The organism is Streptomyces roseicoloratus, assembly GCF_004117935.1.
Lineage (GTDB): Bacteria > Actinomycetota > Actinomycetes > Streptomycetales > Streptomycetaceae > Streptomyces > Streptomyces roseicoloratus.
Genome location: NZ_SDOY01000092.1, coordinates 1 through 86774, shown reverse-complemented (window position 1 = coordinate 86774; position 86774 = coordinate 1). Strand labels below are relative to the sequence as shown.

Sequence of the window (86774 nt, the reverse complement as noted above, 5' to 3'; positions counted from 1 at the left end):
ACACCGAACCGGAAGGCACTCACCCGTTCAAGATCCCTCAGCCGAGACCTGGCTCACCCGTCCACAACCTCCCGGGACAGAACAGCTAGCCCCCGGCGTTACATAGTTATGCGGTCGCACGGAAATCTATTGACTCCCGTGTGACCGCATTCCTATGCTCTCCGCCCATGGACCTCATCCAGAAGAGCCCTGATATCTCGGCATACTTGGTCGCGGACGAGGTGATCGACCATGACCACCCCCTGGTGCGGGCGACCTCCGAGCGACTCCAGGCTGACCACCCCGACGCATACTCATACGCCAAGGCCGCCTTCGAGTTCGTCCGCGACACCATCCCGCACTCCGCCGACTCCGGGGACGCGCGGGTCACCTGGCGCGCCTCCGACGTCCTCGGGCAGCGCACCGGCATCTGTTACGCGAAGTCCCACGCCTACGCGGCGCTCCTGCGGGCCCGCGGCATCCCGGCCGCGCTGTGCTACCAGCGGCTCACCGACGACGACGGCGCGAACCCCGCCGTCCACGGACTCGTCGCCCTGAAACCGGCGCCCGGGCGGGCGTGGGCGCGGCAGGACCCGCGGGGCAACGTTCCTCCCGGCGTCGACGCCCGGTTCTCCCTGGAGGAGGAGCGGACGGCCTACACCGTCCGGCCCGCGCTCGGCGAGGTGGACTACCCGGTGCTTCACGCCGAGCCCCATCCGGTCGTCCTCGCGGCGCTCAGGGCGGCCCCGGACCGGACGTCGCTGTGGCGGATCCTCCCCACGGAACTGTGAGGGGGACGAACCGTGCGGGTGCCCCGGGTCAGGAGCTCCCCTTCTCCATGGCCTTGACCTCGTCGGGAGTCGGCGCGGTGCCGCCCAGGTGGGCCGGCACCCACCAGGTGTCGCCCGCGTCCTTCGGACGTACGGGGTAGGCGCGCTGCGCCGCTTCCAGGAGCTCCTGGACCCGCTCGCGCAGCCGCCGGGTGATCGCGCCCGCGTACTGGTCGGCCGGGGCCTCCACCGGCTCGCCGACCCGGATGGTGACCGGGATGTGGCTGCGCCGGAAGTTGCGCGGCCGGCCCTTGGTCCAGATCCGCTGCGTGCCCCACAGGGCCACCGGGATCAGCGGCACCCCGGCCTCCTGCGCGAGCCGCGCGGCGCCCGACTTGAAGGTCTTGAGCGTGAACGACTGCGAGATGGTCGCCTCCGGGAAGACGCCGACGATCTCGCCCGAGCGCAGCGCCTTCAGCGCGTGCGCGTACGCGTGCTCGCCCTGGGCGCGGTCCACCGGGATGTGCTTCATGGCGCGCATCAGCGGCCCGGACACCTTGTGCCGGAACACCGACTCCTTCGCCATGAAGCGCACCAGGCGCTTCTGCGGCAGCGCGGCCAGGCCCGTGAAGATGAAGTCCAGGTAGCTGATGTGGTTGCTGACGAGCACCGCGCCGCCCTGGCGCGGGATGTGCTCCGAACCCTGAGTGTCGATCTTCAGGTCCAGTGCCTTGAACATGGTGAGAGCGGCACCGATGACCGGCCGATAGACGAGCTCTGCCATCTGGGAGGAACCCCTTACGTCAGTGCCTGGGGAGGGTTCTCCCGGCGGAAGTTACGCGGCCGTAGGTTTTCGGCTTTGGGCAGATCGTGCCCCATGTGGGAGCTCGTGACCAGTCCTGGCGGCTTCGTACAGGGAGATTCTCGTCACTCCCGGTGGCCGTGGCGGGAATCGAACGGTGCCGTGGGACGCTGCACGGAGTGCGGCACGAGGTCCGCGCGTGGCCCGTACGAGGTCCGCGCACGGCCCGTACGAGTCCGTACGAGATCCGTACGAGGGGTGACGAGTGGAGGAGACACGCGGATGACCGAGGTCCTGGACGCCGCGGAACTGGGCGCCGAGCTGGGGGAGCGGGCGACCCTGGTGCAGTTCTCCACCGCCTTCTGCCAGCCCTGCCGGGCCACGCGCAGGACCCTCGCCGAGGTCGCCGCCATGGTCGAGGGCGTCGGGCACGTCGAGATCGACGCCGAGGAGCGCCTGGACCTCGTACGGGCCCTGGGCGTCGTCCGTACGCCCACCGTGCTCGTCCTGGACCGGGCCGGCCGCATCGTGCGCAGGGCCGCGGGGCAGCCCCGCAAGGCCGATGTCATCGCGGCGCTCGGACGGGCACTCTGACGTCCCCGCAAACGGGCACTCTGACGTCCCCGCGGACGGGCTCGCCGGCTTCCCCGCGGACGGGCGCCCCGACCCCGGTGCGGACGGGCGCTCCGAACCGGTGCGCCGTGCGGCGCCTGACGTGGTGACACTTCTCCCACATCGCGGTACGCACTTGACTGCACACGTCAACGATCGTCAGTCTGGCGCAATGGTGCATGAACTCCTTCTCTACGGCCGGGTCCACGTGGACCTCGCCCGCCACGCGAGCGCGCGCTGTCCGGGTGTCTGACGAACCCGCGACCCCTCTCACGCCGTTCTCGCAGAAGGACAACTCCATGACGGTCTCGCCCGAGCTCCGCACGCTCCCGACGATTCCCTCGCGGCCCCCGCTCGCCCCCGTGCCCGCGACCCCGGCCGTCGGCGCACCCCGCGCCGGTTCCCCCGACCTCCTCAGGTCCGTCTTCCGGCAGCACGCCGCCGGGGTCGCCGTCATCACCGCGCACGGCGACCGTCCGGTCGGCTTCACCGCCACCTCGCTGAACTCCGTCTCCGCCGAACCCCCGCTGATCTCCTTCGGCGTCGGCACCGGCTCCTCCAGCTGGCCGGTGATCGCCGAGGCCGAGCACATCGGCGTCCACGTGCTCGGCGAGCACCAGGAGCAGCTGGCCGCCACCTTCGCGCGCAGCGGCGCCGACCGGTTCGCCGCGCCCACCCGGTGGAACCGCGGCCCCGAAGGCGTGCCGGTGCTCGAGGGCGTGCTGGCCTGGCTGGTGTGCCGCGTGGTGGCCCGCGTCCCGGCCGGCGACCACCGGATCGTCATAGCCGAGGCCGTGGCCGGCGACCCGGACGGCGCGGGCCGTCCGCTCCTGTACCACCAGGGACGCTTCAACGCTCTGCGCGACCGATAGTTCCCGTGCGCGCGCTCGTCGGCGCGTTGTCAAGGTCACACGGCTGAGCGCTTGCTCAGCGGTAACGAACTGGATGTACTGACGAGTAATATTCGGGTCGGGGCATGTGGCGCCCCGATCGGAATCCCGCCCTTCAGGCGCCTATGCTGCGAGCAACAAGGCAGCCCAGTTATGACGATGCAGTAGGAGAGCCGGCGTGAGCTTGAGGATCGTTGTCTGTGTGAAGTACGTGCCGGACGCCACGGGCGACCGGAAGTTCGCGGACGACCTGACGGTCGACCGTGACGACGTCGACGGCCTCCTTTCGGAGCTCGACGAGTACGCGGTCGAGCAGGCGCTGCAGATCGCCGAGGAGGCCGACGACGCCGAGGTCACCGTCCTCACCGTCGGCCCCGAGGACGCCAAGGACGCCCTGCGCAAGGCGCTGTCCATGGGCGCCGACAAGGCCGTCCACGTCGAGGACGACGACCTGCACGGCACCGACGTCATGGGCACCTCGCTGGTGCTCGCCAAGGCCATCGAGAAGACCGGGTACGACGTCGTCATCGCCGGTATGGCCTCCACCGACGGCACCATGGGTGTCCTCCCGGCGATCCTGGCCGAGCGCCTGGGCGTCCCGCAGGTCACGCTGCTCTCCGAGGTCGCGATCGAGGACGGCGTCGTGAAGGGCCGCCGCGACGGCGACACCGCCTCGGAGCAGCTGGAGGCCTCGCTTCCGGCCGTCGTCTCCGTGACGGACCAGTCGGGCGAGGCCCGCTACCCGTCCTTCAAGGGCATCATGGCCGCCAAGAAGAAGCCGGTGGAGTCCCTGGACCTGTCGGACCTCGACATCGAGGCCGAGGAGGTCGGCCTGGAGGGCTCCTGGACCACGGTCGACTCCGCCGCCGAGCGTCCGGCGCGCACCAAGGGCACGATCGTCACGGACGAGGGCGAGGGCGGCAAGCAGCTGGCCGAGTTCCTCGCGAGCCAGAAGTTCATCTGAGGCTCGCGCGAGCCCACCAGACCCGCCCCTCTTCGTTCGCAGGAGATTGAAGTCCCATGGCTGACATCCTCGTCTACGTCGACCACGTCGACGGAGCCGTCCGCAAGCCCACCCTGGAGCTGCTGACCCTGGCCCGCCGCCTCGGCGAGCCGGTCGCCGTCGCGCTCGGCACGGGTGCCGCCGACACCGCCGCCACGCTGGCCGAGCACGGTGCCGTGAAGGTCCTCACCGCCGACGCCGCCGACTTCGCCGACTACCTGGTCGTCCCGAAGGTCGACGCGCTCCAGGCCGCGTACGAGGCCGTCTCCCCGGCCGCCGTGCTCGTCCCGTCCTCCGCCGAGGGCAAGGAGATCGCCGCCCGCCTCGCCGTCCGCATCGGCTCCGGCATCATCACCGACGCCGTCGACCTCGAGGCCGGCGACGAGGGCCCGGTCGCGACGCAGTCCGCGTTCGCCGCCTCGTACACCACCAAGTCCCGCGTCTCCAAGGGCACCCCGGTCATCACGGTCAAGCCGAACTCGGCCCCAGTGGAGCCCGCCCCGGCCGCCGGCGCCGTCGAGGCGCTCGCCGTGTCCTTCTCGGAGAAGGCGCACGGCACCAAGGTCGTCGCCCGCACCCCGCGCGAGTCGACCGGCCGCCCGGAGCTGACCGAGGCCGCGATCGTGGTCTCCGGCGGCCGTGGCGTCAACGGTGCCGAGAACTTCGGCATCATCGAGGCGCTCGCCGACTCGCTCGGTGCCGCCGTCGGCGCCTCGCGCGCCGCCGTCGACGCCGGCTGGTACCCGCACTCCAACCAGGTCGGCCAGACCGGCAAGTCCGTCTCGCCGCAGCTGTACATCGCCTCCGGCATCTCCGGTGCGATCCAGCACCGCGCGGGTATGCAGACCTCGAAGACCATCGTGGCCATCAACAAGGACGCCGAGGCCCCGATCTTCGACCTGGTCGACTACGGCGTCGTGGGCGACCTGTTCGACGTCGTGCCGCAGCTGACCGCCGAGATCACGTCCCGTAAGGGCTGATCTGTGGTTTTCCGTGGCCCGGGGGGCCGCGCGGTGATCTTCACCGCGCGGCCCCCCGGTCGTTTCCGGGCCACGGTGGACACCCATTGACGCCGGGCGAGGCGGACTACTAACTTCACTATACGGATTGTTGATTCCGTGCAGCGGAAAACAGGAGGATGTGGGATGGGTCAGCAGGAGAAGGTGTCGACGAGCCTCGCCGGCGCGGTCAGCGAGGACATCAGCGCGTCCCTCGCCGGCGTGGACGCCGAGCTGGACCGTCGCTACCCCGGGGACCCCGGCACCCGCCAGCCCGTCCACACCGTCTACGTGCCGGGCAACCTCTTCGACGCCGGCACCATCCGCTCCTGGGGCGACCAGGCGCTCGCCTCCCTCGACGAGCACGCCCCCGACGCCGCCACCTTCGCCGCCGTCCTCGGCCTGTCCGACGAGCTCGCCGAGGACGTCTACGGCCGCGTGCGCGCCAAGCTGGAGCGCGAGCCCATCGAGGACCTCCGCGTCGACTTCGAGGACGGCTACGCCGGAACCGACGAGGACCACGACGCCGCCCGCGCCGCCCGCATCATCACCGAGGCCTGCGCGGACCTCACCGCCGCCCCGTACATGGGCATCCGGATGAAGTGCATGGAGTCCGCCGTACGCGACCGCGGCATCCGCACCACCGACGTCTTCCTCACCGGCCTCATGGAGCACGGCGGCCTGCCCGACGGACTCGTCCTCACCCTGCCCAAGGTCACCTACCCCGAGCAGGTCGCCGCCTTCGTCCGCCTCCTGGAGGCCTTCGAGAAGGCCCACGGCCTCGACGCGGGCCGCCTCGGCTTCGAGATCCAGATCGAGACCAGCCAGGCCATCCTCGCCGCCGACGGCACCGCCACCGTCGCCCGCATGATCGACGCCGCCGAGGGCCGCGCCACCGGGCTGCACTACGGCACCTTCGACTACAGCGCCTGTCTCGGCGTCTCCGCCGCCTACCAGGCCAGCGACCACCCCGCCGCCGACCACGCCAAGGCGATCATGCAGGTCGCCGCAGCCGGTACCGGCGTCCGCGTCTCCGACGGCTCCACCAACGTCCTCCCGGTCGGCCCCACCGCCCACGTCCACGAGGCCTGGAAGCTCCACTACGGCCTCACCCGCCGCGCCCTGGCCCGCGCCTACTACCAGGGCTGGGACATGCACCCCGGACACATCCCCACCCGCTACGCCGCCGTCTTCGCCTTCTACCGCGAGGGCTTCCAGGCCGCCGCCAAGCGCCTCTCCGCCTACGCCAACCACGCCGGCGGCGACGTCATGGACGAGCCCGCCACCGCCAAGGCGCTCAGCTCCTACCTGCTCCGCGGCATCGACTGCGGCGCCCTCGACACCGCCGAGGTCGACGCCCTCACCGGCCTGACCCGCGCCGACCTCGACCGCTTCGCCGCCCCGCGCCGCGGCGACCTCACCGCCACCGCGCAGTAGCCTTCGGCCCGCTCAGGGCCACGCTCCGTGCCCCGTACTCTGTACGCGTCCACCACAGCCGACAGAGGAACGGGGCACGGGTGTCTTCGGGGGAGTACGAGCGGCTGGCCGGCCGCTACCGGGTGATCGGCCGACTCGGCCGCGGCGGCATGGGAGTCGTCTGGCGCGCCGTCGACGAGGTCCTCGGCCGCGAGGTGGCCGTCAAGGAACTGCGCACCTACAACGACGCGTCGGGAACCGAACTGGACGGCCTGCGGCTGCGGATGCAGCGCGAGGCCCGCGCAGCGGCCCGCGTCCGGCACCCCGGAGTCGTCGCCGTCCACGACGTGACCGACCACGAGGGCCGGCCCGTCATCGTCATGGAGTTCGTCGACGGGCCCTCGCTCGACGGCGTCCTCGGCGAACGCGGCACCATGGAACCCCGCGAGGCCGCCGCCGTCGGCGCCGCCGTCCTGGACGCCCTCGCCGCCGCACACGAGGCCGGCGTGCTCCACCGCGACGTCAAGCCCGGCAACATCCTGCTGGACCGCGGGGGCCGGGTCGTCCTCACCGACTTCGGCATCGCCGCCATGGAGGACCCCGGCGACGGCTCCGCCACCCATCTGACGCGCAGCGGCGAGATCGTCGGCTCGCTCGACTACCTCGCACCCGAGCGGGCCCAGGGGCAGGAGCCCGGCCCCGCCTCGGACGTCTGGGCGCTCGGCGCCACCCTGTACGCGGCGGTCGAGGGCGCCTCGCCCTTCCGCCGCACCTCCACCTGGTCCACCCTCAACGCCATCGTCGTGGAACCCCTCCCCGAGCCCCGCCGCGCGGGCCCGCTCGCCCCGGCGCTGCGCCTCCTGATGCACAAGGACCCGGCCCGGCGCCCGGACGCCCGGACGGCGGCGGACCTGCTGAGGGCCGTGGCGGAGGGCCGCGAGGCACGACTGCCCGGCGCCGGGCCGGAAGCGCCGGGCACGGGGCCGGCGGCGCGGGCGGGGGCGCCGGCCGGATACGGTCCGGCGCCGGACGCGACCGGCGCTCACCCCGGAGACGCGAACGACACCGCCGCCGGTACGCCGGCTCCCGGCGCCGCGCACCTGTGGGTGCCGACCGAGCCGGACGCCGTACCGCACCGCCCGGAGGGCTTCGGCCCGGCGGTGCCGCCGGACGCGGGGCTCCGCGGGGCCACCGCGCCGGGCGCGTTCGGCCCCGGGCCCATGGCGTACGGCGCCCAGGACACGCACGGCACCCGGCCCGCGGTCCCGGGCGCGGTGCAGGGACCGGTGCCGACGGGCGGTCCGCCGGTCGGTGGTCCGCAGACCACCCCGGTCGCGCCCGTCGCACCGGGCGCCGGCGGTGGGCCCGGCCCGGGCGGGCGGCGCAATCAGGGCGGGCGGAAGCGGTCGTCCGTGCTCGCCGCCGCGGCGGCGGCCGCCGTCCTGCTGGTCGGCGGCGGAGTGACGTACGCCCTCGTCGGGAAGGGTGGCGAAGCGGACCGCGGACAGGTGGCCGGCGGTGAGGCACCGGAAAGTCCCACGGGCGAGCCCGGCCGCGTCCTCGACCCGGGAGCGCCGGGCGCGAAGCCCAGCAGTGGCGCCGGCGCTCCGTCGTCCGCGACGCCGTCGAAGGAGGGCGCGACCCCGTCCGCGTCCCCATCGTCGCCGGCCGCCGGAGCCTCCTCCGCCCCTTCGCCGTCGGCGTCGCGCACGACCAGGAAGCCCGCGCCCGGCGCGACCGCCGGCGGCGGTTCCGGCGGCGGTACGTCCCCGAGCCCGGCGTCCGGCGGCTGCACCTCGCGCGGCGGCGGGGCGTACGACTGCCAGGTGTGGCGGACGGAGAAGACGTACCGTCACGACGGCGGCGAGACGGGCGTCCTGAACGCCGGCACCAACTACTTCTACTGCCAGGTGAACCTCGGCCGCCGGGAGACGTACGGCCAGTGGACCAACGTCTGGTGGGCCAGGACCGACGACGACAGCGGCAACACCAACGTCTACTTCAGCGTCGTCTACCTCAAGGGCGGCGACAACGACCGCCCCATACCGGGCCTGCCGGTCTGCTGACGGCAGGGAGCCGACGGGGGCTGCCTCCCGACCGGGGCCGGGCCGCTGTCAGGCGCGCCGGGGCCCGGCCCGGTCGCCCGGGGCGGCCCGGCCCCGGTCGCCTGCCGAGGCCGGCACCTGGTCGCCCGGCGAGGCCGGCCCCGTCGGGCGACCGGCGCCGGACCGGCCTGCCGGTCCTGACGGCAAGCAGGCTCTAGACGGCGTCGGACGGCGGCGGGATCTCGCCCGAGCCGCGGGGGATCAGCCGCGTGCCGAGCACGACCGTCGCGGAAGGCTCCTCGACGCCGTCGAGGCGGCGGAACAGCCGCTCCGCCGCCGTGCGCCCCAGCGCCGCCGCGTCCTGCGCGATGACCGTGATGCCGAGCAGGTCCGCGAGTTCGATGTCGTCGAAGCCCACCAGGGCGACCGGGCGCCCGAGGTCCGCGAGGACCCGTACCACCGTCACCGTGACGCGGTTGTTGCCCGCGAACAGCGCCGTGACCGGCTCCTGCCCGGACAACATGGCCACGGCCGCCGCCGTCACGCCGGCCGGGTCGGTCGGGCCGAGGGACACCCACTCCTCGGCCACGTCGAGCCCGGCGTCCTCCATCGCCGCCCGGTAGCCGCGCAGCCGCTCGGCGGCGGTGTGGATGCGCGGCCGGTCGCCGATGAAGCCGATCCGGCGGTGGCCGTGCGCGATCAGGTGTGCCACGCCCGTCCGCGCGCCGCCGAAGCTGTCGGACAGCACCGTGTCCGCCTCGATCCGCCCGGCCGGGCGGTCCACGAAGACCGTGGCGACGCCCGCGCGGATCTCCGGCTCCAGATAGCGGTGGTCACCGCCCGCGGGGATGACGATGAGCCCGTCGACCCGCCGCGCGCACAGCGCGAGCGCCAGCTCCTGCTCGCGGTCCGGGTCCTCGGCGCTGGAACCGTTGATGAGCAGGGCGCCGTGGGCCCGGGCGACCTCCTCCACGGCACGGCTCAGCGGACCGTAGAACGGGTCCGCCAGGTCCTCCAGGACCAGACCGACCGACGCCGTGCGTCCCTTGCGCAGCACCCGCGCGCTGTCGTTGCGGCGGAAGCCGAGCGTGTCGATGGCGTCCTGCACCCGGCGCTCGGTGTCGGGTGTGACGCCCGGCTCGCCGTTCACGACCCGTGAGACGGTCTTCAGGCCGACGCCCGCCAGGGCGGCGACGTCCTTCATCGTGGGCCGGTTGCCGTAGCGGTGCTCGGGGCGGCGGGCGATGTCGGCCACGGTGTGCGGTTCCTCCGTCATGGGTGAGCCAAGGGATGCGAGCGTCGGGCGAGCGAGACCGGGTGAATTCGATCTCGATCTCGTTGCTGTCGAGCATAGGCCCTGGACAACGTTGTCAGAGCTGGGAAGACTGTAGGTCACACCGACTGACCGCCCACGGAGACCCGGAGCCCATGCGCACTGACCTCGTCGTCGCCCTCGACATCGGCGGCACCAAGATCGCCGGCGCGCTGGTCGACGCCGGGGGCCGCATCGTCGTCCGGGCGCAACGGGCGACGCCCGCGCGGGAGGACGGCGAGACCGTGATGGGCGCGGTGGCGGCGGTGGTCGCCGAGCTGGCCGGATCACCGCTGTGGGCCTCGGCGAGCGCCGTCGGCATCGGCAGCGCGGGCCCGGTGGACGCCTCCACGGGCACGGTGAGCCCGGTCAACGTGCCGGGCTGGCGTGACTTCCCGCTGGTCGAGCGCGTGCACCGGGCCACGGGAGGGCTGCCCGTCACCCTCGTCGGCGACGGCGTCGCCATGACGGCCGCCGAGCACTGGCAGGGCGCCGCACGCGGTCACGACAACGCACTGTGCCTCGTGGTCTCCACCGGCGTCGGCGGCGGCCTCGTCCTCGACGGACGCGTCCACCCGGGCCCCACGGGCAACGCCGGTCACATCGGTCACATGAGCGTGGACCTGGACGGCGAGAGCTGCGCCTGCGGCGGCCGGGGCTGCGTCGAACAGATCGCCAGCGGCCCGAACATCGCCCGCCGCGCCCTCGGGAACGGCTGGCGTCCCGGACCCGACGGTGACGCCTCCGCCGCCGCGGTCGCCGCCGCGGCCCGCGCGGGCGACCCGGTCGCCGTCGCCTCCTTCGCACGCGCCGCCCAGGCCCTCGCGGCCGGGATCGCCGCCACGGCCACCCTGGTCGAGATCGACATCGCGGTGATCGGCGGGGGAGTGGCGGGCGCGGGCCCGGTCCTCTTCGACCCCCTCCGCCGCAGCCTCCGCTCCTACGCCACGCTCTCCTTCGTCCAGAACCTCACGGTCGTCCCCGCTCTCACGGGCACGGACGCCGGCCTCCTCGGCGCGGCGGCTGCGGCGACCCCGAGGACGGGGATCCCCGGCGCCGTCAGTACCTCACCGTGATCCGTCGCGCCGGGCCGTCCACGGTCATCGCGCCGCCGTGGGGGATCACCAGTGGGGGGTCGGTGTGCCCGAAGCCCCGACGTCGAACACGGCCATGGTGTCCGGGGGGTAGGCCGCCAAGCACGGCCATGGTGTCCGGGGCGTAGGCCGCCGAACACGGCCGTGGAGTCCGGGGCGTACGCCGCCAACGCGCGCGGCACCGCTTCGCGCTGCTCGGTGGCGTAGCGGAGTTTGGCCTCGGGGGCGTTCGGCTGCTGGAACGACCACGCCTTGGCGCGGCCCATCACCAGGGCCGGGAAGCGCGCCGGCAGGCCCCGCCCCGCCTCGCCTGGCCTCGCCCATGCTGCGCAGGATCCGGAAGACCTCCTCCCCGCCCGGCAGCTCCTCCGACGTCTCGAGGAACGGCCACGCCGCCCTCGTAGGCGCCCGGGGCACGGGCGATCTCGCGGTCGGCCATCAGCCCAGCTCGTACGGAAGAGAAAAGGATCCACCGCTCGGGCACCCGACCCCGAGCCTTAGACCGCCGAGAAGGCGCCACGGTGCGCGACCCGGCGCATGCCCGGCGCACCGGCGCACGCGCGCCGCCGGGGCGTGCGTCCGCGCGCCCAGGGCCGGGTGGGCCGGTCAGGGGTTACGGACCGTGGCCTCCGTTCGTAACGTTCCCGGGGAGCGCTGCTCCACGATCACCAGGAAGGCGTCCGACTCCAGGTCCATCACCACCCGCGCCGGCAGACCCTCGTCCCGCCGCGCGCTCGCGAACTCCTCAGCCGGCCAGCTCCCGCGCGGTCCGCCCGCCGGAAACCGCTCCAGAACCGTACGGTCCATCTCCGCACCCCCTCGTGCTCGCCGTTTCCAACGACGGCCGTTCGCGAAGTGTTACGCGCCGGGCACGTGCCCCGGTTCCCCGGTCTCCGCTCCCGCCGGCGCGCCGACGGCCGGGTGTTTCCGTGGCAGGGTGGTGCGGGCAAGCCACTGGGGGCCAACCGAAGAGGGGGAATCGTGATCGTCTGGATCAACGGTGCGTTCGGCGCGGGAAAGAGCAGCACCGCGCGTGAGCTGGTCGATCTGATCCCGAACAGCACGCTGTACGACCCCGAGCTCACCGGCGGCGCGATGAGCCGGCTGCTGCCGCAGAAACGTCTCGCCGAGGTGACGGACTTCCAGGACCTGCCGATCTGGCGCCGGCTCGTCGTGGACACCGCCGCCGCCCTGCTCGCCGAGCTCGGCGGAGTCCTCGTCGTGCCGATGACCCTGCTGCGGCAGGAGTACCGCGACGAGATCTTCGGCGGCCTCGCCGCCCGCCGCATCGACGTACGGCACGTCCTGCTCACCACAGACGAAACGATCCTGCGCGACCGCATCGAGAACCGCGTCGAACACCCCGGCGACCCGGAGGCCGAGGCCCGCGCCCGCCGCTGGTGCCTCGACCACCTCGACCCGTACCGCGCCGCCCGCGACGGCTGGCTCGCCGCCGACGCGTACCCCGTCGACACCTCCGCGCTGACCGCCGCCGACGCCGCCCGCATCGTCGCCGACGCCGTCGCCGCCGGACACGCCGCACCCTGCGGGATCGTCCAGACGCCCGAGCCCACCGGCGAGACGCTGGCTGCCGGCGTGCTGCTCTTCGACGAGGAGGACCGCTTCCTGCTCGTCGACCCCACCTACAAGCCCGGCTGGGAGTTCCCCGGCGGCGTCGTCGAACCCGGCGAGGCACCCGCCCGGGCCGGCATGCGCGAGGTCGCCGAGGAGATCGGCCTCCGGCTCGACGCCGTCCCGCGGCTGCTCCTCGTCGACTGGGAGCGGCCCCAGCCGCCCGGCTACGGCGGCCTCCGCCTGCTCTTCGACGGCGGACGGCTCCACTCCGCCGACGCCCAACGCCTCCTCCTGCCCGGCGCCGAACTGCGCGCTTGGCGCTTCGTCACCGAGGAGGAGGCCGCCGACCTCCTCCCGCCGGTCCGCTACCACCGCCTCCGATGGGCCCTCCGCGCCCGCGAACGCGGCACGGTCCTGAACCTGGAAGCCGGCGTCCCCGTCGGCTGACCGGAGCCGGGACGCCGGCGCCCGGCAACGCTTCCGGGTGTCCCCCCGAAGCGACCGCTACAGGAAGCGGGCACCGCTCCCCGGCGGCGGTTGCCGGCGGGGACCCGGTGCCTGGAGTCCGTAGTGCGAAGCCCGACCCGGTGCCCGGAGCCTGGTGTCCGGAGCCCGCAGTCTGGTGCCGGTGCCTGGTGTCCGGAGCCCGGAGTCCGCAGCCTGGTGTCCGGTACCCGGCCCTTCCCGCGGTTACGCCGGGTTCTTGGCGTCCGCCACGTAGGTGGAGCCGCCGAGGCAGTCGCGGATCTCGTAGCGAGGCGCGGTACCGGTCCAGCGGAGGAAACCGCTCGCGCCGGTCGCGCTCGTCATGTCGATGAAGCGACAGCCGTCGTAGATCACCTTGCCGGCGGTGGTCGCGGCCGTACCGGTGGCGACCTGGTGCGAGCCCATCAGCGCGCAGTCGGTGTAGCGGACCGTCGGGCCGCGGTCGCCGTTGGCGTCGAACGCGTAGACGTGCGTGACGGCGTCCGGCGCCCACGACTTGAAGCTGTTGGCCGTGTCGTCGCAGGAGACGAAGGAGACGCTGCCCTTGTACCAGCGGGAGTCGATCACCTTGTGGCCCGTGCCGCGCAGCTCGAAGCGGATGCCCTGGGCGTAGAGCCGCATCACGGAGTCCGCGCGGGTGCCGGCGGCCGAGGAGAGCTGGAAGAAGGTGCCCGTGGAGGCGGCGTCGGTGAGGATGTAGGAGCCGCCGATGAAGTTCATCGAGCCGCCGCGGTTGTTCTTCACGAACACGCCCGCCTTGTACTCGACCTTGCACTCGCGGAACCAGTAGTTCAGGAACTGGTCCTGCTGGCTCGCGCCCGGCGTCATCCCCAGGACGAGGAAGGCGTCCGAGTAGCTGCCGCCGATCTGGCAGTGGTCCCAGCCCATCTCGCTGTTGAGGTTGGAGGTGGTGGCCGGGCCGTCGAGACCGATGCCGCGCTTCCAGCCGCCCTGCCACTCGACGTCGCTGTACCAGGTGTCCTGGACGCCGTGCGACGCCGAGGAGTACGCGTAGTTGAAGCTGGAGGTCGGGTTCTCGCTGACGAAGGTGATGCCGGAGATCCGGATGTTCTTGTAACGCTGGTTGTTGGTCCACAGCGTGGTGTCGTTCTCGGCCGGAGCGTAGATGATGCGGGTGAGCCGCTTGCCGTAACCGGTGATCGTGACGCCGTCGATGATGCCCCCGACATGGCCCTCGCCGGGGTTCGTGCCGTCGACGTCGGGGAGCAGCGAGCCCGGCTGGGTCAGCCGGTACGTGCCCGGCGGGATGACCAGGACCTTCTTCGGTACCGCACCGGAGATCGGGTCGGGCTGGTACGAGGCGAGGACCTCGGCGGCGGCGGCCCGGAAGGCGTCGTCGCTCGGGGTGGCGCCGGTCGGGTCCGCGTTCTTACTGAGCACGGAGACGCTGTGCGGGTCGTCGCCCGAGCCCGCGGCGTACGCCGGGGCGCCACCCGCGACGACCGCACCGGCCGCCGCACCCGCACCGGCCGTCGCCAGGCCGCGGATGACGGATCGTCTGTCCATGCGTCCGGTCATTTCGTTCCCCCTGTGTGGCGATCGTGTGGTGATCATGAGAAAAGACAGCACATGGGATCACGGGTTCGAGACCGGTGCAAGGGTCGCGGGGCGCTCCTCCCGCGGGTTCCGCCGCGCACGCGGCCGGGGCGTGCGGCCGGGTGTGCGGCCGGGTGTGTGCTGGTCGGGCGGGCGTGGGCATGGCCGGGGCTGGGCGCGGCCGGGTGTGGGCATGGTCGGGCACGCGGGCGGGCGTGGGCCGGTCGGCCGGGCGTGCGGCGGACCGGTCCGCTCCCCGCGGGTTGCCGTTCCGGACACCCGGTTCCTCCCCGTCCGTGCCGCCCCGGCCCCTCACCCCGCCAGTGCGGCCGCCTTCGCCAGCCGTTCCGCCGTGTCGGTCGTGACGGGCTCGCCGTGGCCGCAGCACAGCACCGACGGGCGCAGGCCGGCCAGTCGGCGCATCGACGCGAGGGCCCGCGCCCGGTCGACGTGGAACACGCCGAACATCACGTCCGGCATCGACGCCACGGTGTCACCGGTGAACAGGACGCCGTGGCGCGGCAGATGGACCGCGATCGAACCGGGCGTGTGGCCGGGGGCGTGCACCACCACCGCGCCGTCGCCGAAGCCCAGCTCCTCGCCGTCGGCGACCTCCCGGTCCACACGCGTGGGCGGCGCCTCCGGAACGGTCGTCAGACCGTGCGCGTACAGCGGACGCTCCCAGTCCAACAAGTCCGGCTCGGACACGGGCAGTTCGCCGCGGATCACCGGTGCGTCCAGCGCGTGCGCCCATACCTCGGCGCCGAAACGGTCCGCGAGCGCGCCGGCCGCGCCCACGTGGTCGCGGTGGCAGTGGGTGAGCACGATCCGGCGCAGCAGGGACGGGTCGAAACCCGCCCCCCGCAGCGCGGACTCCACCGCCGGGCCCGAACCGGCCCACCCGGCGTCGATCAGGGTCAACTCGGTCTCGTCCCGCCACAGATAGGCCTGGCCGACGGCGAACCGGAGCATGTGCAGGCGGGGAGAGATCTCCACGAGTTCCACGGGATGCGCGCGGCCGATGTCCATGTCCATGACCCGAACCTACGTGCACCACCCCGCCCGCCCAACAGGTCTACGCTCTGGGCGAGTTCCGCCCAGAGCGTGACCCGGACGTCATCAGGCCTTCGAGCGCGCGTAGTTGAGCAGGAAGTGGGCCTCCGCCACGGACAGCCGCTCCAGCTCCCGCGGCGACACCGACTCGTTCACCGCGTGGATCTGCGCGTCCGGCTCGCTCAGGCCGATCAGCAGGATCTCCGACTCCGGGTAGAGCGTGGCCAGCGTGTTGCACAGCGGGATCGAGCCGCCCATGCCGGCCGTCTGCATCTCCTGGCCGGGGTACGCGACCTTCATCGCCTCCGCCATCGACACGTACGCCGGGCTCGACGTGTCCGCCTGGAAGGCCTGGCCCTGGCCGACCTGCTCCAGGGTGACCCGCGCGTTCCACGGCGTGTGCTTCTCGATGTGCGCGAACAGCAGCTCCGTCGCCTTCGCCGCGTCCTGGCCCGGCGGCACGCGCAGGCTGAGCTGCGCACGCGCCGTCGCCGGAATCGACGGCGTGGCGCCCGCCACCGGGTGGCAGTCGATCCCGATGACCGTCACGGCCGGCCGCGCCCAGATCCGGTCGGCGACCGTGCCGTTGCCCGGCAGGTCCACACCGTCCAGCACCTTCGCGTCCTTGCGGAAGTCGGCCTCCGGGTACTGCAGGCCCTCCCACACCGCGTCCGCCGGCAGCCCGTCGATGACCGTCGAACCGTCCTCCGCGCGCAGCGAGTCCAGGACGCGGATCATCGCCGCGAGCGCGTCCGGGGCGGCGCCGCCGAACTGGCCCGAGTGAAGGTTGCCCTGCAGCGTGTCGATCGTGACCCGGATCATCGTCATGCCGCGCAGCGTCGCCGTCACGGTCGGCAGCCCCACCCGGAAGTTGCCGGCGTCGCCGATGACGATCGCGTCGGCCGTGAGCAGCTCGGGGTGCGCCTCCGCGTAACGCTCCAGGCCGCCCGTGCCCTGCTCCTCCGAGCCCTCCACGATCATCTTGACCGTGACCGGCACGCCGCCGTTCGCCTTCAGGGCGCGCAGCGCGAGCAGGTGCATGATGAAGCCGCCCTTGCAGTCGGCCGCGCCGCGCCCGTACCAGCGGCCGTCCTCGCGCTCCGTCAGCTGGAAGGGCGGCGTCACCCACGCGGACTCGACGAGCATCGGCTGCACGTCGTAGTGCGCGTAGAGCAGCACGGTCGGCGCGCCGGCCGGGCCCGGCAGTACGCCGTACACCGACTGCGAACCGTCCGGGGTGTCGAGCAGCGCCACGTCCCGGAAGTCCTCGGCCCGCAGCGCGTCCGCCACCCAGCCGGCCGCGGCCTCGCACTCGCTGCGGGGGGCGACGGCCTCGTCCGCCACCGACTGGAAGGCCACCAGCTCCGTGAGCTCCGCCTTGGCGCGGGGCATCAGGGACGCGACGGTCTCGGCGATCGGATTGGCGGTCATGGGCACGCTCCTGGTGGGTGCGACGTTGTGACGTTGTCGGGTCTCGGCTCGTCGCCGTGTGTCGGTGGTACGGCGAACGCCTGCCCGATCCTACGGCGCGGGGCGACACGGCCGAGCCCCGCTACCGGGCCGTAGGATGCCTGAAGAGCAGCAACAACCGGTCGGATCAGGAGCAGAAGCACATCGTGAGCAGCGAGAACGCAGACGCCGGAGCGGCAGAGGCTGGAGCGGGTCAGGGCGACCCGGACGAGGGGCAGCGGGTCTGGGACGTGGTCGTCGTGGGCGCCGGTCCCGCGGGCGCCTCGGCGGCCTACGCGGCGGCCGTGGCAGGCCGCCGGGTGCTGCTCCTGGAGAAGGCCGAGCTGCCCCGCTACAAGACCTGCGGCGGCGGCATCATCGGACCCTCGCGCGACGCGCTGCCCCCCGGCTTCGAACTGCCCCTTCAGGACCGCGTGCACGCGGTGACCTTCTCCATGGGCGGCCGCTTCGCCCGCACCCGCCGCTCCCGCCGCATGCTGTTCGGTCTCATCAACCGGCCGGAGTTCGACGCCCAGCTCGTCGAGCACGCCCAGAAGGCGGGCGCCGAGCTGCGCACCGGAGTCACCGTCAGCCGGGTCGAGCAGCACGGCCCGGTGGTGCCGGACCGCCGGACCGTGGCAGTCGTCCTCGCCGACGGCGAGACGGTCCTGGCCCGCGCCGTCGTCGGCGCCGACGGCAGCGCGAGCCGCATAGGCGCACACGTCGGCGTCAAGCTCGGCCAGGTCGACCTCGGCCTGGAGGCGGAGATCCCGGTGCCGCCGTCGGTGGCGGAGGACTGGAAGGGCAGGGTCCTCATCGACTGGGGGCCGCTGCCGGGCAGTTACGGATGGGTGTTTCCCAAGGGCGACACGCTGACCGTCGGCGTGATCTCGGCGCGCGGCGAAGGCGCGGCCACCAAGCGCTATCTGGAGGACTTCGTCGCCCGGCTGGGCCTCGCGGGCTTCGAGCCGGCCGTCTCCTCCGGCCATCTGACCCGCTGCCGTACCGACGACTCGCCGCTGTCCCGCGGCCGTGTCCTCGTATGCGGCGACGCGGCGGGACTGCTCGAGCCGTGGACGCGCGAGGGCATCTCCTTCGCGCTGCGCTCGGGCCGGCTCGCGGGCGAGTGGGCGGTCCGCGTCGCGGAGGCGGGCGACGCGGTGGACGCGCGCCGGCAGGCGCTCAACTACGCCTTCGCCATCAAGGCGGGACTCGGCGTCGAGATGGCTGTCGGGCGCCGGATGCTCGCGGCCTTCGAACGCCGGCCGGGACTGCTGCACGCGGCGATCACCGGTGTCCGGCCTGCCTGGAAGGCCTTCACCGACATCACGCGCGGTGCGACGACACTGGCCGGCCTCGTCCGGGGCAACGGCCTCGCGCGCCGGGCGCTGGACCTGCTGGACCGCTCCATGGACACGTCGGTCGGCGTGGGCCCGGCGGGCCGCGGCGTCGCGCCGCAGCGGGACGGGGAGGACAGCGGCGCGGAGGGTGCCGACGGTACGAGCGCCGGCGGTGCGACCGGGGGCGGTACGAGTGCCGGCGGTGCGACCCGGGGCGGTACGAGCCGGGGCGGAGAGGCACCCGAGGCGCGGGCGACCGAGGCGTCCTGAGCGAACCGAAGCCCAGCGGCCTCGGACCGGGTACCGCGGGCGAGGGTCGAGGCGCGAGGGCCGAGGCGCGAGGTCAGGAGTGAAGGCCGAGATGTGAGGGTCGAGGTGTGAGGGTCGAGGTGTGAAGGCCGAGGCGCGAGGTCTGAGGCGCGAGGGGGCGAGCGCCGTGGAGCCGAGGATCGAGACCTGAGGCCTGAGGCCTGAGGCCTGAGGCTTGAGGAACGGGCACGCGCACGGGCGCAAGTCCCGTCGTGCGCGGTGTCGAAGAAGGCCTGCCGAAGGCGGTGCGGACCAGGGCGGTCCGCGCCGCCTTCACGCGTTGTCGGGCGAGATGCGGAAGACGGGGTGCCGGGGCGCGATCGCACGCAGCTCCTCGTCCGTGGAGCCGGGTCCGACGCCCTGGAAGAAGACGCCGACCTCGGCCTTCCAGCGCTTGAGGTAGGCGCGCAGCAGGGCGGGCTTCTCGTCGTCGGCGACCTCGACGGCGGTGAACGGCTGCACGTGCCGGCCGAGGTGCAGCTGGCCGCCGCCGGCCGCCCGCATGTTGTGGGTCCACTGGACGTGGCCGCGCGGGGCCACCAGGTACTGCGTGCCGTCCACGGTCAGGAGGTTGACCGGCGTACGGCGCCATTCGCCGCTCTTGCGACCCCGCACGGCGAGGACGCGGGAGCCCCAGACGCTGACGCCGCGGCGGGTGAGCCAGCCGACGAAGCGATTCATGACGTTGACCGTGAACCAGCCGGGCTTCATGACGTGGGCAGTGGGGTTCTGGTCGGACGTCGGTGTGGGCGTGGGCGTGGGCATGGGGGTGGGCGTGGGCGTGGGCGTGGGCATGGGGACCTCCGGGCGGCTGGGGGTTGCGGGTATGCGTGAGCGTCGATCTGATATGTGAGCATCGCTCCGAACGGTGAGCGGTGCTCTCGTTCCGGGATCAGTATGCACGGATCGGTGCTCACGAGCAAGAGCACTGCTCTCGTTTCAGTGCGGTGCTCCACAACGTGGCAGACTGCTCTCCATGACCACCACCCAAGGAGCACGCGCCCGCGCCCGGATCGAGATCACCGCCGCCATCAAGGACGAGGCCCGCCGTCAGCTGGCCGCCGAAGGCGCCGCCAAGCTGTCGCTGCGCGCCGTCGCCCGCGAACTGGGCATGGTGTCCTCCGCGCTCTACCGCTACTTCCCCAGCCGCGACGACCTGCTGACCGCGCTCATCATCGACGCCTACGACTCCGTGGGCGCCGCCGCCGAACGCGCCCACGCCACGGCCGAGACGGCCGCCCCCGGCGACCACCTCGCCCACTGGACCGCCACCTGCCGCGCCGTCCGTGCCTGGGCGGTGGAGCACCCCCACGAGTACGCCCTCATCTACGGATCGCCGGTACCCGGCTACACCGCGCCGCAGGACACCGTCGTCCCTGCCTCCCGCGTCGGCCTCGTCCTCATCTCCGTCGCCCGCGCCGCCTACGGCGACAAAGGCATCGCCCTGCCGCCCCTGCCGGAGGTGCTGCGCGCCGAGGCGGAGCGGCTCGCCGCCGGCGTCGCGCCGGACCTCCCGCCGCCGCTCGTCGCCACCCTGGTGTCCACCTGGGCCCAGCTGTTCGGGCTGATCTCCTTCGAGGTCTTCGGGCAGTTCAACAACATCGTCGAGGACCGCGACACCTTCTTCGCGAACGCCGCCGAACGCCTCGGCCGCGAATCCGGCCTCCTGCCCAAGCCCTGACCGACCGAAGCACCCTGACCGCCCGACACCCCGCTCGTCTCTCCGCCGGCTCCCGGCGCCCCGGCGGCCGCCCTCCTTGCGGCCGCCCGAGGCTCCCACCGGCCATAGCCCCTGCCGTCCGGAGCCGCGGCCGTCGGCCTCCCTGCCTCCGGAGCTTCGGCCGTCGGTGTCCGTGCGTCCGGAGCTTCGGCGACGCGCCCTTGCCCGCCTCGCCCCCGCACAGACGTCCCTGCCCGGCCGCGCTGCCCCCGCTCCCCGTTCTCCCCTCCCCGTTGTACTCCCCGTGGAGTACGGGTGATCACCCCGTCCGGCTGACGCCTCGCTGCCGCGGGCCGGACTAGCGTGGCCGCATGGACGAACAGCCGACCGGCGGCGCACCGGCACCAGGCGGCGACGGCCCACCGGGCCGTCGGGGCTCACGGCCGGACGGCCGCCGGCATGGCGGAGCACCACATGGCGGAGCACCACATGGCGGGTCCGCACATGGCGGGTCCGCACATGGCAGCCCGCCACACAGTGGCGCACCCCATAGCGGCCCCTGGCACGGCGGTCCGTGGCGAGGTGACCCGCCGACCGGACGGTCCTGGCCGGCCAGCCCTCAGCCCGACGACCCGCCGTCCGACGACCCGCCGTCCGACGACCCTCCGTCCGACGACCCTCCGTCCGACGACCCTCCGCCCGGCCCGCCTTGGCTTCACGACCCGCCCCGGCGCTATGGCGGCCCGCCCCGGCGCTACGGCCCGCCCTGGTGGGGCGGGCGTGGCCCCGACGGTGGGTTGCCGTGGCGGAGCACGCTTCTGGTCACCGTCGTCGTCCTCGTCGGGTCCGGCTTCGCCGGTCGCAACCAGCCCGACCGCGTCGACCTCGACGTCCTCGGCCGCGCCCTGCTCGTGCTCGCCGCCGCGCCGCTGCTCCTGCGGCACCGCCACCCGGTGCCGGTCGTCCTCGGCGTGTCAGCGGTGACGCTGGTGTACCTGGCCGCCGGTTACCCGTACGGCCCGGTCTTCGTGCCCGTCGCCGTGGCCTGCTTCGCCGCCGTCGTGCACGGGCACCGCCGCGCCGCCTGGTGGGCCGTCGGACTGCTCTGGGCAGGGCACCTGCTCCTCGCCCACTGGCTGTACCGCTACCTCCCGCCGCCGGGGGACGGCGCCGCGCCCTGGGGCCAGGAGATCCCCGCGGCCGCGTTCGCCGCCGCCGTCCTCGCCGCCTCCGAACTCGCCCGGGTCCGCCGCGAGCAGTGGGCCGTGGCACGGGCCGAGCGGGCCGCCGCCGAGCGGCGCAGGGCCGACGAGGAGCGGCTGCGGATCGCCCGGGAGCTCCACGACGTCCTCGCCCACTCCCTCTCCGTGATCAACGTCCAGGCCGGTGTCGGCCTGGCCCTGCTCGACTCCGACCCCGGCCAGGCCCGCACGGCGCTCACCGCCATCAAGGCGGCCAGCAAGGAAGCCCTCGGCGAGGTGAGACAGGTGCTCGACACGCTTCGCGCGCCCGGCGACGCGCCCCGCGCGCCCGCGCCCGGTCTCGACCGGCTCCCCGAACTCGTCGACCAGGCCGCCGCGGCCGGCCTCGCCGTGCGGACCGACCTCCGCGGGCGGCGCAGACGGCTCCCGCCCGGCACCGAGCTGGCCGCGTTCCGGATCGTGCAGGAGGCGCTGACCAACGTGGTGCGCCACTCGGGCTCGCGGACGGCCACGGTGGTCGTCGACTACGGCTCCGACGCCCTCGGCCTGCGGATCGACGACGAAGGCCCGGCCACCGGCGGAGACGCCGGAGGCAGCGGCAACGGACTCGCAGGAATGCGGGAGCGGGCCGCCGCGCTCGGTGGCACGATCGAGGCCGGCACCCGGCCGGACGGCGGTTTCGGGGTGCGCGCCCATCTGCCCCTACGACCCGAGGAGCCGACGTGATCCGTGTCCTGCTCGCCGACGACCAGTCGCTGGTACGGGCCGGCTTCCGGGCGCTCCTGGACGCCCAGCCCGACATCGAGGTGGCGGGCGAGGCCGCGGACGGCGCGGAGGCGGTGGCGCGGGTCCGTGAACTGCGCCCGGACGTCGTCCTGATGGACATCCGGATGCCGGTGCTCGACGGTCTCGCCGCCACCCGCGAGATCACCGGCGCTCCCGAACTCGGCGCCGTCAAGGTGGTCATGCTGACCACCTTCGAGCTCGACGAGTACGTCTTCGAGGCCATCCGCTCCGGCGCCTCGGGCTTCCTGGTGAAGGACACCGAGCCGGAGGAACTGCTGCGCGCCGTGCGCGCGGTGACGGAGGGCGACGCGCTGCTCTCGCCGGGCGTGACCCGGCGACTGATCGAGGAGTTCGCGGCCCGTTCCAAGGCACCCGCCCGGGCCGCCGGGCTCGGTGAACTCACCGAGCGGGAACGGGAGGTGATGGCCCTGGTCGGTCTCGGCCTGTCCAATGAGGAGATCGCCCGCCGTCTGGTCGTCAGCCCGCTGACCGCCAAGACCCATGTGAGCCGCACCATGGTGAAGCTCGGAGCCCGCGACCGGGCCCAACTCGTCGTGCTGGCCTACGAGTCGGGTCTGGTGCGGCCGGGCTGGCTGGGTTGACGCCGACGGCGTGGCGGGCGGACCGTCACGACCAGGCGACGGCCGAGTTCTCCCGCCACAGCCGGGCCAGTGAGGCGTCGCCCGTCACGGTCAGGGCGTCCTGCGGCAGCCGGTTCCACAGCGTGAGGTAGAGCAGGCCGGCGGGCCCGCTCAGCTCGCAGTCGGCCGCCCCCTCCGCGTCGCGCGTGGTCCGCGGCGCCTCCGGGGAGAGCCGTACGGTCCACACGTCACCGGTGTCCGTGGCGCGGACCCGCAGGACGCGCGGCCGTTCGCTGCGGACCCGGCTGCGGTCACGCCCGTGGAAGGCGCGCAGCAGTTCGTCCACGCCGTCGGCGGCGAGCGCCGGGTCCACCTGCCCGGGGCCGGCGGCGAGCGCCGACTCGGCGTCGGCCCGGTGCACGGTCGTCTCGTGCGCCTGGCGCCGCGCCCAGAAGGCGAGCGGCGACGGCGCGGGCAGGAAGGTCCAGCACTCCAGGTCGGCGGGCGCTTCGCGGAGCGACCCGACGAGACGGGCGTGGCCCTCGCGGACGTACGCGAGCAGCGCCTCGCCGTCGAGGTCGGTCTCGCCGCCGTCCGGGCGGTACGAGGTGAGGCCCTCGGCCACGAACGCGGTGGCCCAGCGGTGCACCATCGTCGTGTGCCGCAGCAGGTCGCGTACTCGCCAGCCCGGGCAGGTGGCGACCTCGGCGTCGGGACCCGCCGCCGCGGCGGCCTCCACGAGCGCCTTGCCCGCCGCGTCGAGGGCGTCGATGTGCGTGTCGATGCTCAGCGTGTTCATGTCCCGGATTATGTCGCCCTGTTGCCGCGCGTCGCGACGCCCATCACGGCGGCCCCGGCGGCGAGCACGGCGACGGTGGTGAGGGCGACGGGCAGCGAGAACCAGTCGGCGAGGAAGCCGATCGACGGCGGCCCGAGCAGCATGCCGCCGTAGCCGAGCGTGGAGGCGGTGGCCACGCCGCTCGGTCCCGCGACGGCGCCCGCGCGGGCCACGGCGACCGGGAAGATGTTGGCGAGGCCGAGGCCGGTGACGGCGAAGCCGAGCAGGGCCGCCCACACGGTCGGGGCGAGCGCGCCCAGCAGCATGCCCGCCGCGGCGGTGAGCCCGCCCGCGACCAGGGTGCGGGTCTGGCCGAGGCGTTCGAGCAGGACGGTGCCGGAGAGCCGGCCCGCGGTCATGGTGAGGGCGAAGAGCGAGTAGCCGGCGGCCGCCACACCCGGGTGCGCGTGCAGGTCCTGCGCGAGGTGCAGGGCGCCCCAGTCGGCCAGCGCGCCTTCGCCGTACGCCGTGCACAGCGCGATCACGCCGAAGACCAGAACGGTCCCGCGAGCCCCGGAGGCGTCCGCGGCCGGCGCGTGCCCGGCCGTCGCGGCACCCGACCTCATGCCCCGGTCCCTGGTCCCGCCGGACGGCGTCCCGGCCGCCCTTGCCGCGAGCGATTCCGGCGGTGCGGGGGAGGGGTGCCGCAGGAGTACGGGGCCTGCGGCGGCCGTCAGGACGAGGCCGGCGGCCGTGAGGCAGAGCAGGTGCGCGGTGGGGGAGAGGCCGCCGGCCACGAGTCCGCCGAGTCCGGCGCCCAGCATGCCGCCGAGGCTGAAGGCGGCGTGGAAGCTCGGCATGACGGGCCTGCGGAGCGCGGCCACGAGGTCGACGGCCGCGCTGTTCATGGCGACGTTGATCCCGCCGTATCCCGCGCCGAAGACCAGCAGCACGAGCCCGAGGGCGAGCGGGGAGCGGGTCAGCGGCGGCAGGGCGATGGAGAGGGAGAGCAGGACGGCGGTGGCGACGGTGACGGCGTGGCTGCCGTAACGGCGGCACAGGCGTCCGGTCAGCGTCATGGTGACGACGGCTCCGGCGGACACGCCGAGGAGGGCGAGCCCGAGGTCTCCGGCGGACGCGCCGGTCTGCTGCTTGACGGCGGGGATCCGGACCACCCAGCCGGCGAAGAGGAATCCGTCGAGCGCGAAGAACAGGGTCAGGGCGATGCGGAGGCGGGTCAGGGAGAGGGAGGCGGTGTCTCCGCGGGATCCCCCCGATGCGGCCGTCCGTACTTTGTTTAGTAGCGGCACAAACTCAGGATAGGGGCCTCCGCCCGGCGGATTCAACTCGTGCCCCCTCCGCGCTCCGATACGGCTCCCGCGCTCCGGTACGGCTCCCGCGCTCCGGTGCGGCTCCCGTGCTCCGGTACGGCACCGGCGCTCCGGTACGGCTCCCGCGCTCCGGTGCGGCACCGGTGGCGGCCCCCGGCCGGGGAGAACCGGCCGAAGACGGGAGGCGGGCGGACCGCGGCGGGCGATCATGGGAGACTCGGGCTCATGAACGGCAAGGCGACGACGACCCGGACTCGGCTGGACAGGGGGCGCAGCGCGCTCGGACCCGCGCTCGAACTCGTGCACACGGGCCGGGCGCCCACGCGCGCCGTGCTCACCGCGGAGCTCGGCGTCACCCGGGCCACCGCCGGAGCGGTCGCCGCCGAGCTCGAAGCCCTCGGCCTCATCCGCGTCGACTCCAACCCCGGAGCCGCCGCCGGCTCCCAGGGTCGCCCCTCGCACCGGCTCGCGATCGACGAGAAGGGCCCCGTCGCCCTCGCCGCGCAGGTCCACTCCGACGGCTTCCGTGCCGCCCTGGTCGGCCTCGGCGGCACCATCGAAGCCACCGCCCCCGGCTGCGTCACGGTCTCCGAGGACCCGGCCCAGGTGCTCGGAGAGGTCGTGGAGGCCGGCGCCGCGCTGCTCCGCGCCAGCGGACGCCGCTGCGTCGGCGCCGGGCTCGCCGCGCCCTCGGCCGTCGCCGAGCCCGAGGGCACCGCCCTCAACCCGCTCCACCTCGCCTGGCCCGCCGGCGCCCCGGTCCGCGAGATCTTCGCCGAGCAGGTCCGTGCCGCCGGCATCGAGGGCCCCGCCTTCACGGGCAACGACGTGAACCTCGCTGCCCTTGCCGAACACCGCCACGGCGCCGGACGCGGCGCCAAGCACCTGCTCTGCGTCGCCACCGGACACCGCGGCGTCGGCGGCGCGCTCGTCCTCGACGGCCGTCTGCACAGCGGGAGTTCGGGCCTCGCCCTGGAGGTCGGCCATCTCACCGTCAATCCCGAGGGCCGCCCCTGCCACTGCGGCTCGCGCGGCTGCCTCGACGTCGAGACCGACCCGCTCGCCTTCCTCACCGTCGCGCGCCGCGACCCGGGACCCGAGGTCTCCCTCCTCCAGCAGGCCCGCGACCTGCTCCGCGACCACCGCGACGATCCCGGGGTGCGCGCCGCCACCGAGGAGCTGATCGACCGGCTCGGCCTCGGCCTCGCCGGCCTCGTCAACATCCTCAACCCGGACCGGATCATCCTCGGCGGCCTGCACCGCGAACTCCTCGACGCCGACCCGGTACGGCTCCGCGCCGTCGTCGCCGACCGCAGCCTGTGGGGCCGCAGCGGCGGCGTGCCGATCCTGCCCTGCACGCTCGACCACAACAGCCTGGTCGGCGCCGCCGAACTCGCCTGGCAGCCGGTCCTCGACGACCCGCTCAAAGCACTGGGCGGCACGCTCGGCACCGGCTAAGGTCCCGCCTCATGATCGAGAACAGCTCCGCCGTCACCCCGTCGGCTTCCGCGGGCACCCCTGGTCACGCCACCACCCCGTCGGCTTCCGCCGCCGTCCCGCCCGGCTCAGCCGCCGCGTCGCCCGCCGCAGACGCCGGCCAGCCGCCGAACCTGGGAGCCGGTCTCACCTTCCACGGCCCGCTCTCCGAGGACCGGGCCGCCCGCCTCATCGGCCGGCTCGCCGCCGCCGGACCCGGCACGGTCCTCGACGTCGGCTGCGGCTGGGGCGAGTTGCTGCTGCGCGTGCTCGACGCCGTGCCCGGCGCGAAGGGCACCGGCATCGACATCAACGCCGCCGACCTCGAACTCGGCCGCCGGCTCGCCGCGGAACGCGGCCTGGCCGACCGGGTGGAGTACGTCGAGGAGTCCGCGCTCGGCACCACCCGGGGCCCCGCCGACCTCGTGCTGTGCCTCGGCTCCGGCCAGGCGCTGTGCCCGACGGGCCCGGAGTCGCCGTACGACCCTGCCGTCGTCCTGCGCGAACTGCGCCGCCTGGTACGGCCGGGCGGCCGCGTGGTGCTCGGCGAGGGCTTCTGGCAGCACACGCCCACCGACGCGGAGCTTGCCCGGATGTGGCCCGGCGCCCACGCGGGCGACCACCCCACTCTGGACGCCCTCGTCGACCTCGCCGTCGAGGCGGGCTTCCGGCCGGCCTGGATCGAGACGGCGAGCGCGGAGGAGTGGGAGGAGTTCGAGTCCGGCTACCGGCACGCCACCGAGGTCTGGCTCGCCGCCCACCCCGATCACCCGCTCGCCGCGGAGACCCGCGCCCGCGTCGACCGCCAGCGCACACAGTGGCTCGGCTACCGTTCCGTCCTCGGCATCGCCTACCTCACCCTGGTGCCGGTCGGCTGAAAACCCGCTGCGGTCCGCCTGCCGCAGCCCTAGGGTGAGCCGGTGACGACCCAGATGATCATCCTCAACGGCGGTTCGAGCTCCGGGAAGTCCCGGATGTCCCGCTGCCTCCAGGACGTGCTCCCCGGACACTGGCTGGCCTTCAGCGTGGACGACTTCGTCGACGCGCTCCCGGAGAAGCTGGAGGGCGCGGAGGGCGGCATCACGTTCACCGAGGACGGCGGGGTACACCTGGGTCCGGAGTTCCGGACCCTGGAGAAGGCCTGGACGCACGGCATCGTGGCGATGGTCCGGGCCGGTGCCCGGATCGTCGTCGACGACGTCTTCCTCGGCGGACCCGCCTCCCAGGAGCGCTGGCGCCACGCCACCCGAGGCCTGGACGTGCTGTGGGTCGGCGTCCGCTGCGACGTCGAGGTCGCGTCGGCCCGCGAGACCGCCCGCGGCGACCGCACGCCCGGCATGGCCGCCCTGCAGGCGGGAATCGTCCACCGGGGCGTGACCTACGACCTGGAGGTCGACACCTCCCACACCGAGTCCCTCGACTGCGCCCGGGCCGTCGCCGCGCACGTCGGCTGACCTCCGTCTGCCCGGCGGGCATCCCGCCCGAAGCCCGCCCGGTCCCGCGGCCGGCGGACCGGGGGGAGCCGGTTCACCACGACCGGCCGTGCGGGAGGTGCCGCCGCCCCGGCACCGACAGATGCAGCACCTGGAAGCGATCGACCGCCCCCGCGGTCACCACGTCCTCGTCCCGCACCGGCTGCAGCTCCGGAGCGGCGTCGGCCCACAGCGTGAACGTCAGCAGCTCCCAGTGCCGCGGGTCGACGGCGAGCGCCCGCGCCACCACGCCCTCGGCCGCCGACTCCCGTGCGTGGCGGGTCAGTTCGGCGGTGACCGCTTCGGCCGGCGGGACGCCGTCGGGAAGCGGGCGGCGCTGCCGCGTCGCGCCGCGCGGCGTCGCCGATGACGCCGGGCCCTCGTCGTACGCGAGCACCGTCCAGTGCTGGACCACCGGCCGTCCGAAGTCGTTCACGATGCCCTGGAAGCCCGGTCCCCACAGGAAGGAATGCATGCCGGCCGGCTCGGCCCACAGGTAGAACGGCGCGTACTGGTCGACCGGCGAGCCGTCCTCCCGTTCGCGCATCAGGTAGGCCTTCAGGCCCAGTCCGGGGAAGTCGTCCAGGAGGTGCCCCCGGGTCGCGACCCGCTTGCGGATGATCGCCATGTCGTAGTCCGCGGGCAGGGTGATGTCGTACTGCATGGCGTGCACGGTCCGACTCCTCGGGATCAGTGACGGGTACGGGCGGACAGCAGCGCGAGCAGACCGCGTACGGCGGTGTCGAAGGAGGCGGGAGAGCCGGAGGCGCGGGCCAGGACGTAGCCGCCCTGGACGGTCGCGACGACCGTCGACGCGATCTCCTCGGCGCTCATCGGGCCCTCGAACTCCCCGTCGTCCAGACCCTCCTGGACGATCCCGGCGAGCCGGCCGCGCAGCCAGTGCAGCGTCTCGTCCACCGGTGCGCGCAGCTCGTCGCTCACGACCACGTCGGGATCCATCGTCAGCCGCCCCACCGGGCAGCCCCGCAGCACGTCACGCTCGCGCAGCAGGTACGCCTCGATCCGGGCGTACGCCGAGCCCGGCCCGCCGAGCACGCGCTCGGCGCCGGCGCGCAACTCGTCCGCCGTGCGCCGGATCGCGGCGAGGGCCAGGTCGGGCTTGCCGGTGAAGTGGTGGTACATGCTGCCCTGACCGGCCCCGGCCGCCTGCTGGATGGCCTTGGGGCTGGTGCCGACGTAGCCGCGCTCCCACAGCAGCTCACGCGTGGCCTCGACGAGGCGTTCGGAGGCACTCGCCGTGGTGCCCGCGGCGGCGCTCGTGCTCGTTCGCGTCGTCATGCCGTCACTGTACATACCAGTAGGTACAGAATCCAGGAGCAGTCGCCGGGGCTCCTCGTACTCCCGCCGTCGTACGCGCGAAGCCGTCGGCCGTACGACGCCGCGGAGGCCCCCGTGGAGCGAGTCTCGAAGCATCGGGACGCACGAAGGAGGCACGGACGCGCGAAGGAGACACGGACGCAGGAAGGAGGACCGGACGCGCGAAGGAGAACGGCCGCGCGAAGGAGAACGAACGCATGCGGAAGACGCGAACTCGCGAAGGTACGAACGCACGAGGAGCTGAACGACGATGAACACTCTCGCCCACGCGGGCCCAGGCCCCTGGGTCCTCTTCTTCCCGCTCGTCTGGGCGGCCGTGATCGTCACCGTGATCACCGTCCTGCGCCGCTCCGGATGGCGCCGCCACCGCGGCCCCGGCTCCGGCCCGGGCTTCTTCGGCGGCCCCGGCCCGTCCGCCGGTGATGCCGACGAGCGTTCGCCGATCGCCCTGCTCGGCCACCGCTTCGCGGCCGGCGAGATCGACGAGGACGAGTACTGGCGCCGACTCACCGTACTGGAGGAGCAGTTCGGCCGACGCGGTGACGACAAGGGGCGGCGGTCCTGAGTGCGCCCCCTCCGGGTCGGCGACACGGAGGGGGCACCATCCACGGGCGGAGCCGCGGGGGCTCGCCAGGCCGGGGCTGCTCCGGAGCTCCCGGGCTCCCGAAGCTTCCGAGCGCCGGGGCTTCCGAGCGCCGGGGCTTCCGAGCGCCGGGGCTTCCGGGCGCCCGGACTTCGGGGCGCCCGGACTTCGGGGCTTCGGAGGGTCAGCTCGTCAGCGCCGGGCGGGCCGTCGCCGGTGTGCGCACCGGCTCGTTCGGCAGACCGAACGGAATCGTCTCCATGGGGAGGTCGGCGAACGGGCCGACGGTCGTCGCGCCGTGGACGACCCGGGCGCGCGGGGCCGGGTCGACGGAGGGAGCGGGCGCCTGGAGGGTGAACCAGACGACCTTGCCGGCGTCGCCGTGCGGGCGGACGCCCCAGCTCTCGCTCATCGCGTCGATGATGGCGAGGCCGCGCCCCGACGTGGCGAACTCGTCGGTCGGGTCCGGGCGTTCGGTCACCAGATCCGGTATGCGTGGATCGTTGTCGCGGACGGAGACGGTGAGGCGGTCGAGCAGCAGCTCGACCTCGACGGTGCACGCCTTGTCCGGCTGGGCGTGCTGGTGGACGTTGGTCAGGAGCTCGGTGACACCGAGCGTGGCATGGTCGATCAAAGCGTCGAGCTGCCAGTGGCGCAGATGCGCCGAAACGATTCTGCGGACCTGACCGATCCGCGACGGCAGGGCTTGGAGCTCCACCGTGCAGTACCTGCTGGGCTCGCTGATCACGGCTGCGACTCCCCGAAGTGAGGTCCGGAAGAAGACGGAGATTCGGATCTGTCATGCGGTGTAGCAGGACGGTGGCTGGTTCGCAGCGTCACCGCCGGTAAACCCTCGGTGAGGTGGTTCCAGGGTGAACCAGTGGTGACGGCGCCGCAACTCGCGGCGACCCGCCGCAGGTCAGGGCCGTGCACCCGCCGAGGCCCGGCGCCATGCGGACGACGCGGGTCAGGACGTCGTCGTGGCCTTCTTCAGGGCTTCGAGCAGTCGCCCCGAGCCCGAGAGCCGGTAGCGCGTGCCGTTCACCGTCGCCACCGCCTCGTCCGGCTTGGCGAACCAGGGCCGGCCCGCCCTGACCTTGCCCAGCGGCGCGCTGTCGATCTCGCTGCCGTAACTCGTCAGCAGCGACAGCCGCCCGTCCTCGATGCGGACCTCGCCCGCGCGGGTCAGCGAACGCGGCCAGCGGTCGATGCGTACTCCCGTGGCCGTGAACTCGGGCTCCGACATGGTGCTCCGCCCCCTTCGCGCAGATGCCTGCCCCCAGTGTGCCCGGGTCGGGGCCGACGACACCAGAACGCCCTTCGTACGGGTGTCTGCAAGGCTCCCCTATGGACCCTCAAAGAGAACGTTTGCCCAGGTGAGAGCGGTATTGTCGAGAGGTGGGCACTCCCCGGGACAACTCCGTGGGCACGCCGTGGGCGCCCCATGGGCAACCCCCTGGGCAGCACGAGAAGAGGCACGCACGCATGACCAGCACCGCAAGCCCGATGGCCACCGTCGACGTCGACCGCAGCGACGCCGCGTACCGCACCTGGCTCAAGGAAGCCGTCCGCAAGGTCCACGCCGACGCCAACCGCTCGGCCGACACCCATCTGCTGCGCTTCCCCCTGCCCGAGAGCTGGGGCATCGACCTGTACCTCAAGGACGAGTCGACCCACCCCACCGGCAGCCTCAAGCACCGGCTCGCCCGCTCGCTGTTCCTCTACGGCCTGTGCAACGGCTGGATCCGGCCCGGCGCGCCCGTCATCGAGGCGTCCAGCGGCTCCACCGCCGTGTCCGAGGCCTACTTCGCCAAGCTGATCGGCGTCCCCTTCATCGCCGTCATGCCCCGCACCACCAGCCCCGAGAAGTGCCGGCTCATCGAGTTCCACGGCGGGCGCTGCCACTTCGTCGACGACTCGCGGACCATGTACGAGGAGGCCGCGGCCCTCGCCGCCCGCACCGGCGGCCACTACATGGACCAGTTCACGTACGCCGAGCGGGCCACCGACTGGCGCGGCAACAACAACATCGCCGAATCGATGTACCAGCAGCTGAAGCTGGAACGCTACCCCGAGCCCGCGTGGATCGTCGCCACCGCCGGCACCGGCGGCACCTCGGCCACGATCGCCCGCTACGTGCACTACATGCAGTACGACACCCGCATCTGCGTCGCCGACCCCGAGAACTCCTGTTTCTTCGACGGCTGGGTGCACGAGGACCCGGACGCGACCGCGGACTGCGGCTCGCGCATCGAGGGCATCGGCCGGCCCCGCATGGAGCCGAGCTTCGTGCCCGGCGCCGTCGACCGCATGATGAAGGTGCCCGACGCGGCGAGCGTGGCCGCCGTGCGCGCGCTGGAGGCGGCGATCGGCCGCAAGGCGGGCGGCTCCACCGGCACCGGTCTGTGGAGCGCCCTGAAGATCGTCGCCGAGATGGTCGCCGAGCGGCGCACCGGCAGCGTCGTCACGCTCATCTGCGACCCGGGCGAGCGTTACCTCGACAAGTACTACTCGGACGAGTGGCTGGCCGGCCAGGGGCTGGACGTCGCGCCGTACGGCGCGGCTATCGAGCACTTCCTGGCGACGGGTGTCTGGCCGGAGTGAGCCGCCGGTCCAGGCCGCGCATCGCGTCCCGGAAGGACTTGCCGACGCCCGGCCGGGCCAGTCGCAGGACCGTCCGGCAGGCCCCGCTGCCGTCGACCGCCATGGTCCACCGGACCCTGGTGCCGTCCGCGGCGGGGGAGAGCGCCCACTCCTCCAGGAGCGCGGTGACGCCCGGCGCGTTGGTCTCGTCGACCCGGTACGTGTAACGGACCGCCGGGTCGCTCGCCAGGATCGTCTCGCGGAACTCGATCCCGCCGCGCAGACGGACCGTCCTCCCGGCGCCGCCGTCGACCGGCGTCGCGGACGTGACCGCGGCGAACCACGCGGGCATGCTGCCCAGTTCGACCGCGAGCGAGCGGTAGACCGCGGCGGGCGGGGCGGTCAGATCGGCGGTGAACACCAGGCGCAGGGGTGCCGTCTCGGCGAAGTCGAGCTCCACCGGCCGGAGTCGGCGTGACATGGCCGTTCCTCCCGTCCAACGGGTGCGTGGGACCACACCGTAACTGACAACCCGTCAGTCGTGCATCAGTCCGTCGAGCACCCGACCGAACACGTACCGTCCCCCGGCCGCGAGCACCGGGTCCAGGGCCGCCGGCACGCCCCGCACCCGCAGCTCCTCGGCCCACACCACCCGGCTGCCGCCGGAGGCCGTCCCGGACACCTCGAACGAGGCCCGGCCGCGCACCACCCGGCCCCGCTTCACCAGTCGGCACACCCCCGTACGGCCCGGCCCGGGCGGCTCCATGCGCACGACCTCCATCGGGTCGTCGAAGCCGAACCGGCCGACTCCCGTGCGCGCCGTGAACACGGCACCCACCCCGTCCCGGCCCGGCGTCAGGACCGTCGTCCGGGTGAAGGGAACCCGCGCCCCGTGCGCCGGCCAGTCCGTGAGCCGCCGCCACGCCTCGGCGGGCGGCAGCGCCACGAGCCGCTCGATCCGGAACCGGCTCACTCCGCCGGATCCGCCGCGTCCGCCGTGCTCGGCGTGCCCGCCGTGCCCCCCGCCTTCGCCGTGCCGGCCGGTCCGGGGATCCCGAGGCGCCCGTCCGCCGCGACCACGGCGTCCGCGTCGTCCTCGCCCGCCACCACCAGGCCCGGCAGATGCTCCGCCATCTCCTCGCGCTCCCGCCCCGACAGACCCGCGTCCGTCACCAGCGTGTCCACCTCGTCCAGCGTCGCGAACGAACTCAGGCCCACCGTCCCCCACTTGGTGTGGTCGGCGACCACCACCACCCGGCGCGCCGAGCGCACCAGACGCCGGTTGGTCTCGGCCTCCGCCAGATTCGGCGTCGACAGACCCGCCTCCACCGAGACCCCGTGCACCCCGAGGAACAGTGCGTCGAAGTGCAGCGAACGGATCGCCTGGTCGGCCACCGGCCCCACCAGCGCGTCCGACGGCGTCCGCACCCCGCCCGTGAGCACCACCGTCGCCGCCCCGGCCCGCGTCTCCGCGCCCGAACCCGCCTGCTGCGCCTCGTGGAACACGTCCGCGACCCGCACCGAGTTCGTCACCACCGTCAGATCCGGCACGTCCAGCAGATGCCGCGCCAGCGCGTACGTCGTCGTACCGCCCGACAGCGCGATGGCCGTCCCCGGGCGCACCATCCGCGCCGCGGCCCGCGCGATCTGCTCCTTCGCGCCCAGCTCCAGCACCGACTTCGCCTCGAAGCCCGGCTCGTGCGTGCTCGCCTCGCCCACCGGCACCGCGCCGCCGTGCACCTTGGCCACCATGCCCTGCCGGGCCAGCGCGTCCAGGTCCCGGCGGACCGTCATGTCCGAGACGTTGAGGCGCCGGGTCAGCTCGTTGACCCGCACGCCTCCGCGACGGCGCACCTCGTCGAGAATCAGGGCGCGCCGCTGCTCCGCGAGGAGGTTCTGATTGTCACTCACCGCCGGGGCCGGTCCTTTCCGAGGGAAAACAAGGAAAACGGGTAATCAACGGGTAATCAGGTGGAGGGGGCGTCGGATTCGGTGAGAGAGGTCCCGCCGGGCGCCGCCTTCCGCGATCCTGGTGCCTGCCGTCGAATCCTCCCACCTCGATCCTCCCACTCAGGAAGCGAGTCCCCGAAGTGTCCCCTGCCACACCCGACCCGCGAAGCGGGGGTGCGGCGCTCGAACTGCTCGTCCACGGCGTGGGCGGAGCCACCGCGGCCGACATGCTGGACGACCCGCGTACGGTGCGGGTCACCGGCGACCGGACCGCGGCGATGCACCGCCGCAGGGACGACGTCGACGCCGAGAACCACCCCGAACGGTACGCGGACCGGCCGGTTCCGGAGGCGTACTGCTGGTCCAACCTCACCTCCGGGAACGGCGCCCGCGCCCTCTGGCTGCTGCTCCTGCCCTTCATGGTCGCCAACCTCGCGCACTGGATGCGCCCGCCCACCGAGGGCCGCGCCCGGCTCGTCCGCCTCTACGGCGTGCTGGTCCGGCTCGTCGCGCTCACCCTCACCGTGCTGCTCACCGCCGCGGCCTGCGAGGTCGCCCTCGACCTGACCGCCTGGCAGTGCGCGGGCTCCGGCGCCTGCGCCGGCCGGCGTTCCTGGCTCGGCTTCCTGTCCGCCGACCGCGCCGGCTGGTGGTCCCAGCCCGGCCGCCGCCTCGCGCTCGCCGCGCTCGTGCCCACGGCGCTCGTCGGCCTGCTCTGGTACCTGTCCAACCGGACCTGGAGCGCGTACGAGGCCCAGCGCCCGCCCACGGGCTACGACGCCGACCCCGACCTCGCCTCCTATCCCGACGCCGACACCGGCACTGGCGACGGCACCGCCCCCGGCAACGGCCCCGGCATCGACGCCGTCCCCGGCCGCGCCCCCGCCTCCGCCTCCGACACCGAAGCCGCCGACGCCGCCAGCCCGACCGCCGCCACCCCCGTCGAACTCCGGCCCGCCCTCGGCCGGCCCGGGTTCTGGTACGGCCGCCGGCTCGTCGCCCGGCTGCGTGCCGCCCACACCGCCGCCGGGTTCCTCACCGTCGCCGCCGTCCTCGCCGCGGCCACCGCCGGGCAGGACCACCGGTCCGACGACGGCGGCACGCGAGAGCTCCTCGGCCTGCTCCTCCAGGCCGCCGTCGCCGTCCTCGCCGCCCTCGTGCTCTGGGTGGTCTGCCGCCGCGGCCGCAGCGAGAACCGGCTCGACCTGCGCATCGAACGCGCCCTCGTGTCCTGGCTGCCCGCCACGGCCCTGCTGATCCTCGCGCTCACCGCGTTACACACCGGCTGGTCCCACCCCGGCTGGGTCTCCGCCGGCACGCTGCCCGGCAACACCGTCTTCGGCGTCCTCACCCTCGCGCAGGGCGGCCTGGTCGTCGCCCTCGGCGTCGTCGCCCTGCTCCTCCACCGCCCGCGCCGCGACCGCCGGACCGCCCTGTACGGCCTGGGCGGCCCCGCCACCGCCATGCTGGCCTGCGCCCTCGGCGGCGTCATGTCCGGCGGAGTCGCCCAGCGGGTCGCCGACTGGCTCGACGGCCCCGGCACGCCCGGAGCCGGCAACGGCCTCATCACCGGACCGCCCGTCCTGCTCAGCTGGCAGGCCTCCGTGATCCCCGTCCTGCTGCTGCTCCTCCTCGTGCCGGCCGCGCTGCTCGCCGCCCGCACCGTCCTCACCTCCCGCCGGCTCCGTACGGACGTCGAAGCCGACTACGGGGCCGCCGACCCCGACCGGCTGCGCACCGACCAGATCGCCGCGAGCCGGGCCCGCGCGGCGCTCACCGACTCCGCGCCCCTTCTCGTCGGCGTCGTCTCCGGGGCCACCCTGCTGCTCGGCGCGGCCTCCGTCGCCGGGGCCTGGGCCAGCGGGAACGTTCCCGGCCGGGCCTTCGACGGCGCCCACCCGGCGATCGCCTCGGCCGCCACCGCCGCCCAGGCACTCGGCTCCTGGATGATCGGCTTCGGCGCCCTCCTCTTCGTCACCTGGGGCCGTCGCGCCTACAAGGACGCCTCCGCGCGCCGCACCATCGGCATCCTGTGGGACGTCGGCACCTTCTGGCCGCGCGCCGCCCATCCCTTCGCCCCGCCCTGCTACGCCGAACGCGCCGTACCCGACCTCGCCTGGCGGATGAGCTCCTGGACCCGGCGGACCGGCGGCCGGCTCGTCATCTCCGGTCACTCCCAGGGCAGCGTGCTCGCCGCCGCCGCGGTCTGGCAACTGTCGCCCGCCACCCGCGGCCGGGTCGCACTGCTCACCTACGGCTCGCCGCTCGAACGTCTCTACGGACGCTGGTTCCCGGCCTACTTCGGCCCCGAGTCACTGCGCGGCCTCCACCGCACCGTGCACTGCTGGAGCAACCTCTACCGGGCCACCGACCCCATCGGCGGCCCCGTCCGGGTGCCCGCCGAGGACGGCAGGCCGGCCGTCGACCGGGCCGAGCTGCTCGACCCCGTCGCGTACGGCCGCACCCGCGAACACCCGCTGCCCGAACCGATCCTGGGACACTCCGACTACCAGGCCGACCCGTCCTTCGCCCAGGCCCGCACCGCGCTGCTCGACCTGCTGCCGCCCGCCCTGCCCCGGCAACGCGACAACGCCCCCGAAACTCAGGGAAGTTCGGGGAGATCCTCCGGATAGAGCAGGGTCAGGTCGTCCGTGCTCGGCTCCGCGAGCGCGGCGACCCGGCCCGCGTGCCGCTCCACCATCGCCTCGAACGTCTGGCGCGCGGTACGGCCGTTGCCGAAGGTGGGGCCCTTCGGCAGTTCGGCGAAGTACTTCAGCAACGCCTCACCGCTGCCCTCCGCCAGCCGGTACTCGTGCTCCTCTGCCTGCTGCTCGACGATCCGCAGCAGCTCCTCCGGCACGTAGTCGCAGAAGGTGATGGTCCGTGAGAAGCGGGACGCCACACCCGGGTTGACGGTCAGGAAGCGCTCCATCTCCGCCGTGTACCCGGCCGCGATCACCACGACCGCGTCCCGGTGGTCCTCCATCAGCTTCACCAGCGTGTCGATCGCCTCACGGCCGAAGTCCCGGCCCGAGTCCTCGGGAGCCAGCGCGTAGGCCTCGTCCACGAACAGTACGCCACCGCGCGCCCGGTCGAAGGCCTCCTGGGTACGGATGGCCGTCGACCCGATGTGCTCGCCCACCAGGTCCACCCGGGACACCTCGACCAGATGGCCGCGCTCCAGGACCCCCAGCGCGGCCAGCACCTCGCCGTACAGCCGGGCCACCGTCGTCTTGCCGGTCCCCGGGTTGCCGGTGAAGACCAGGTGCCGGCGCGCGGACACCGCCTTCAGGCCCGCCTCCTGTCGACGCCGCCCCACCTCGATCATGTTGGTGAGAGTCCGCACCTCGTGCTTCACGCTCTCCAGGCCCACCAGCGCGTCCAGTTCGCCGAGCACCTCCTGCGCGGAGCGGGCGGCGGCCGCCGTCGACGGCGACACCGGCGCCGCGGGCTCGGGACCGGGCGCCACGGCGGTGACCCGGGGCGCGGGGACCGCGCCCAGCAGCCCGCCCGACCGGGTCGCCGTCACCACACCGCCGGCCTCGGCCGCCGGACGGCCGCTCAGCCGGCTCTCGTCCCCGGTGCAGTCCTCGACGACGGGCCCGTCCTCCGGGAACTCGTAACCGCCGCGCGCGCACCGCTCCGTACGGCAGGTGCGCAGCGTGGTCCGGCAGCCGTCCATCACATGGAAGCCGTAGCCGCCGCTGCCGGTCACCCGGCAGCCCAGGAAGGAGCCGCGGCCCTCCGCCGACACGTAGAAACCGGCTTCCGCGGGCGAGGTGACCGTGCACCGCTCGATCGTCGGGTCCGCGCCCTTGGTGACGATGACCCCGGTCTGCACGGCGTCGATCGTGCAGCCCGCCAGGGTGCCGCCGCTGCCGTGGTCGCGGAACCACGCACCCGTGGACGCCTCCCGGATCCGGCAGTCGTCCAGCTGCGCGGTGGCCCCGTCGCTCACCGACACCGCCGTGTTCCGCACCTGCGACAGGTCGCTGTCGACGACGTCGGCGCGCGAGCCGCGGTCCAGCACGAACAGCGCGTCGGGCACGTCGTGCACCCGGCACGCGTCCAGGACCGCCGTCGCCCCGTCGCTCACCCAGACCGCCGGGTAGTCGCCCGTGCTGTCGTGGATCTCGCAGCGGTTCGCGTCCACCCGCGTGCCCGGGTCCCACACGGACAGGCCGTTGCGCCCGAAGCGCCGCACCGTCGACCGGGTCAGCGTGAGCACCGAACGGGACCGCAGGTCCACGGCGTTCTCGGGGATGTCGTGGATGTCGCAGTCGGACAGGGTGAGCACCGCGTCCGTGTCCAGGGTGATGCCGTCGGCGGAGGTCCGGTGCACCGAGGAGTCGCTGAGGTGCGCGGTGGCGCGGGAGGCGATCTGCAGCCCGGCGCCCTTGATCTCGTACACCTCGCAGCCGATGCCCTCCAGCGCGCTGCCCTCGCCGGTGACGGCGATCCCGGCGCCCGAGGCATGGTGGACCCGGCAGCGTTCGAGCCGTGGCTGCGCGCCGCCGCGCACCGAGACGCCGGACTGCCCGGCCGAGACGATCTCGCACTCCTCGAAGACTCCGCCCGCGCCGTCGAGCACGGCGATGCCGACGCCCGCCGGGTTGTCGACCGTCGTGCGCCGCACGGTGGGCCGCGCCGCGCCGCGCACCTCGATCCCGGCCGCGGAGCGGGTGACGATCCGCAGGTCGAGCAGCTCCGGGGTGCCGTCCTCGACCAGCAGCGCCGGGGCGGCGGCGTCCTGCCCCTCGATGTGCAGGTCCTGCAGGGTGGCCGAGGCCCGCACGGTCAGCGGCACGCCGTCGGCGGGCGCGATCCGCACCGAGCCGAGCGCGCCGTCCCCACCTCGCAGGGTGACGGCCTGCCGGATCACCAGGTTCTCCCGGTAGGTGCCCGGGGCCACGGTGAGGACGTCCCCGTCGCCCGCGGCCTCCAGGGCGGCGGCGAGAGAGGGGTACTCGCCCGTGCGGCGCCGCCACCGCGACGTGCCGGTGTGCGTCACCTGGACCGTGCCCTGTGCCATGGGTGTGTTCTGCCCCCACCTCGTGCGCCGTCGCTGAACCGATGCCCCACCGTAGCGCGCGCGGCGCCGTCGGGTAGCCGGGTCGCCCGCCTCTCCGCCCCCTGACGGGGGCGTCTGCCAGGGCCCCTGCGACCCTGATCCTCAGGAGGGCGTCTCCAGCGCGTGTCCGGAAAGCGGCGTCGCGCGCCAGGCGCTTTCCGGACGTCCCTCAGCTGCCCGTGCCCGTACGCCCCCAGTCCGGACCGACCTGGGCCCACGCGCGGTCCAGACGCGCGTACCGCCGCCGCACCAGACGGTGTACGACGAAGCGACGGGCGGTCTCCACCAGGAATCCGGCGAGAACCGCCACGGTGAGCCCGGCGATCAGCGCGTGCGCGCGGGCGGTCTCGGGGTGCATCGGCGGGGCCACGGCCCGCCCCGACCGGTCGGTCCACATCGGGAAGACGTCACCGGGATCCGCGTGCTCCCGCGCGGTGGTCACCGTGCCGGTGCGCGGGGTGCCGTCGGGCGCCGTCCAGTTCGCGACGACGGCGGGGCGCAGCCGCTGCTCCTCGCCCAGTTCGGCGTACCGCTCCGGGTCGCGCGGGGAGGCGGGGCGCACCACCTGGGCGACGGTCGGCACCCGCTGCTCGTGCTGGAGACGGACCGAGTGCTGCAGTGACGCGTTCGCGGAGACCCCGGCGAACCAGCCGGCCGCGGGCACGGCCAGGCACAGCAGCAGGGCGGCCGTCAGGGCCACCCAGGCCTCGACCAGGTCGGTGGTCCGGCGCAGGGGGTTGTGCCGCCAGCGCCAGACCCCGGTGGCTGCACGCACGTCCGCACCCCCTCGTCTCGTCGACGGCCCGGTGCGGGGCCGGGCCGTCCGGCGGTTTCCGCTCTTCCAACGAGTGTGCCCCGGGGGTGGGTTCCGCGCCTCTCGGGAGGGAACGCGGATTCAGGATCTCGGGGGAATCTCAGTCCAGGACCTTGACGGGATCGCCGACCCGGATGACGCCGCGGTGCTCGGGGACGAGGTTCTGGCCGAAGATGAGCCGGCTGCCGTCCCTGCGGTGCCGGGCGAGGGTGCGCAGCGGCTCCTTGCCGCGCTCGCCGGTCCCCTGGTCGGTGGTGGTGACCACGCACCGGCCGCAGTTCCTGGCGACCCGGAACACGACGTCGCCGATGGCGAGCCGCCGCCAGCCGTCCTCGGCCCAGGGTGCGGTGCCGTCGACGACGACGTTGGGCCGGAAGCGGTTCATGGGCAGCGGGCCCTCGTCGGCGTGATCGCCCTGGGCGATGAGGGAGTTGAGCGCGTCGAGGGAGGAGGACGAGGTCACGAGCAGCGGAAAGCCGTCGGCGAAACTGACCGTCTCGCCGGGCAGCGCGTAGTCGGGGTCGACGGGCCTGCGCCGGGACGGGTCGTCCATGTGGACGAGGCGGACCTCGGAGTCGAGATAGGCACGGAACCACGCGTCCGCCGCGGGACCGGCGGGCACCGCCTCGACCCGGGCGCCGAAGACGTCCACCGTGATCGTCCCGCGCGCCGCGGAGGGACGCGGCACCTCCACCGTCAGCGGTTCGAGACCGGGTCCGGACAGACGGATGCCGCCGTCCGGGAGCAGCGCCGCCGCGGCCAACGCCAGCCGTGCGTGCTGGCGTTGGGTGACGACCTTGCCCGCGGTGTCCACCACGGCCCAGCGGCGGTCGCCGGCCAGTCCCCATGGCTCGACCTCCGCCTCCGCGGGGGCGAACCCGCGCAGGGCCTTGACCGGGTGGACGTGGACGGAGCGAACGGCAGGATTCGGCATGCCCTCATCCTGCCAGTCGCCCCGCTGCCGTGGGTATCAGTAGCCGCGGCCCTGGTACGGGCGGTTGTACGGGTCCTCGTAGGGCCCGGGCGCGGCCGGTCGCGGGGCGGCGGGGCGCATCGCCTCGTACCCGGCGGCCGTCGGCCGAGGCTGCTGCGGTGCCTGCGGACCCGGGTAGCCGTAGCCGCGCGAGGCGGCGGTCTGCTGCGGGATGTAGGGGGTGGGCGCGGACTGCAGCGGCACGGGAGCCATCAGCTGGGTCGCCGGCGCCGGAGCGGCGGGCGCCATCTGCTGAGCGGGCTGCGGATAGCCGTAGCCGCCGTGGCCGCCGTATCCGGGCTGCGGGGTGGGCGCCGCCGGGAGGGCGGGCAGGGCCGCGGGCAGCGCCGGCAGGTAGCTGCTGCTTCCGGCGTAGCCGTTGCCGGTGTCGTACGCGGAGGGCACTCGGATCGGGGCGATCTGAGGCGTGCCCCGTTCTGCGACGAGGGAGTCGTAGATCGGGGTGTCGGGGAACGACGGCGCGGTGTAGTAACCGCCTCCGTAGGTGGAGCGCGGGGAGGTCATGGCCATAAGTTAAGCCCACGATGTGCCGGTTGGGGAGTCCCCAACTCCGGGTCATCCGATTTACGCTGTTTTTGGCTGGCTGACCTGCCAAAACGCGGTTAAAGGCAGCGTGAGTAAAGCGCCTCGGGAAACGCATGGCTATCGGTGGATTACCGGTAGTAATGGAAGTGTGCGGGGGCGTCCCGGCCGATCCGGCCCGTACTGCGGCGGCGCGGGCCGCGCGCCCCGTCCCGGCCCGCCGTCCACTGCGCCGGAGTCCACGAGGGCCGTGGGCCAGGCGCGCGGGTCCGCCACGCGCCGCGGATTCACGGGTCGCCGTATTCGCCCGGAGGGCCCGGTGAAGCGCCGAAACGAAGGCGACGCGGAATGTGAAGGACACCGCAGGCGGGTCAACTGGTTTCCGTGGTCTCGTCGTTGAACGTTTCCGCGCCTGATCGCCGGCGGCCTCGAAGGGGAAAGGGGAAGGCGGGAGCCGGCGCGGCTCGGCGTCCACCGGGTGGCGCCGGCGAGGTGGGGCCCGTTCGTGGTTCCGCCGGAATTCAGGACGAGCAGTCGGAATCGGCGATCACGTACGAGCCGGGCGACGTCTCGCGGAGCGTGTGGACGATGAAGGTGTTCCACAGACCCATGGTCTGTCCGGATCCTGTGGCGTAGGTGTATCCACCGGACTGGTAGGCGCGTCCGGCGACGGTGTGGTCGTAGTTGCTCGCCGTGTGGCACGTGGGCGGCGGGGGCGGGTCCCCGGGCGTCTCGCCGCCCTCCTCGCCGTCCCCGCCCTCCTCGCCGTCCCCGCGGGCCTCACGGTCGAGCCCCCAGAAGCGGGCCGTCTGGTAGCTGGAGCAGATGGTGTCGAGGTAGTAGGTGCCGGCCGCGCCGCACTGCTCGGTGCCGCTGCCCGGGTCGACGGCCAGGCCGTGCCTCATGCCGGAGACGGAGTACACCTGCACCGCGGGCCTGCCCGCGGCGTCCTCGTAGACGCTTACCGTGGTGCCGCCGCTCAGGCTCTCGGTGCGGGACGGCGTCTGGCCGACGCCCCACACGTTCGTCCACTGGTCGCGGAGCTCGGTGGCGTTGGCGGGCGAGACGGTGGTGTCCGCGGTTCCCTGCCAGACCGCCACCCGGGGCCACGATCCGGTGCCGGCGGGCGCCGCGGAGCGCACCAGGTCGCCCCACTGGGCGGGCGTCCTGTCCGGCGGGCTGTACATGCACGTGTACGCCGCCGCCACGCCGGTCGCGCAGATGGCGGGCAGGCCTGAGTCGACGGCGCCGCCGGCGAAGACGTCGGGATAGGCGGCGAGCATGTTCGCGGTCATGGCGCCGCCCGCCGACAGGCCGGTGATGTAGACGCGCCCGCGGTCGCTGCCGTACCTCGCGACGGCGGTGTCGACCATCTGCCGGATCGACAGCGCCTCGCCCTGCCCGCGGGTGCTGTCGCCCGGCTCGAACCAGTTGAAGCAGGAGTTCGCGTTGTTGGCGCCGCCGGTCTGGGGGAGGACGAGCGCGAAGCCGTAGCGGTCGGCGAACTTCGGCCAGCCCGAGTGCGCGTAGTAGTCCTGCGCGCTCTGTGTGCAGCCGTGCAGGGCGACCACGAGCGGCGCACCGACCGGCAGCCCGTCGGGCGCGTACGCGTAGAGGGACAGGTTGCCGGGGTTGGAACCGAATCCGGTGATCTGGGTCAGGCCCGCGGCGGAGGCCGTCGGAACGGTGACGAGGAGCCCGGCGGTGAGGGTCAGCGCACCGGTCGCGGCGGTGAGCCAACGGCGGACGCGTCCGAGGGGACGGCGGCTCTTCCCCGGGGGGCGGCTGCCTGCCGAACGAGGGCGACTGACCTTGGACGCAGGGATCTTCAGGGATCGGAACAGGGAATGCGGCTCTGTCATGACGACTGACTCCTGAATGAGACGGACACGCCCGCAGCCGTGGGGGATGGGGGATAGGGGATAGGGGATGGAGAGTTGAAGGACGAGGGACGAGGGACGAGGGACGAGGGACGCGGGACGCGGGCTCGGGTGACGGTGTGGCGAGCATCATCAGCGCGCCGTAGCCGTCGCGGACATGGGCCGGTCAACCAGGGTTGGTCGAGCCCGAATGTGACGGCCATCCATGGCTGGTGCCTCGTTCCCGCGTATATGCGGGAGAGGCGGGGGTGGGCTGATGGGCGGGGAAGGGAGCCGCCCGCGTGGGCGAGGATCTGCCTACAGGAGCGGGAAATTGCCTACAACGGCAGAGGGGTGTCTATGGGAGCGGGAAGTCGCCTACAACGGCAGGGAGTTGTCGACGGGATGGGGCGGGAAGTCGCCCACAGAGGAGGGGAGCCGCCCCCCTGGGTCCCCACGGCATGGCGGTCCGCCCCATGAACAGGCATCGGGCCATATGACGCGGAGCCATGTTCCGCTCACCCTCGTCGCCATAGCCTCCGGCGCATCCCCGCTCACGATCTCGGAGGCTTCACCTCATGCGTCTCTCCCGTGGCGTCGCACCACGACCCTGGAAAGGGCGGATACCCGCCGTTCTGGCCCTGGCCGCCCTCGCCTTCACCACCTCCACCCCCGTCGCGCCCGCCGCGCCGCCCCACGACCGCGACGGCGGCTGCGCGTCGCACCCGTCCCGCCCGCACGTACCGGGCGCCGCGTACCAGCAGTCGGCCTGTCTGGGCGAGCTCACGACGGCCGGGACCGTCGCCTCCGGGCACACCGACCCGGCCGACTGGGCCGGCCTGACGCCGAAGGACCTGGCCGTCCCCACCGGAGTGCCGGGCATCCAGATCGACGGCTACTTCCCGGACACCTCCGCCACCAACACCAACCACGGCTGGCGGCACGACGCCCAGTTCGTCATCCGTCTGCCCGACTGGTGGAACGGCGGCCTGGTCGTGGCCGGCACGCCCGGCAACCGCGAGCAGTACGCCAACGACCGGGCCATCGCCGACTGGGTGCTGGCCCGCGGATACGCGTACGCCGCCACCGACAAGGGCAACACGGGTCTCGCCTTCTACCGCGACGGAGAAGCGCCCGGTGACGCCATCGCCGAATGGAACGACCGCCTCACCGAACTGACCAGAGCGGCCCGCGCAACGGTCGCCCAGCGCTATCACCGAACGCCGTCGCGCACCCTCGTCACCGGCATGTCCAACGGCGGATACCTCGTGCGCTGGCAGCTGGAGAACCACCCGGAGCTCTACGACGGGGGCGTCGACTGGGAAGGCACGCTGTGGCGCGCGGACGGTCCCACCCTGCTGGACTTCCTGCCGAGGGCCCTGCGCGCCTATCCCGTGTACGCCGCGGGCGGCGACGGCGCGGAGCGGGCGGCGCGGGACCTGCACGCGGCCGGATTCCCGGCCGGCTCGGAGTTCCTCTGGCCGTACCACCACCAGGTCTACTGGGACCTGACCCAGCGCATCTACCGCGAGGAACTCGACCCCGGCTTCGACGGCGCGGTCGAGGCGGGCACCCCGTTCTGCGCCCCGGGCACTCCGGAGTGCGACACCGACTACGACTACGCGGCGCGCCCGGCCGAGGTCCGGCGAGCCGTCGGGAAGATCGCCCTCACCGGCCGGATCGGCAAGCCGCTGATCACCGTGCACGGCACGCTGGACACCCTGCTGCCGATCGGCCGGGACTCCGACGTCTACGCCCGGATGGTGCGCGAGGCGGGCCGGGGCGCGCTGCACCGCTACTACCGGATCGAGGGCGGAACCCACACCGACGCCCTGTTCGACGCCTTCCCGGACCGGCTGCGCCCACTCACCCCGTGCCACCGCAGCGCCTTCACCACCCTCGAACGCTGGCTCGCACGCGGCGACCGGCCCCCGGCCTCCCACACCGTCCCCCTGCCCGCCGGAGCGGACCCCGCGACGCTCCTGACCGACTGCCCGTTCGAAGGCCGCGCGCCCCGACGCGAGGGCACCTGACGGAGCTCGTCAGTCCGCCAGATGCCTCCCCCCAGGCCTTGGGCCCGACATGCGCGGCAGTCGTGATGGCCCCGGAAGCGCCGAGTGTCAGCACGCTCAGGGCCGCGATCGCCGCCACGCTCAGGGTCGTGATCGCCCGCCGGCTTCACCGCACGGCCCGGGCTCTCGCCGAGAACCCGGGGCTGCGACGGCGACGCGCACGCGATGGCGGGACCTCCCGGGCGACCCGGGTCAGGCGGCGAGAGCCTCGTGCAGGGCGTCGAGGCCGTCGGCGTAGATGCCGGTGAACAGGTCGACGACCTCCTGCTCGGTGGCGCCCGCGGGATGGAAGCGCCCGGACCACTGGACCTCGGCGGCGTCGTCCCGGCCGGGGACCGTGTGGACCCGGAGAGTGGAGACGTAGCCGTCGACGGGGAACGGCGCTTCGAGGATGGCGTAGCTGTAGTGCCGTGCCGCCTCGTCGAAGCCGATCAGGCGCTCGACGATGACGTCGCCTTCCGGGTTGGTCAGCCGGCGGACCCGGCCGCCCTCGAGCGCCGTGCTCTCGGGGATGTACGGAAGCCAGTCAGGCAGGGCGTCGAAGCCGCCGATGAGGTCCCAAACCCGCTGCGGGGAGGCGGGGACGACGCGTGAGACGGACGTGGAAGCCATGGTGGTGCTCCTGGTGCTGCGTGCGTGCGTGCGTGTGGGGGGAGTTGGGAGAAGAAGGGAGAAGGAGAAAGGGGGAGGGAGAAGGGGGGAGGGAGAAGGGGGGGAAGCAGGACGGAGGTCAGGCGTCGGCAGGAAGCGGGGCGGCCGGGCTGACCAGGCCGGCGGCGCGCAGATCGGTCCAGAACGCGGTCGGGACGGTCTCGTTGAGGGCCGCGGTGTCCTCGGCGATACGGCTCGGCCGGGTGGCGCCGGGGATGACGGCTGCGGACGCCGGGTGGGCGAGGGAGAACTGCAGGGCGGCGGCCTTGATGCTCACGCCATGCCGTTCGGCCAGGGCCTTGAGCCTGCCGACGCGCTCGACGATCGCGGCCGGGGCCTGCTGGTACTCGAAGTGGGTGCCGCCGGCGAGGATGCCGGAGCTGTAAGGGCCGCCGACCACCATGTCGACGCCCTGCTCCTGGGCCATCGGAAGCAGCCGGGTGAGGGCGTGCTCGTGGTCGAGGAGGGTGTAGCGGCCGGCGAGCAGGAACCCGTCGGGCTGCGGCTCATCGAGGGCGAGCGTCAGCTCGATGGGCTCGGTCTTGTTGACCCCGAGTCCCCACGCCTTGATGACGCCCTCGTCGCGCAGCCGGGACAGGACACGGAAGGCCCCGGTGCGTGCCTCCTCGAACTTGGCCAGCCAGGCGTCGCCGTGGAAGTCCTGGGCGATGTCGTGGACCCAGACGATGTCGAGCCGGTCGGTGCCCAGGCGCCTCAGGCTGCCCTCGATGGATCGCTCGGTGGCTTCGGCGGTCCACTCGTGGAGGATCCTGTTCGGATTGCCGTGCTCGAACAGGCCTCCCTTCTCGCCGAAGTCGGGCACGTCCGGGTCGTGCTCGTCGAGCACGACCCGGCCGACCTTGGTGGACAGCACGTACTGGTCGCGCGGCTTGCCGGCGAGCACCTCACCGAGCCGCTCCTCGGCGAGACCGGCGCCGTAGAAGGGGGCGGTGTCGTAGAAACGGATGCCGTGCTCCCAGGCAGCCTCGACGGTGGCGAGGGCCTCCTCGTGAGGGATGGCGCGGAACATGTTGCCGAGCGGTGCGGTGCCGAAGCCGAGGGGGCCGGGAAGGATCTTCTGGAGCGACATGGGGGTGCCTTCGCGTGATGGGGGGGGGAGGGAGAGGGCCGCAGCCCTTTGGCCGGCAACGCCGCACATGAATGCAGACGCGCCTTATGTATGAAGACAATAATTGCACACGCCGCCTAATGCAAGCGCGTGATGCGTGCGCGTGGTTGCGTCTCGTGTGAGGTTGTAGGGCGGCGGCACACCTCGACGTGTCGGACGAGGTGTGGGGGCTGCCGGCACTCTCGGGAAGCGAAGTATGGTGTCTCACCACATACGCGGCTGACCTGCGCTTTCCTACGGTGTGGCGACACGAACACCGTCCCCGTCACCCGCTCGGAAGTGGTGCACATGGCCGCCGCAACACACGCTCCCACGCCTCCCGGATCCCTGAAGCGGATCGTCGCCGCGAGTCTCATCGGGACCACCATCGAGTGGTACGACTTCTTCCTGTACGGCTCTGCCGCCGCGCTCGTCTTCAACACGCTGTTCTTCCCTGCGGCCGACCCGCTGGTGGGCACGCTCATCGCCTTTGTCACCTACGCCATCGGGTTCGCGGCGCGACCTCTCGGCGGTGTCGTGTTCGGTCACTTCGGGGACAAGATCGGGCGCAAGAAGCTGCTGGTGGTCAGCCTTCTGATGATGGGCGGCGCCACCTTCGCCATGGGTCTGCTGCCCACCTACGAGACCATCGGGGTCGGCGCGCCGATCCTGCTGACCGTGCTGCGGCTGGTCCAGGGCTTCGCGCTGGGCGGCGAGTGGGGCGGTGCCGTCCTCATCGTCTCCGAGCACGGCGACGACCGGCACCGCGGTTTCTGGGCCTCGTGGCCCCAGGCCGGTGCCCCCGGCGGTAACCTGCTCGCCACCGGAGTCCTGGCACTCCTGGCCGCCTTCCAGTCGGAGGCCGCCTTCCAGTCCTGGGGCTGGCGCGTCCCGTTCCTGCTGTCCGGTGTCCTCGTGGTGATCGGTCTCTGGATTCGGGTCACGGTGTCCGAGTCCCCGGTCTTCCTCGCCGCGCAGGCCAAGGCCGAGGCGGCGGCCGCGCAGGGCGTCAAGGAGCAGGCCCCGGTCGTCGAGGTGTTCCGGCGCAGCTGGCGCGAGGTCCTGGCGGCCATCGGCACCCGCTTCGGCGAGAACATCTCGTACTACATCCTCACCTCGTTCCTCCTGGTGTACGTCACCGCCCACCTGGAACTGCCCAAGAGCACCGCCCTGAACGCCGTCCTCATCGGCTCCGCAGTCCACTTCGTCACCATCCCCCTGTGGGGCGCGCTCTCCGACCGTGTCGGGCGCCGGCCCGTCACCCTCATCGGCTCCGTGGGCATGGCCGTCTGGGCGTTCGTCTTCTTCGGCCTCGTCGACTCCGAGTCCTTCCCCGTCATCACCCTGGCCGTCACCGCCGGCCTGCTCCTTCACGGCGCCATGTACGGGCCACAGGCCGCGTTCATCTCCGAGATGTTCGACACCAAGGTGCGCTACTCCGGCGCCTCGATGGGCTCGCAGCTCGCCTCCATCGTCGCCGGAGCCCTCGCCCCGATCATCGCCGTCGAACTCCTGAAGGACTACGACTCCTCCACCCCGGTCAGCCTCTACCTGTGCCTGGCCGCCGTCATCACCACCCTCACCGTGGCCGTCACCCGCGAAACCCGCGGCCGCGACCTCGCCCGCACCCGGCACGAACAGAAGAGCGGCGGAGCCTCCGCCACCGGCTCCGCGCACTCCACCGGCTCCGCGAACTCCGCCGACTCCGTGGCCGTCGCCGGCGACTCCGCCTGAGGGGCAGGGAATCGGCCGCCGCCTTCACCGCCGTCGTGCCGGGCATCGAACCCGATGCCCGGCACGACGGCGAGCGGCGCAGGGCCGGGCGGGCCGCGGGCGGGACCGAACGGCTCATTGCCGACGGGCGCCTCGACGGCCGGCGGAGGGGCGACACCGAGATAGAGACCCCGGCCGTATTCCCGGAGACCGCGGGGAAGCCCTGAGAGGGAGTCCTGAGCAGGAGCCCTGGGAGGGAGCCCTGAGAGGGGGACAGAAGCGGGCAGGCAGAGGCGGGGAGGCGAGGCGGGAGACATGAGCGACCTGCCATACGGATCGACCCTCGTGAGCTGTCCGTCCCGGGCCTGGTCCGGGCCGCCGACGAGGCCGTACGCAGCGGGCCGATTCCCCGCGGACACCCCCGTCGGCCGTCACCGGTCCGGCATCGTCTCCGGCCTGGTGTACGTGCGGCCCTTCCAGGCCGCGCCCCGGCCGCGGTAGTGCTGGACGGCCGAGTCCACCGTCATCAGCAGGTACAGCAGGGCGGTGAACGGGAGCAGGGGCGCGAGCCAGGGCGGCCGGCGGTAGTAGCGGAGCATCGGGAGGTACGTGCCCGTCATCACCGCCCAGGCAAGTCCGCCCGCCCATGCCGCCGTCCCGTCTCCGGTGAGCAGGCCCGCGAGCAGCGTCGCCGGCGGCGCCAGGTAGACGAGGGCCAGGCCCGCGACCGTGCCCGCGAGCAGGAACGGGTTGTGCCGCAGTTGCGCGTAGGCGCTGCGCGAGACCATCCGCCACAGCGGGGCGAGGCCCGGGTACGGCCGGACGCTGTCCACCCGGTCCGCGAGCCCCAGCCAGATCCGGCCGCCGCTCCGGCGTACCGCCCGGGCCAGCGACACGTCGTCGATGACGGCCTCCCGGATCGACTCCGGCACCCCGGCCCGCTCCGCCGTCTCCGCCCGCAGCAGCACACAGCCGCCGGCTGCCGCCGTCGCGAGGGGCCGGCGGCGGTTGATCCAGCGGAAGGGATAGAGCTGGCAGAAGAAGTAGACGAAGGCCGGCACGATCAGCCGCTCCCATCCGCTCGCCACCCGCAGCCGCGCCATCTGGGACACCAGGTCGAGCCGGTGCCCCGTCGCCGCGGCGACGAGCAGCCGCAGGCTGTCCGGTTCGTGGGCGATGTCCGCGTCCGTGAGGAGCAGGAATTCGGGTCCACGCGCGCGTGCGAGCGCCATGCCGTGCCGCAGCGCCCACAGTTTGCCCGTCCAGCCGGGCGCGGGCTCGCCGGGCGAGGTCACCGTCAACGGCAGCCCGACACCGCGCCGCACCGCCGCCCCGCCCTCCGGCCCGTCGCCGCGCCCCCCGGCCGGGGCGCCGGGAGAGTCGCCCTCCGGCCCGTCGCCGGCCCTTCCGCCGCCGCACCCCGCGGCCGTCGCGCCCGCCAGATCCTCGGCGAGCCGGCCCGTGCCGTCCGTGCTCCCGTCGTCGACCAGGATCACCTCCGCCCGCCCCGGATAGTCCTGGGCGAGCAGCGACGGCAGACTCAGCGGCAGCACCTCCGCCTCGTCCCTGGCCGGCACCACCACGACGACGTCGGGCCAGGTTCCGGGCTCCGGGGCGGCGGCGACCGGCGCGGGCAGGCGCTGGTCCGTGCGCCAGAAGAAGCCCTGGCCCAGGAGCAGCCACCCCCAGACGGCCAGAGCGGCGATCGCGATCCAGGCAAGCGTGCTCATTCGCCGCAGTCTGCCCCAGAACGACGGGGAAACAAGGGTGGTCGGATAGGGTGACCGGGTGAAGATCGCCCTCATGGACTCCGGAATCGGCCTGCTGCCGGCAGCGGCGGCGGTCCGCCGCATGCGGCCCGACGCGGATCTGGTGCTCTCCTCGGACCCCGACGGCATGCCGTGGGGCCCGCGCACCGTCGAGGACCTCACCGAGCGTGCCCTGGCCGTCGCCCGGGCCGCCGCCGCGCACGGGCCCGACGCCCTGATCGTCGGCTGCAACACCGCGAGCGTTCACACCCTGCCCGCGCTGCGCGCCGAGCTGGAGCCCCGCATCCCGGTGATCGGCACCGTCCCCGCGATCAAGCCCGCCGCGGTCGGCGGCGGCAAGGTCGCGATCTGGGCCACACCGGCCACCACCGGCAGCCCGTACCAGCGCGGCCTGATCCGCGACTTCGCCGACGGTGCCGAGGTCACCGAGGTGCCGTGCCCCGGTCTCGCCGACGCCGTCGAGCACGACGACGCCGAGGCCGTACGCAGGGCCGTCGCCGCCGCGGCCGCCCTCACGCCCCCGGACGTACGCGCCCTGGTCCTCGGCTGCACCCACTACGAGCTGGTCGCCGAACAGATCCGGGCGGCACTGCCCCGCACCGAAGGCCTGCCGCCCGTCGTTTTGCACGGTTCCGCCGGGGCAGTCGCCGCACAGGCACTGCGGCGGATCGGCGTCGAGGCGAACCCGGCGGCCGCTCCCACGGGCGGGCTGACCGTGCTCCTCAGCGGGCGTACGGGCGACCTCGGCCCCGCCGCGCTCAGCTACGCCGAAGGCCGCGTCCTCCGGGCGGCGACCGTCGCTCTCCCCGGGTGACCGGACGACTCCGCCGAGGCGCCGCAACAGCGGAACGTGCTTAGGCTGTCACCATGAGGGACCACTCCACGAACCCGGGTCCCGAGGGACCCGCACCCCCGGTCTGGACCGGCCGCGCGACCAACCGGATGCAATGGCTGCCGGCCGTCGGCGGTTTCGCCTGCATGGCGCTGGGCATCCTGCTCGCCGTCGAGTCGCCATGGACCTCCGGCATCGCACCGCTCCTGATGGCCGTCATCGGCTGTGTCGCCGCCGGTCTGCTGGTGCTCTTCGGCACGCTCGCCTTCGTCCACGTCGCCGTCCGGGTCGACGACCGCGCCTGCGAGGTGCGATGTGGGCACATCGGCGTGCCGCGCCGGCGCATCCCGCTGTCGCACGTGGTCGGCGCCGAGTTCGCGCCGTCCGTGACCCCGCGCCAGTGGGGCGGCTGGGGCTATCGCTGGCGCCCCGAGAAGGGCACCGCCGTGGTCGTCCGGCGCGGCGAGGGTCTGGTGCTGCGGCTCGGTGACGGGCGGACCTTCACCGTGACCGTGGACGACGCCGAGTCCGCCGTCCACGTCATCCGCGCCCTGTTGCACCGCACCACCCCTCCTCCCACGTCTCCGGCGCCGGCCGGACCCGTGTAACCGGCCGGACCCGTGGAGCCGGAGGGACGCTTTCCTCGTGTACGGCCCGACCGCGTGGAACCCGCCACCCACAGGGGCGCGCAGCGCCGACCGCACTCCTGCCGGGCGCGCCGCGCGCCGTAGACTCCGGCTCGTGAGCACCACGATCGCCCCCGCCGACGCGCCCGAGTCCGATGCCGCCCCCGAGCGGGCCCGTGGCCCCCGGCGGCTGCTGCGCCCCGGTGCGGCCCTGCTCTCCGGGCTGCTGCTCTACCTGAGCTTCCCGCCCCGGCCCCTGTGGTGGCTCGCGCTGCCCGCGTTCGCGCTGCTCGGCTGGACGCTGCGCGGCCGGCGGGCACGGGCCGGCTTCGGTCTCGGCTACCTGGCCGGGCTCGGTTTCCTGATGCCGTTGCTGATGTGGACCGGCGAGGAGGTCGGGCCGGTGCCGTGGCTGGCGCTCGCCGCCGTGTCGTCGCTGTTCGTCGGCGCGGTCGGCCTCGGCGTCGCGGTCGTCTCCCGGCTTCCCGCCTGGCCGGTGTTCGCCGCCGCCGTGTGGATCCTGGGCGAGGCGGCACGCGCGCGCGTGCCGTTCGGCGGCTTCCCCTGGGGCAAGATCGCCTTCGGTCAGGCGGACGGGATCTTCCTGCCGCTCGCGGCCGTCGGCGGCACCCCGGTGCTCGGCTTCGGCGTCGCGCTGTGCGGTTTCGGTCTGTACGAACTGCTCCGCCAGGTCCTCGCCCGGCGCGCCCGTACCGGCGACGCTCCCGAGCGGACGGGCGCCGGGAACGCCGTGGACGCCGCCGGGACGCCCGAGCCCGCCGTCGCGGCCGCGTCGTCCGGGTCCGCCCGTACGGGCGACGCCGGCGAGACGCCCGGGTCCTCCCGGACGGCCGGTTCCTCCTCGGAGGCGGCGCCGGCCGCGGCGCCCCCGCGCGGGCCTCGAGGCCCGCTGGTCGCCGCCGCACTGGCCGTCCTGGTGCCCGTCACCGGCGCCCTCGCCGCGCTGCCGCTGATCTCCGACGCGCCCGAGGACGGCACCGCGACCGTCGCCGCGGTCCAGGGCAACGTGCCCCGCCTCGGCCTCGACTTCAACTCCCAGCGGCGTGCCGTGCTCGACAACCACGTCAACCGCACCAGGGAGCTCGCCGACGAGGTGAAGGCGGGCCGCGCGCCGCAGCCCGACTTCGTGCTGTGGCCCGAGAACTCCTCCGACATCGACCCGTACGCCAACCCGGACGCGTACGCGATCATCGACGACGCCGTGCGCAAGGTGAACGCGCCCACCGTGATCGGCTCCGTCATCGCGCCGCCCACCGGAAAACTGCGCAACACCCTCATCCAGTGGGAGCCGGGGAAGGGACCGGTCGCCGAGTACGACAAGCGGCACGTCCAGCCCTTCGGCGAGTACATCCCCATGCGGTCCGTCGTCCGGCTCTTCAGCAGCGACGTCGACCGCGTCCGCCGCGACTTCGGACCCGGTGACGAGGTCGGCGTCTTCGACCTCGCCGGTACGAAGGTGGGCCTCGCCACCTGTTACGAGGCGGCCTTCGACTGGGCCGTCCGGGACACCGTCACCCACGGCGCACAGATGATCACCGTGCCCAGCAACAACGCCACCTTCGGCCGCAGCGAGATGACCTACCAGCAGCTCGCCATGTCGCGCGTGCGCGCCGTGGAGCACAGCCGCAGCGTGGTCGTGCCGGTCACCAGCGGTGTCAGCGCGGTCATCCGGCCCGACGGGACGATCGTCGCGGAGACCGGGATGTTCACGCCCGACGTGCTCGTGGAGAAGGTGCCGCTGCGCTCCTCGCTGACCCCGGCGACCCGCATGGGCACGCTGCCCGAGGCGCTCCTGGTGGCGGTCGCCGTGGCCGGCCTCGGCTGGTCGGCGGTGCGGTCCGGCCGTGCCCGCCGGGCACGCTCCGCCTGAGGCGGAGCCGGAGGCCTTGGCGGCGGGGGCCGGAGGCCCTGGCGGCGGGCGGCGTGCGCCGGCCGGGACGATCGGATGATGATCTAGGGTCGAGTCATGGGCACACCTGACTTCATCCGCGACATCCGGGCCTCCGCCGGCCACCAGCTGCTCTTCCTGCCGGGCGTCTCGGCGGTCGTCTTCGACGACCGGGGACGGGTGCTCCTGGGCCGTCGCGCGGACAACGGCATGTGGGCCATCGTCGGCGGCATCGTGGAGCCGGGCGAGCAGCCCGCCGCCTGCGCCGTCCGCGAGGTGTACGAGGAGACGGGCGTCCGGGCCGAGGTGGAGCGGGTCGTGCTGGTGCAGACCCTGCGCAAGCCCGTCGTGTACCCCAACGGGGACCGCTGCCAGTTCATGGACGTGTCCTTCCGCTGCCGGGCCGTCGGCGGCGAGGCCAGGGTCAACGACGAGGAGTCGACGGAGGTGGGCTGGTTCGCGCTCGACGAGCTGCCCGAGATGAAGCGTTTCTCGCACCTCCGCATCGAGCAGGCGCTCAAGGACGAACCCACATGGTTCGACCCCAGCCCCACAGGCTGAACTATGTGCTCAGCCCACATCGGTCGGGGCGGCACCGCTTCATAAGGTGCCGAGCATGAGCGCCTCCATCGCACCGGGACCCGTCCCGGCCCAGGCCGTCGCGCCCCGGCCCGCCACCGGGCCGGCCGCCGGGTCCGTCACCCTCGACCTCTCCGGGCGCACCGCGCTCGTCACCGGCGCCGCCGGCGGCATCGGCCGCGCCTGCGCGCTGCGGCTCGCCGCCGCAGGGGCCAGGGTCAGAGCCGTCGACCGGGCCGCCGAAGGACTCGACACGCTGACCGAGGCCGCACGGGACCTCCCGGGCGCCGTCGAACCCACACTGCTCGACCTCACCGACCTCGACGCCGCCGAGGCCTCGGCCGCCGGCGCCGACATCCTCGTGAACAACGCGGGACTCCAGCTCGTCCGACCCCTCCAGGACTTCCCGCCGGACGTCTTCCACACCGTCCTCACCGTGATGCTGGAGGCACCGTTCCGACTGATCAGAGGCGCGCTCCCGGAGATGTACGCGCGAGGCTGGGGCCGGATCGTGAACATCTCGTCCGTGCACGGACTGCGGGCCTCGCCCTTCAAGTCGGCCTACGTGGCCGCCAAGCACGGCCTGGAGGGCCTGTCCAAGACCGCGGCCCTCGAAGGCGCCCCGCACGGCGTCACCTCCAACTGCGTCAACCCCGGATACGTGCGCACGCCGCTCGTCGAGCGGCAGATCGCCGACCAGGCCGCCGCCCACGGCATCCCCGCCGGGCAGGTGCTCGCCGACGTCCTGCTGCGGGACTCCGCGCTCAAGCGGCTGATCGAGCCCGAGGAGGTCGCCGAGGCCGTCCTGTTCCTCTGCACCCCGCAGGCCTCCTTCGTCACCGGCACCTCGCTCGCCCTCGACGGAGGCTGGACGGCGCACTGACCGCCGCTCCCGTTGTCCACAGGCGGTTGTCCACAGGACTGGTGCGACCCCCCGTACGACAGGTATCCCTGTGACCATGACCCACGAACAGGCCGTCTACCTGGAGCTCCTCGCCCGCGGCGCCGCGACCGAGGCGTACGACCGCCCCGTGCTGCTCGCCCGCGCGACCGGCGCGGGGCCCGAGGAGCTGGCCGGGCTCGAGCAGGCCAAACAGCTCGCGCTGCGGGTCCGGGCCGAGCTGGAGGGCCGGCGGCGGCGCGAGGCCGAGCTGTCCGCGCTCTTCGAGACCGCCCACGACCTCGCGGGCCTGCGCGACCTCGACGACGTGCTGCGCGCCATCGTCCAGCGCGCCCGTTCCCTGCTCGGCACCGAGGTCGCCTACCTCAGCCTCAACGACCCGGTCAGGGGCGACACCTACATGCGGGTCACCGAGGGCTCGGTCTCGGCCCGGTTCCAGCAGGTCAGACTCGGCATGGGGGAGGGGCTCGGCGGGCTCGTCGCCCAGACCGCCCGGCCGTACGTCACCGACGACTACTTCCAGGACGCCCGCTTCCGGCACACCGAGGCCATCGACAGCGCGGTCGGCGACGAGGGCCTCGTCGCGATCCTCGGCGTGCCGCTCACCCTCGGCAGCCAGGTCATCGGCGTGCTGTTCGCCGCCGACCGGCGTGCCCGTGTCTTCGAACGCGAGCAGGTCGCCCTGCTCGGCTCCTTCGCCGCGCACGCCGCCGTCGCCATCGACACCGCGAACCTGCTCGCCGAGACCCGCTCCGCCCTCGCCGAGCTGGAACGGGCCAACGGCATCATCCGCGAGCACAGCGGCGTCATCGAGCGCGCCTCGGAGGTGCACGACCGGCTCACCGAGCTCGTGCTGCGCGGCGGCGGCGTCCACGACGTGGCCGCGGCCGTGTCCGAAGTCCTCGGCGGCACCGTCGACTTCGTCGAGGAGCCGCCCGGCCCCGCGAGAACCTCCGAAGGCCACGCCACCCGGCACGGCGACGACTGGATCGCCTCGGTCTCCGCGGGCGGCGAGACCCTCGGCGCCCTCGTACTCCACGACCGGCCCGGACTCGACCCCGTCGACCTGCGCACCCTGGAGCGGGCCGCCCTCGTGACCTCCCTGCTGCTGCTCGCCCGCCGCTCCGCGGGCGAGGCCGAACAGCGGGTCCGCGGCGAACTGCTCGACGACCTCCTCGACGCGCCCGACCGCGACCGCCGCCTGCTGCGCGAGCGCGCCGCGCGGCTGGGCGCCGACACCGACGCACCCCATGTGGTCCTCGCCGCCCGCATCGACCGGGCCGGAGCCGGCACCGCACCGGACGCCGAGGGACGGGAGAGCGCGGACCGGCAGCGGCTGCGCTCGGCGGCCTCGCACCTGGCCGCGACGCGCCACGGCCTGGCCTCGGCGCGCGACGGCGGCACCGTCCTGCTGCTGCCGCTCGGACCGGGGGAGAGCGCCGCCGAACTCGCCCGGCAGACAGCCAAGCACCTCGGCGGCGCGCTCCACGAGCCCGTCTCCGTCGGCGCCTCCGCACCCGTCCCCGGCCCGCTCGCCCACCCCGGCCGGGTCGCCCCGGCCTACCGGGAGGCGCGCCGCTGCCTGGAGGCGCTGCGGCTGCTGCACCGCCAGGGCGAAGGCGCCGCCGCCGAGGACCTCGGCTTCCTCGGCCTGCTGCTCGCCGACACCGGCGACATCGAGGGCTTCGTGGAGCGCACCATCGGCCAGGTCATCGCCTACGACCGGCGCCGCGGCACGGACCTCGTGCGCACCATGGACGCCTACTTCGCCAGCGGCATGAGCCCCGCCCGCACCAAGGACGACCTGCACGTCCACGTGAACACCGTGGCGCAGCGCGTCGAGCGGATCGGCCGGCTCCTCGGCCCCGACTGGCAGTCACCGGCCCGCGCCCTGGAGATCCAGCTGGCCCTGCGGCTGCACGCCCTCTCGGCGGCCGTCATACGCTGACCGCGCCCGCCGGCGTGCCCGCAGCGCACACCCGCACACCTGCTCGTACCGCACCCCGCCCACCCACGTACGCCCGCCGTACCGCACACCGTGCCGCATCCCGCGGCGCCAGGAGGACACCCCGATGACCGGACGTCCCGCAGACCTGCCGCTCTCCGGCATCACCGTCGTCAGTCTCGAACAGGCGGTGGCCGCGCCCTTCGCCACCCGTCAGCTGGCGGACCTCGGCGCCCGGGTGATCAAGGTCGAGCGACCGGGCGACGGCGACTTCGCACGCCGCTACGACACCACCGTGCACGGAGAGTCCAGCTACTTCGTCTGGCTCAACCGCTCGAAGGAGTCGATCACGCTCGACCTGAAGACGGACGCGGGACGAGAGGTACTGGAGCGGCTGCTCGCCGACGCGGACGTGTTCGTGCAGAACCTGGCGCCCGGCGCCGCCGCCCGCCTCGGTCTCGCCCCCGAGGCGCTCGCCGAGCGCTTCCCGCGGCTCATCGCGGCCGGCCTCTCCGGCTACGGCACCAGCGGCCCCTGGGCCGGCCGCAAGGCCTACGACCTGCTCGTCCAGTGCCAGGCCGGCCTGGTCTCGCTGACGGGCAACGAGCACGGCACCGCCCGGGCCGGGATATCCGTGGCCGACATCGCCGGCGGCATGTACCTCTACAGCGGCATCCTCACCGCCTTGTTCACCCGCGCCACCACCGGCACCGCCCGCCCCGTCGAGGTCTCCCTATTCGAAGCGCTCGCCGAATGGATGCACCAGCCCGCCTACTACACCCGGTTCGGCGGCGTGCAGCCCCCGCGCATCGGCACCCGCCACGCCACGATCGCGCCCTACGGCGCCTTCACCGCCGCCGACGGCAAGGACGTCCTGTTCTCGATCCAGAACGAGCGGGAATGGGCCGCCTTGTGCGAGCGGTTCCTGGAGCGGCCGGAACTGGTCACTGACCCGAGATTCGCCACCGGCTCCGACCGGGTCGCCCACCGCGCGGAGCTGGACGCGCTGGTGGCGGAGCGGTTCACCGAGCTCGACAGCGCGGCCGTCGGGAGGATCCTCGACGACGCCGGCATCGCCAACGCCGGGGTCAACGACATGGCGGAGTTCCTCGACCACCCGGTGCTCGATGCCCGCGACCGCTGGCGGGACGTGCGGCTCCCGGGCGGCACCGAGGTCCCGGCCCTGCTGCCGCCGGCCGACCTCGGCGGCATACGGCCGCGCATGGACGCCGTCCCCGGCGTCGGCGAGCACACCGAGCGCATCCTGACGGAACTGGGCTACGACACGGCTGCCGTCGCGGAGATGCGGGCGGCCCACGCGATCTGAGCCACGGTTCCGCGCTCCCTGCGGGCCAGCCGGCGTCCACGCGCTCCGATCCACGATCCGACGTCCGTGCGGTCCGACCCGACGTCGCCCGCACGGGCGCCGACGCGCGGCGAGACCGGCCCGCGCCGGAGCGTCACGGGGTGCGGTAGAGCGCGGTGAGCAGCTCGATCACCGCCGGGGCGGCGGGATGCGGGTCGTCCCGCCACCAGGCGAGGCGGACGGCCACCGGTTCGGCGTCGCGCACCGGACGGTGGACGACGCCGGGCCTGCGGTACTGGCTGGCCGTGGCCTCCGCGCTCATCCCGATCCGGCGGCCGGTGGAGATCGCCGTCAGCCAGTCGTCCACGTCGTACGTCTCCTCCGTCGCCGGCCGGGAGTCCGGCGGCCACAGCTCCGGCGTGGTGGTGCCGGTCCGCCGGTCGATCAGCAGCGTGTGCCCGCTGAGGTCCGCCAGCCGCACCGAGCGGCGCCTGGCCAGCGGATCGTCGGCGGCCATGGCGCACAGCCGCCGCTCGAGCCCCACGATCGCCGAGTCGAACCGCCGGTCGTCCAGAGGCCGGCGCAGCACCGCCAGGTCGCACGAGCCTTCGGCGAGGCCGGCGGTCGGCGAGTTCACCCGCACCAAGTGCAGCTCCGTACCGGGGTGCGCGGCGGCCCACCGGCGCTGGAAGGCGGGCGTGTGCCGGCCGAGGGCCGACCACGCGTAGCCGATCCGCAGCGCGCCCTCCGTCGACGCCGCCACCCGGAGCAGTTCCTCCGCCTCGGCCAGCACCCGGCGGGCGTGCGCCACCACCCGGGCACCGGTAGCCGTCGGCGTCACCGACCGCGAGGTGCGCCGCAACAGCCGGACGCCGAGGGCTCGTTCGAGCGAGGCGAGGGTGCGGGACACGGCGGCCTGGGAAACGCCGAGCGTGAGCGCGGCATCCGTGAAGCCGCCCTCGTCGACGATCGCCACCAGGCAGCGCAGCTGGCGCAGTTCCACATCCATACGCTCAGCGTATAGACTGGATGCGGTCATGCATTTTGCGCAACCATGCGCGGCGAGGACGATCGGGCCATGCCCGCAGCCGCGTCCCCCGCCTCCGCCGCCTCTCCGCCCTCGCCGACGTCGCGGCCGTCCTCTCAGCCGTCCGGGCCGGCGTCCGCGTCGCGCACCTCCGCGACCGGCGTGGCAGCCATGCTCGGCAGCGGTCTGTCCAACCAGATCGGTGCCGCCACCGGTTCGCTCGCCTTCCCCGTTCTCGGCCCCGTCGGCGTCGTCGCCGTCCGCCAGTACGTCGCCGCGCTCGTCCTCATCGCCGTCGATCGGCCCCGGCTGCGCACGTTCACCCGCCACCAGTGGTGGCCGGTGATCCTGCTCGCGGTCGTCTTCGGCACCATGAACCTGTCCCTTTACACGGCCATCGACCGGGTCGGCCTCGGGCTCGCCGTGACCCTGGAGTTCCTCGGCCCGCTCGCCATCGCGCTCGCCGCCACCCGCCGCCGCGTCGACGCCGCCTGCGCCGTGCTCGCCGCCGCCGGCGTGATCACCCTCATGCGCCCGCAGCCTTCCACCGACTACGCCGGCATGGGTTTCGGCCTGCTGGGCGCCGCCTGCTGGGCCGCGTACATCCTGCTCAACCGCATCGTCGGCAGCCGGATCCCCGGGGCCCAGGGCAGTGCCGCCGCGGCCGGATTGTCCGCGCTGACGTTCCTGCCCGTCGGCGTCCTCGTCGTGCTGCACCATCCGCCGACGACCGCGGCGTTCGGCTGCGCGGTCACCGCCGGGGTGCTCTCCTCGGCCGTCCCGTACCTCGTGGACCTCCTCACCCTGCGCCATGTGCCACCGGCGGCCTTCGGCCTCTTCATGAGCGTCAATCCCGTGCTCGCCGCCCTGGTCGGCTGGATCGGCCTCGGGCAGCGACTGGGCTGGGCCGACGCCGCCGCGATCACCGCCGTCGTCACCGCCAACGCCGTCAGCATCCTGACCTCACGCCCTCAGGGACCGTCCGGCGCGTCAGGGGCGGCCGCCGCGCCCTGAGCGCCCGGTCCCTCCTCCGCGAGGATCCGTTCCGTCTCGCGAGCCGCCCGCAGTGCCGTGTACGCCGACCACACCACAGACACCAGTGGCACCGCCACCACCGCGCCGACGAAGCCCGCGGCGATGGAACCCGCGACGACCGAGACCGCCACCACCAGCGGGTGAAGCCGGACGGCCCAGCTCATCACCAGCGGATGCAGCACATGCCCCTCGATCTGGCCGATCACCACGATCAGCGCGATCACGATCGCCGCCACCAGCGGCCCTTCGGCAGCCAGGGCGACCACCGCGGCGACCGCCAGCGCGATCGGCGAGCCGATCAGCGGGATGAAGGCGGCGGCGAACTCGAGCAGGGCGAGCGGCACGGCCAGTGGCACCCCGAGCAGCCACAGGGCGATCCCCACCAGGACGGCGTTCGTGGCCGCCACGAGGACGATCCCGTGGGTGTAGCCGGTGAACGTACGCCAGGCCGCCCGCCCGCCGACGTCCACCCGGCCCCGTACCGAAGCCGGCAACTGCTCCCGGAACCAGGCCCACTGGCGGTCGCCCGCGTGGATGAAGAGGACCGCCGAGAACAGCGCCAGCGCCAGCGTCGCCAGCACCGCCACGAGGTGGTGCGCACCGCTCACGGCCTCGCTGACCAGGGTGGAACGGTGGCTGGAGAGGAACTGGCCGATCCGCGACTGCAGGTCCGTCAGGGCCTCCGGATTCAGCCGGAACGGCGGCCGCTCCAACCAGTGCTCGATCCGGTCGATGCCGGTCCTGAACTCCCGCACCAGCGTCGTCCGGTCGTTCGCCACCGCCTCGCCGACCATCGCCAGCACGCCGAGGACCAGCGCGATGCTGCCCAGCATCGTCAGCGCCACGGCCACCCCGCGCGGCAGCCCCCGGGCGACGAGGTCCGCGACCGGCCGCAGCAGGGCGGTGATCACCAGCCCCAGGAAGAGCGCCACCCCGATCTCGTGGAACCGCCCGAGCAGTGCGAACACCGCATAGACGAGCGTGCCGACGACGAGCAGCCGCCACGCGTAGGCGGCGGCCGTACGAAGGAAGGGGGCGACCGCGGGAGACGAGCCTGGCTGCATGGCCATCGACGTACCACCCGCGCGCCGGGCGCCAACACCCGCGCCCCCACATTCGCCCGACCGGGGAGCCGTTTGCGCCGGCCTCGCCGGCACCCGGCCGGTGGCCGGAGGACCGGATCCCGGCCGGTGACCGGACCGGATCCCGGCCGGTTCAGGTCACGCGACCCGACCACCTGACGACCGACCACGCGACCACCCGGCCACCTGGCCATGCGAGCACCCGACCACGCGAGCACAGCACACAGCCACGCGGTCACGCGGTCACGGACGCCGTCCCAGCGGGCGGCGTGTGGCGCAGCGGCGGAGACTCGCCGGGCGCCGGGCGACGCAACGGCCGTACGGCAAAACGCCGGCCCGGCCGCTGGGCGAGGCGGCAGTCGACGCTCGTGACCACGCTTCCCGCAGGGGGCGTTCGCGATCCGGGTACGATCCGCAGGAGCGACCCGAAGATCCGCTTCCCGTCCGAGGACCTGCCGCTCTGACGAGGCGGCGTTGTGCGGCCGTCAGCCGCGTACCGCCCCATGAGGGCCTGCGGTCCGGTTCAGTCCCACCAGAGCGACCACACCGTCGAGCGTGCCATCGTGTCGCCGGTCTTCACCGCATCGTCCACCGTGTCGTGGCAGTAGGCGCGCAGCTCCGCGGCGGCCTGCGCGGCGCCCCGGGGGTCCAGGGGCGGCCGGTCGACGGCCAGCTCCAGGTAGGAGCCGTCGGCGAAGAAGAGCTCGGCTCCCCACCGCTCGTGCCAGCGGCGCAGGAGTGCGGAGGTGTCGAGGGGGGTCAGGCCGCGGTCGCCGTACCCGGCCCAGCCCCACGTCGTGTAGACACGCGGCAGAAGCACCGGAACCTCGTAGCCGCCTCGCGCGGCCACGAAATTCACCCACCGCCAGTCCTTCTCGAAGAAGTCCCGGGTGCCGGTCGCCCACTGCGACACTCCCTGCAGCGGCCGCTCCACGGCCGGTGCGAGTAGGGGTGCCAGCCGGTCGGGGTCGTAGTCGGACCGCCAGAGGTCGACATCGTCGTCCACGTCGGCGACTTCCTCCACCGCCCACCGGCAGGCCGACACCACTATGGACGCCGCCTTCGCGTCGTGGTCCTGAGACGCGGCTTCGCCGACCCACCGCTCCAGCACGCCGGCATCCCACGCCGCATGATCGTGCCACTCCGTCGCCTCACTCGGCGGGCTCAACGTGACGTACGGCCACCAACCGATCCGGTCATGCCTGCCGCGCCACTCCTCCCACACCGTACGAGCCTGCTCTCGCGGCACGCGGACGCCCAGGACCTCGACACCCGCGGCGGTCACAGACCGCTCGGTCTCGGCGGTGGGAAAGGACGTCCGCAAGCGGTGAAGGAGGTCATCGGAGGGAAGAAGCGGCCGGTGGAGGAACGACGTCATGAGATCAGGACCCTAGACGATCCCGGCACGGCGGGCCCCTCTCCGGAGACTGGCAGCCCCCTGTCGAAGGCAGCGAGGCGTCAAGGTGCCTCGCTCAACGCCTCGCTCAACGCCTCGCTCAACGTCTCGCTCAACGCCTCGCTCGACGTCTCCGTCAACGGCTCGCTCAAGGCCTCCCGCAGCGCCGCGAGTTCGCTCTCGCCGAGAGCGCGGACGAAGGCGGCGAGGGCGGCCGGCCGGTCCTCGCTGGCGTCGAGACCGTCCGCCATCAACGCCGCCGCGTAGGCCTCGCGGGTGCCGGCGGCCCGGTACACCCAGATCCGGCCGTCCCTTGCGCGGGTCAGATGGCCCTTGTGGAAGAGGATCGTCGTCACGGTCGTCACCGTCGTGTACGCGACCTCCCGCAGCAGGTTGATGTCGTCGACGATCTCGCGCACCGTGGCGGGCCGGTTCCACTTCCAGAAGCGGTCCATGATCTCCGCCTCGAGCTCACCCAGCCGACGCATGGGCACGTGTCCCCTCCGCTCTCCCGCACCTCTCGCCGGTCATAGTAGACGCGCGGATGCCCAGCTCACGGGCACGGAGCCCGGTCCTGCCGGCCGGGCCGCCCGATCGTCCCGCGCTGCCCGGTCATGCCTCCCCTCTCGCCCGGCCACGCCGCCCCCTCACCTTCACCCCGACCCTCCACGCGTCACGCAGGGAGGTCGTCGGCGGAGCCCGACGCCGTCCACGCCGTCGACAGCCCCTCCAGCCAGGCCGGCGGGAGTTCGGCGGCGTCCCACTCCTCACGGAGCGCGTCGGGCGTCGTGGTGAGCCGCTCCAGGACGGCGATGCTCGCGGGGGAGTGGAGCAGCGAGTAGCGGCCGTGGATGGCGATCGGGCTGCCCGGGCCGTACTCCGCGTACATCCGCTCCACCCGGTCGTGCCCGGCTGCGGCGAACCGTGTGAGCCGGTCCGCGTACCCTGCCCGCTCCCGTGCCGTCATCGTCCGGAGCACCGCCGTGAGCACCTGCTCGGAGACCTCGGGGTCGAGGTCGGAGACCGTGGAGAAGGACAGATAGAGCGGCAGGACGACCACCTTCGCCCGCTCCAGCTCCATCCGCCCCACCGGCGGCAGCGGCACCCGCCCTGCCCCGCTCCCCTCGGCCTCCTCCTCGTGGGCACCCACGGCCTGACGCAGGATCCGCTCGGCACGGACGCCGAGCCCGCCGACGACCGCCGCCGCGCCCTCGCCCCAGCCCGAGGTGTAGGGCTCCCCCTTCCCGGCCGGTACGTCACGGGCGAGGGCGTCGAGTTCCTCGCGGGCCAGCGCGAGGGCCCCGGCCTCGACGATCCCGATCAGCTCCTCGGCGTCACCGGAGTAGACCCCGGCGCGGGCGAGGAGCTGGACCAGTGTCGTCTTCGCGTTCCGGACGTCGGCCTCGGCCGGCCCGAGCCGGTCTTCCTCGGTGGCGTTCATGTCTCCTCCTCGTCGAACTGGCCGCGCCGCCGCGAGCCTACGTCCCCGGCCCCCCGACCCGCTGCCGGCCACACGCGACGAACGCGCCACCACGGCCGACCACACTCCATCACAGACCCGGCCCGCCTCCGTAACCGCTGTCTGCCATCGGTGAAGACGGCCCCGAGAGGGCGCAACGGTCATTACGGTCCCGTCGCATGACGACGGTCACCACCCGTACGGTCGCGTACCCGGCCGACGACCTGACGATGATCGGACACCTCGCGCTCCCGGCCGGCGCCGAACGCCGGCCGGCGGTCCTGATCGGGCCCGAGGGCATGGGGCTCGGCGACGTCGAGCGCCGACGGGCCGAGGCGCTGGCCGAGCTGGGGTACGTGGCACTGGCCTTCGACCTCCACGGCGGACGCTACTTGGACGACCCGGAGCAGATGCTGGCCCGTTGCCTGCCGCTGCTCGACGATCCCGACCGCATGCGAGGAATCGGCCACGCCGCCCTCGACGTGTTGCGCGCCGAACCACGCGCCGACCCCGCCCGGACCGCCGCCATCGGCTACGGCACCGGGGGCGCGGTCGCACTCGAACTCGGCCGCGACGGCGCCGACCTGCGCGCCATCGGAACGGTCAACGCACTGACCACGGGCCGGCCGGGCGAGGCGGCGCGCATTCGCTGCCCGGTGTGGGCCGGGGTCGGTTCGGAAGACCCGATCATGCCGCCCGCGCAACGGGAAGCCTTCGCCGCGGAGATGGAGGCCGCGGGCGTCGACTGGCGCCTCGTGGTCTACGGAGGAGCGCTTCACGCCTTCCACCACCCACCGGTCGACCACGCCGCGCCTCCCGGCGTCGGCCACCACCCACGGCACGCGCGGCGAGCCTGGCGTGACATCGTCGCCCTGCTCGCCGAGTGCCTGCCCGTCACGGAGTGATCCGATCGGGTCCTGGCGCTCACTCCCGGCCGAGACGGAGCGGCGCCACCGGCCGTGGCAGTCTCACGCGGCGCCGGTTCGTGGCGGGAGGAAACGGACGGGGACACCGGGGGAGTAGAGGACACTGACCGGCGGGTCCTGCGGTCGGGTGAGGCCCGCCGCCGCTGTCAGCGTCTCGTCGCACGAGAGCAGCCGGGCCCGGTGCAGCGGCCAGCGCGGGTGGACGTTCGGGAGGTAGCGCACGCGGCCCAGGAACGAGGCGTGCAGGGCCCAGCGGGCGGTGAGGAAGTGCTCGAGGGGCGTCGGCTCCTCGACGCGCGCACCGATCCGCACCGCGAGCGCGCTCCGGGCGTCCCGAGGGCCGGGCAGCCGGCGGCGGCTCCTGTACGTCACGACGTCGCCGTCCCGCCGGACCGCCATCCCGGACCAGACGTACGGCAGCCGGAACACCCACCGGCCGACCGCCACCGGCAGCAGGCGCGAGGCGTCGAGCGAGCGGAACACCACACCCCGGCGACCGTGCTCGTCGACCGAGTACAGCCGGACGTTCGTTTCCGGGAAGCTGCCGAGGTACGGGAGACCGGGGAGCCGGAACCAGCCGGCGCGGTGCATCCGGAAGGCGACGAGCCCGACGTGGGCGGCGCCGTCGAAGGTGTCGGGCACGGTACCCGGCGGCAGCAGCGGGGCCACCTCCGCCGGATCCACGGCCCAGTGCAGAAAGGTGACGTCGAGCCAGGACTGGGTGAGCAGGGTGACAGCCGGGCCGTGCGGCGGGTCGACCGACACGGGCTCCGGCACGGGCGCGGACACGGGGTCCGGCTCGCGTCCTGGCGGCTCGGTGGGCTGCTGCGGCGGCATCGGAGCAGTATGGCAAACCGGCACCCGGACTCGGCGGATCCAGCCGCACCCGCGCCGGCGGGGCCGCCCCGCCACTCGGCGGACCGGAGTGGCGGGCGGTGGGGTGCGTGGCCGGACTCAGGAGCAGGGTGACGCCCGGGCCGGCGGCAGGGCGACCGGGCGTGAAAGCCGGCGGTGCCGCCGACGGCACGACGGCACGGCGGCAAGTCGGCACGACAGCACGACGGCACCCCAACGTGCAGCTGTCCGCGCCCGCCCGCACGGCCGTCCCTCCGCCCCCACCGCCCCCTCCGGCCCCCTCCGCCCCTCCCGGTGACCTCCACCGCGCTGACCACCGGAAACGTGGTGAACGACAGCTCGAACACCTGGTAGATTGATCTCCGTCGCCGCGGCCGGAAAGCGCGCGGACGACGACACCCTGTCCGGGTGGCGGAATGGCAGACGCGCTAGCTTGAGGTGCTAGTGCCCTTTATCGGGCGTGGGGGTTCAAGTCCCCCCTCGGACACCAGAAGGACGCTTCGCGAGAACGTCCCGAATCATTCACGCCGTACCGGTCGAGGGCATGCCTCGACCGGTATTTCGGCTTTCCGGGGCCCTTCGGCGCATCCGGCGCCGGCGTCACGGGCCCTGGTACGCCGGCGCCGCCCCGCGCGTCCGCGACAAGCTCATTCGCGGCGACGCACGGCGATTACTTCCGGCCGTTCAGGCTCCGCGTCCGGCTTACCCGGACCGGGTGCCGCCCGTGCCACTCTGGTCGCGATTCCGGACCCCGGCCGGAATGCCCGGTGGTGGGGAAAGCGGTGTTCGAACGGCTGACCGGCGTCGCGTCGGCGGCGCCCGGCATGGGAGAGGACAACCCGATGAGCCTGGTGGACGTGTACACGGAGTGGGATCCGCTGGAGGAGATCGTCGTCGGCACCATCGGCGGCGCACGGGTGCCCGTCACCGACCGGAGCCTGCTGGCCGCGGAGTACGGCGACATCGACAACCCGGAGGAGATCGTCCCCGGGCCGTACCCCGCGCACGTCGTCGAGCAGACCGAGGCCGAGCTCGAAGAGCTCGTCGACATCCTCACCGGCCTCGGCGTGAAGGTGCGGCGGCCCGGCGGACGCGACCACAAGGCGGTCGTGTCCACGCCGGACTGGAGCACCGACGGATTCCACGACTACTGCCCCCGCGACGGATTCCTCGCGGTCGGCAAGACCCTCATCGAGTCGCCCATGGTGCTGCGTTCCCGGTGGCTCGAAGGGTTCGCCTACAAGGACCTGTTCATCGAGTACCTCGAGAGCGGCGCACGGTGGATCTCCGCGCCCAAGCCGCAGCTGGCCGACGACATGTACGAGCCGGCCGCGGCGCCCGGCGAACGGCTGAAGAACCTCGAGCCGGTCTTCGACGCGGCCAACGTGCTCAAGTTCGGCACCGACGTGCTGTACCAGGTCTCGGACAGCGGCAACATGCTCGGCGCCCGCTGGCTGCAGGCCGCGCTCGGGGACGAGTACACCGTGCACCCCTGCCCCGGCATCTACACCTCCACCCACATCGACTCCACCATCGCCCCGCTGCGCCCCGGACTCGTGCTGGTCAACCCGTCCCGGGTCAACGACGGCAACATGCCCGAGTTCCTGCGCGGCTGGGACCGGATCGAGTGCCCGGAGCTGGTGGACCAGGGCTTCGTCGGCCCCCACCCGCGCGGCTCGGTGTGGATCGGGATGAACTTCCTGACCGTCGGACCGAGCAAGGTCGTCATCGACAAGCGCCAGGTGGACCTCATCCGGGTGCTGGAACGCCACGGCGTCGAGTGCATCCCGGCGCAGCTCACCCACGCCCGCTCGCTGGGCGGCGGCTTCCACTGCGTGACCCTCGACGTGCGGCGCACCGGCGAGCTCGCCACCTACCGGTAGGACGGGCCGGGGGCCGGCCGGCCTCTCCCGGAGTTCCGCGTACGGGACCCCGGTCCCGCCGGAGTTCCCCGTACGAGCCCGTCGGCCGTCCCTCCGCCGAGACAGCCGTACGAGCCCGTCGGCCGTCCCTCCGCCCAGGCAGCCGTACGAGCCGCCGGCCGGCCCCGACGACGTCCTCCTCGGCGGCGGCCTGGCCGCGCCGCCGCCGGAACCCTCCGAACTCACAAGGGAAGCAAGGGAAACAGCCGATGGTGACCAGCTCCCCCACGGGTACGCGGCGCGTGGCGATCGTCGACGGGCGCTCGACAGGGCGCCATCTGCCGGCCGCGCTGGCCCGGCACGGCATCGAGTGCGTGCACATCCACTCGCCGCACCCCGACGTCCACATGCCCTACGACCCCGACGGCTACGTCGACCACGTCCGCCACGACGGAGACGTGGCCGCCACCGCGACGGCGCTGCGCGAGCACGGCGTCGTCGCCGTGCTCCCCGGCACCGAGTCGGGCGTCGAACTGGCCGACCGGCTCTCCGCCGAACTCGGCACTCCCGGCAACGGGATGAGCCGGCCGAGCGCCCGCCGCAACAAGTACGACATGGTCCAGGCCCTGCGTGACGCCGGACTCGACCACGCGGCCACGATCGTCTCCGCCGACGCCGACGAGATCGTCGCCTGGGCGGAGGCCACGGCGGGCTATCCGGTCGTCGTCAAGCCGGTCTCCAGCTCCAGCACCGACAACGTCGTGGCCTGCTCGACGCCGGAGCAGATACGCGCCGCCCACGCACGGATCCTCGGCGGCACCGACCGGCACGGCATGGTCAACGAGGTCGTGCTCGCGCAGGAGTTCCTGGACGGCGACGAGTACTACGTCAACAGCGTCAGCCGGGGTGGCCGGCACCACACCGTGGAGATCTGGCGCTATCACAAGCGCAGGGTGCCGGGCGGCGACTTCATCTACGACTACGACGAGCCGCTGGCCCCGGACGACCCCGTCGCCCGACGGCTGGAGTCCTACGCGCACCGCGTGCTCGACGCCCTGGAGATCCGCAACGGGGCCGGCCACACCGAGATCATGCTGACCGCCCGGGGACCGGTGCTCGTCGAGTGCGGCGCGCGCACCGGCGGCGGCCAGATCCCGGAGATCATCACGCGCTGCTTCGGCGTGAACCAGGTGGACCTCCTCGCCCTGTCCGTGGCGGACCCCGACGCGTTCGACCGGCTGCCCACCACCGCGTACCGGCTGCTGAAGCACCCGCGCTTCGTGGCCCTCATCAACCCGCGCGAGCGCGGCGTCGTGCCGTCCCGCGAACAGCTGGCGCCGGTCCGTGAACTGCCGTCGTACGCCCACACCGTGATGGCCCATCCGGCGGGCCACGTCCTTCCCCGGACCGTCGACGTCGCGACCTGGCCCGGCTACGTGTACCTGATCGCCGACGATCCCGCGGAGACGCTCGCCGACTACGAGAGGCTCCGCCGGATCGAGCACGAGCACCTGTACGACAACAGACCTTTCTAGGGGCGACCCGCCGCCTGCCGAAGGAGTGCCGACTTGACCACGCACGTGAGCTCCACCCAGGACTGCATAGCGCTCGCCGAGCGCTGGGGCGCCGACGACTACGTCCCGCTGCCCGTCGTGCTCACGCACGGGGAAGGCGCCTGGGTGACCGATCTGGACGGCCGGCGCCATCTCGACTTCCTCGCCGGGTACTCCGCGCTCAACTTCGGCCACCGGCACCCCGACATCATCGCCGCCGCCAAGGCGCAGCTGGACCGGCTGACGCTGACCAGCCGGATGTTCCACCACGACCGGTTCGCGCTGTTCTGCCGCGAACTCGCCGAACTGACCGGCACCGAGCGGGTCCTGCCCTCCAACTCCGGCGGCGAGGCCGTCGACTCGGCCGTGAAGATCGCCCGCAAGTGGGCCTACCGCGTCAAGGGCGTGCCGGACGGCGCCGCCGAGATCATCGTGGCCGGCTCCAACTTCCACGGCCGCACCACCACCATCGTCTCCTTCTCCACCGACGCGACCGTCCACGACGGCTTCGGCCCGTACACGCCGGGCTTCAGGGTCGTGCCGTACGGCGACATCGACGCGCTGCGCGCGGCGGTCACCGAGCACACGGCGGCGGTGCTCCTGGAGCCGATCCAGGCCGAGGCGGGTGTCGTCGTCCCGCCGAAGGGCTACTTCACCGAGGTCCGGCAGCTGTGCGACGAGACGCACACCCTGTTCATCGCCGACGAGGTGCAGTCCGGCCTCGCCCGCACCGGCGCGACGCTCGCCCTCGACCACGAGGGCGTCCGCGCCGACCTGTACACGCTCGGCAAGGCGCTGAGCGGCGGCACCATGCCGGTGTCCGCGGTGGTCGGCCGGGCCGACGTCATCGGCGTGCTCAGGCCCGGCGAGCACGGCTCCACCTTCGGCGGCAACCCGCTCGCCTGCGCCGTCGGCCGCGCCGCGGTGAAGCTGCTCGCGACCGGCGGGTTCCAGGAGCGCTCCCGCGAGCTCGGCACGTACCTGCACGCGCGGCTCGGCGAGCTCGACGGCGTCGCCGAGGTCCGCGGGCGCGGCCTGTGGGCCAACGTGCGGATCGCCGAAGGCCGTCCGACGGGCCGCCGGGTCTCCGAGGCGCTGCTCGAACGGGGCCTGCTGTGCAAGGTGGCCGACGAGAACCTGCGTGTCTCGCCGCCGCTGGTGATCACCCGCGAGGAGCTCGACCGCGGCATCGACGCCATCGCCGAAGTCCTGGGCTGACGAGGAGCCACGTTGTCCGAGAATGCCGGCACCACCGGCCAGGGTTCCCCGGCGGCCGCCGCCTCCGGCCGGCCTCGCGTCCTCGTCGTGGGCGGCAAGGTCAGACAGCTGCGCAAGGCCCGCGAGCTGGGCCTCGACGTGCTGCACGCCCAGTACCCGAACGCGTACGGGAGCGAGCACTGGCCGTACGTCGGCCAGGCGCTGCTGCTCGACTACTCCGACGTCGACCAGGTCCTGCCGATGGCCCGGGCGCTGCACGCGCGGTACCCGTTCCGTACGGCCGTGACGCTGACCGAGTTCGGGCTGCTGCCGGCGGCCCGGATCAACGAGGAGCTCGGTCTGGCCGGCGAGTCCGTCGAGACCGTGGAACTCCTGCTCGACAAGGCGCGGATGCGGCAGTGCCTCGCCGAGAAGGGCCTCAGTCCGGTCGCCTCCGCGGTCGGCCGGACCACCCAGGACGTCCGGGACTTCGTCGCCGCTCACGGACTGCCGATCATCGTCAAGCCGGTCCGCGAGTCGGGCAGCCTGGCGGTGTTCTGCGTCCGCGAGGAGGCCGAGGTGGACGCCGTCGCCGAGAAGTACCGGTCCCTGAACGACAAGGACTGGGCCCAGGGCGACGTGGCGTTCGCCGACACCTTCCAGGAGTTCCTCATGGAGGAGTACCTGGAGGGCCCGCTGTTCAGCGTGGAGACGCTGAGCTTCGACGGCCGGCACGTCGTCGTCGCGACGACCGGCCGTGAGCTCGGCGGTTCCGGCTTCGCGGACTTCGGCACGACGGGCTTCGCGGAGATCGGTCTGTCGATGCCCGCCCCCCATCCGCCCGAGGCGGTGCGTGAGGCGACCCGGCTGGTGTTCGACTTCCTGGACGCGGTGGGGCTGTGCAACGGCCCCGGGCACACCGAGGTCAAGCTGACGCCGCGCGGCCCGCGGATCCTCGAATCGCACAACCGCATCGGCGGGTACGCGATCAACGAGATGGCCGAGCACGTGTACGGCGTGGACATGGAGCGGTACGCGCTGGCCGCGGGGCTCGGCCTCCTGGAGCCCCTCGACGGGTCACCCGAGCCGCGCGGTGCGATGGCCCTCCGGTGCCTCCTGCCGGAGCCCGGCCGGGTCGTGGAGGTGACCGGCACCGAGGCCGTGCGCGCGGACCCGGCGTTCGTGGACCTCCACGTGATGGTGCGGCCCGGCGACGTCGTGAACCCGCTGACCTGGAACGAGGACATCGGAGGCTACGTGGTGGCGCGGGGCGCCGACGCCGCGGAGGCGATCGCCCACAGCAGGCGACTCGCCGACCTGGTCCGGGTGCGAACCGAACCGGTGGGCTGAGCCCGACAAGGCGGCACGGAAGGACAGGTGCGAGGGGGCGGTCGGGCATGCCCGACCGCCCCCTCGCGTGCCCGCGACCGCTCCGGACGCCTCGATGACTGTCAGGAACCTTTACTAACGTCTCCGGTGGCGGCAGCATGTCATGCGCCCATCACATCCCCACTCCCCACCGGAGGTGGCGCATGGCACGACGGCGCACGCTCCCGGCCGCCCTCGCGGCGGCCCTGACCGCGCTCTCCCTCACCCTGTTCGGCACCCTGTCCTCGCAGGCGACCGGCGCACCCGCCGCGGCCGCTCCCGTCGCGGACGCTCCTGCCAAGGCCGCTCCTGCCGGGGCGGCGGCCGGCTGGACCCTGCGCTGGGCGCCCGACGCCGCGACGCAGGGCCTGGGAGCCTTCGAGACCGTCGAGGACGACCGGGCCGGCTCCCATCCCGCCGCCCGGCCCCACATCAAGGTCGCCGGCGACGCCTACCGCTTCGACATGCACATGGTGGACCGGGACTCCCTCACCGACCGCCAGCGGCAGGAGGTGACGGGCAACCGCACCTCGTCGTCCTCCTACCTGTCCTGGAAGCCCGGCGAGACCTGGCGCGTGACGTACTCGATGTACATCCCCGGCTCCCTCATGGCGACCAAGACCTTCACCCACGTCATGCAGACCAAGCAGCCCGGCAGCGGCACCTCGCCCATCACCGTCACCTCCCTGCGCCGCGTGAACGGCCGGCAGACCATCGAGCACAAGGTCTTCGACGGAGACGTCCTCGTCGGGCGCACCGACCTCGAACCGCTGCAGAACAAGTGGATCGACATCGAGTACGAGATCACGATCGGCGACGGGACGGCCGGCGCCGTGCGCTGGGTGGTCAAGAGCGGAGGAACCACCGTCCTGGACGCGACCAAGACCGGCGTCGACACCTTCCTCGCCGACCGGGTGCGCCCCAAGTGGGGCATCTACCGGTCCCTCGGCGACACCTCGGGCTCCCTGCGCGACACCTACCTCCTCCTGAAGAACCTCCGCGCCTACCAGCTGACCGGCTCCGGCCCGGCTCCCGGCCCCGGCACCCTGCTCTCCCAGGGCAGGCCGGTCAGCGCCTCCTCCACCGAGGCGGCCGGACTCGACGCCGGCAAGGCCGTCGACGGCCGCTCCGACACCCGCTGGGCCTCCGCCGAGGGATCCGATCCGCAGTGGCTCCGCGTCGACCTCGGCGCACCCGCCGCCCTCTCGCGCGTCCGCCTCGACTGGGAGGCCGCCCACGCCCGCGCCTACCGCGTCCAGGGCTCGCTCGACGGCACCACCTGGACCGACCTCCACACCACCACGACCGGCGACGGCGGCACCGACGAGACGCCCGTGACCGGCACCGCCCGCTACGTCCGGGTGTACGGCACCCAGCGCGCGACCCCGTACGGATACTCCCTCTGGGAGATGAAGGTCTACGGCACACCGGCGACGGCCGCCGGCTCCTAGGAAGGTGTTCCGCGGACGTCCGCCCAGGCGTCGACGGGACGCGGCGCGGCGAGGAGCCGCGGGGTGACGGGCGGCGCGGCGGGACCCGGCGCGGACCTGCGACCGAGGTCGTAGGCCCGCCGTGGGCCCCGGATCGGACGGCCGACCGAGGCGGAGCCCGAACCCGCCCCGTACGGTGGCCACATGACCATGGATCTCGACGCCTACTTCGCCCGCATCGGCTGGTCCGGCGAGCGCCGGCCCACGCTGGACGTGCTGACGTCCGTGCACCGCGCCCACATCACCGGCATCCCGTTCGAGAACCTGGACCCGGTGCTCGGCAGAGCTCCCTCGCTCGCGCTGCCGGACCTGGAGGCCAAGCTCGTCCACGGCGACCGCGGCGGCTACTGCTACGAGCACAACACCCTGCTCGGCACGGTCCTCAGGGCGCTCGGCTTCGAGGTCACCCTGCTCACCGCCCGCGTCCTCGTCGGCGCGCGGCCCGGCGACGTCCGGCCCCGGACCCACATGCTGATGCTGACCCGGGTGCCCGGCGAGCCGGTGCCGTACGTCACCGACGTCGGCTTCGGCAGCATCGGCTCCCTCCTGGAACCGATCCCGCTGGCCGACGGTGCCGAGCTGCACGACGCCCCGCGCCACCACCGCCTGGTCCGCGCCGCGCACGACGGACCGCTGGAGACGTGGACGCTGCAGGCGCACGGCGCGGAGACCGAAGGCTGGGACGACCAGTACGCCTTCACCGTCGAGCCGTTCCGGCAGCCCGACTACGAGGTGATCAACTGGTACATCGCGACGCACCCGCGCTCGCCGTTCGCCCGCGCCGTCTACGCCCAGCGCACCACCGACGACGCCCATCTGGCCCTCTCCGGGCGGACGTTCACGCAGACCGGCGCCGACGGCACCCGCAAGGAGCGCGAACTCGCCGACGCGGACGAGGTGCTGACCGTCCTGGCCGAGGACTTCGGCATCCTGCTGCCCGACGGCACCCGCCTGCCGCGGTAGCGCCCGGCTCCGCGCCTCCCGGACCGCCCTGACCGGCGCGAAGTCTCCGCGGCTCTGGTCGGGGCCCCGGACCGCTGCGTACACTCCACCCTCGATGCGGGCACGGCGCGGTGATCCGCATCGAGAGGCGGGAGGGCATGCGTATGGCAGCGGAACCGGTTCCCCGGCGCGAAGTGGTCACGCGCCACCCCGGGAGCACGCCCGCGCACACCGCCTACCGGTCCACGCCGTACCGCCCCGCGACCGAGCCGCCCCGCGCACTCACCCCGGCCGCCCACGCGCACGTACGACGGCTCATCCGGCGCCAGCTGCGGGCCGGGCTCGCCACCGGCGCGGCGCTCGCGCTGCTCGTCGGCACCCTGCCCCTGGTCTTCCGGTACCTGCCCGGTACCGGTCTCGGACCGGTACCGGCGGTCGTCGTCTGGCTCGTGCTCGGCGTCGCCGTGTACCCGCTCCTCCTGCTCCTCGCCGGCCGCTACGTCCGGCGCGCCGAGCGCAACGAGCGGGACTACACCCGGGCCGTCGAAGGAGCCTGAGCGGTGTCCCGCACCGCGGCGGCCGGGGCCGCCGAGTGAACCAGCCCTACGGCGTCGCCGCGGTGTCCGCCGTGATCGTCGCCACGGTCGCGGTCGGCGCCCTCGGCCTGCGCATCTCCCGCACCACCTCCGACTTCTACGTGGCCTCGCGCAGCGTGCCCGCCCGCCTCAACGCCGCCGCCATCAGCGGCGAGTACCTGTCCGCCGCCTCGTTCCTCGGCATCGCCGGACTCGTGCTCGCCCAGGGCGTGGACATGCTGTGGTTCCCCGTCGGCTACACCGCCGGACACCTGGTCCTGCTCGCGTTCGTCGCGGCCCCGCTGCGCCGCTCCGGCGCGTACACGCTGCCCGACTTCGCCGAGGCGCGCCTGGAGTCCCGGGCCGTGCGGCGCGCGGCGGGACTGCTCGTCGTGGTCGTCGGCTGGCTGTACCTGCTGCCCCAGCTCCAGGGCGCCGGACTCACCCTCGGCACCCTCACCGGACTGCCCTCCTGGTCGGGCGGGATCGTGGTGGCCGTGGTGGTCGCCCTCTCCGTCGCCGCGGGCGGCATGCGCAGCATCACCTTCGTCCAGGCCTTCCAGTACTGGCTGAAACTGACGGCCCTGCTGGTGCCGCTGCTGTTCCTGCTGTTCGCCTGGTACGCGGACGGCCGGCCCGCCCCCGCCCTCGACGAACCGCCCGGATTCCGCGGGCACGCCGAGGTCCGCGTCGACGACGGCGTCACCCTCCGGATCGGCGAGCCGCTGCGCGTCACCGTCACCGGGACCGTCGACGGCCACCGCCACGACGGCGAGCCGGTCGAGCTGGCCCCCGGCCGCCACCGGGTCGACGCCGGCACCGTCCTCGGCTTCCCGCCCGGCAGCACCGTGCCCGAGCGCTCCACCGCCGGGGGAGACGGAGGCACCTCCACCGGCTGGGCCGAACCCCGCGGCCACGCGGGCGAGGAGCACCCGCTGTACGCCACCTACGGACTGATCCTCGCCACCTTCATGGGCGCCATGGGCCTGCCGCACGTCGTGGTCCGCTTCTACACCAACCCCGACGGCCGGGCCGCCCGCCGCACCACCGTCGTCGTCCTCGGCCTGGTCGGCGCCTTCTACCTGCTCGTCCCGCTCTACGGGGCCCTCGGCCGCGTCTACGCCCCGGACCTGCTGCTCACCGGGAACACCGACACGGCCGTGCTCATGCTGCCCGACCGGCTGATCGGCGGAACCGCGGGCGACCTCCTCGGCGCGCTGCTCGCCGCGGGCGCCTGCGCCGCCTTCCTGTCCACCGCCTCAGGGCTCACCATGGCCGTCGCCGGGGTCCTCACCCAGGACTTCCTGCCCTCGCCCCGCGGCGTACGGCACTTCCGGCTCGCGACCGCCCTCGCCGTGGCCGTACCCGCCGCCGGGCACGTCGTGGTCCAGGGCCTGTCCGTCGCCAACGCCGTCGGCCTTGCCTTCGCGGTGGCCGCCTCCTCCTTCTGCCCGCTGCTCCTCCTCGGCATCTGGTGGCGCCGGCTCACCGCCGCGGGCGCCCTCGCCGGCCTGGTCACCGGCGGCGGGGCCGCGCTCGCCGCCGTCTTCGCCACCGTCATGGGCGGCCCCGACTCCGGCTGGCCGCGCGCGCTGCTGGCCTGGCCCGCCGTGTGGAGCGTGCCCCTGGGCTTCCTCACCATGATCCTGGTCTCGCTGGCCACTCCGAAGCGCGTGCCCGCCGGCACCGACGCGATCATGGCGCGCCTCCACCTGCCCGAGGCCCCCGTGCCCGTACCGCCCGCCGGAGCCTGGAAGGCGCGCCGATGACCCTGCTGTTGCTGCTGCTGTGCTGCGCCGTCGTCGGCGCGGTCTGCTTCGCCGCGGGCGCCGCCTACGCACGGGGCGCCGGGCACGTCCTCGGCGCCGGGTTCGTCCGCGGAGCGGGGCGCCGGGGCCCGGCGCGCGGGGACGGACGGGACCCGGACGGCGTGGAACGCGCCACCTTCCAGACGCTGCACACCGCGTCGCTCGCCGCCCCGCCGCTGCGGGCCGGACTGACCGCCGACACGGCCCGCAAGGCGGTGCGCCGGCTGCGGCCCCTGCTCGGCACCCAGTCGCTGGCGCTCACCGGCCTGGACGGCGTCCTCGCCTGGGAGGGCGGCGGCGACCACCACGGCGAGCAGCTCGCCGCGCAGGTCACGAAGGCCGTGCAGGCGGGCCGTACCCGCAGCTTCTTTGTGGACTGCGACCGCGCCGACTGCGCCGTCCGCTTCGGGGTGGTCGCGCCGCTGACCGCGGGCGGGCGGCCCAAGGGCGCCCTCGCGGCCTTCGGCACCCACGACTCGGCCGCCGTCGCCCGGGCCACCGAGGAGGTGGCCCGCTGGGTCTCCGGCCAGCTGGAGCTGGCGGAACTCGACCGGGCGCGCAGCAGCCTCATCGAGGCGGAGATCCGCGCCCTGCGCGCGCAGATCTCCCCGCACTTCATCTACAACTCCCTCGCCGCCATCGCCTCGTTCGTCCGCACCGATCCGGAGCGGGCCCGCGAACTGCTCCTGGAGTTCGCCGACTTCACCCGCTACTCCTTCCGCAGGCACGGCGAGTTCACCACGCTCGCCGAGGAGCTGAACTCGATCGAGCAGTACCTGGAGCTGGTCCGCGCACGGTTCGGCCGGCGCCTCCAGGTCACCCTGCAGATCGCGCCCGAGGTGCTGCCGGTCGCGCTGCCGTTCCTGTGTCTCCAGCCGCTGGTCGAGAACGCCGTCAAGCACGGCCTGGAGGACTCCGTCGAACGCAGCCTCATCACCATCGTCGCCGTCGACGAGGGTGCGGTGGCCCGGGTCAGCATCGAGGACAACGGCGTCGGCATGGAACCCGGGCGACTGCGCCGCATCCTGAACGGCGAGGGCGGACCCACCACCGGAATCGGCCTGCGCAACGTCGACGAACGGCTGCGTCAGGTGTACGGCGAGAACGAGGGCCTGGTCATCGAGACCGCCGTCGGCGCCGGCATGAAGATCACCCTGCGCATCCCCAAGTACCACGCGGGCGTCCACGCCCACGCCCCGACCGGCCGCGAGGGCTGAGTCCGGTCGCGCGGCCGGGGCCCTCCCCGTGTCCCCTTCCGCACGGCACGGCACAGCACAGCACCGCACGGCACAGCACGGCACGGTGCCGGGTCGGTCCGGGCCCGGGTGACGCGCGAGCGCCGGGCTCGCTGTCGCCCCCCCCGCCAGGCCCGGCCGAGCCGAGCCGACCCGGCCTGCCTCGGCCGGGCCCGGCCGAGGACACGGGTCACCGCGTCTGGTACTCCCGGCGCAGCGACTCCAGGATCTCCGCCGCCTCCGGCAGGCCGGCGGTGCGGCAGCGGGCCGCCGCGACCGCCAGCCGGGCCGCGGCGTCGGCGTGGCGCTCCAGGCCGTTGCCCTCGATCAGGGCCGCTGTCCGCACCGCCTCGGCGCGCGGCACCTCGCCCTCCTCACCGCCCCGCTCGTGAGCGGCGACGGCGGACTCCGCCGACGCCAGCGCCTCGGTGAAGCGCTCGGCTTCGGCGAGCACGCGGGCGCGCTGGTAGTGCACCGAACCCTGCTCGTACCAGAGCGGGAAGTCCGCCGACTCCTCGGGCACGGCCGCGAGCAGCGCGTCGGCCCGCGCCAGGTGCTCCAGCGCCTCGTCGAGGCCCTCCTGACCGCGGGCGGCCATGGTGAGCCGGGCGAACTCGCGCATCATGTGGGCGAGCAGCGGCGGGTTCGGGGCCTCGGCGTGCGAGGCGACCGCGCGGTCGTACGCCGTGGCCGCCGCGTCCCAGCGGTCGGCGAGCACCAGCGTGACCGCCGCCTCCGCCGCCACCAGGGTGTGCACGGCGCGGTCGTCCTTCCACTCCGCGACGGCGTCCGCGAGCCGCAGGAACTCCTCGGCCGCCGGCAGGAACTCCTCCAGGTCCCGCAGGCCGCGGCCCAGCGTCAGCCGCGCCTGGGCGAGCATCCGCTCGTCGAGCGACGCGGCCGCCCCGTCGGACAGGACCGACTCCAGTACGGCGACGGCGTCGGCCTGCCGGCCGGCACGCGCCAGGACGTCGGCGAGCTGGAGCCGGATGTCCGTGGCCTCCTCCGCGTCCCCGGCCTGGTCGAACCGCGCGGCCGCCTCCGACAGATGGCGCACGGCGGCGTTGACGTCACCGAGGTGCGAGGCGGCGTGCCCGAGCAGCGCGTACGACGGGGCCATCGGGAAGTCCGCGTCGTCGTGGCGCACGGCGGCGCCGATCGCCTCGTGCAACAGCTCCACCGCCTCCGCCGGCTCCTGCCTGGCGAGCAGGAACTGCGCGAGCAGGCAGCGGGGACGGGTGCCGCGCCAGGGCCGGCCGGACGCTTCGACGTCGGCGAGCGCCGCGCGCAGCTCGGCCTCGGCCTCGGCGAAGTCGCCGCGCCGCCCGGCCAGGTCGGCGGCGTACTGCCGCGCGTTGGCAGCCTGGTGGAGCACGGAAAGCCGCTCGGCCTCCGACCGCAGTGTGCCGGCGAGCTCCTCGAACCGGGCGACGGCGGCGTCGGAGGGCTCCGGCATCTGCCGCAGCACCTCGCGATAGGCGCTGTACGCGGCGGAGTTCAGAACGATGGCGTACTGGAGGACACGTGCCCGGGCGACGTCGTGGCCGTCGTGCACGGACGCGGTCTCACCGGCACCGGGCCGCTCGCCCGTGAGCGGGGCCGCGGCCTTCAGCCGCTCGGCCTCGCGCAGCACCGCGTCGACCTCGGCCTGAACCGCCGCGGGGTCGTGCCGGGCCGTGTCCGGGGTGCCGGCCTCCGTGCCATGGCCGGCCGGGACACGATCCGCGTCCGCGCCCTTGGCGTCACCGCCGCCGCCACCGCCACTGCTGCCGCCGACCGCGCCGCTGTCGCTGTCCGCGCCGCTGTCGCTGTCCGCGCCGCCGTCGTCCAAGCCCCCGTGCGTGTCGCCGTCGTCCGCGCCGCCGCCGCCGTCCGCGCCCGGACCCGTCTGCGTCTCCCCGGCGGTCTCCCCGTCCTCCTCGCCGGCGGTGCCCCACGCGAGGACGCGGGCCCGGGCGGCGAGCGCGTGCCAGGGCATGCCGATGCCCGCGTACAGACCGGCCGCACGGTCGAGTCCGGCGGCGAACTCGGCGCGCCGGTCCGCGATCCCGGACCGGGCGGCGCGGTGGTCGGCGAGCTCGGCCTCCAGGAGCTCCGGCGGGCCGAGCCGGTCGTCGTGCGGGTCCGGTGCGGCGCCGTCCGCGAGGCGCTCGCCGATCCGCTCCCACAGCCGCCGCTCCGAAGGATGGCCCTCGGCGGCCAGCCGCCGCGCCTCCCGGACCAGGTCGGCGAAGTCCTCCGGGATCTCGACGACGGCCGCCGACGCGCGGGCGGCGGCCGCGGCCCCGCCGGCCGTGCCGCCGGGGGCCGTGGCCGGCCGGGTCACGGCGGTGCGCAGACCGAGCGGCAGGGGCTCGTCGAGCAGCGGAGCGCGGCCGAGCCGCTCCCGGCGCCGGTCGCCGACCGCCGTCGTGCCGTTGCGCGCGTCGAACGCGGCGGCCAGCGGGCCGGCCTCGGCGCGTACGTGGCCGAGGAGTTCGCCCGCCGTCCAGTTCCGGCCGGGCGGGCCCGCGACGGCGGTGTCGCCGAGACCGTCCGCCACGATCCGGGCCAGCAGCACCTCGGCGCCGGTGAGGAATTCCAGCCGGGCCAGCGGCGCGCCGCCCGCCTCGAACGGACCGCGGTTCTCCGCGAGGATCTCCAGGCCGCGCCCCTCGTTCCGGGACAGGGCGCAGAACTCCAGGTGCAGACCCAGCTCCTCCTGCATGCCGGTGTTGCCCCGGATCCGGCGGTAGCCGGTGAGGTGGTGCGAGCGGGCCTCGTCCAGGCGGCCGGTGCGCAGCAGGGGCAGCAGGGCGCGCGCCTGGCTGGACTGCGGCTCCTCGGAGCAGCCCTGGGACCCGTCGAGCACGGGGCGCCAGGCGTCCAGGGCGCCCTCGTCGTCACCGGCCGACAGAAGGTGGCCGGCGATGCCGCGGGTCTCGCAGGCCTCGCAGTCGCTCAGGTCCGTGCGCGGCCGGGTCACCCACAGGTCGTACGCGTCGGCGACGCCCACGCCGGTGTGCTCGGCGACGTGGTAGCCCATGGCCGCCACCGGCTGCATGCCGTGCCCGGCCGCCTCGTAGCGCTCGCGCATCCGGTCGATCCAGCCCAGGACCGTGGCCAGCGGCACCTCGGGCACCTGGAGCAGCGAGGTCGTCACCCACTTGAAGCGCCAGAAGACCTGGTGGGCCTCCCACTCGCTGAACGAACCGGGAGCGGTGTCCCACAGTTTCAGGAGCCGGGCGAACGCGACCGGCGACTTGCGGTGCTCACCGGTGAACTCGTAGGCCGTCATCAGCTCCAGGAGCGCGGTGACGAGCACGTCCGGCTTCTCGAAGACCTCGGCCGCCTCCACCAGTTCCTCGGCGGTGACGGTGCGCTGCAGGCCGTGCGGGCGGTCGTGGTTCTCCCGCAACGCCTCGAACACGGCCTCGGGGGTGTCCAGCATCTACAGTTCCTTCCGGGGCTCGGTGCCGGGGGTCCCCGGACCGCCGGGGGTGTCCGTGCCGGTGTGGTGCATGGCATGGCTGAGCAGACCCATGAAGGCCCGGTTGAGCAGGGCGCTCTCGCTCGCCTTGAGCGGGCGACGGCTCAGCAGCAGCGCCTGCCCGTACAGCGCCTCGGCCGTGGTCACGGCGAGGCCGCGCTCGGTGATCGTGACGGCCTGCCGGACCAGCGGGTTGAGGTGGTTCAGGACCAGCTGCGCGCGCGGTGTCTCGTTGCGCAGCGAGCCGAGGATGTCCGCCCACAGTCCGTCGCTGTCGGCGGCGAGGCTCGACCGGGTCCGCTCGTGCCGTGCCTCGCGGTTGTCGAGCAGCAGCGCGGGCGCGGTGACCGGCTGGAAGTCCCGCAGCACCACGTCGCAGTCGTGGACGCCGACGGTCTCCCGGGCCACGGCGAGGAAGCCGGCGGCGCGCAGCTCGGCGGTCGGGTCCACGGCGTCCAGGTGCGCGGTCACCGTGGCCGGGTCGAGGTCCGTGACCGTCGTGCCGGGCCGGATCTCCGGCAGCCGGAGCACCAGGTCCCGGTCGTAGGTGTAACCGCCGTTGACGACGCCGAGACCCGCCGCCGCGGCGATCGGCGCGACCTGACGGAACTCCTCGACGCTACGGGTGACGAGGAGCGTCGGATGGGTCCGGGCGAACTCCTCCAGGGTGACGTTGCCGTCGGTGGTCTCGAACGGCAGCCACGGCAGCACGATCCGCAGCAGTTCGTCGTCGTAGCGGGCCAGCGCCTTGACCGCGAGGTGGTGGGTGTCGATGAAGCGGTGCAGCAGCGCCGGGTCGCTCGCGGCGAGCCCGGTCAGCCAGTCGCGGATCCGCTCGCCGAGCGCGTCCCGCACGGCCGAGAGCGTGCCGTCCTCGTAGAGCGACTCGCGCGAGGCGGTCGGCCGCAGGCTGGTCGTGTCGACCACGCAGCGCACGAAGAACGCCCAGTCGGGCAGCAGTTCGGGCGCCTGGTCGGTCAGCAGCATGCCCTTGAGGTGCACCCGGTGACCGGCCCGCTGCGCCGGGCTCACCGCGGTCGGCAGCACATAGGCCACACCGCGCAGCCCGGCCGCCGGCAGATCCAGGTCGATGGTGTCGAGCGGCGTGAAGTCGAACAGGGTGCGGCAGTACGCGGTGAGCGCCTCCCGGCGGGCCAGCGGGGAGCGGTGCTGCCGCTCCCACGGCGGCGTGTCGTTGACCCGGTGGCTCTCGCCGCGCGGACCGACCACGGTCACCTCGTGCCGCAGCAGCCCGCCGTAGTGCCGGGCGAGCGCGACGACCTGCTCGGGGCTCGTCCACTCCGCGTTGTCGGCACGCGGAGTGAGGCGCACGGTGGTGCCCGGCTCGGGCACCGCCGACGCCGGCAGCGTACGGAGGGTGTAGCGGCCGTCGGAGTGGCCGCGCCACTCGACGGCGGGCGCCGCGGGGTCGACGGCCGACCGGCTGAGCACCGTGATCTCGTCGGCCACCACGAAACAGGCGAGCAGACCGATGCCGAACTGGCCGATGAACTCCCCGCGCGCCGCGTCCAGTCCGGCGCCGTCGAGGCCGCCGTCGGCGGTCCGCTTGGAGCTGCGCCCGATGGTCGCGAGGAAACGGTGCACGTCGGCTTCGGTCAGACCGATGCCGGTGTCCGTGACGGTGAGCGTGTCGCCGGTGCGCACGGTGATGCTGCCGGGCGCGCCGGGCACGGCCGCCTGACGCGCCGTGATCGCGTCGACGGCGTTCTGCAGCAGCTCGCGGAGGTAGACGCGCGGACTGGAGTAGAGGTGATGGGAGAGCAGGTCGACCAGGCCGCGCAGATCGACCTGGAAGGTGTGGGCGGTCTCGGCCCGGTTCGAGTGGGACACCTGGATGACGTCTTTCTGACGGTACGACGGTCGGTATGAGGTACGGAGGGATGACGGGGTACGGAAGATGTGCGAGGTGCGGAGGTGGAGACGAGGTGCGGAGGTGAAGGCGGGCTACGGAGGTGAAGACGGGCTACGGAGGTGCGGACGAGCGGCGAGGTGGGTACGGGGGCCGGGGGCGGAGCCATGCCGGCTCCTGGGCCCCGGACGCCTGGTTCGGGACGGGGGGCCACCATGCCGGAAGGCGGATCTCCGGCTCAGCGGCCGGCGGCGGAACGATGCTTGCGGTAGGCGGCGACCGGGTCACCGTCGAGATAGCTCCAGGGGAACTCCGTGACCAGGCCCCCGGACGCCTCGAAGCACTCGCGCGCGGCGGCCCGCTCGCCGGCCATCGAGAAGGCCATGGCGAAGCTGTTGAACACCTGGAGGCGGCCGGTGCGCGGCGCGAACTCCGGGTGCCGGTACGCGTGGTCGGCGGCCTGGTGCAGGGACGCCACCACGTCGGGGCGGCGCATGTACGCGACGCCCGGGTCGCCGTCGAGGGCGAGCCAGTGCTCGATGTGCGCGAGCGCGACGAGCTGGCCGAGCGGCGTGCCGACGGGCGCGCCGAACGCGGCTTCGCGCGCGAAGGCGTGCATCTCCTCGTGCGAGCCGTTCCACTTCTCGCAGACCTGCTGCAGCCGCTGCTGGTGCGCGCCCAGGTGGTACGGGTCGCGCCGCACGGCCGCCTCGAAGCGGCGCCGCGCCACGACCGGGCCGACTTCGAGGCCGCGGCCGCTCATCAGGAGGCCGTACCAGGGCGAGGTCCACGCCGGCTCGCGCTCGGCCGCCTCGTACAGCCACGTCTCCGCCGTGCGCAGCCGGTCGTGGAACACCTCGAACTGCTCGCGCGAGACGTACTCGGCCCGCATGCCGGTCCTGGCCTCCCAGCCCCAGCGGACCTGCCGGAACCCCGCGACCAGCCGCGGCAGCGCCGCGTCCGGCTCCGCTTCCAGCACGCCGGTGATCCAGCGCTCCACGCCGGCGGTGTTCGCGACGGCCATCAGCAGGTCCGCGCGGTCCGTGCTCTCGGGCCGCGCTTCGAGGACGGCCCGCAGGGACGTCCAGTCGCCCGCCTCGGCGGCCTCGCGGGCGCGCGTCACATCGGGATCGCCGGAGTCCCGCTCCAGCGTCGCCGCGGACCGGCCGGTCCATTTCCCGAGCGTGAGCCCCCACTCACGGAGCAATGCCATGTCCCACCCCTTGACTGTCGAACGGGCAGGTCAGAGAACACCTCCCCGATGGAGTAGTGACTATCACGCTCGGCCGACATTCGCCCAACGTTATCCACAGGCGCCGGCGGACCACCCCGACGGCGGACCCCGCCGGCCGTGGTCAGTCCACGGCGCGCCACGAACAGGGCCTTCTCGCCGGCCGACGCCGTACCGTCGTGGCCCATCGGCGGCCGCAGGAGCGGCGGCGGTCCGGGCGCCGTCCGTCGGGTTTCCGTCCTGCGGACTGCCGGTGGGTGGGCCCGCGGGCTAGACTCCGCGGCCGGAGCCCCGGGGAGGGGCGGTTTTCGGCCATCTCGAAAATTCCCCGGCGGTTTCCGTTATCCGGCGGGCCTGTCGTGGTCTCCCAGGTGTCGGGCATCGGCAACAGGCAGGACGACCAGGATGAGGCAAGGCATGGAAGCACCGCACGGGACCGAGCTGGTGAGGGCCGCGCAGGGTGGTGACCCCGAGGCGCGGGACCGGCTCGTCGCCGCGTATCTTCCGCTCGTCTACAACATCGTCGGGCGGGCGATGAACGGGCACCACGACGTGGACGACGTCGTCCAGGAGACGATGCTCCGGGCGCTCGACGGGCTCGGCGGCCTGCGGTCCCCGGACGGCTTCCGGTCCTGGCTGGTCGCCATCGCCATGAACACGCTCCGCACCCACTGGCACCGCCAGCAGGCCCGCCACGCCGCCGGCACCCTCGACGAGGCCCGTGACATGGCCAGGCCCGGTGCCGACTTCGTCGAGCTGACCGTGGTCCGGCTGCAGCTGTCCGGGCAGCGGCGCGAGACCGCGGAGGCCACCCGCTGGCTGGAGCCCGAGGACAACGCCCTGCTGTCCCTGTGGTGGCTGGAATGCGCCGGTGAACTGACCCGTCACGAGGTCGCCGCCGCCCTGGAAATTCCGACCGAGCACGCCGGGGTACGGATCCAGCGCATGAAGGAACGCCTGGAGAGCGCCCGGGTCGTCGTACGCGCCCTGTCCGCGACCCCGCTGTGTCCGACGCTGCGGGAGAGCCTCGGCATCTGGGACGGCCGGCCCTCCGCGCTGTGGCGCAAGCGCATAGCCCGCCACGCCCGGGGCTGCGCCCACTGCGCCGGCCTCTGGCACGGCCTCGTCCCCGCCGAGGGGCTGCTCGCCGGACTGCTGCTCGTCCCGCCGGCGGCCCTGCTGCTCGGCGCCGTCCGCGAGGCCGCCGGCCTCGGCCCGACCGCCCTCGCCGGGGCCACCACCGCGGCCACGGCGACGACCGCCCCCACGGCGACCGTCGCGCCGGCCGTGTCC

At 73.8% G+C, this 86774-nt stretch carries 73 protein-coding genes, 1 tRNA gene and 2 pseudogenes; 42 read left to right on the top strand and 34 right to left on the bottom strand.

Translation table 11 applies throughout. The annotated features are described in order from the left end of the window. Positions 1-167 precede the first annotated feature (167 nt). Positions 168-770 (top strand): transglutaminase-like domain-containing protein, encoded by a 603-nt coding sequence (locus tag ESG85_RS09685; protein ID WP_128977642.1) that lies wholly within the window; start codon positions 168-170, stop codon positions 768-770. A gap of 28 nt (positions 771-798) precedes the next feature. On the opposite strand, the gene ESG85_RS09680 is transcribed toward ESG85_RS09685, so the two are convergent. Continuing rightward, complete coding sequence (locus tag ESG85_RS09680; RefSeq protein WP_128977641.1) at positions 799-1533, bottom strand: lysophospholipid acyltransferase family protein; 735 nt, start codon at positions 1531-1533, stop codon at positions 799-801. Between the two features lie 300 nt (positions 1534-1833). On the opposite strand from ESG85_RS09680, the gene ESG85_RS09675 reads away from it, so the two are divergent. The 6 genes from ESG85_RS09675 (at position 1834) to ESG85_RS09650 (ending at position 8536) form a co-directional block, all read left to right on the top strand. Next, positions 1834-2145, top strand: coding sequence for a TlpA family protein disulfide reductase (locus ESG85_RS09675; RefSeq protein ID WP_128977640.1), 312 nt, complete (start codon positions 1834-1836; stop codon positions 2143-2145). A 380-nt stretch (positions 2146-2525) separates the two neighbouring features. Further along, entirely contained in the window at positions 2526-3035 is a 510-nt protein-coding gene (locus ESG85_RS09670; protein ID WP_246094903.1) for a flavin reductase family protein, read from the top strand. A 196-nt stretch (positions 3036-3231) separates the two neighbouring features. After that, entirely contained in the window at positions 3232-4017 is a 786-nt protein-coding gene (locus ESG85_RS09665) for an electron transfer flavoprotein subunit beta/FixA family protein (protein WP_128977639.1), read from the top strand. 56 nt (positions 4018-4073) lie between these two features. Next, positions 4074-5036 (top strand): electron transfer flavoprotein subunit alpha/FixB family protein, encoded by a 963-nt coding sequence (locus tag ESG85_RS09660; protein ID WP_128977638.1) that lies wholly within the window; start codon positions 4074-4076, stop codon positions 5034-5036. Positions 5037-5201: 165 nt separating this feature from the next. Next, on the top strand, positions 5202-6491 hold the full coding sequence (locus tag ESG85_RS09655) for a DUF6986 family protein (RefSeq protein ID WP_128977637.1): 1290 nt from the start codon (positions 5202-5204) through the stop codon (positions 6489-6491). Positions 6492-6571: 80 nt separating this feature from the next. Beyond that, positions 6572-8536 (top strand): serine/threonine-protein kinase, encoded by a 1965-nt coding sequence (locus tag ESG85_RS09650; RefSeq protein ID WP_128977636.1) that lies wholly within the window; start codon positions 6572-6574, stop codon positions 8534-8536. A gap of 193 nt (positions 8537-8729) precedes the next feature. Here ESG85_RS09650 and ESG85_RS09645 read toward each other — a convergent pair whose 3' ends face one another. Beyond that, positions 8730-9791 (bottom strand): LacI family DNA-binding transcriptional regulator, encoded by a 1062-nt coding sequence (locus ESG85_RS09645; protein ID WP_181019000.1) that lies wholly within the window; start codon positions 9789-9791, stop codon positions 8730-8732. A 152-nt stretch (positions 9792-9943) separates the two neighbouring features. On the opposite strand from ESG85_RS09645, the gene ESG85_RS09640 reads away from it, so the two are divergent. Next, on the top strand, positions 9944-10903 hold the full coding sequence (locus ESG85_RS09640; RefSeq protein WP_128977634.1) for an ROK family protein: 960 nt from the start codon (positions 9944-9946) through the stop codon (positions 10901-10903). Here the strand turns inward: ESG85_RS09640 and ESG85_RS35820 are convergent. Further along, positions 10887-11220 (bottom strand): annotated as a pseudogene (locus ESG85_RS35820) (hypothetical protein); the annotation flags it as partial. The gene ESG85_RS09640 and the pseudogene ESG85_RS35820 overlap by 17 nt on opposite strands. 307 nt (positions 11221-11527) lie before the next feature. Then, a complete protein-coding gene (locus tag ESG85_RS35815) occupies positions 11528-11728 on the bottom strand; it encodes a hypothetical protein (protein WP_128977633.1) in 201 nt (66 codons plus the stop codon). Positions 11729-11899: 171 nt separating this feature from the next. On the opposite strand from ESG85_RS35815, the gene ESG85_RS09625 reads away from it, so the two are divergent. Then, a complete protein-coding gene (locus tag ESG85_RS09625) occupies positions 11900-12943 on the top strand; it encodes an NUDIX hydrolase (protein WP_128977655.1) in 1044 nt (347 codons plus the stop codon). 243 nt (positions 12944-13186) lie between these two features. Here the strand turns inward: ESG85_RS09625 and ESG85_RS09620 are convergent, their stop codons facing one another. From ESG85_RS09620 to ESG85_RS09610, 3 genes are all read right to left on the bottom strand, one after another. Further along, complete coding sequence (locus ESG85_RS09620; RefSeq protein ID WP_246094902.1) at positions 13187-14509, bottom strand: hypothetical protein; 1323 nt, start codon at positions 14507-14509, stop codon at positions 13187-13189. A 342-nt stretch (positions 14510-14851) separates the two neighbouring features. After that, on the bottom strand, positions 14852-15574 hold the full coding sequence (locus ESG85_RS09615; RefSeq protein ID WP_425471190.1) for an MBL fold metallo-hydrolase: 723 nt from the start codon (positions 15572-15574) through the stop codon (positions 14852-14854). A gap of 84 nt (positions 15575-15658) precedes the next feature. Further along, positions 15659-17023 (bottom strand): dipeptidase, encoded by a 1365-nt coding sequence (locus tag ESG85_RS09610; RefSeq protein ID WP_128977631.1) that lies wholly within the window; start codon positions 17021-17023, stop codon positions 15659-15661. A 185-nt stretch (positions 17024-17208) separates the two neighbouring features. On the opposite strand from ESG85_RS09610, the gene ESG85_RS09605 reads away from it, so the two are divergent. Then, on the top strand, positions 17209-18651 hold the full coding sequence (locus ESG85_RS09605; protein ID WP_246094901.1) for a geranylgeranyl reductase family protein: 1443 nt from the start codon (positions 17209-17211) through the stop codon (positions 18649-18651). 312 nt (positions 18652-18963) lie between these two features. Here ESG85_RS09605 and ESG85_RS09600 read toward each other — a convergent pair whose 3' ends face one another. After that, on the bottom strand, positions 18964-19455 hold the full coding sequence (locus ESG85_RS09600) for a nitroreductase family deazaflavin-dependent oxidoreductase (protein ID WP_128977653.1): 492 nt from the start codon (positions 19453-19455) through the stop codon (positions 18964-18966). 211 nt (positions 19456-19666) lie between these two features. On the opposite strand from ESG85_RS09600, the gene ESG85_RS09595 reads away from it, so the two are divergent. The 3 genes from ESG85_RS09595 to ESG85_RS09585 all read left to right on the top strand — a co-directional run bounded on the left by ESG85_RS09595 (position 19667) and on the right by ESG85_RS09585 (position 22940). Continuing rightward, entirely contained in the window at positions 19667-20371 is a 705-nt protein-coding gene (locus ESG85_RS09595; RefSeq protein WP_128977630.1) for a TetR/AcrR family transcriptional regulator, read from the top strand. A 776-nt stretch (positions 20372-21147) separates the two neighbouring features. Continuing rightward, positions 21148-22278 (top strand): sensor histidine kinase, encoded by a 1131-nt coding sequence (locus ESG85_RS09590; RefSeq protein WP_128977629.1) that lies wholly within the window; start codon positions 21148-21150, stop codon positions 22276-22278. After that, entirely contained in the window at positions 22275-22940 is a 666-nt protein-coding gene (locus tag ESG85_RS09585; protein WP_128977628.1) for a response regulator transcription factor, read from the top strand. Before ESG85_RS09590 ends, ESG85_RS09585 begins: the two co-directional genes overlap by 4 nt. Before the next feature lie 25 nt (positions 22941-22965). Here ESG85_RS09585 and ESG85_RS09580 read toward each other — a convergent pair whose 3' ends face one another. Further along, the gene (locus tag ESG85_RS09580; RefSeq protein ID WP_128977652.1) at positions 22966-23709 is read right to left on the bottom strand and encodes a maleylpyruvate isomerase family mycothiol-dependent enzyme; all 744 of its coding nucleotides are present in this window, start codon (positions 23707-23709) and stop codon (positions 22966-22968) included. Positions 23710-23726: 17 nt separating this feature from the next. Further along, complete coding sequence (locus ESG85_RS09575) at positions 23727-25007, bottom strand: MFS transporter (RefSeq protein ID WP_128977627.1); 1281 nt, start codon at positions 25005-25007, stop codon at positions 23727-23729. Positions 25008-25253: 246 nt separating this feature from the next. Between ESG85_RS09575 and ESG85_RS09570 the strand changes: the two genes are divergently transcribed. Genes ESG85_RS09570 through cpt form a run of 3 tightly spaced genes read left to right on the top strand, consistent with a single transcriptional unit; the run spans position 25254 to position 27958 of the window. Continuing rightward, on the top strand, positions 25254-26486 hold the full coding sequence (locus tag ESG85_RS09570; protein WP_128977626.1) for an ROK family protein: 1233 nt from the start codon (positions 25254-25256) through the stop codon (positions 26484-26486). An 11-nt stretch (positions 26487-26497) separates the two neighbouring features. After that, positions 26498-27382, top strand: a complete 885-nt coding sequence (locus ESG85_RS09565) for an SAM-dependent methyltransferase (protein ID WP_128977625.1) — start codon at positions 26498-26500, stop codon at positions 27380-27382. A 54-nt stretch (positions 27383-27436) separates the two neighbouring features. Then, positions 27437-27958 (top strand): chloramphenicol phosphotransferase CPT, encoded by a 522-nt coding sequence (gene cpt, locus ESG85_RS09560; RefSeq protein WP_128977651.1) that lies wholly within the window; start codon positions 27437-27439, stop codon positions 27956-27958. Positions 27959-28031: 73 nt separating this feature from the next. On the opposite strand, the gene ESG85_RS09555 is transcribed toward cpt, so the two are convergent. Next, complete coding sequence (locus tag ESG85_RS09555; RefSeq protein WP_128977624.1) at positions 28032-28649, bottom strand: DUF4865 family protein; 618 nt, start codon at positions 28647-28649, stop codon at positions 28032-28034. Between the two features lie 17 nt (positions 28650-28666). Continuing rightward, positions 28667-29275 carry a TetR/AcrR family transcriptional regulator gene (locus tag ESG85_RS09550; protein WP_164986208.1) on the bottom strand — a complete coding sequence of 203 codons (609 nt, stop codon included), beginning with the start codon at positions 29273-29275 and terminating at the stop codon, positions 28667-28669. A 289-nt stretch (positions 29276-29564) separates the two neighbouring features. Here ESG85_RS09550 and ESG85_RS09545 point away from each other — a divergent pair, with 289 nt between their 5' ends. Then, positions 29565-29879 carry an SHOCT domain-containing protein gene (locus ESG85_RS09545; RefSeq protein ID WP_128977622.1) on the top strand — a complete coding sequence of 105 codons (315 nt, stop codon included), beginning with the start codon at positions 29565-29567 and terminating at the stop codon, positions 29877-29879. Between the two features lie 202 nt (positions 29880-30081). On the opposite strand, the gene ESG85_RS09540 is transcribed toward ESG85_RS09545, so the two are convergent. Further along, positions 30082-30645, bottom strand: coding sequence for an ATP-binding protein (locus ESG85_RS09540; protein WP_181018998.1), 564 nt, complete (start codon positions 30643-30645; stop codon positions 30082-30084). 219 nt (positions 30646-30864) lie between these two features. After that, positions 30865-31143, bottom strand: a complete 279-nt coding sequence (locus tag ESG85_RS09535) for a hypothetical protein (protein ID WP_128977621.1) — start codon at positions 31141-31143, stop codon at positions 30865-30867. A 239-nt stretch (positions 31144-31382) separates the two neighbouring features. Here ESG85_RS09535 and cds1 point away from each other — a divergent pair, with 239 nt between their 5' ends. Then, complete coding sequence (cds1, locus tag ESG85_RS09530; protein WP_128977620.1) at positions 31383-32501, top strand: L-cysteine desulfhydrase Cds1; 1119 nt, start codon at positions 31383-31385, stop codon at positions 32499-32501. On the opposite strand, the gene ESG85_RS09525 is transcribed toward cds1, so the two are convergent. From ESG85_RS09525 to ESG85_RS09515, 3 genes are read right to left on the bottom strand one after another with little or no spacing between them, the layout of a single operon-like run. Further along, the gene (locus ESG85_RS09525; RefSeq protein ID WP_128977619.1) at positions 32461-32961 is read right to left on the bottom strand and encodes an SRPBCC family protein; all 501 of its coding nucleotides are present in this window, start codon (positions 32959-32961) and stop codon (positions 32461-32463) included. The two genes, cds1 and ESG85_RS09525, sit on opposite strands and share 41 nt — an antisense overlap. Positions 32962-33015: 54 nt before the next feature. Next, positions 33016-33453, bottom strand: a complete 438-nt coding sequence (locus ESG85_RS09520; protein WP_128977618.1) for an SRPBCC family protein — start codon at positions 33451-33453, stop codon at positions 33016-33018. Beyond that, on the bottom strand, positions 33450-34391 hold the full coding sequence (locus ESG85_RS09515) for a DeoR/GlpR family DNA-binding transcription regulator (protein WP_128977617.1): 942 nt from the start codon (positions 34389-34391) through the stop codon (positions 33450-33452). The genes ESG85_RS09520 and ESG85_RS09515 overlap by 4 nt, the downstream gene beginning before the upstream one ends. A gap of 179 nt (positions 34392-34570) precedes the next feature. Between ESG85_RS09515 and ESG85_RS09510 the strand changes: the two genes are divergently transcribed. Next, the gene (locus tag ESG85_RS09510) at positions 34571-37063 is read left to right on the top strand and encodes a hypothetical protein (protein WP_128977616.1); all 2493 of its coding nucleotides are present in this window, start codon (positions 34571-34573) and stop codon (positions 37061-37063) included. Here ESG85_RS09510 and ESG85_RS09505 read toward each other — a convergent pair. From ESG85_RS09505 to ESG85_RS09485, 5 genes are all read right to left on the bottom strand, one after another. Beyond that, positions 37033-39462, bottom strand: a complete 2430-nt coding sequence (locus tag ESG85_RS09505; protein WP_128977615.1) for a right-handed parallel beta-helix repeat-containing protein — start codon at positions 39460-39462, stop codon at positions 37033-37035. The genes ESG85_RS09510 and ESG85_RS09505 overlap by 31 nt on opposite strands. 208 nt (positions 39463-39670) lie before the next feature. Beyond that, entirely contained in the window at positions 39671-40276 is a 606-nt protein-coding gene (locus tag ESG85_RS09500; protein ID WP_128977614.1) for an Rv1733c family protein, read from the bottom strand. A gap of 139 nt (positions 40277-40415) precedes the next feature. Continuing rightward, a complete protein-coding gene (locus ESG85_RS09495) occupies positions 40416-41249 on the bottom strand; it encodes an MOSC domain-containing protein (RefSeq protein ID WP_128977613.1) in 834 nt (277 codons plus the stop codon). Positions 41250-41285: 36 nt separating this feature from the next. Continuing rightward, positions 41286-41813, bottom strand: a complete 528-nt coding sequence (locus tag ESG85_RS09490; protein ID WP_128977612.1) for a DUF6643 family protein — start codon at positions 41811-41813, stop codon at positions 41286-41288. 539 nt (positions 41814-42352) lie between these two features. Beyond that, positions 42353-43693: an extracellular catalytic domain type 1 short-chain-length polyhydroxyalkanoate depolymerase gene (locus ESG85_RS09485; RefSeq protein WP_128977611.1), complete on the bottom strand. Its 1341-nt coding sequence runs from the start codon at positions 43691-43693 to the stop codon at positions 42353-42355. 575 nt (positions 43694-44268) lie between these two features. On the opposite strand from ESG85_RS09485, the gene ESG85_RS09480 reads away from it, so the two are divergent. Further along, a complete protein-coding gene (locus tag ESG85_RS09480) occupies positions 44269-45723 on the top strand; it encodes a 3-hydroxybutyrate oligomer hydrolase family protein (protein WP_128977610.1) in 1455 nt (484 codons plus the stop codon). 231 nt (positions 45724-45954) lie between these two features. On the opposite strand, the gene ESG85_RS09475 is transcribed toward ESG85_RS09480, so the two are convergent. Both ESG85_RS09475 and ESG85_RS09470 read right to left on the bottom strand, forming a co-directional pair. Beyond that, positions 45955-46374, bottom strand: coding sequence for an SRPBCC family protein (locus tag ESG85_RS09475; protein WP_128977609.1), 420 nt, complete (start codon positions 46372-46374; stop codon positions 45955-45957). 118 nt (positions 46375-46492) lie between these two features. After that, entirely contained in the window at positions 46493-47503 is a 1011-nt protein-coding gene (locus ESG85_RS09470) for an aldo/keto reductase (protein ID WP_128977608.1), read from the bottom strand. A 327-nt stretch (positions 47504-47830) separates the two neighbouring features. Between ESG85_RS09470 and ESG85_RS09465 the strand changes: the two genes are divergently transcribed. Beyond that, on the top strand, positions 47831-49255 hold the full coding sequence (locus tag ESG85_RS09465; RefSeq protein WP_128977607.1) for an MFS transporter: 1425 nt from the start codon (positions 47831-47833) through the stop codon (positions 49253-49255). 410 nt (positions 49256-49665) lie between these two features. Here ESG85_RS09465 and ESG85_RS09460 read toward each other — a convergent pair whose 3' ends face one another. After that, positions 49666-50964 carry a glycosyltransferase gene (locus ESG85_RS09460; RefSeq protein ID WP_128977606.1) on the bottom strand — a complete coding sequence of 433 codons (1299 nt, stop codon included), beginning with the start codon at positions 50962-50964 and terminating at the stop codon, positions 49666-49668. A gap of 58 nt (positions 50965-51022) precedes the next feature. On the opposite strand from ESG85_RS09460, the gene ESG85_RS09455 reads away from it, so the two are divergent. The 7 genes from ESG85_RS09455 to ESG85_RS09425 all read left to right on the top strand — a co-directional run bounded on the left by ESG85_RS09455 (position 51023) and on the right by ESG85_RS09425 (position 59122). Continuing rightward, a complete protein-coding gene (locus tag ESG85_RS09455) occupies positions 51023-51817 on the top strand; it encodes a glutamate racemase (RefSeq protein ID WP_164986207.1) in 795 nt (264 codons plus the stop codon). Positions 51818-51870: 53 nt separating this feature from the next. After that, positions 51871-52443 carry an NfeD family protein gene (locus ESG85_RS09450; RefSeq protein WP_128977605.1) on the top strand — a complete coding sequence of 191 codons (573 nt, stop codon included), beginning with the start codon at positions 51871-51873 and terminating at the stop codon, positions 52441-52443. A 133-nt stretch (positions 52444-52576) separates the two neighbouring features. Further along, a complete protein-coding gene (gene lnt / locus ESG85_RS09445; protein ID WP_128977604.1) occupies positions 52577-54352 on the top strand; it encodes an apolipoprotein N-acyltransferase in 1776 nt (591 codons plus the stop codon). 96 nt (positions 54353-54448) lie between these two features. Next, the gene (locus tag ESG85_RS09440) at positions 54449-54931 is read left to right on the top strand and encodes an NUDIX hydrolase (protein WP_128977603.1); all 483 of its coding nucleotides are present in this window, start codon (positions 54449-54451) and stop codon (positions 54929-54931) included. A 55-nt stretch (positions 54932-54986) separates the two neighbouring features. Further along, positions 54987-55832, top strand: coding sequence for a 3-hydroxybutyrate dehydrogenase (locus tag ESG85_RS09435; protein WP_128977602.1), 846 nt, complete (start codon positions 54987-54989; stop codon positions 55830-55832). Between the two features lie 76 nt (positions 55833-55908). Further along, the gene (locus tag ESG85_RS09430; RefSeq protein ID WP_128977601.1) at positions 55909-57798 is read left to right on the top strand and encodes a helix-turn-helix domain-containing protein; all 1890 of its coding nucleotides are present in this window, start codon (positions 55909-55911) and stop codon (positions 57796-57798) included. A gap of 124 nt (positions 57799-57922) precedes the next feature. Next, positions 57923-59122 (top strand): CaiB/BaiF CoA transferase family protein, encoded by a 1200-nt coding sequence (locus tag ESG85_RS09425; protein WP_128977600.1) that lies wholly within the window; start codon positions 57923-57925, stop codon positions 59120-59122. A 133-nt stretch (positions 59123-59255) separates the two neighbouring features. On the opposite strand, the gene ESG85_RS09420 is transcribed toward ESG85_RS09425, so the two are convergent. Next, the gene (locus ESG85_RS09420) at positions 59256-60110 is read right to left on the bottom strand and encodes a LysR family transcriptional regulator (protein WP_128977599.1); all 855 of its coding nucleotides are present in this window, start codon (positions 60108-60110) and stop codon (positions 59256-59258) included. A 189-nt stretch (positions 60111-60299) separates the two neighbouring features. Here ESG85_RS09420 and ESG85_RS09415 point away from each other — a divergent pair, with 189 nt between their 5' ends. Beyond that, positions 60300-61142: an EamA family transporter gene (locus tag ESG85_RS09415; RefSeq protein WP_309550283.1), complete on the top strand. Its 843-nt coding sequence runs from the start codon at positions 60300-60302 to the stop codon at positions 61140-61142. Here the strand turns inward: ESG85_RS09415 and ESG85_RS09410 are convergent. From ESG85_RS09410 to ESG85_RS09395, 4 genes are all read right to left on the bottom strand, one after another. Continuing rightward, on the bottom strand, positions 61100-62227 hold the full coding sequence (locus ESG85_RS09410) for an AI-2E family transporter (protein WP_128977648.1): 1128 nt from the start codon (positions 62225-62227) through the stop codon (positions 61100-61102). The two genes, ESG85_RS09415 and ESG85_RS09410, sit on opposite strands and share 43 nt — an antisense overlap. Positions 62228-62768: 541 nt before the next feature. After that, complete coding sequence (locus ESG85_RS09405) at positions 62769-63356, bottom strand: DUF4253 domain-containing protein (RefSeq protein WP_164986205.1); 588 nt, start codon at positions 63354-63356, stop codon at positions 62769-62771. A gap of 347 nt (positions 63357-63703) precedes the next feature. Next, positions 63704-64129 carry a BlaI/MecI/CopY family transcriptional regulator gene (locus tag ESG85_RS09400; RefSeq protein WP_128977647.1) on the bottom strand — a complete coding sequence of 142 codons (426 nt, stop codon included), beginning with the start codon at positions 64127-64129 and terminating at the stop codon, positions 63704-63706. A 185-nt stretch (positions 64130-64314) separates the two neighbouring features. Then, positions 64315-65082: a hypothetical protein gene (locus tag ESG85_RS09395; RefSeq protein WP_128977596.1), complete on the bottom strand. Its 768-nt coding sequence runs from the start codon at positions 65080-65082 to the stop codon at positions 64315-64317. 197 nt (positions 65083-65279) lie between these two features. Between ESG85_RS09395 and ESG85_RS09390 the strand changes: the two genes are divergently transcribed. Then, positions 65280-66005 (top strand): dienelactone hydrolase family protein, encoded by a 726-nt coding sequence (locus ESG85_RS09390; protein WP_128977595.1) that lies wholly within the window; start codon positions 65280-65282, stop codon positions 66003-66005. A 63-nt stretch (positions 66006-66068) separates the two neighbouring features. On the opposite strand, the gene ESG85_RS09385 is transcribed toward ESG85_RS09390, so the two are convergent. Further along, a complete protein-coding gene (locus tag ESG85_RS09385; protein WP_128977594.1) occupies positions 66069-66863 on the bottom strand; it encodes a YqjF family protein in 795 nt (264 codons plus the stop codon). Positions 66864-67283: 420 nt separating this feature from the next. On the opposite strand from ESG85_RS09385, the gene ESG85_RS09380 reads away from it, so the two are divergent. The 11 genes and pseudogenes from ESG85_RS09380 (at position 67284) to ESG85_RS09335 (ending at position 78893) form a co-directional block, all read left to right on the top strand. Continuing rightward, positions 67284-67371, top strand: a tRNA-Leu gene (locus tag ESG85_RS09380). Positions 67372-67723: 352 nt separating this feature from the next. After that, on the top strand, positions 67724-68764 hold the full coding sequence (locus tag ESG85_RS09375; RefSeq protein ID WP_128977646.1) for an inosamine-phosphate amidinotransferase 1: 1041 nt from the start codon (positions 67724-67726) through the stop codon (positions 68762-68764). Positions 68765-69012: 248 nt separating this feature from the next. Continuing rightward, positions 69013-70278, top strand: a complete 1266-nt coding sequence (locus ESG85_RS09370; protein ID WP_128977593.1) for an ATP-grasp domain-containing protein — start codon at positions 69013-69015, stop codon at positions 70276-70278. A 45-nt stretch (positions 70279-70323) separates the two neighbouring features. After that, positions 70324-71514, top strand: a complete 1191-nt coding sequence (gene rocD, locus ESG85_RS09365) for an ornithine--oxo-acid transaminase (RefSeq protein WP_128977645.1) — start codon at positions 70324-70326, stop codon at positions 71512-71514. Between the two features lie 12 nt (positions 71515-71526). After that, positions 71527-72843 carry an ATP-grasp domain-containing protein gene (locus tag ESG85_RS09360; protein WP_164986204.1) on the top strand — a complete coding sequence of 439 codons (1317 nt, stop codon included), beginning with the start codon at positions 71527-71529 and terminating at the stop codon, positions 72841-72843. Positions 72844-73067: 224 nt separating this feature from the next. Continuing rightward, positions 73068-73874: pseudogene (locus ESG85_RS09355) on the top strand (Tat pathway signal sequence domain protein); the annotation flags it as partial. Beyond that, positions 73848-74312, top strand: a complete 465-nt coding sequence (locus ESG85_RS35300) for a discoidin domain-containing protein (protein WP_181019001.1) — start codon at positions 73848-73850, stop codon at positions 74310-74312. The pseudogene ESG85_RS09355 and the gene ESG85_RS35300, both read left to right, overlap by 27 nt. Before the next feature lie 183 nt (positions 74313-74495). Continuing rightward, complete coding sequence (locus ESG85_RS09350) at positions 74496-75314, top strand: arylamine N-acetyltransferase family protein (protein WP_128977592.1); 819 nt, start codon at positions 74496-74498, stop codon at positions 75312-75314. A gap of 143 nt (positions 75315-75457) precedes the next feature. Then, positions 75458-75850: a hypothetical protein gene (locus ESG85_RS09345; RefSeq protein WP_128977591.1), complete on the top strand. Its 393-nt coding sequence runs from the start codon at positions 75458-75460 to the stop codon at positions 75848-75850. Positions 75851-75885: 35 nt separating this feature from the next. Continuing rightward, positions 75886-77637 (top strand): sodium/solute symporter, encoded by a 1752-nt coding sequence (locus tag ESG85_RS09340; RefSeq protein WP_128977590.1) that lies wholly within the window; start codon positions 75886-75888, stop codon positions 77635-77637. Then, positions 77634-78893, top strand: coding sequence for a sensor histidine kinase (locus ESG85_RS09335; RefSeq protein ID WP_128977589.1), 1260 nt, complete (start codon positions 77634-77636; stop codon positions 78891-78893). The genes ESG85_RS09340 and ESG85_RS09335 overlap by 4 nt, the downstream gene beginning before the upstream one ends. A 208-nt stretch (positions 78894-79101) precedes the next feature. On the opposite strand, the gene ESG85_RS09330 is transcribed toward ESG85_RS09335, so the two are convergent. The 3 genes from ESG85_RS09330 to ESG85_RS09320 form a co-directional block, all read right to left on the bottom strand. Next, positions 79102-82341 carry a hypothetical protein gene (locus tag ESG85_RS09330; protein WP_128977588.1) on the bottom strand — a complete coding sequence of 1080 codons (3240 nt, stop codon included), beginning with the start codon at positions 82339-82341 and terminating at the stop codon, positions 79102-79104. Further along, complete coding sequence (locus tag ESG85_RS09325) at positions 82342-84231, bottom strand: HSP90 family protein (RefSeq protein WP_374050366.1); 1890 nt, start codon at positions 84229-84231, stop codon at positions 82342-82344. It lies immediately after the preceding gene. Between the two features lie 257 nt (positions 84232-84488). Then, positions 84489-85463: a hypothetical protein gene (locus tag ESG85_RS09320; protein ID WP_246094900.1), complete on the bottom strand. Its 975-nt coding sequence runs from the start codon at positions 85461-85463 to the stop codon at positions 84489-84491. A gap of 435 nt (positions 85464-85898) precedes the next feature. On the opposite strand from ESG85_RS09320, the gene ESG85_RS09315 reads away from it, so the two are divergent. Beyond that, the coding region (locus ESG85_RS09315; RefSeq protein ID WP_164986203.1) for an RNA polymerase sigma factor at positions 85899-86774 on the top strand (876 nt) is incomplete at its 3' end.

Excerpts from the sequence above, each read along its gene's own strand:
- ESG85_RS09640 (WP_128977634.1), top strand. The coding sequence starts at position 9,944 with ATGCGCACTGACCTCGTCGTCGCCCTCGACATCGGCGGCACCAAGATC.
- ESG85_RS09480 (WP_128977610.1), top strand. The coding sequence starts at position 44,269 with ATGCGTCTCTCCCGTGGCGTCGCACCACGACCCTGGAAAGGGCGGATA.
- ESG85_RS09490 (WP_128977612.1), bottom strand. The coding sequence starts at position 41,813 with ATGACCTCCCCGCGCTCCACCTACGGAGGCGGTTACTACACCGCGCCG.
- ESG85_RS09415 (WP_309550283.1), top strand. The coding sequence starts at position 60,300 with ATGCTCGGCAGCGGTCTGTCCAACCAGATCGGTGCCGCCACCGGTTCG.
- ESG85_RS09680 (WP_128977641.1), bottom strand. The coding sequence starts at position 1,533 with ATGGCAGAGCTCGTCTATCGGCCGGTCATCGGTGCCGCTCTCACCATG.
- ESG85_RS09655 (WP_128977637.1), top strand. The coding sequence starts at position 5,202 with ATGGGTCAGCAGGAGAAGGTGTCGACGAGCCTCGCCGGCGCGGTCAGC.
- ESG85_RS09375 (WP_128977646.1), top strand. The coding sequence starts at position 67,724 with ATGAGCCTGGTGGACGTGTACACGGAGTGGGATCCGCTGGAGGAGATC.
- ESG85_RS09370 (WP_128977593.1), top strand. The coding sequence starts at position 69,013 with ATGGTGACCAGCTCCCCCACGGGTACGCGGCGCGTGGCGATCGTCGAC.
- ESG85_RS09600 (WP_128977653.1), bottom strand. The coding sequence starts at position 19,455 with ATGCCCACGCCCACGCCCACACCGACGTCCGACCAGAACCCCACTGCC.
- ESG85_RS09435 (WP_128977602.1), top strand. The coding sequence starts at position 54,987 with ATGAGCGCCTCCATCGCACCGGGACCCGTCCCGGCCCAGGCCGTCGCG.
- ESG85_RS09620 (WP_246094902.1), bottom strand. The coding sequence starts at position 14,509 with ATGGACAGACGATCCGTCATCCGCGGCCTGGCGACGGCCGGTGCGGGT.
- ESG85_RS09475 (WP_128977609.1), bottom strand. The coding sequence starts at position 46,374 with ATGGCTTCCACGTCCGTCTCACGCGTCGTCCCCGCCTCCCCGCAGCGG.
- ESG85_RS09565 (WP_128977625.1), top strand. The coding sequence starts at position 26,498 with ATGATCGAGAACAGCTCCGCCGTCACCCCGTCGGCTTCCGCGGGCACC.
- ESG85_RS09350 (WP_128977592.1), top strand. The coding sequence starts at position 74,496 with ATGACCATGGATCTCGACGCCTACTTCGCCCGCATCGGCTGGTCCGGC.
- ESG85_RS09330 (WP_128977588.1), bottom strand. The coding sequence starts at position 82,341 with ATGCTGGACACCCCCGAGGCCGTGTTCGAGGCGTTGCGGGAGAACCAC.
- ESG85_RS09570 (WP_128977626.1), top strand. The coding sequence starts at position 25,254 with ATGAACGGCAAGGCGACGACGACCCGGACTCGGCTGGACAGGGGGCGC.
- ESG85_RS09460 (WP_128977606.1), bottom strand. The coding sequence starts at position 50,964 with ATGAGCACGCTTGCCTGGATCGCGATCGCCGCTCTGGCCGTCTGGGGG.
- ESG85_RS09525 (WP_128977619.1), bottom strand. The coding sequence starts at position 32,961 with ATGTCACGCCGACTCCGGCCGGTGGAGCTCGACTTCGCCGAGACGGCA.
- cpt (WP_128977651.1), top strand. The coding sequence starts at position 27,437 with ATGATCATCCTCAACGGCGGTTCGAGCTCCGGGAAGTCCCGGATGTCC.
- ESG85_RS09545 (WP_128977622.1), top strand. The coding sequence starts at position 29,565 with ATGAACACTCTCGCCCACGCGGGCCCAGGCCCCTGGGTCCTCTTCTTC.
- ESG85_RS09335 (WP_128977589.1), top strand. The coding sequence starts at position 77,634 with ATGACCCTGCTGTTGCTGCTGCTGTGCTGCGCCGTCGTCGGCGCGGTC.
- ESG85_RS09440 (WP_128977603.1), top strand. The coding sequence starts at position 54,449 with ATGGGCACACCTGACTTCATCCGCGACATCCGGGCCTCCGCCGGCCAC.
- ESG85_RS09385 (WP_128977594.1), bottom strand. The coding sequence starts at position 66,863 with ATGCCGCCGCAGCAGCCCACCGAGCCGCCAGGACGCGAGCCGGACCCC.
- ESG85_RS09425 (WP_128977600.1), top strand. The coding sequence starts at position 57,923 with ATGACCGGACGTCCCGCAGACCTGCCGCTCTCCGGCATCACCGTCGTC.
- ESG85_RS09470 (WP_128977608.1), bottom strand. The coding sequence starts at position 47,503 with ATGTCGCTCCAGAAGATCCTTCCCGGCCCCCTCGGCTTCGGCACCGCA.
- ESG85_RS09495 (WP_128977613.1), bottom strand. The coding sequence starts at position 41,249 with ATGCCGAATCCTGCCGTTCGCTCCGTCCACGTCCACCCGGTCAAGGCC.
- ESG85_RS09485 (WP_128977611.1), bottom strand. The coding sequence starts at position 43,693 with ATGACAGAGCCGCATTCCCTGTTCCGATCCCTGAAGATCCCTGCGTCC.
- ESG85_RS09410 (WP_128977648.1), bottom strand. The coding sequence starts at position 62,227 with ATGCAGCCAGGCTCGTCTCCCGCGGTCGCCCCCTTCCTTCGTACGGCC.
- ESG85_RS09645 (WP_181019000.1), bottom strand. The coding sequence starts at position 9,791 with ATGACGGAGGAACCGCACACCGTGGCCGACATCGCCCGCCGCCCCGAG.
- ESG85_RS09595 (WP_128977630.1), top strand. The coding sequence starts at position 19,667 with ATGACCACCACCCAAGGAGCACGCGCCCGCGCCCGGATCGAGATCACC.
- ESG85_RS09345 (WP_128977591.1), top strand. The coding sequence starts at position 75,458 with ATGGCAGCGGAACCGGTTCCCCGGCGCGAAGTGGTCACGCGCCACCCC.
- ESG85_RS09685 (WP_128977642.1), top strand. The coding sequence starts at position 168 with ATGGACCTCATCCAGAAGAGCCCTGATATCTCGGCATACTTGGTCGCG.
- ESG85_RS09395 (WP_128977596.1), bottom strand. The coding sequence starts at position 65,082 with ATGAACGCCACCGAGGAAGACCGGCTCGGGCCGGCCGAGGCCGACGTC.
- ESG85_RS09390 (WP_128977595.1), top strand. The coding sequence starts at position 65,280 with ATGACGACGGTCACCACCCGTACGGTCGCGTACCCGGCCGACGACCTG.
- ESG85_RS09400 (WP_128977647.1), bottom strand. The coding sequence starts at position 64,129 with ATGCGTCGGCTGGGTGAGCTCGAGGCGGAGATCATGGACCGCTTCTGG.
- ESG85_RS09505 (WP_128977615.1), bottom strand. The coding sequence starts at position 39,462 with ATGGCACAGGGCACGGTCCAGGTGACGCACACCGGCACGTCGCGGTGG.
- ESG85_RS09550 (WP_164986208.1), bottom strand. The coding sequence starts at position 29,275 with ATGACGACGCGAACGAGCACGAGCGCCGCCGCGGGCACCACGGCGAGT.
- ESG85_RS09320 (WP_246094900.1), bottom strand. The coding sequence starts at position 85,463 with ATGGCATTGCTCCGTGAGTGGGGGCTCACGCTCGGGAAATGGACCGGC.
- ESG85_RS09675 (WP_128977640.1), top strand. The coding sequence starts at position 1,834 with ATGACCGAGGTCCTGGACGCCGCGGAACTGGGCGCCGAGCTGGGGGAG.
- ESG85_RS35815 (WP_128977633.1), bottom strand. The coding sequence starts at position 11,728 with ATGGACCGTACGGTTCTGGAGCGGTTTCCGGCGGGCGGACCGCGCGGG.
- cds1 (WP_128977620.1), top strand. The coding sequence starts at position 31,383 with ATGACCAGCACCGCAAGCCCGATGGCCACCGTCGACGTCGACCGCAGC.
- ESG85_RS09615 (WP_425471190.1), bottom strand. The coding sequence starts at position 15,574 with ATGGACATGGACATCGGCCGCGCGCATCCCGTGGAACTCGTGGAGATC.
- ESG85_RS09660 (WP_128977638.1), top strand. The coding sequence starts at position 4,074 with ATGGCTGACATCCTCGTCTACGTCGACCACGTCGACGGAGCCGTCCGC.
- ESG85_RS09535 (WP_128977621.1), bottom strand. The coding sequence starts at position 31,143 with ATGTCGGAGCCCGAGTTCACGGCCACGGGAGTACGCATCGACCGCTGG.
- ESG85_RS09420 (WP_128977599.1), bottom strand. The coding sequence starts at position 60,110 with ATGGATGTGGAACTGCGCCAGCTGCGCTGCCTGGTGGCGATCGTCGAC.
- ESG85_RS09430 (WP_128977601.1), top strand. The coding sequence starts at position 55,909 with ATGACCCACGAACAGGCCGTCTACCTGGAGCTCCTCGCCCGCGGCGCC.
- ESG85_RS09450 (WP_128977605.1), top strand. The coding sequence starts at position 51,871 with ATGAGGGACCACTCCACGAACCCGGGTCCCGAGGGACCCGCACCCCCG.
- ESG85_RS09465 (WP_128977607.1), top strand. The coding sequence starts at position 47,831 with ATGGCCGCCGCAACACACGCTCCCACGCCTCCCGGATCCCTGAAGCGG.
- ESG85_RS09610 (WP_128977631.1), bottom strand. The coding sequence starts at position 17,023 with ATGACCGCCAATCCGATCGCCGAGACCGTCGCGTCCCTGATGCCCCGC.